The 115343-nt window shown below is 71.6% G+C and carries 101 protein-coding genes and 1 riboswitch (1 of these 102 running past the window's edge); of the genes, 70 read left to right on the forward strand and 31 right to left on the reverse strand.

Annotated elements, in window-relative coordinates:
• Positions 1–113: 113 nt before the first annotated feature.
• Both IE226_RS31665 and rpsD read left to right on the forward strand, forming a co-directional pair.
• A complete protein-coding gene (locus IE226_RS31665; protein WP_190084863.1) occupies positions 114–1463 on the forward strand; it encodes a replication-associated recombination protein A in 1350 nt (449 codons plus the stop codon).
• Positions 1464–1833: 370 nt separating this feature from the next.
• The gene (gene rpsD / locus IE226_RS31670; protein WP_190084864.1) at positions 1834–2448 is read left to right on the forward strand and encodes a 30S ribosomal protein S4; all 615 of its coding nucleotides are present in this window, start codon (positions 1834–1836) and stop codon (positions 2446–2448) included.
• Here rpsD and IE226_RS31675 read toward each other — a convergent pair.
• A complete protein-coding gene (locus tag IE226_RS31675) occupies positions 2436–4616 on the reverse strand; it encodes an ATP-binding protein (protein WP_229871652.1) in 2181 nt (726 codons plus the stop codon). The two genes, rpsD and IE226_RS31675, sit on opposite strands and share 13 nt — an antisense overlap.
• Before the next feature lie 161 nt (positions 4617–4777).
• On the opposite strand from IE226_RS31675, the gene IE226_RS31680 reads away from it, so the two are divergent.
• From IE226_RS31680 to nusB, 13 genes are all read left to right on the forward strand, one after another.
• Positions 4778–5227: a DUF948 domain-containing protein gene (locus IE226_RS31680; RefSeq protein WP_190084865.1), complete on the forward strand. Its 450-nt coding sequence runs from the start codon at positions 4778–4780 to the stop codon at positions 5225–5227.
• A 7-nt stretch (positions 5228–5234) separates the two neighbouring features.
• The gene (locus tag IE226_RS31685) at positions 5235–5600 is read left to right on the forward strand and encodes a DUF6167 family protein (protein ID WP_190084866.1); all 366 of its coding nucleotides are present in this window, start codon (positions 5235–5237) and stop codon (positions 5598–5600) included.
• Entirely contained in the window at positions 5600–8269 is a 2670-nt protein-coding gene (alaS, locus tag IE226_RS31690) for an alanine--tRNA ligase (RefSeq protein WP_190084867.1), read from the forward strand. The genes IE226_RS31685 and alaS overlap by 1 nt, the downstream gene beginning before the upstream one ends.
• Complete coding sequence (gene ruvX / locus IE226_RS31695; RefSeq protein ID WP_229871653.1) at positions 8269–8754, forward strand: Holliday junction resolvase RuvX; 486 nt, start codon at positions 8269–8271, stop codon at positions 8752–8754. Before alaS ends, ruvX begins: the two co-directional genes overlap by 1 nt.
• Before the next feature lie 124 nt (positions 8755–8878).
• A complete protein-coding gene (gene mltG, locus IE226_RS31700; protein ID WP_190084868.1) occupies positions 8879–10561 on the forward strand; it encodes an endolytic transglycosylase MltG in 1683 nt (560 codons plus the stop codon).
• A complete protein-coding gene (locus tag IE226_RS31705) occupies positions 10551–11384 on the forward strand; it encodes a shikimate dehydrogenase (RefSeq protein WP_190084869.1) in 834 nt (277 codons plus the stop codon). The genes mltG and IE226_RS31705 overlap by 11 nt, the downstream gene beginning before the upstream one ends.
• A 141-nt stretch (positions 11385–11525) precedes the next feature.
• Positions 11526–12710, forward strand: a complete 1185-nt coding sequence (gene aroC / locus IE226_RS31710; RefSeq protein ID WP_190084870.1) for a chorismate synthase — start codon at positions 11526–11528, stop codon at positions 12708–12710.
• Positions 12707–13222: a shikimate kinase gene (locus IE226_RS31715; RefSeq protein WP_190084871.1), complete on the forward strand. Its 516-nt coding sequence runs from the start codon at positions 12707–12709 to the stop codon at positions 13220–13222. Before aroC ends, IE226_RS31715 begins: the two co-directional genes overlap by 4 nt.
• On the forward strand, positions 13219–14331 hold the full coding sequence (aroB, locus tag IE226_RS31720; RefSeq protein WP_190084872.1) for a 3-dehydroquinate synthase: 1113 nt from the start codon (positions 13219–13221) through the stop codon (positions 14329–14331). The genes IE226_RS31715 and aroB overlap by 4 nt, the downstream gene beginning before the upstream one ends.
• 161 nt (positions 14332–14492) lie before the next feature.
• The gene (locus tag IE226_RS31725) at positions 14493–15470 is read left to right on the forward strand and encodes a Pro-rich N-terminal domain-containing protein (protein WP_190084873.1); all 978 of its coding nucleotides are present in this window, start codon (positions 14493–14495) and stop codon (positions 15468–15470) included.
• Between the two features lie 93 nt (positions 15471–15563).
• Entirely contained in the window at positions 15564–16670 is a 1107-nt protein-coding gene (locus tag IE226_RS31730) for an aminopeptidase P family protein (protein WP_190084874.1), read from the forward strand.
• A 60-nt stretch (positions 16671–16730) separates the two neighbouring features.
• A complete protein-coding gene (efp, locus tag IE226_RS31735; RefSeq protein ID WP_190084875.1) occupies positions 16731–17297 on the forward strand; it encodes an elongation factor P in 567 nt (188 codons plus the stop codon).
• A 2-nt stretch (positions 17298–17299) separates the two neighbouring features.
• Positions 17300–17734: a transcription antitermination factor NusB gene (nusB, locus tag IE226_RS31740; protein ID WP_190084876.1), complete on the forward strand. Its 435-nt coding sequence runs from the start codon at positions 17300–17302 to the stop codon at positions 17732–17734.
• Between the two features lie 227 nt (positions 17735–17961).
• On the opposite strand, the gene bldD is transcribed toward nusB, so the two are convergent.
• Complete coding sequence (gene bldD / locus IE226_RS31745) at positions 17962–18462, reverse strand: transcriptional regulator BldD (RefSeq protein ID WP_135330908.1); 501 nt, start codon at positions 18460–18462, stop codon at positions 17962–17964.
• A gap of 198 nt (positions 18463–18660) precedes the next feature.
• Here bldD and pyrR point away from each other — a divergent pair, with 198 nt between their 5' ends.
• The 14 genes from pyrR to IE226_RS31815 all read left to right on the forward strand — a co-directional run bounded on the left by pyrR (position 18661) and on the right by IE226_RS31815 (position 35401).
• Positions 18661–19233 carry a bifunctional pyr operon transcriptional regulator/uracil phosphoribosyltransferase PyrR gene (gene pyrR, locus IE226_RS31750; protein ID WP_190084877.1) on the forward strand — a complete coding sequence of 191 codons (573 nt, stop codon included), beginning with the start codon at positions 18661–18663 and terminating at the stop codon, positions 19231–19233.
• An 82-nt stretch (positions 19234–19315) separates the two neighbouring features.
• A complete protein-coding gene (locus IE226_RS31755; protein WP_190084966.1) occupies positions 19316–20302 on the forward strand; it encodes an aspartate carbamoyltransferase catalytic subunit in 987 nt (328 codons plus the stop codon).
• Complete coding sequence (locus IE226_RS31760; RefSeq protein WP_190084878.1) at positions 20302–21588, forward strand: dihydroorotase; 1287 nt, start codon at positions 20302–20304, stop codon at positions 21586–21588. The genes IE226_RS31755 and IE226_RS31760 overlap by 1 nt, the downstream gene beginning before the upstream one ends.
• The gene (locus tag IE226_RS31765; protein WP_190084879.1) at positions 21585–22157 is read left to right on the forward strand and encodes a PH-like domain-containing protein; all 573 of its coding nucleotides are present in this window, start codon (positions 21585–21587) and stop codon (positions 22155–22157) included. The genes IE226_RS31760 and IE226_RS31765 overlap by 4 nt, the downstream gene beginning before the upstream one ends.
• Positions 22154–23299 carry a glutamine-hydrolyzing carbamoyl-phosphate synthase small subunit gene (carA, locus tag IE226_RS31770; protein WP_190084880.1) on the forward strand — a complete coding sequence of 382 codons (1146 nt, stop codon included), beginning with the start codon at positions 22154–22156 and terminating at the stop codon, positions 23297–23299. The genes IE226_RS31765 and carA overlap by 4 nt, the downstream gene beginning before the upstream one ends.
• On the forward strand, positions 23292–26600 hold the full coding sequence (carB, locus tag IE226_RS31775; RefSeq protein WP_190084881.1) for a carbamoyl-phosphate synthase large subunit: 3309 nt from the start codon (positions 23292–23294) through the stop codon (positions 26598–26600). The genes carA and carB overlap by 8 nt, the downstream gene beginning before the upstream one ends.
• A 75-nt stretch (positions 26601–26675) precedes the next feature.
• A complete protein-coding gene (locus tag IE226_RS31780) occupies positions 26676–27782 on the forward strand; it encodes a quinone-dependent dihydroorotate dehydrogenase (RefSeq protein WP_190084882.1) in 1107 nt (368 codons plus the stop codon).
• A gap of 5 nt (positions 27783–27787) precedes the next feature.
• Complete coding sequence (pyrF, locus tag IE226_RS31785) at positions 27788–28633, forward strand: orotidine-5'-phosphate decarboxylase (RefSeq protein ID WP_190084967.1); 846 nt, start codon at positions 27788–27790, stop codon at positions 28631–28633.
• A gap of 287 nt (positions 28634–28920) precedes the next feature.
• A complete protein-coding gene (locus IE226_RS31790) occupies positions 28921–29244 on the forward strand; it encodes an integration host factor (RefSeq protein ID WP_005319887.1) in 324 nt (107 codons plus the stop codon).
• A 38-nt stretch (positions 29245–29282) separates the two neighbouring features.
• The gene (gmk, locus tag IE226_RS31795) at positions 29283–29876 is read left to right on the forward strand and encodes a guanylate kinase (RefSeq protein WP_190084883.1); all 594 of its coding nucleotides are present in this window, start codon (positions 29283–29285) and stop codon (positions 29874–29876) included.
• A 75-nt stretch (positions 29877–29951) separates the two neighbouring features.
• On the forward strand, positions 29952–30224 hold the full coding sequence (rpoZ, locus tag IE226_RS31800; protein ID WP_005319902.1) for a DNA-directed RNA polymerase subunit omega: 273 nt from the start codon (positions 29952–29954) through the stop codon (positions 30222–30224).
• A 132-nt stretch (positions 30225–30356) separates the two neighbouring features.
• On the forward strand, positions 30357–31568 hold the full coding sequence (coaBC, locus tag IE226_RS31805) for a bifunctional phosphopantothenoylcysteine decarboxylase/phosphopantothenate--cysteine ligase CoaBC (protein ID WP_190084884.1): 1212 nt from the start codon (positions 30357–30359) through the stop codon (positions 31566–31568).
• Between the two features lie 348 nt (positions 31569–31916).
• The gene (metK, locus tag IE226_RS31810) at positions 31917–33125 is read left to right on the forward strand and encodes a methionine adenosyltransferase (protein WP_190084885.1); all 1209 of its coding nucleotides are present in this window, start codon (positions 31917–31919) and stop codon (positions 33123–33125) included.
• 122 nt (positions 33126–33247) lie between these two features.
• Complete coding sequence (locus tag IE226_RS31815) at positions 33248–35401, forward strand: primosomal protein N' (RefSeq protein ID WP_190084886.1); 2154 nt, start codon at positions 33248–33250, stop codon at positions 35399–35401.
• Between the two features lie 444 nt (positions 35402–35845).
• Here IE226_RS31815 and IE226_RS31820 read toward each other — a convergent pair whose 3' ends face one another.
• Positions 35846–36397 (reverse strand): hypothetical protein, encoded by a 552-nt coding sequence (locus IE226_RS31820; RefSeq protein ID WP_190084887.1) that lies wholly within the window; start codon positions 36395–36397, stop codon positions 35846–35848.
• Positions 36398–36675: 278 nt separating this feature from the next.
• On the opposite strand from IE226_RS31820, the gene fmt reads away from it, so the two are divergent.
• Both fmt and IE226_RS31830 read left to right on the forward strand, forming a co-directional pair.
• A complete protein-coding gene (gene fmt, locus IE226_RS31825) occupies positions 36676–37620 on the forward strand; it encodes a methionyl-tRNA formyltransferase (protein ID WP_190084888.1) in 945 nt (314 codons plus the stop codon).
• Positions 37621–37654: 34 nt separating this feature from the next.
• A complete protein-coding gene (locus IE226_RS31830; RefSeq protein WP_190084889.1) occupies positions 37655–39103 on the forward strand; it encodes an RsmB/NOP family class I SAM-dependent RNA methyltransferase in 1449 nt (482 codons plus the stop codon).
• Here IE226_RS31830 and IE226_RS31835 read toward each other — a convergent pair.
• A complete protein-coding gene (locus IE226_RS31835; RefSeq protein ID WP_190084890.1) occupies positions 39077–41404 on the reverse strand; it encodes an MMPL family transporter in 2328 nt (775 codons plus the stop codon). The two genes, IE226_RS31830 and IE226_RS31835, sit on opposite strands and share 27 nt — an antisense overlap.
• 132 nt (positions 41405–41536) lie before the next feature.
• On the opposite strand from IE226_RS31835, the gene rpe reads away from it, so the two are divergent.
• From rpe to IE226_RS31855, 4 genes are all read left to right on the forward strand, one after another.
• Positions 41537–42223 (forward strand): ribulose-phosphate 3-epimerase, encoded by a 687-nt coding sequence (gene rpe / locus IE226_RS31840; RefSeq protein ID WP_190084891.1) that lies wholly within the window; start codon positions 41537–41539, stop codon positions 42221–42223.
• Between the two features lie 223 nt (positions 42224–42446).
• Positions 42447–43445 (forward strand): sugar-binding transcriptional regulator, encoded by a 999-nt coding sequence (locus IE226_RS31845; protein WP_190084968.1) that lies wholly within the window; start codon positions 42447–42449, stop codon positions 43443–43445.
• 182 nt (positions 43446–43627) lie between these two features.
• Complete coding sequence (locus tag IE226_RS31850) at positions 43628–43990, forward strand: barstar family protein (protein WP_190084892.1); 363 nt, start codon at positions 43628–43630, stop codon at positions 43988–43990.
• A gap of 174 nt (positions 43991–44164) precedes the next feature.
• Positions 44165–45607 carry a GuaB1 family IMP dehydrogenase-related protein gene (locus IE226_RS31855; protein ID WP_190084893.1) on the forward strand — a complete coding sequence of 481 codons (1443 nt, stop codon included), beginning with the start codon at positions 44165–44167 and terminating at the stop codon, positions 45605–45607.
• Between the two features lie 70 nt (positions 45608–45677).
• On the opposite strand, the gene IE226_RS31860 is transcribed toward IE226_RS31855, so the two are convergent.
• Genes IE226_RS31860 through IE226_RS31870 form a run of 3 tightly spaced genes read right to left on the reverse strand, consistent with a single transcriptional unit; the run spans position 45678 to position 48534 of the window.
• Complete coding sequence (locus IE226_RS31860; protein WP_190084894.1) at positions 45678–46616, reverse strand: GDSL-type esterase/lipase family protein; 939 nt, start codon at positions 46614–46616, stop codon at positions 45678–45680.
• Complete coding sequence (locus IE226_RS31865) at positions 46613–47422, reverse strand: SDR family NAD(P)-dependent oxidoreductase (RefSeq protein WP_190084895.1); 810 nt, start codon at positions 47420–47422, stop codon at positions 46613–46615. The genes IE226_RS31860 and IE226_RS31865 overlap by 4 nt, the downstream gene beginning before the upstream one ends.
• Complete coding sequence (locus tag IE226_RS31870) at positions 47419–48534, reverse strand: LLM class flavin-dependent oxidoreductase (RefSeq protein ID WP_190084896.1); 1116 nt, start codon at positions 48532–48534, stop codon at positions 47419–47421. The genes IE226_RS31865 and IE226_RS31870 overlap by 4 nt, the downstream gene beginning before the upstream one ends.
• 330 nt (positions 48535–48864) lie before the next feature.
• Between IE226_RS31870 and IE226_RS31875 the strand changes: the two genes are divergently transcribed.
• Entirely contained in the window at positions 48865–50328 is a 1464-nt protein-coding gene (locus IE226_RS31875) for an amino acid permease (RefSeq protein WP_190084897.1), read from the forward strand.
• 10 nt (positions 50329–50338) lie between these two features.
• Positions 50339–50794, forward strand: a complete 456-nt coding sequence (locus IE226_RS31880) for an Lrp/AsnC family transcriptional regulator (protein WP_190084898.1) — start codon at positions 50339–50341, stop codon at positions 50792–50794.
• A gap of 26 nt (positions 50795–50820) precedes the next feature.
• Here the strand turns inward: IE226_RS31880 and IE226_RS31885 are convergent, their stop codons facing one another.
• On the reverse strand, positions 50821–51375 hold the full coding sequence (locus tag IE226_RS31885) for a Repetin (RefSeq protein ID WP_190084899.1): 555 nt from the start codon (positions 51373–51375) through the stop codon (positions 50821–50823).
• Positions 51376–51557: 182 nt separating this feature from the next.
• Positions 51558–52202, reverse strand: a complete 645-nt coding sequence (locus tag IE226_RS31890) for a Repetin (RefSeq protein ID WP_229871654.1) — start codon at positions 52200–52202, stop codon at positions 51558–51560.
• 344 nt (positions 52203–52546) lie between these two features.
• On the opposite strand from IE226_RS31890, the gene IE226_RS31895 reads away from it, so the two are divergent.
• A complete protein-coding gene (locus IE226_RS31895; protein ID WP_190084970.1) occupies positions 52547–53335 on the forward strand; it encodes a carbon-nitrogen hydrolase family protein in 789 nt (262 codons plus the stop codon).
• 57 nt (positions 53336–53392) lie between these two features.
• On the forward strand, positions 53393–55102 hold the full coding sequence (locus IE226_RS31900; protein ID WP_190084900.1) for a flavin monoamine oxidase family protein: 1710 nt from the start codon (positions 53393–53395) through the stop codon (positions 55100–55102).
• Positions 55103–55207: 105 nt separating this feature from the next.
• Here IE226_RS31900 and IE226_RS31905 read toward each other — a convergent pair whose 3' ends face one another.
• Both IE226_RS31905 and IE226_RS31910 read right to left on the reverse strand, forming a co-directional pair.
• Entirely contained in the window at positions 55208–56140 is a 933-nt protein-coding gene (locus IE226_RS31905; protein ID WP_190084901.1) for an LLM class F420-dependent oxidoreductase, read from the reverse strand.
• A gap of 88 nt (positions 56141–56228) precedes the next feature.
• Positions 56229–56933 (reverse strand): DUF5995 family protein, encoded by a 705-nt coding sequence (locus IE226_RS31910; protein WP_190084902.1) that lies wholly within the window; start codon positions 56931–56933, stop codon positions 56229–56231.
• 247 nt (positions 56934–57180) lie between these two features.
• Here IE226_RS31910 and IE226_RS31915 point away from each other — a divergent pair, with 247 nt between their 5' ends.
• Positions 57181–58308 (forward strand): glycoside hydrolase family 6 protein, encoded by a 1128-nt coding sequence (locus tag IE226_RS31915; protein WP_190084903.1) that lies wholly within the window; start codon positions 57181–57183, stop codon positions 58306–58308.
• On the opposite strand, the gene IE226_RS31920 is transcribed toward IE226_RS31915, so the two are convergent.
• Positions 58287–59735 carry a uracil-xanthine permease family protein gene (locus IE226_RS31920; protein ID WP_190084904.1) on the reverse strand — a complete coding sequence of 483 codons (1449 nt, stop codon included), beginning with the start codon at positions 59733–59735 and terminating at the stop codon, positions 58287–58289. The two genes, IE226_RS31915 and IE226_RS31920, sit on opposite strands and share 22 nt — an antisense overlap.
• Positions 59736–59899: 164 nt before the next feature.
• On the reverse strand, positions 59900–61120 hold the full coding sequence (locus tag IE226_RS31925; RefSeq protein ID WP_190084905.1) for an MFS transporter: 1221 nt from the start codon (positions 61118–61120) through the stop codon (positions 59900–59902).
• A gap of 97 nt (positions 61121–61217) precedes the next feature.
• On the opposite strand from IE226_RS31925, the gene IE226_RS31930 reads away from it, so the two are divergent.
• The 11 genes from IE226_RS31930 (at position 61218) to IE226_RS31980 (ending at position 71425) form a co-directional block, all read left to right on the forward strand.
• The gene (locus IE226_RS31930) at positions 61218–62378 is read left to right on the forward strand and encodes an ROK family transcriptional regulator (RefSeq protein WP_190084906.1); all 1161 of its coding nucleotides are present in this window, start codon (positions 61218–61220) and stop codon (positions 62376–62378) included.
• 96 nt (positions 62379–62474) lie between these two features.
• A riboswitch (FMN riboswitch) is annotated at positions 62475–62605 on the forward strand.
• A 216-nt stretch (positions 62606–62821) separates the two neighbouring features.
• Positions 62822–63877 carry a bifunctional diaminohydroxyphosphoribosylaminopyrimidine deaminase/5-amino-6-(5-phosphoribosylamino)uracil reductase RibD gene (gene ribD, locus IE226_RS31935; protein WP_190084971.1) on the forward strand — a complete coding sequence of 352 codons (1056 nt, stop codon included), beginning with the start codon at positions 62822–62824 and terminating at the stop codon, positions 63875–63877.
• Between the two features lies 1 nt (position 63878).
• On the forward strand, positions 63879–64529 hold the full coding sequence (locus tag IE226_RS31940; protein WP_190084907.1) for a riboflavin synthase: 651 nt from the start codon (positions 63879–63881) through the stop codon (positions 64527–64529).
• A gap of 56 nt (positions 64530–64585) precedes the next feature.
• Entirely contained in the window at positions 64586–65191 is a 606-nt protein-coding gene (locus IE226_RS31945) for a nicotinamide mononucleotide transporter family protein (protein ID WP_190084972.1), read from the forward strand.
• Positions 65188–66486: a bifunctional 3,4-dihydroxy-2-butanone-4-phosphate synthase/GTP cyclohydrolase II gene (locus IE226_RS31950; RefSeq protein WP_190084908.1), complete on the forward strand. Its 1299-nt coding sequence runs from the start codon at positions 65188–65190 to the stop codon at positions 66484–66486. The genes IE226_RS31945 and IE226_RS31950 overlap by 4 nt, the downstream gene beginning before the upstream one ends.
• A gap of 39 nt (positions 66487–66525) precedes the next feature.
• A complete protein-coding gene (ribH, locus tag IE226_RS31955) occupies positions 66526–67011 on the forward strand; it encodes a 6,7-dimethyl-8-ribityllumazine synthase (RefSeq protein ID WP_190084909.1) in 486 nt (161 codons plus the stop codon).
• 35 nt (positions 67012–67046) lie between these two features.
• Positions 67047–67319: a phosphoribosyl-ATP diphosphatase gene (locus tag IE226_RS31960; protein ID WP_055564821.1), complete on the forward strand. Its 273-nt coding sequence runs from the start codon at positions 67047–67049 to the stop codon at positions 67317–67319.
• 52 nt (positions 67320–67371) lie between these two features.
• Entirely contained in the window at positions 67372–68220 is an 849-nt protein-coding gene (gene hisG, locus IE226_RS31965) for an ATP phosphoribosyltransferase (RefSeq protein ID WP_190084910.1), read from the forward strand.
• A 21-nt stretch (positions 68221–68241) separates the two neighbouring features.
• Positions 68242–68679 carry a PH domain-containing protein gene (locus IE226_RS31970; protein ID WP_190084911.1) on the forward strand — a complete coding sequence of 146 codons (438 nt, stop codon included), beginning with the start codon at positions 68242–68244 and terminating at the stop codon, positions 68677–68679.
• Between the two features lie 260 nt (positions 68680–68939).
• Positions 68940–70352, forward strand: coding sequence for a hemolysin family protein (locus tag IE226_RS31975; protein ID WP_190084912.1), 1413 nt, complete (start codon positions 68940–68942; stop codon positions 70350–70352).
• On the forward strand, positions 70349–71425 hold the full coding sequence (locus tag IE226_RS31980; RefSeq protein ID WP_190084913.1) for a hemolysin family protein: 1077 nt from the start codon (positions 70349–70351) through the stop codon (positions 71423–71425). The genes IE226_RS31975 and IE226_RS31980 overlap by 4 nt, the downstream gene beginning before the upstream one ends.
• Positions 71426–71473: 48 nt before the next feature.
• On the opposite strand, the gene IE226_RS31985 is transcribed toward IE226_RS31980, so the two are convergent.
• Both IE226_RS31985 and IE226_RS31990 read right to left on the reverse strand, forming a co-directional pair.
• The gene (locus IE226_RS31985; RefSeq protein ID WP_190084914.1) at positions 71474–73345 is read right to left on the reverse strand and encodes an AAA family ATPase; all 1872 of its coding nucleotides are present in this window, start codon (positions 73343–73345) and stop codon (positions 71474–71476) included.
• Positions 73346–73778: 433 nt separating this feature from the next.
• The gene (locus IE226_RS31990) at positions 73779–74423 is read right to left on the reverse strand and encodes a uridine kinase family protein (protein WP_190084915.1); all 645 of its coding nucleotides are present in this window, start codon (positions 74421–74423) and stop codon (positions 73779–73781) included.
• A gap of 230 nt (positions 74424–74653) precedes the next feature.
• On the opposite strand from IE226_RS31990, the gene IE226_RS31995 reads away from it, so the two are divergent.
• Positions 74654–76018, forward strand: coding sequence for a C39 family peptidase (locus tag IE226_RS31995; protein ID WP_190084916.1), 1365 nt, complete (start codon positions 74654–74656; stop codon positions 76016–76018).
• A 76-nt stretch (positions 76019–76094) separates the two neighbouring features.
• Here IE226_RS31995 and IE226_RS32000 read toward each other — a convergent pair whose 3' ends face one another.
• A complete protein-coding gene (locus tag IE226_RS32000) occupies positions 76095–76295 on the reverse strand; it encodes a hypothetical protein (RefSeq protein ID WP_190084978.1) in 201 nt (66 codons plus the stop codon).
• A gap of 110 nt (positions 76296–76405) precedes the next feature.
• A complete protein-coding gene (locus IE226_RS32005) occupies positions 76406–77887 on the reverse strand; it encodes a M1 family metallopeptidase (RefSeq protein ID WP_190084917.1) in 1482 nt (493 codons plus the stop codon).
• Between the two features lie 241 nt (positions 77888–78128).
• On the opposite strand from IE226_RS32005, the gene IE226_RS32010 reads away from it, so the two are divergent.
• Positions 78129–78290 (forward strand): SCO1431 family membrane protein, encoded by a 162-nt coding sequence (locus tag IE226_RS32010; protein ID WP_190084918.1) that lies wholly within the window; start codon positions 78129–78131, stop codon positions 78288–78290.
• Positions 78291–78451: 161 nt separating this feature from the next.
• Positions 78452–79114, forward strand: a complete 663-nt coding sequence (locus IE226_RS32015; protein WP_190084919.1) for a TetR/AcrR family transcriptional regulator — start codon at positions 78452–78454, stop codon at positions 79112–79114.
• A 120-nt stretch (positions 79115–79234) separates the two neighbouring features.
• Here IE226_RS32015 and IE226_RS32020 read toward each other — a convergent pair whose 3' ends face one another.
• Positions 79235–80518, reverse strand: coding sequence for a glycoside hydrolase family 18 protein (locus tag IE226_RS32020; protein WP_190084920.1), 1284 nt, complete (start codon positions 80516–80518; stop codon positions 79235–79237).
• Positions 80519–80915: 397 nt separating this feature from the next.
• On the opposite strand from IE226_RS32020, the gene IE226_RS32025 reads away from it, so the two are divergent.
• The 3 genes from IE226_RS32025 (at position 80916) to IE226_RS32035 (ending at position 84996) form a co-directional block, all read left to right on the forward strand.
• Complete coding sequence (locus IE226_RS32025; RefSeq protein WP_190084921.1) at positions 80916–82091, forward strand: acyl-CoA dehydrogenase family protein; 1176 nt, start codon at positions 80916–80918, stop codon at positions 82089–82091.
• A gap of 645 nt (positions 82092–82736) precedes the next feature.
• The gene (locus IE226_RS32030; RefSeq protein ID WP_190084922.1) at positions 82737–83864 is read left to right on the forward strand and encodes an Rv3169 family protein; all 1128 of its coding nucleotides are present in this window, start codon (positions 82737–82739) and stop codon (positions 83862–83864) included.
• 40 nt (positions 83865–83904) lie between these two features.
• Entirely contained in the window at positions 83905–84996 is a 1092-nt protein-coding gene (locus tag IE226_RS32035; RefSeq protein ID WP_190084923.1) for a phosphotransferase family protein, read from the forward strand.
• 3 nt (positions 84997–84999) lie between these two features.
• Here the strand turns inward: IE226_RS32035 and IE226_RS32040 are convergent, their stop codons facing one another.
• Positions 85000–85443, reverse strand: coding sequence for a hypothetical protein (locus IE226_RS32040; protein WP_190084924.1), 444 nt, complete (start codon positions 85441–85443; stop codon positions 85000–85002).
• Between the two features lie 199 nt (positions 85444–85642).
• On the opposite strand from IE226_RS32040, the gene IE226_RS32045 reads away from it, so the two are divergent.
• From IE226_RS32045 to fxsA, 4 genes are all read left to right on the forward strand, one after another.
• Positions 85643–86083 (forward strand): Lrp/AsnC family transcriptional regulator, encoded by a 441-nt coding sequence (locus tag IE226_RS32045; RefSeq protein ID WP_030789227.1) that lies wholly within the window; start codon positions 85643–85645, stop codon positions 86081–86083.
• Positions 86084–86155: 72 nt separating this feature from the next.
• The gene (locus IE226_RS32050) at positions 86156–87799 is read left to right on the forward strand and encodes an amidohydrolase (protein ID WP_190084925.1); all 1644 of its coding nucleotides are present in this window, start codon (positions 86156–86158) and stop codon (positions 87797–87799) included.
• Positions 87800–88288: 489 nt separating this feature from the next.
• On the forward strand, positions 88289–89128 hold the full coding sequence (locus IE226_RS32055) for a polyprenol monophosphomannose synthase (RefSeq protein ID WP_190084926.1): 840 nt from the start codon (positions 88289–88291) through the stop codon (positions 89126–89128).
• Positions 89129–89213: 85 nt separating this feature from the next.
• Positions 89214–89804 (forward strand): FxsA family membrane protein, encoded by a 591-nt coding sequence (fxsA, locus tag IE226_RS32060; protein WP_190084927.1) that lies wholly within the window; start codon positions 89214–89216, stop codon positions 89802–89804.
• A 185-nt stretch (positions 89805–89989) separates the two neighbouring features.
• Here fxsA and IE226_RS32065 read toward each other — a convergent pair whose 3' ends face one another.
• From IE226_RS32065 to yczE, 4 genes are all read right to left on the reverse strand, one after another.
• The gene (locus IE226_RS32065; protein ID WP_030360404.1) at positions 89990–90364 is read right to left on the reverse strand and encodes an RNA polymerase-binding protein RbpA; all 375 of its coding nucleotides are present in this window, start codon (positions 90362–90364) and stop codon (positions 89990–89992) included.
• Positions 90365–90620: 256 nt separating this feature from the next.
• On the reverse strand, positions 90621–92000 hold the full coding sequence (locus IE226_RS32070) for an MFS transporter (protein WP_190084928.1): 1380 nt from the start codon (positions 91998–92000) through the stop codon (positions 90621–90623).
• Between the two features lie 48 nt (positions 92001–92048).
• On the reverse strand, positions 92049–92816 hold the full coding sequence (locus tag IE226_RS32075; RefSeq protein WP_190084929.1) for a glycerophosphodiester phosphodiesterase family protein: 768 nt from the start codon (positions 92814–92816) through the stop codon (positions 92049–92051).
• Complete coding sequence (gene yczE, locus IE226_RS32080) at positions 92813–93499, reverse strand: membrane protein YczE (RefSeq protein ID WP_229871655.1); 687 nt, start codon at positions 93497–93499, stop codon at positions 92813–92815. The genes IE226_RS32075 and yczE overlap by 4 nt, the downstream gene beginning before the upstream one ends.
• Positions 93500–93640: 141 nt before the next feature.
• Between yczE and IE226_RS32085 the strand changes: the two genes are divergently transcribed.
• On the forward strand, positions 93641–95140 hold the full coding sequence (locus IE226_RS32085; protein WP_190084930.1) for an SCO1417 family PLP biosynthesis transcription factor: 1500 nt from the start codon (positions 93641–93643) through the stop codon (positions 95138–95140).
• 77 nt (positions 95141–95217) lie between these two features.
• Here IE226_RS32085 and IE226_RS32090 read toward each other — a convergent pair whose 3' ends face one another.
• Together IE226_RS32090 and IE226_RS32095 are read right to left on the reverse strand one after the other, a co-directional pair.
• Positions 95218–96867 (reverse strand): ATP-binding protein, encoded by a 1650-nt coding sequence (locus IE226_RS32090; protein ID WP_190084931.1) that lies wholly within the window; start codon positions 96865–96867, stop codon positions 95218–95220.
• Positions 96868–96915: 48 nt separating this feature from the next.
• The gene (locus tag IE226_RS32095) at positions 96916–97110 is read right to left on the reverse strand and encodes a hypothetical protein (RefSeq protein WP_160503705.1); all 195 of its coding nucleotides are present in this window, start codon (positions 97108–97110) and stop codon (positions 96916–96918) included.
• Between the two features lie 304 nt (positions 97111–97414).
• On the opposite strand from IE226_RS32095, the gene IE226_RS32100 reads away from it, so the two are divergent.
• The 4 genes from IE226_RS32100 to IE226_RS32115 all read left to right on the forward strand — a co-directional run bounded on the left by IE226_RS32100 (position 97415) and on the right by IE226_RS32115 (position 102025).
• Positions 97415–97807, forward strand: coding sequence for an ankyrin repeat domain-containing protein (locus IE226_RS32100; protein ID WP_190084932.1), 393 nt, complete (start codon positions 97415–97417; stop codon positions 97805–97807).
• A gap of 301 nt (positions 97808–98108) precedes the next feature.
• A complete protein-coding gene (locus tag IE226_RS32105) occupies positions 98109–99527 on the forward strand; it encodes a HEAT repeat domain-containing protein (RefSeq protein WP_190084933.1) in 1419 nt (472 codons plus the stop codon).
• 141 nt (positions 99528–99668) lie between these two features.
• Positions 99669–100799, forward strand: a complete 1131-nt coding sequence (locus IE226_RS32110; RefSeq protein WP_190084934.1) for a glycosyltransferase family 4 protein — start codon at positions 99669–99671, stop codon at positions 100797–100799.
• 89 nt (positions 100800–100888) lie between these two features.
• Positions 100889–102025, forward strand: a complete 1137-nt coding sequence (locus tag IE226_RS32115) for a glycosyltransferase (protein WP_229871657.1) — start codon at positions 100889–100891, stop codon at positions 102023–102025.
• Positions 102026–102098: 73 nt separating this feature from the next.
• On the opposite strand, the gene IE226_RS32120 is transcribed toward IE226_RS32115, so the two are convergent.
• From IE226_RS32120 to IE226_RS32140, 5 genes are read right to left on the reverse strand one after another with little or no spacing between them, the layout of a single operon-like run.
• Positions 102099–102968, reverse strand: a complete 870-nt coding sequence (locus IE226_RS32120; protein ID WP_190084935.1) for a 5-oxoprolinase subunit C family protein — start codon at positions 102966–102968, stop codon at positions 102099–102101.
• A complete protein-coding gene (locus tag IE226_RS32125; RefSeq protein ID WP_190084936.1) occupies positions 102965–103600 on the reverse strand; it encodes a 5-oxoprolinase subunit B family protein in 636 nt (211 codons plus the stop codon). Before IE226_RS32125 ends, IE226_RS32120 begins: the two co-directional genes overlap by 4 nt.
• The gene (locus IE226_RS32130; RefSeq protein WP_190084937.1) at positions 103597–104361 is read right to left on the reverse strand and encodes a LamB/YcsF family protein; all 765 of its coding nucleotides are present in this window, start codon (positions 104359–104361) and stop codon (positions 103597–103599) included. Before IE226_RS32130 ends, IE226_RS32125 begins: the two co-directional genes overlap by 4 nt.
• A 35-nt stretch (positions 104362–104396) precedes the next feature.
• Positions 104397–105200, reverse strand: a complete 804-nt coding sequence (locus IE226_RS32135; RefSeq protein ID WP_190084938.1) for a putative hydro-lyase — start codon at positions 105198–105200, stop codon at positions 104397–104399.
• A complete protein-coding gene (locus IE226_RS32140; protein WP_190084939.1) occupies positions 105197–106507 on the reverse strand; it encodes an MFS transporter in 1311 nt (436 codons plus the stop codon). The genes IE226_RS32135 and IE226_RS32140 overlap by 4 nt, the downstream gene beginning before the upstream one ends.
• A gap of 165 nt (positions 106508–106672) precedes the next feature.
• Between IE226_RS32140 and IE226_RS32145 the strand changes: the two genes are divergently transcribed.
• From IE226_RS32145 to IE226_RS32160, 4 genes are all read left to right on the forward strand, one after another.
• Positions 106673–107377, forward strand: a complete 705-nt coding sequence (locus IE226_RS32145; protein WP_373307074.1) for a GntR family transcriptional regulator — start codon at positions 106673–106675, stop codon at positions 107375–107377.
• Between the two features lie 91 nt (positions 107378–107468).
• Positions 107469–108995, forward strand: a complete 1527-nt coding sequence (locus tag IE226_RS32150; protein WP_190084941.1) for a hypothetical protein — start codon at positions 107469–107471, stop codon at positions 108993–108995.
• Between the two features lie 55 nt (positions 108996–109050).
• On the forward strand, positions 109051–109944 hold the full coding sequence (locus tag IE226_RS32155; protein ID WP_190084942.1) for a hypothetical protein: 894 nt from the start codon (positions 109051–109053) through the stop codon (positions 109942–109944).
• Between the two features lie 77 nt (positions 109945–110021).
• Positions 110022–114734, forward strand: a complete 4713-nt coding sequence (locus tag IE226_RS32160; protein ID WP_190084943.1) for a coiled-coil domain-containing protein — start codon at positions 110022–110024, stop codon at positions 114732–114734.
• A gap of 16 nt (positions 114735–114750) precedes the next feature.
• Here the strand turns inward: IE226_RS32160 and IE226_RS32165 are convergent, their stop codons facing one another.
• On the reverse strand, positions 114751–115343 hold the 3' portion of the coding sequence (locus IE226_RS32165; protein ID WP_190084944.1) for an aromatic ring-hydroxylating oxygenase subunit alpha. 535 nt of this gene lie beyond the right edge of the window; 593 of the gene's 1128 nt are visible here — the last part of the coding sequence; its start codon lies beyond the right edge, outside the window; the stop codon is at positions 114751–114753.

Below are 115343 nucleotides of genomic sequence, written 5' to 3' on the forward strand. Positions count from 1 at the left end.
ACGTCGGCATCATCGGCATGCTGATCCTCACGCGCTGGTGGGACTTCTGGACCAGCTGACGGGTTCCCCGGCCACGGGCGGCGTTGTCAGTGGGCTGACGTAGGGTTCGAAGCGTGGAGCCCGACCTGTTCACCGCAGCTGCCGAGGACCGCCAGGAGAAGGACCCTTCGACAAGTCCCCTGGCCGTCCGGATGCGCCCGCGCACCCTCGAAGAAGTAGTCGGCCAGCAGCACCTGCTGAAGCCGGGCTCGCCCCTGCGGAGACTGGTGGGCGAGGGCGGGGGAGGACCGGCGGGACCCTCGTCGGTGTTCCTGTGGGGCCCGCCGGGCATCGGCAAGACGACCCTCGCCTACGTGGTCTCGAAGGCCACGAACAAGCGCTTCGTCGAGCTCTCCGCGATCACCGCGGGCGTGAAGGAAGTCCGCGCGGTCATCGACGGGGCCCGCAGGGCGATGGGCGGTCACGGCAAGGAGACCGTCCTCTTCCTGGACGAGATCCACCGCTTCAGCAAGGCCCAGCAGGACTCCCTGCTGCCCGCCGTCGAGAACCGCTGGGTGACGCTGATCGCGGCGACGACCGAGAACCCGTACTTCTCGATCATCTCCCCGCTCCTGTCCCGCTCCCTGCTCCTCACGCTCGAACCGCTCACGGACGACGACCTGCGCGGCCTGCTGCGCCGGGCGCTCAGCGAGGAGCGGGGCCTCGGCGGCGCGGTGGAGCTGCCCGAGGACACCGAGGAGCATCTCCTGCGGATCTCCGGCGGCGACGCCCGGCGCGCGCTCACCGCCCTGGAGGCGGGCGCCGGCTCGGCCCTGGCCAAGGGCGAGAAGGAGATCACCCTCCAGACCCTGGAGGAGTCGGTCGACCGCGCCGCCGTGAAGTACGACCGGGACGGCGACCAGCACTACGACGTCGCGAGCGCCCTCATCAAGTCCATCCGCGGTTCGGACGTCGACGCGGCCCTGCACTATCTCGCCCGGATGATCGAGGCGGGCGAGGACCCCCGCTTCATCGCACGGCGCCTGATGATCTCCGCGAGCGAGGACATCGGCCTCGCCGACCCCACGGCGCTGCCCACGGCCGTCGCCGCCGCCCAGGCCGTCGCCATGATCGGCTTCCCGGAGGTCGCGCTCACCCTCAGCCACGCCACGATCGCCCTCGCCCTGGCCCCGAAGTCGAACGCCGCGACGATCGCCATCCAGTCCGCCCGGGCCGACGTCCGCGCGGGACTCGCGGGCCCCGTCCCGCCCCACCTGCGCGACGGGCACTACAAGGGAGCGGCCAAGCTCGGCCACGCCCAGGGCTACGTGTATCCGCACGACGTACCGGGCGCGATCGCCGCCCAGCAGTACGCACCGGACACCGTCGCCGCCAAGCGCTACTACCAACCCACGCGGTACGGAGCCGAGGCGCGGTACGCGGACGTGGTCGAGCGGGTCCGCGAGCGCCTCAAGGGCGAGTAGCGCACCCCCGAGGTCACCGCGGCTGAGGCACCCTCCGTCACCCGGTACACTTGCCCGAAGTGCTGCGTCCCGTGTCCGGTCTCGTACCGGCGCCACCAGAACGGGACATCCAGCCGGAGCCCCGGACCTCGCGGTCCAGGGATCTCCAGGAGCGTCGCGCACCGTCGAAGGTGTCGCGGGCAGCCCACCACCATCTCGTACTGCGGGAATCGGTCGGTGGGCCACTCGCGTGCTGCACATAGTGCCCAGACCCGGGAGCGGCTGCCCGCCGGATCCAGAACCACCGGATCCGATGGGTTTCCCGAGCTGCGGATGCGACCTCCCCTAACCCTGGTGAAGCCGATTTCACACTGAACAGAGAGGTTGGTTCATGACGAACCAGTCCCGCCCCAAGGTCAAGAAGTCGCGTGCCCTCGGCATCGCGCTGACCCCGAAGGCCGTCAAGTACTTCGAGGCCCGCCCCTACCCGCCGGGCGAGCACGGCCGTGGGCGCAAGCAGAACTCGGACTACAAGGTCCGTCTGCTCGAGAAGCAGCGTCTGCGCGCGCAGTACGACATCAGCGAGAAGCAGATGGCCCGTGCGTACGACCGCGCCAAGAAGGCCGAAGGCAAGACCGGCGAGGCCCTGGTCATCGAGCTCGAGCGCCGTCTCGACGCCCTGATCCTGCGTTCGGGCATCGCCCGCACGATCTACCAGGCCCGTCAGATGGTCAGCCACGGCCACATCGAGGTCAACGGCGGCAAGGTCGACAAGCCGTCGTTCCGTGTCCGTCCCGACGACGTCGTGATGGTCCGCGAGCGCAGCCGCGAGAAGCCGCTGTTCCAGGTCGCCCGCGAGGGCGGTTTCGCCCCCGACGGCGAGATCCCGCGTTACCTCCAGGTCAACCTGAAGGCCCTGGCCTTCCGCCTGGACCGTGACCCGAACCGCAAGGAGATCCCCGTGATCTGCGACGAGCAGCTCGTCGTCGAGTACTACGCCCGCTGACCCGGACGTAGCTCTCCCTGCTTCAGCCCGTCGCCCGCCCTTCCTTCGTGGAGGGGCAGGCGGCGGGTTTTTGCTTTGCCCCCGGTGCTCGCGCGCAGGGCCCGCGACACGGCGTCGTCCGGCGTGAGCCGGGCCCCGACGGCCAGACAGTCCTCGTAGCGCGCGTCGCCCAGCTGCTCGCGGGCCCGTGCCTCGCACAGCGCGTGCGGCCGGCCGAAGTTCCCCGAGCCGAACAGCGGCGGCCCCACCGAGGGCCAGATGCGGGATGCGGCGCCCTGCAGAACCGCGGCCTCCGCCGGGTCGCCCTCCACTGCCGTGAACAGGGCGAGCAGCTCGATCGCGAGCACCGTGCCGAGCAGGTCGTGGAAGGCGTGGTCCAGGGCGAGGCACCGCATGACCAGCTCACGGGCGGTGGCGGGCTCACCGCGCGTCCAGGCCGCGAAGCCGAGCACATAGAGGGCGTACGCGAGAGTCCAGCGCTCGCCGTGGTCCTCGCAGACCTGGCGGACGTCCTCGCAGAGCACGACCGCGTCGGCGATCTCGCCGCGGAAGGCAAGGGCCATCGCCAGCTCGACCTGGCCCATCAGGACGTTGCTGTTGAGCTCGCCGAGCTCGTGGTACTGGTCTAGGGCCGAGCGCAGCAGGGTCTCGGCCCGCTCCACGTCGTCGGTGAGGAGCGCGAGACAGCCGGTGCGGTGCACGGCGTACGCGGTCGCGATGGCGCTGCCGGTACGTTCCGCCTCGTCCTTGCACTCCTGCAGCGCGGCGAGCGCGGCGGCCGTGTCGCCCTGCAGGACCGCGACGTAGCCGAGCACCCACAGCGCCTTGAGGCGGGAGTCGTCGTGGTCGCCGTCCAGCTCGAGGGCCCGGTCGAGCCAGTGCCGGCCCTCCGCGAGCCGCCCGCAGCCGACCCAGTAGAACCACAGGCTGCCCGCGAGATACTGCCCCAGATGCGTCTCGTCCGGCTCGGTCAGGCAGTACTCGAGAGCGCCCCGCAGGTTGGGCAGCTCGACGTCGACGAGTTCGGCGACCCGCGCCTGGCGCGGCGAGAACCAGTCAAGCTCGCACCAGGTGGCCAGGCCCATGTACCAGTCGCGGTGCCGGCGCCGCATGCGCGCGGCGTCGCCGGTCGCCTCCAGCCAGTCGGCGCCGTACGCCCGGACCGTGTCGAGCATGCGGTAGCGGACGCCCGTCGGCCCTTCCTCGCGGGTCACGACGGACTGGGCGAGCAGCTCGCCGAGCACGTCGAGCACGTCGTCGGCGCGCAGACCGTCGCCGGTGCAGATGTACTCGACCGCGTCCAGGTCGAAGGGGCCGCAGAACACCGAGAGCCGCGCCCACAGCAGACGCTCCTGCGCCGTGCACAGCTCATGGCTCCAGCCGATGGCCGTACGCAGGGTCTGGTGCCGCGGCAGTACATCGCGCCGGGTGCCGGTGAGCAGCGCGAAGCGGTCGTCGAGGCGGGACAGCAGCTGCGCGGGCGAGAGAGCCCGCAGCCGCCCCGCCGCCAGCTCCAGGGCCAGCGGGATCCCGTCCAGGCGGCGGCACAGCTCCGCTACGTCCGCCTCGTTCCCCTCGTCCAGGACGAACCCCGGGAGCCCCGCCGCCGCACGGTCGGCGAAGAGCGCCGCCGCGTCCGGTGCGGGCAGCGGCGCGAGCGGGAAGATCCGCTCGCCCCCGGTGTCGAGGGGCCTGCGCCCCACCGCGAGCACGCGAAGACCGGGGCAGCGGTGCAGCAGATCCCCCACCAGCGAGGCGCACGCCTCCACCAGATGCTCGAACCCGTCGAGGACGAGCAGGACTTCCCGCTCGGCGAGATGGTCGACGAGTACCTTGCGCGGTGTGCGGTGCGTGTGATCCGTCAGACGCAGCGCGTCGGCGACCGCGTGCTCCACCAGTTCCGGATCACGGACCGCCGAGAGCTCCACCAGCCAGGCGCCGCCCCGCGAAGCGGCCGCGGCGGCCGCGCGGACGGCGAGGCGCGATTTCCCGACACCGCCGACGCCGGTCACCGTGATCAGGCGTCCGGTCTCCAACGCGGCGGTGAGCGCGGCCAGTTCGTCGGTGCGTCCCACGAAGGCGGTGAGTTCCAGGGGCAGGTTGCCGGGTCCGGGGGCCTGCGCGGGGAGGCTGTGCCGGTGATCGCCCGTGCGCTGATCGCGTCGCATGAGATACGCAGCGTACCGATGCGTAAGCGGTCCGTACAATCACTTGAGGCAACTCCCCTGACCGAACGCGGTAATGCGGTGCGGAGCCTTCGCCCCGGCGCGATAGGGTCGGGGGACGACTTTTCGATGTTCGGAACCGATGTTTCAGGGAGCGGTGCGCAGTGTCGGGTGGAGAGGTGGCCGGGATCCTGGTGGCCGTCTTCTGGGCGATCCTGGTCTCCTTCCTGGCCGTGGTGCTCGTGAGGCTGGCGCAGACGCTCAGGGCGACGACCAAGCTCGTCGCGGAAGTGACCGAGCAGGCCGTCCCGCTCCTCTCCGACGCCTCCACCGCGGTGCGCTCGGCGCAGACCCAGATCGACCGGGTCGACGCCATCGCGTCGGACGTCCAGGAAGTCACCTCGAACGCGTCGGCGCTCTCCACGACGGTGGCCTCCACCTTCGGCGGGCCCCTCGTCAAGGTCGCGGCGTTCGGCTACGGGGTGCGCAGGGCCCTGGGCCGCAAGGCAGGACCCGAAACAGACCATGTGCCACCGGCACCCGCCCGACGTACCGTGATCGTGGGGCGCACGGTCCCCTCCGCACGGCGGCGGGGCAAGCGGAAGAAGGACTGACGCAGCGATGTTCCGCCGTACGTTCTGGTTCACCGCGGGCGCCGCGGCCGGTGTGTGGGCCACCACCAAGGTCAACCGCAAGATCAGGCAACTGACCCCCGAGAGCCTCGCGGCGCAGGCCGCGAACAAGGCGGTCGAGGCGGGTCACAAGCTCAAGGACTTCGCTCTCGACGTCCGCGACGGCATGGCCCAGCGCGAGGCCGAACTGGGCGAGGCCCTCGGTCTCGAGGCCCCGGTCGACCCCGGACTTCCGGGGCGGCACCGTGTCGTGGTGGCCATCGAGAACGGCAAGACCAGCAAGACCGACAAGAACACGCAGGGCAAGTACCTCTCGAAGTCGAAGTACTCGTACAACCGGAATGAGGACCACTGATGGAGTCGGCCGAGATTCGCCGCCGCTGGCTGAGCTTCTTCGAGGAGCGCGGGCACACCGTCGTCCCTTCGGCGTCGCTCATCGCGGACGACCCGACTCTGCTCCTCGTCCCCGCGGGCATGGTGCCCTTCAAGCCCTACTTCCTGGGTGAGGTCAAGCCGCAGTTCTCGCGCGCCACGAGCGTGCAGAAGTGCGTGCGCACGCCCGACATCGAAGAGGTCGGCAAGACCACGCGGCACGGCACGTTCTTCCAGATGTGCGGCAACTTCTCCTTTGGCGACTACTTCAAGGAAGGCGCCATCACGTACGCCTGGGAGCTGCTCACCAGCTCCGTGGCGGACGGCGGCTACGGCCTCGACCCCGAGCGCCTGTGGGTGACGGTCTACCTCGACGACGACGAGGCCGAGACCATCTGGCGCGAGAAGGTGGGCGTACCCGCCGAGCGCATCCAGCGCCTGGGCAAGAAGGACAACTACTGGTCCATGGGCGTCCCCGGACCCTGCGGCCCCTGCTCCGAGATCAACTACGACCGCGGCCCCGAGTTCGGCGTCGAGGGCGGCCCCGCCGTCAACGACGAGCGCTACGTGGAGATCTGGAACCTGGTCTTCATGCAGTACGAGCGCGGCGAGGGCACCTCGAAGGAGGACTTCGAGATCCTCGGCGAGCTGCCCAGCAAGAACATCGACACCGGCCTCGGTCTCGAACGCCTCGCGATGATCCTGCAGGGCGTACAGAACATGTACGAGACCGACACCCTGCGCGTCGTCATGGACAAGGCCACCGAACTGACCGGCGTGCGGTACGGCGCCGAGCAGGGCTCTGACGTCTCCCTGCGCGTGGTCGCCGACCACATGCGGACGTCCGTGATGCTCATCGGCGACGGCGTCACCCCCGGCAACGAAGGCCGCGGCTATGTGCTGCGCCGCATCATGCGCCGCGCCATCCGCAACATGCGTCTGATGGGCGCCACAGGACCGGTCGTCCACGAGCTCGTCGACACGGTCATCAAGTCGATGGGCGAGCAGTACCCCGAGCTGCGATCCGACCGCAAGCGCATCGAGACCGTCGCGCTCGCCGAAGAGGCCGCCTTCCTCAAGGCCCTCAAGGGCGGCACGAACATTCTCGACACCGCCGTCACCGAGACCAAGGCCGTCGGCGGCAAGGTCCTCTCCGGCGACAAGGCGTTCCTGCTGCACGACACGTGGGGCTTCCCGATCGACCTCACCCTGGAGATGGCCGCCGAACAGGGCCTCTCGGTGGACGAGGACGGCTTCCGGCGCCTGATGAAGGAGCAGCGGGAGCGCGCCAAGGCCGACGCCCAGGCCAAGAAGACCGGCCACGCCGACCTGCACGCCTACCGCGAGATCGCCGACAACGCCGGCGCCACGGACTTCACCGGCTACACCCTCACCGAGAACGAGGCCTCGATCGTCGGCCTCCTGGTCAACGGCGTCTCGTCGCCCGCCGCCCGCGAGGGCGACGAGGTCGAGGTCGTCCTCGACCGCACCCCCTTCTACGCCGAGGGCGGCGGCCAGATCGGTGACACCGGCCGGATCCGCCTCGACAACGGCGCGGTCGTCGAGATCCGCGACGTGCAGAAGCCGGTCCCCGGCGTGCACGTCCACAAGGGTGTCGTCCAGGTGGGCGAGATCACCGTCGGCGCACCGGTCTGGGCCTCGATTGACGCGCGCCGCCGCACGGCCATCGCGCGCGCCCACTCCGCCACGCACCTCACGCACCAGGCGCTGCGCGACGCGCTCGGCCCGACGGCCGCGCAGGCCGGTTCCGAGAACCAGCCCGGCCGCTTCCGCTTCGACTTCGGCTCTCCGTCCGCCGTGCCCACGGCCGTCATGACGGACGTCGAGCAGAAGATCAACGAAGTGCTCGCCCACGAGCTCGACGTGCAGGCCGAGGTCATGTCGATCGACGAGGCCAAGAAGCAGGGCGCCATCGCCGAGTTCGGCGAGAAGTACGGCGAGCGGGTCCGCGTGGTCACCATCGGCGACTTCTCCAAGGAACTGTGCGGCGGCACGCACGTCCACAACACCGCCCAGCTGGGCCTGGTGAAGCTGCTCGGAGAGTCGTCCATCGGTTCGGGCGTGCGCCGCATCGAGGCCCTGGTCGGCGTCGACGCGTACAACTTCCTCGCCAAGGAGCACACGGTCGTCGCCCAGCTCCAGGAGCTGATCAAGGGCCGTTCCGAGGAGCTGCCCGAGAAGGTCGCCGCCATGCTCGGCAAGCTGAAGGACGCGGAGAAGGAGATCGACAAGTTCCGCGCGGAGAAGGTCCTCGCGGCCGCCGCCGGTCTCGTCGACAGTGCCAAGGACGTACGAGGCGTCGCCCTGGTCACCGGCCAGGTGCCGGACGGCACGGGCGCCGACGACCTGCGCAAGCTGGTCCTCGACGTGCGCCACCGCATCCCCGGCGACCGCCCGGCCGTCGTCGCCCTGTTCACCACGGCCAACGGCCGACCGCTGACGGTCATCGCCACGAACGAAGCCGCCCGTGAGCGCGGCCTCAAGGCCGGCGACCTGGTCCGTACGGCCGCCAAGACCCTCGGCGGCGGTGGCGGCGGCAAGCCGGACGTCGCCCAGGGCGGCGGCCAAAACCCCGCGGCCATCGGTGACGCCATGGCCGCCGTCGAGCGCCTCGTCGGCGAGACGGCCTGATGGACGACTCCTCAGGGGGCATGCGCAGGGGCCGACGCCTTGCCGTCGACGTCGGTGACGCCCGGATCGGGGTCGCCTCGTGCGACCCCGACGGGATCCTCGCCACGCCGGTGGAGACGGTTCCGGGACGCGATGTCCCGGCCGCGCAGCGCCGGTTGAAGCAGCTCGTCGACGAGTACGAACCGATCGAGATCGTCGTCGGTCTCCCTCGCTCCCTCAACGGGGGCGAGGGCCCGGCGGCCGCCAAGATCCGCGCGTTCGTCCAGGACCTCGCCCGCATGGTGGCCCCCATTTCAGTGAGGCTCGTGGACGAGAGGATGACCACAGTGACGGCCAGTCAGGGCCTGCGCGCCTCGGGCGTGAAGTCCAAAAAGGGCAGGTCTGTCATCGATCAGGCGGCGGCCGTCATCATCCTTCAGCAGGCTCTGGAGTCCGAACGGGCGTCAGGTAAAGCTCCGGGCGAGGGCGTCGAAGTGGTCATCTGATCGCGATACGGTAACGTTCCGCGCGATGCGGCGGTGTTCGAACAGCTGCCGCACAGCATCAAGAGGCGGAACGGTTGCCCTCCCACTCAGACGGCGGCCCCGCCTCGCGGCATGTAGGGGATCGATGACTGAGTATGGCCGGGGCACGGGCTCCGAACCGTGGCATCCCGAGGACCCGTTGTACGGGGACGGCGGATGGGGAGGACAGCAGCCTTCGGGCGGCCAGTCCGCCTACGGCGGCCAGGGGCAGTACCACCCTCAGCAGCATGCCCAGCAGCCGCAGCAACCCCACCAGGCCCAGTACGACGACTGGAGCACGGGCCAGCAGCAGGCCTACGGCCAGCAGCAGTACGGCGGGCCCGCAGGCCAGCAGCAGTACAACGGCGGCCCCGAGCAGCAGTACAACGGCGGCTGGGACGCAGGCCGGCAGGGTCAGGCCGCGTACACCGCCGATCCGTCGGACCCCTACGGCCACCAGGCGGGCGGCTACGGCGCGGAGAGCCCGGACTACTACGGCACTCCCGACGCGTACCCTCCGCCGGAGCCGCCGTCCCGCCGCCGCCCCGACCCCGAGCCGCAGCAGGACTGGGACCCGGGGCCGGACCAGGGCGAGCACGCCTTCTTCTCCGGCGCCGATGACGACGAGGACGAGTACGACGACGACGATCCGGGCCGCCGTGGTGGCCGCGGGGACCGTCGGGGCGGCCGGGGCGGCAAGAAACCGAAGAAGCGCAGGAGTGGTTGCGCGTGCCTGGTCGTGACGCTGGTGTTTGCCGGCGGCCTCGGCGGGGTCGGCTATTTCGGCTACCAGTTCTACCAGGACCGCTTCGGCGCCGCCCCGGACTACGCGGGCGAGGGCACCGGCACCGCGACCGTCGAGATCCCGAAGGGATCCGGCGGCTTTGCGATCGGCCAGAAACTGAAGGACGCCGGGGTCGTCAAGAGCGTGGACGCCTTTGTCTCCGCGCAGGCGCAGAACCCCAAGGGTGAAACCATTCAGGAGGGCGTCTATCTCCTGAAGAAGGAAATGTCGGCCAAGAGCGCGGTCGACCTGATGCTCAGCCCGAAGAGCCGCAATAACCTCATCATTCCCGAGGGTCGGCGGAATTCCTGGGTTTATGGGCAGATCGATACTCGTCTGGAGCTTGAAAAGGGCACCACCGAGAAGGTCGCCAAGAAGGAATGGAAGAATCTCGGGCTTCCTGCCTGGGCGAACACCAGCAAGGACATCAAGGACCCGCTCGAGGGCTTCCTTTATCCCTCCAGCTACGCGGTTGCCAAGGGTCAGAAGCCCGAAGCCGTGCTCAAGAAGATGGTCGCCCACGCCAGTCAGAGGTACGAGGAGATGGGCCTCAAGTCGAAGGCCGCAGAACTGCAGTTGGAGAACCCGCTGCAGGTCCTCACGGTGGCCAGCCTGGTCCAGGCCGAAGGCATGACGCACGACGACTTCAAGAAGATGGCGTCTGTCGTCTACAACCGCCTCAAGACGTCGAACACCGTGACCAACCAGAAGCTCGAATTCGACTCGACGTACAACTACCTCAAGGGGCAGAGCGAGATCAATATCCCGATCTCGAAGATCCGGACCGACCCGGATCCGTACAACACCTACTTCCACAAGGGCCTCCCGCCGGGGCCGATCGGGAACCCGGGTGACGAAGCGCTGGCGGCCACCCTGGCTCCTGACGGCGGTGGCTGGATGTTCTTCATCTCCGTCGACGGAAAGAAGACCCAGTTCACCAAGACGCTGTCCGAGCACGAGAAGCTGGTCGCCAAGTTCAACGATCGGCAGAAGAATGGTGACTAAACAAGGCCGCCGAGCCGCAGTCCTCGGCTCCCCCATCGCCCACTCCCTCTCCCCGGTGCTGCACCGCGCCGCATACGAGGAGCTGGGTCTCGCCGAGTGGACGTACGACCTGTTCGACGTCGACGAGGCGGCGCTGGCCGGCTTTCTGAAGGGCCTCGGGTCCGAGTGGGCCGGACTCTCGCTGACGATGCCGCTCAAGCGCGCGGTGATCCCGCTGCTCGACGAGATCAGCGGGACCGCCGCGTCCGTCGAGGCGGTCAACACCGTCGTCTTCGGGCAGGACGGCCGCCGCGTCGGCGACAACACCGACATCCCCGGCATGGTCGCCGCGCTGCGGGAACGCGGCATCGAGCAGGTCGAGACGGCGGCGATCCTCGGCGCCGGCGCCACCGCGTCCTCCGCGCTCGCCGCGCTGGCGCGGATCTGCACGGGCGAGGTCGTCGCGTACGTACGCAGCCAGGCGCGCGCCGCCGAGATGCGGCAGTGGGGCGAGCGGCTCGACGTGGACGTGCGCACGGCGGACTGGGCGGACGCCGAGCAGGCGCTGAGCGCGCCGCTGGTGATCGCCACGACGCCCGCGGGCGCGACCGACGCGCTGTCCGCCGCCGTGCCCGAGCGGCCCACCACTCTCTTCGACGTCCTGTACGACCCGTGGCCCACCGCGCTCGCGGCCCGCTGGTCGATGTATGGCGGAGCCGTCGTCAGCGGGCTCGATCTCCTCGTGCACCAGGCCGTGCTGCAGGTCGAGCAGATGACGGGGTGTACGCCCGCGCCGCTGATCGCGATGCGCAAGGCGGGGGAGCACGCGCTGGCCGCTCGCTAGGACGTCCGTTTCCCCGCGGACGTCCGCTTCGTGGACCGGAGGCCGGGGCCCGCGTCCCGACGTGGGAGGATCAGGGTGGCGGGCCAGGGCCGCGCACCCGGTCGCGCCACGCAGTTCCAGGCGCGAGCATGAGGAGCACCGTTGAGCAGGTTGCGTTGGCTGACCGCGGGAGAGTCCCACGGACCCGCACTTGTCGCGACGCTGGAGGGTCTTCCCGCCGGCGTGCCGATCACCACGGAGATGGTGGCGGACCACCTGGCCCGGCGGCGCCTCGGCTATGGGCGCGGTGCGCGCATGAAATTCGAGCGTGACGAGGTCACCTTCCTGGGCGGCGTCCGGCACGGCCTGACCATGGGCTCGCCGGTGGCGATCATGGTGGGCAACACCGAGTGGCCCAAGTGGGAGCAGGTCATGGCGGCCGACCCGGTCGACCCCGGGGTCCTCGCCGACCTGGCCCGCAACGCCCCGCTGACCCGTCCGCGGCCCGGCCACGCCGACCTCGCGGGCATGCAGAAGTACGGCTTCGACGAGGCCCGGCCGATCCTGGAGCGTGCCTCGGCGCGCGAGACCGCGGCCCGCGTCGCCCTCGGCGCGGTCGCCCGCTCGTACCTCAAGGAGACGGCCGGGATCGAGATCGTCAGCCATGTGACGGAGCTGGCGAGCGCCAAGGCTCCGTACGGCGTCTACCCGACCCCCGCCGACGTCGAGAAGCTCGACGCCGACCCCGTGCGCTGCCTCGACGCGGACGCGAGCAAGGCGATGGTCGCCGAGATCGACCAGGCCCACAAGGACGGCGACACCCTCGGCGGCGTCGTCGAGGTGCTCGCGTACGGCGTGCCCGTCGGGCTCGGCTCGCACGTGCACTGGGACCGGCGTCTCGACGCGCGGCTCGCCGCCGCGCTCATGGGCATCCAGGCCATCAAGGGCGTCGAGGTCGGCGACGGCTTCGACCTCGCGCGGGTGCCGGGCTCCAAGGCGCACGACGAGATCGTCTCCACCGACGACGGCATCAGGCGCACCTCCGGCCGCTCCGGCGGCACCGAGGGCGGCCTGACCACCGGTGAGCTGCTGCGCGTACGTGCCGCGATGAAGCCCATCGCGACCGTGCCGCGCGCCCTCGCCACCGTCGACGTCGCCACCGGCGAGGCCACCAAGGCGCACCACCAGCGCTCCGACGTGTGCGCGGTCCCGGCGGCCGGCATCGTCGCCGAGGCGATGGTCGCGCTGACCCTGGCCGACGCCGTCGCCGAGAAGTTCGGCGGCGACAGCGTGCCCGAGACCAGGCGCAACGTGGCGTCGTACCTCGACAACCTCCAGATCCGGTGACCGGCCCGCAGATCGTCCTTGTCGGACCGATGGGCGTGGGCAAGTCGACGGTGGGCGCACTGCTCGCCGAGCGCCTCGGCACCGCCTTCCGGGACACCGACGCCGACATCGTGGCCGCACAGGGCAGGGAGATCGCGGAGATCTTCGTGGACGAGGGCGAGCCGCGCTTCCGCGAGCTCGAACGGCAGGCCGTGCGGACGGCGCTCGCCGAGCACGCGGGCATCCTCGCCCTCGGTGGGGGCGCGATCCTCGACGACTCGTCCCGCGCGCTGCTCGCCCCGCACCCCGTCGTCTATCTGTCGATGGACGTCGAGGAGGCGGTCAAGCGCACCGGCCTCAACCAGGCGCGCCCGCTGCTCTCGGTCAACCCGCGCAAGCAGTGGCGCGAACTGATGAACGCCCGCCGCCACTTGTACGCCGAAGTCGCCCGCGCCGTCGTCGCCACCGACGACCGCACCCCCGAAGAGGTCGCCCAAGCGGTCCTCGACGCACTGGAGTTGAAGGAAGCATGACGGAGACCGCTGAGACGTCGGGGCAGACGCCCACCCGCATCCAGGTCGGCGGCACCGCGGGCACCGAGCCGTACGAGGTCCTCGTCGGCCGGCAGCTCCTCGGCGAGCTGCCCGGCCTGATCGGCGAGCGGACCAAGCGCGTCGCGATCATCCACCCGGAGGCGCTCGCCGAGACCGGCGACGCGCTGCGCGACGATCTGGCGGGACAGGGCTTCGAGGTCGTCGCCATCCAGGTGCCGAACGCCGAGGAGGCCAAGACCGCCGAGGTCGCCGCGTACTGCTGGAAGGCTCTCGGCCAGTCCGGCTTCACGCGCAGCGACATCATCATCGGTGTCGGCGGCGGGGCCACCACGGACCTCGCCGGTTTCGTGGCCGCGACCTGGCTGCGCGGCGTCCGCTGGATCGCCGTGCCGACCACCGTGCTCGGCATGGTGGACGCCGCGGTCGGCGGCAAGACCGGCATCAACACCGCCGAGGGCAAGAACCTGGTGGGCTCCTTCCACCCGCCGGTCGGGGTCCTGTGCGACCTGGCGGCGCTCGACTCGCTGCCGGTCAACGACTTCGTGTCGGGCCTCGCGGAGATCATCAAGGCCGGTTTCATCGCCGACCCGGCGATCCTCGAACTGATCGAGGCGGACCCCGAGGCGGCGCGCAGCCCGCAGGGCCCGCACACGGCCGAGCTGATCGAGCGCTCCATCAAGGTCAAGGCGGAGGTCGTCTCCGGCGATCTCAAGGAGTCGGGCCTGCGCGAGATCCTCAACTACGGCCACACCCTCGCCCACGCCATCGAGAAGAACGAGCGCTACAAGTGGCGGCACGGCGCCGCCGTCTCCGTGGGCATGGCCTTCGCGGCCGAACTCGGCCGCCTGGCCGGGCGTCTCGACGACGCGACCGCCGACCGGCACCGCACCGTCCTGGAGTCGGTCGGCCTGCCCCTGAGCTACCGCTACGACCAGTGGCCCAAGCTCCTGGAGACCATGAAGGTCGACAAGAAGTCCCGCGGTGACCTGCTGCGTTTCATCGTCCTCGACGGCCTCGGCAAGCCGACCGTCCTGGAGGGACCGGACCCGGCGATGCTGCTCGCCGCGTACGGCGAAGTGGCGAACTAGCGCCCGAGAAGCGCTGAATCGGCCCGCCGGAACAAGCCACGGGCACCCTGCGGCCTCCCCGGCCGTTCACACAACGTCGGCCGGGGACGGTACCGTTCGGTAACGGGTGGCCCCGGCCGCCGCCCGACCAGCGTCAGTCGCACGAGACGGAGTGGCACCGGATGCAGCACGCAGTGGGGTCTCCGCTGCCGCCGCCCCATCAGCCGGGGCACGGACCGGCCACCGGCTGGTCCCCGGCCGCACATCACCCGAGCGGTCCGCCGCCGGGTGCAGCGCCGGGCGGCCCGCCGCCTCCCGCGCCGGGATTCGCCGGCGCCCCGCACCCACCGGGCACGGCCCCGCACCCGCAGGCCCCGCACCCGCAGGCCGCCCACCCGCAGGGCCCGGCCCCCCACGCGCACGCCCCGGCACCGCAGCACGCGGGTCCCGCCCCGCAGCACGGCGCCGCCTCCCAGCACACCCACGCGCCCGGCGCCCCCGTGCCGCCGACGCCGGACACGACCGGCCACATCCAGCTCCCGCCCGGCGGCCCCGTCGCCATGCCGAGCCCCCCGCCCGGCACGGCACGGGCGGACACCGGCGCCACCACGCTTGCCGTCCTCCTGATCGGCCCCGCGGGCGCGGGCAAGACGAGCGTCGCCAAGTACTGGGCGGAGCACCGCAGCGTGCCGACCGCCCACATCAGCCTCGACGACGTACGGGAATGGGTGCGCTCGGGCTTCGCGGACCCGCAGTCGGGGTGGAACGACCACTCCGAGGCCCAGTACCGCCTGGCGCGCCGCACCTGCGGCTTCTCCGCTCGCAACTTCCTGGCCAACGGCATCTCGTGCATCCTCGACGACGCGGTCTTCCCCGACCGCCCGGTGGTCGGCCTCGGCGGCTGGAAGCGGCATGTGGGCCCCGGCCTCCTCCCGGTGGTCCTGCTGCCCGGCCTGGAGATCGTCCTGGAGCGCAACGCCGAGCGCAGCGGCAACCGCCGCCTCACGGACGAGGAAGTGGCCCGCATCCACGGCCGTATGGCCGGCTGGTACGGCTCGGGCCTGCCCATCATCGACAACAGCCAGCTGGACGTGCCCGCCACGGCCCGGGTCCTCGACGACGTCCTGGCCCGCTCCATCGCGAGCCCGCCGCAGTGGTAGGCCGGTCCGCCTGAGGTTGCCGGGACAGCCGTGGCCCCCTCGGTCGGACGCGCTCGACCGGCCGTCCCGCGCCGGCGCTCATAGGCTCGTCGCATGTCAGAGGTGTACGTGGCCCGCCGTGAGCGGTTGAGGGAGCGTTGTGCCGCGGGCGGCAGCGCGTCGGCGCTGGTGTCCCGTCCCGCCAACGTGCGGTATCTCGCGGGAGCGGCGCCGCAGGGCGCCGTGCTCCTGCTGGGCAGAACCGAAGACCTGCTCCTGTGCGGCAGACCGCCCGGCGACGACCAGGGCGAGGAGCGGCCGGACGACGGACTGCGGGTGCACCTGCTCGACGCCTCCGGCGGGGACCCCGCCGTGGCGGGGGCCGATCTCGCGGCCGCGCAGGGCGCCGATTCGCTGGCCGTCGAGGAGCACGACCTCACCGTCGCCCGGCATCGCGCGCTCGGCTCCGTCGCGCCGCGTCTGCGGCTCGCCGATCTCGGGGGAGCGGTCGAACAGCAGCGGCTGGTCAAGGACAAGGAGGAGATCTCCTGTCTGCGGATCGGCTCCGAGATCGCGGACCAGGCACTCGGCGAGCTGCTCGAATCCATTCTGGTGGGGCGTACGGAACGTCATCTCGCCCTGGAACTGGAGCGCCGCCTCGTCGACCACGGAGCCGACGGGCCCGCCTTCCCGACCTCCGTCGCCACCGGACCGAACTCGGGCCGGGGCGGCCACCGGCCGACCGACCGGCGGGTGGAGGAGGGCGATTTCCTCTCCGTCTGCCTCGGGGCCAGCTATCGGGGTTACCGGTGCGAGATCGGGCGCACGTTCGTCATCGGTACGTCTCCGGCGGACTGGCAGATCGAGCTGTACGACCTCGTCTTCGCCGCTCAGCGGGCGGGCAGGGAGGCGCTGGCACCGGGCGCCGCCTACCGTGACATCGACCGGGCGGCACGGCATGTGCTGGACTCCGCAGGGTATGCGGACGGTCTCCCTCCGCTGATGGGACACGGGGTGGGGCTCGAAATCGACGAGGACCCGCAGTTGGCCCCCGCGGCCATGGGTAAACTGGACGCTTGCGTGCCGGTCACCGTCGAACCGGGGGTTCACATCCCGGGACGGGGAGGTGTCCGGATCGATGACACGCTCGTCGTGCGCCCCGAGGCGGACGGCGGACCCGAGCTACTCACCATCACGACCAAGGAGCTGCTCGCGCTCTAGCTTTCCGAGCTATGCGCGTGCGCCGGGGTCGTCCACGTCAGTCCAGGAGATTCCGCAACCGTGGCTTCCACGAACGACCTCAAGAACGGCCTGGTGCTCAAGCTCGACGGGGGCCAGCTCTGGTCCGTCGTCGAGTTCCAGCACGTCAAGCCCGGCAAGGGCCCCGCCTTCGTGCGCACCAAGCTCAAGAACGTGCTGTCGGGCAAGGTCGTCGACAAGACCTTCAACGCCGGCGTCAAGGTCGACACGGCGACGATCGACAAGCGCGACATGCAGTTCTCCTACATGGACGGCGACTACTTCGTCTTCATGGACATGGAGACGTACGACCAGCTGCACGTCGACCGCAAGGCCGTCGGCGACGCCGCCAACTTCCTGATCGAGGGCTTCACGGCCTCCGTCGCCCAGCACGAGGGCGAGGTTCTCTACGTCGAGCTGCCCGCCGCCGTCGAGCTCGTCATCCAGGAGACCGAGCCCGGCGTCCAGGGCGACCGCTCCACCGGCGGCACCAAGCCCGCGACGCTGGAGACCGGCCACCAGATCCAGGTCCCGCTCTTCATCACCACGGGCGAGAAGATCAAGGTCGACACCCGTGACAGCGGCTACCTCGGCCGGGTGAACAGCTAACCGTGGCTGCTCGTAATACGGCCCGCAAGCGCGCCTTCCAGATCCTCTTCGAGGCCGACCAGCGTGGTGCCGACGTAGTGACGGTCCTCGCGGACTGGGTGCGTCACTCGCGGTCCGACACCCGGCAGCCGCCGGTGAGCGAGTTCACGATGGAGCTGGTCGAGGGGTACGCGCAGCACACGCGCCACATCGACGAGCTGATCTCGCAGTACGCGGTCGGGTGGACCCTGGACAGGATGCCGGTCGTCGACCGCAACATCCTGCGGCTCGGTGCCTACGAGCTGATCTGGGTCGACGCGACGCCGGACGCCGTGGTGCTCGACGAGGCCGTGCAGCTCGCCAAGGAGTTCTCCACGGACGATTCGCCGTCCTTCGTGAACGGCCTGCTCGGCCGCTTCAAGGATCTGAAGCCGAGTCTGCGCCGCGACGAGGCGTGAGGCCGGCGGGGCGCAGGCCCCACCAGGTCTCGCAAGCCGCTCAGAGGGCCCGCAGCGTCACGCTGCGGGCCCTCTGGCATCTCTGCGCCGCGAGGCGTCACAAGGGGCTGCTGTGGCTGCTGTGACCCGCCAGGGGCTCTGTGCGTACGCAGAACGCCGGGGTGGCCGGAACCGATCGGTTCCGGCCACCCCGGCGTTACGTTTCTGCTCAGCTCTCCCTAGAGGGATCAGACGTCGTCGTGGGCGACGGCGCGGCGCGCGTCCGCGTCCAGGACACCCCAGCTGATCAGCTGCTCGGTGAGGACCGAGGGCGACTGGTCATAGATCACGGCGAGGGTGCGCAGGTCGTCCTGGCGGATCGAGAGCACCTTGCCGTTGTAGTCACCGCGCTGCGACTGGATCGTGGCCGCATATCGCTGCAAGGGCCCTGCCTTCTCGGCCGGGACGTGCGCGAGGCGCTCAAGGTCGAGAACGAGCTTGGGCGGCGGCTCGGCCGCACCGCCCGGAGCGGTGCCGGGCAGCAGCTCCTGGACCGGGACGCCGTAGAAGTCCGCCAGCTCGGCGAGGCGCTGTACGGTCACGGCGCGGTCGCCGCGTTCGTACGAACCGACCACGACCGCCTTCCAGCGTCCCTGGGACTTCTCCTCGACGCCGTGGAGGGAAAGGCCCTGCTGGGTACGGATGGCGCGGAGCTTGGCCCCGAGCTGTTTGGCGTATTCGCTGGACATATGGCTCCCCGGACGAAGAACGGTAACTCACTGTGAGGTTACGCAGCGTTACTTGGGTGCGTCAAGCCGAAAGGTCCGTACCGACCCTTCCGAGGGGGGCCGTGACCGGCGGTGTTGTCGGTGCTGGTACCTTGGATGGCGCAATTCCGACGTCCTTTAAGGTCCGTCCCGTGAGGCGGAGAAGGAGGTCCGTTTCATATGGACTCGCACGACACGAACGAACCCGATGTCGCCCGGCCCGTGCTCGAAGGCCCGGACATCGCACGGGTGTTGACCCGCATCGCGCACGAGATCGTCGAGCGCGCCAAGGGCGCCGAAGACGTGGTGCTGCTCGGCATTCCCACCCGCGGCGTCTTCCTCGCACGGCGACTCGCCGAGAAGCTCGAAGAAATCACCGGACGCAGTATCCCGGTTGGCTCACTCGACATCACGATGTACCGCGACGATCTGCGCATGCACCCGCCGCGCGCACTCGCCCGCACCGAGATTCCCGGTGACGGCATCGACGGCCGCCTCGTCGTCCTCGTCGACGACGTGCTCTTCTCCGGCCGCACCATCCGCGCCGCCCTCGACGGCCTGAACGACATCGGCCGGCCGCGCGCGGTGCAGCTCGCCGTCCTCGTCGACCGCGGCCACCGCGAACTCCCGATCCGTGCCGACTACGTCGGCAAGAACCTCCCCACGTCGCTGCGGGAGACGGTCAAGGTCCAGCTCGCCGAGGAGGACGGCCGCGACGCCGTGCTGCTCGGCGCCAAGCCCGCTTCCGCGTAGGACCGGCTTCCCCCACGGGCGCCGGGGCACACCCCTGCGCGCCCGCGTGCCCGCACACCTCCACATGACGGAGTACACCCCGATGATGCGACACCTCATCTCGGCCGCCGACCTCACCCGCGACGACGCCGTTCTCATCCTCGACACCGCCGAGGAGATGGCCCGGGTCGCCGACCGGCCGATCAAGAAGCTTCCCGCCCTGCGCGGCCGTACGATCTGCAACCTGTTCTTCGAGGACTCGACCCGGACCCGGATCTCCTTCGAGGCCGCCGAGAAGCGCCTCTCCGCCGACGTCATCAACTTCGCCGCCAAGGGCTCAAGCGTCTCCAAGGGCGAGTCCCTCAAGGACACCGCCCAGACCCTGGAGGCGATGGGCGTCGACGCCGTCGTCATCCGGCACGGCGCGTCCGGCGCCCCCTACCGCCTGGCCACCTCCGGCTGGATCGACGCCCCGGTGATCAACGCGGGCGACGGCACCCACCAGCACCCCACGCAGGCACTGCTCGACGCCTTCACCATGCGCCGCCGGCTCGTCGGCAGGGACGCGGGCCTCGGCAAGGACCTCAAGGGCAAGCGCATCACGCTCGTCGGCGACGTCCTGCACAGCCGCGTCGCGCGCTCGAACGTCGACCTCCTGCACACCCTGGGCGCCGAGGTCACCCTGGTCGCCCCGCCCACCCTGGTGCCGGTCGGCGTGGACACCTGGCCCTGCGACGTGTCGTACGACCTGGACCGGGTGCTCCCGGAGTCCGACGCCGTCATGATGCTGCGCGTCCAGCGCGAGCGCATGAACGCCGCGTTCTTCCCGACCGAGCGCGAGTACTCGCGTCGCTACGGCCTGGACGGCGAGCGCATGGCGAAGATGCCGGAGCACGCCATCGTGATGCACCCCGGCCCGATGGTCCGCGGCATGGAGATCACCGCCGAGGTCGCCGACTCCGAGCGCTGCACGGTCATCGAGCAGGTCGCCAACGGCGTCCACACCCGTATGGCGGTCCTGTACCTGCTCCTGGGCGGGAACGAACCCGCCGTCACCCACACCCGGCCCAACGATTCGGAGAGCAAGTAATGAGCAAGACCCTGATCCGTGGTGCGAAGGTGCTCGGCGGCGAGGCGCAGGACGTCCTGATCGACGGCGAGACGATCCTCGAAGTGGGGACCGGCATCGAGGCGGGCGACGCGACCGTCGTCGAGGCCGAGGGCAAGATCCTGCTGCCCGGCCTCGTCGACCTGCACACCCACCTGCGCGAGCCCGGCCGCGAGGACTCCGAGACCGTCCTGACCGGCACGCGGGCCGCCGCGTCCGGCGGCTACACCGCCGTGTTCGCCATGGCCAACACCTTCCCCGTCGCCGACACCGCGGGCGTCGTCGAGCAGGTCTACCGCCTCGGCCAGGAGGGCGGCTACGCGGACGTCCAGCCGATCGGCGCCGTCACCGTCGGCCTGGAGGGCAAGAAGCTCGCCGAGCTCGGCGCGATGCACGAGTCCGCGGCCGGCGTCACCGTCTTCTCCGACGACGGCAAGTGCGTCGACGACGCCGTGATCATGCGCCGCGCCCTGGAGTACGTGAAGGCCTTCGGCGGCGTCGTCGCCCAGCACGCGCAGGAGCCGCGGCTCACCGAGGGCGCCCAGATGAACGAGGGCGTCGTCTCCGCGGAGCTCGGGCTCGGCGGCTGGCCGGCCGTCGCCGAGGAGTCGATCATCGCGCGTGACGTGCTGCTCGCCGAGCACGTCGGCTCGCGGGTGCACATCTGCCACCTGTCGACCGCGGGCTCCGTCGAGATCGTGCGCTGGGCCAAGTCGCGCGGCATCGACGTGACCGCCGAGGTCACCCCGCACCACCTGCTCCTGACCGACGAGATGGTCCGCACGTACAACCCGGTCTACAAGGTCAACCCGCCGCTGCGCACCGAGCGCGACGTCATGGCCCTGCGCGAGGCCCTGGCCGACGGCACGATCGACATCGTCGCCACCGACCACGCCCCGCACCCGCACGAGGACAAGGACTGCGAGTGGGCCGCGGCCGCCATGGGCATGGTGGGCCTGGAGACCGCGCTCTCCGTCGTCCAGCAGACGATGGTCGAGACGGGCCTGCTGACCTGGGCCGCGGTCGCCGACCGGATGTCCGTCAAGCCCGCCGAGATCGGGCAGGCCACGGGTCACGGACGCCCCGTCTCGGCAGGTGAGCCCGCGAACCTCACGCTTCTCGATCCGGCTTACCGTGGAGTCGTGGACCCCGCGGGCTTCGCCTCTCGCAGCGGCAACACCCCCTACGAGGGCCGTGAGCTGCCCGGCCGCGTGACGCACACGTGGCTGCGGGGCCGCGCCACGCTCGTCGACGGGAAGCTCGCGTGACCTCTCTTTTGCAACTGGCCGCCGAAAAGAAGTCGGCGGACGTGACGGACTGGGCCGCCCGCGCGGGCTGGGTCGTCGGCCTTCTGCTCTTCGTCGCACTGGTCTACTGGCTGATGCGCGAGGGCTGGAAGTGGCGCGGCACGCTTCAGAGCGACCTGCCGCCGCTCCCCGTGGTGCCGGATGACGCGGCCCCGGCGAAACTTGAGCTGACCGGGCGCTACCACGGCTCGACCACCGCAGGGCAGTGGCTGGACCGCATCGTGGCGCACGGTCTCGGTACCCGCAGCCGCGTGGAGCTGACGCTCACGGACGCGGGCCTCGCCGTCGTACGCCCCGGGGCAGCCGACTTCTTCGTCCCGGCCGGACAACTGCGTGAGGCCCGCCTCGACAAAGGCATCGCCGGAAAGGTCCTGGCGGAGGGCGGTCTGCTGATCGTCACCTGGCAGCACGGCGAGAAGCTGATCGACTCGGGTTTCCGCTCGGACCACGCGGCCGAGCAGGCCCAGTGGGTCAAGGCCATCAACAACATGATCGATACGACCAGCACGACGGAAGGCACCGCACGATGACGACCTCCACAAGGGGAGCCCGCAAGACTCCCGCCGTACTCGTCCTGGAGGACGGCCGCATCTTCCGCGGCCGCGCCTACGGGGCCGTGGGGGAGACCTTCGGCGAAGCGGTGTTCTCCACCGGCATGACCGGCTACCAGGAGACCCTCACCGACCCCTCGTACCACCGCCAGGTCGTCGTCATGACGGCCCCGCACGTCGGCAACACGGGCGTGAACGACGAGGACGACGAGTCCGCCCGCATCTGGGTCTCCGGCTACGTCGTGCGCGACCCCGCGCGCGTGCCCTCCAACTGGCGCTCCCGGCGCACCCTGGACGACGAGCTCGTCCGGCAGGGCGTCGTCGGCATCAGCGGCGTCGACACGCGTGCGCTCACCCGCCACCTGCGCGAGAGCGGCGCCATGCGCGTGGGCATCTTCTCCGGAGAGGCCCTCCCCGAGGACGCGGCGCTGCTCGCCCGCGTCAAGGAGGCCCCCGAGATGGTGGGCGCCGACCTGTCCGCCGAGGTCGCCACCACCGAGTCGTACGTCGTCCCCGCCATCGGCGAGAAGAAGTTCACCGTGGCCGCCCTGGACCTGGGCATCAAGGGCATGACCCCGCACCGCATGGCCGAGCGCGGCATCGAGGTGCACGTGCTGCCCGCCACCGCGACGCTGGAGGACGTGTACGCGGTCAACCCCGACGGCTTCTTCCTGTCGAACGGCCCCGGCGACCCCTCCACCGTCGACCTGACCGTGGTCAAGGGCGTCCTCGAGCGCAAGACCCCGCTCTTCGGCATCTGCTTCGGCAACCAGATCCTCGGCCGGGCGCTCGGCTTCGGCACGTACAAGCTGAAGTACGGCCACCGCGGCATCAACCAGCCGGTGCAGGACCGCACCACCGGCAAGGTCGAGGTCACCGCGCACAACCACGGCTTCGCCGTCGACGCGCCTCTCGACAAGGTCTCCGACACGCCGTACGGACGCGCCGAGGTCTCCCACGTCTGCCTGAACGACCAGGTGGTGGAGGGGCTCCAGCTGCTCGACCAGCCCGCGTTCAGCGTCCAGTACCACCCCGAAGCCGCCGCGGGTCCGCACGACGCCGCGTACCTCTTCGACCGCTTCGTATCCCTGATGACCGCAGAAGGAGCCCAGCGTGCCTAAGCGCACCGATATCCAGTCCGTCCTGGTCATCGGCTCCGGTCCGATCGTCATCGGCCAGGCAGCGGAGTTCGACTACTCCGGCACCCAGGCGTGCCGCGTCCTCAAGGCCGAGGGCCTGCGCGTCATCCTGGTCAACTCGAACCCGGCGACGATCATGACCGACCCGGAGATCGCCGACGCGACCTACGTCGAGCCGATCACCCCCGAGTTCGTCGAGAAGATCATCGCCAAGGAGCGCCCCGACGCGCTCCTGCCCACCCTGGGCGGCCAGACCGCGCTCAACACCGCGATCTCCATGCACGAGCAGGGCGTCCTGGAGAAGTACGGCGTCGAGCTCATCGGCGCCAACGTCGAGGCGATCAACAAGGGCGAGGACCGCGACCTCTTCAAGGGCGTCGTCGAAGAGGTCAACAAGAAGATCGGGCACGGCGAGTCCGCACGCTCGTACATCTGCCACTCCATGGACGACGTCCTCAAGGGCGTCGACGAGCTCGGCGGCTACCCCGTGGTCGTGCGCCCCTCCTTCACCATGGGCGGCGCCGGTTCAGGCTTCGCGCACGACGAGGAGGAGCTGCGCCGCATCGCCGGACAGGGCCTCACGCTCTCGCCGACCACCGAGGTGCTCCTGGAGGAGTCCATCCTCGGCTGGAAGGAGTACGAGCTGGAGCTGATGCGCGACAAGAACGACAACGTCGTGGTCGTCTGCTCCATCGAGAACTTCGACCCGATGGGCGTGCACACCGGCGACTCGATCACCGTCGCCCCGGCGATGACGCTGACCGACCGCGAGTACCAGACCCTGCGTGACGTCGGTATCGCGATCATCCGCGAGGTCGGTGTCGACACCGGCGGCTGCAACATCCAGTTCGCCATCGACCCGACGGACGGCCGGGTCATCGTCATCGAGATGAACCCGCGTGTCTCGCGGTCCTCGGCGCTCGCGTCGAAGGCCACCGGATTCCCGATCGCGAAGATCGCGGCAAAGCTGGCCGTCGGCTACACGCTCGACGAGATCCCGAACGACATCACCGAGAAGACCCCGGCCTCCTTCGAGCCGACCCTCGACTACGTAGTGGTCAAGGCCCCGCGTTTCGCCTTCGAGAAGTTCCCCTCGGCGGACTCGACCCTGACGACCACCATGAAGTCGGTCGGCGAGGCCATGGCGATCGGCCGCAACTTCACCGAGGCGCTGCAGAAGGCGCTGCGGTCCCTGGAGAAGAAGGGCTCGCAGTTCACCTTCGTGGGCGAGCCCGGCGACAAGGCCGAGCTGCTGGCCGAGGCCGTCCGGCCGACCGACGGACGCATCAACTCCGTCATGCAGGCCATCCGCGCCGGTGCCACCCCCGAGGAGGTCTTCGAGTCCACGAAGATCGACCCGTGGTTCGTCGACCAGCTCTTCCTGATCAAGGAGATCGCGGACGAGCTGACCGCCGCGGAGCGCCTGGACGCCGACCTGCTCGCCGAGGCCAAGCGGCACGGCTTCTCGGACCACCAGATCGCCGAGATCCGCGGCCTGCGCGAGGACGTCGTCCGCGAGGTGCGCCACGCGCTCGGCGTGCGCCCGGTCTACAAGACGGTCGACACCTGCGCCGCCGAGTTCGCCGCGAAGACGCCGTACTTCTACTCCTCGTACGACGAGGAGAGCGAGGTCGCCAAGCGCGAGAAGCCCGCGGTCATCATCCTGGGCTCGGGCCCCAACCGCATCGGCCAGGGCATCGAGTTCGACTACTCCTGCGTCCACGCCTCCTTCGCGCTGAGCGACGCGGGCTACGAGACCGTGATGGTCAACTGCAACCCGGAGACCGTCTCCACGGACTACGACACCTCCGACCGGCTGTACTTCGAGCCGCTGACGCTCGAAGACGTCCTGGAGATCGTCAACGCCGAGGCGCAGGCAGGGCCCATCGCGGGCGTCGTCGTCCAGCTCGGCGGCCAGACCCCCCTCGGCCTCGCGCAGGCCCTCAAGGACAACGGCGTCCCGGTCGTGGGCACCCCGCCCGAGGCCATCCACGCCGCCGAGGACCGCGGAGCCTTCGGCCGTGTGCTCGCGGAGGCCGGTCTCCCGGCGCCCAAGCACGGCACCGCCACCACCTTCGCCGAGGCCAAGTCCATCGCCGACGAGATCGGCTACCCCGTCCTCGTACGCCCGTCGTACGTGCTCGGCGGCCGCGGCATGGAGATCGTGTACGACGAGACCCGCCTGTCCGCGTACATCGAGGAGTCGACCGAGATCAGCCCCTCGCGGCCGGTGCTCGTCGACCGCTTCCTCGACGACGCGATCGAGATCGACGTGGACGCGCTCTACGACGGCGAGGAGCTCTACCTCGGCGGCGTCATGGAGCACATCGAGGAAGCCGGCATCCACTCCGGCGACTCCGCGTGCGCGCTGCCCCCGATCACCCTCGGCGGCCACGACATCAAGCGCCTGCGCGCCTCCACGGAGGGCATCGCCAAGGGCGTCGGCGTCCGCGGCCTCATCAACATCCAGTTCGCGATGGCGGGGGACATCCTCTACGTCCTGGAGGCCAACCCGCGCGCCTCGCGCACCGTGCCCTTCACCTCGAAGGCGACCGCGGTGCCGCTGGCCAAGGCCGCCGCGCGCATCTCGCTCGGCGCCACCGTCGCCGAGCTGCGCGCCGAGGGCATGCTCCCGGCCACCGGTGACGGCGGCACGCTGCCGATGGACGCTCCGATCTCGGTCAAGGAAGCCGTCATGCCGTGGTCGCGCTTCCGCGACATCCACGGGCGCGGCGTCGACACCGTCCTCGGCCCGGAGATGCGCTCCACCGGCGAGGTCATGGGCATCGACTCGGTGTTCGGCACGGCGTACGCCAAGTCGCAGGCCGGAGCCTACGGTCCGCTGCCGACCAAGGGCCGCGCCTTCATCTCGGTGGCCAACCGCGACAAGCGCTCGATGATCTTCCCGGCGCGCGAACTGGTCGCGCACGGCTTCGAGCTGCTCGCCACGTCCGGCACGGCCGAGGTGCTCAAGCGCAACGGCATCAACGCCACGATCGTGCGCAAGCAGAGCGAGGGCGAGGGCCCCAACGGCGAGAAGACGATCGTCCAGCTGATCCACGACGGCGCGGTCGACCTCATCGTCAACACCCCGTACGGCACCGGTGGCCGCCTCGACGGCTACGACATCCGTACGGCGGCCGTCTCCCGCTCCGTGCCGTGCCTGACGACGGTCCAGGCGCTCGCCGCCGCCGTCCAGGGCATCGACGCGCTCAACGGCGGGGACGTGGGCGTCCGTTCACTGCAGGAACACGCGGAGCATCTGACCGCGGCCCGCGACTAGCAGCCCACCAGGGGGACACCGATCCGGTGTCCCCCTTCTGGTGAGCACACCCGAGGACACCCGAGGACCCCTTACATGTACAAATTCTTCTTCGACCTCGTCTTCAAGCGCATGGACCCGGAGCAGGCCCACTACACGGCCTTCCGCTGGATCCGGCTCGCGGCCCGTATCCCCGTGCTGCGCACGTTCATCGCCGCCGTGCTCGCGCCGCGCCACAAGGAGCTGCGCACCGAGGCCCTCGGCCTGCGCATGCACGGCCCCTTCGGGCTCGCCGCGGGCTTCGACAAGAACGCCGTCGCGATCGACGGCATGTCGATGCTGGGCTTCGACCACATCGAGATCGGCACCGTCACGGGGGAGCCGCAGCCCGGCAACCCCAAGAAGCGGCTCTTCCGCCTCGTGCAGGACCGGGCGCTGATCAACCGCATGGGCTTCAACAACGAGGGCTCGGCGGCCGTGGCCGAGCGCCTGGGCGCCCGCAGGGCCGTCTTCAAGACGGTCGTGGGCGTCAACATCGGCAAGACCAAGGTCGTCCCCGAGGAGGAGGCCGCCGCCGACTACGTGAAGTCGACCGAGCGGCTCGCCGCCCACGCCGACTACCTCGTGGTCAACGTGTCGTCCCCGAACACCCCCGGCCTGCGCAACCTCCAGGCCACCGAGTCGCTGCGCCCGCTCCTGACCGCCGTACGCGAGGCGGCCGACCGCAGTGTCTCCGGGCGGCGCGTGCCGCTCCTCGTGAAGATCGCGCCCGACCTCGCGGACGAGGACATCGACGCGGTCGCCGACCTGGCCGTCGAACTCGGCCTGGACGGCATCATCGCGACGAACACGACCATCGCGCGCGAGGGCCTCGGTTTGCAATCAGAACCTTCGCTCTACGGAGAAACCGGCGGTCTGTCCGGAGCGCCCCTCAAGGAGCGCTCCCTGGAGGTCCTGCGCCGCCTCTACGCGCGCGTGGGCGACCGCATCACGCTCGTGGGCGTCGGCGGCATCGAGAACGCCGAGGACGCCTGGCAGCGGATCCTCGCGGGCGCCACCCTGGTGCAGGGCTACAGCGCCTTCATCTACGAAGGACCCTTCTGGGCCCGCGCGATCCACAAGGGTCTCGCCGCCCGCCTCAACACCTCCCCGTACGCCACGCTCGCCGAGGCCGTCGGCGCCGACGCAAGGAAGCCCCAGTGACCAGCATGAGTGCCCTCGAACCCTTCGGTACGCGCCTGCGCCACGCCATGGACGAGCGCGGCCCGCTCTGCGTCGGCATCGACCCGCACGCCTCCCTGCTGTCCGCCTGGGGCCTGAACGACGACGTGGCGGGCCTGGAGAAGTTCACCGGCACCGTCGTCGAGGCGCTGGCCGGCACGGTGGCGGTCTTCAAGCCGCAGAGCGCGTTCTTCGAGCGGTTCGGCTCACGCGGCATCGCCGTACTGGAGAAGGCGGTCCAGGAGCTGCGCGCGGCCGGGGCCCTGGTGGTCATGGACGCCAAGCGCGGCGACATCGGCTCGACCATGGCCGCGTACGCCGAGACCTTCCTGCACAAGGACTCGCCGCTGTTCTCCGACGCCCTCACGGTCTCGCCCTACCTCGGATACGGCTCGCTGAAGCCCGCCGTCGACCTCGCGCGCGAGAACGGCACCGGCCTCTTTGTCCTCGCCCTCACCTCCAACCCCGAGGGCGCGGAGGTGCAGCACGCGGTGCGCGAGGACGGCCGCACGATCGGCGCGACGATGCTCGGGCACCTGGCCGCCGAGAACGCCGGTGCGCGGCCCCTGGGCTCCTTCGGCGCCGTCGTCGGGGCGACGCTGGGGGACCTCTCCTCGTACGACCTCGCGGTCAACGGGCCGCTGCTCGCTCCCGGGATCGGGGCGCAGGGTGCCACTCCCGCGGATCTTCCGGGGGTCTTCGGGGACGCCGTGCGCAACGTCGTGCCGAGCGTCAGCCGGGGTGTCCTGCGTCACGGTCCCGACGTGGCGGGTCTTCGCGTCGCGGCGAGCCGCTTCGCGGACGAGATCCGCGAGGCGGTCGGCTCCGTCTGAGGGGCCGCCGAGGGCGTTTTTCCGTCTTCGGAGGACGTGTCCGGCCACGTCCTCACGTTTCGCCGATGGCTCACCAGGCCAAATCCAGGGTGAATTGCCCGAAATGTACACCTCGACAGAGGCTGACCAGGACTTTTCGTCTGTTCTCGCTGACTCCGGCGGCCATGCCCGCTAGTCTCCGACGAGAGCGAACGGGCAAGCGCGTTGCACGTTGCTCACCAGGTGTGGGGCGACTAGGTTCCTCACCGGTCCGTATCCGACAGTTCGACATCCGAGGTGACGTAGGCGTGGCTCTTCCGCCCCTTACCCCTGAACAGCGCGCAGCCGCGCTCGAAAAGGCCGCCGCGGCTCGCCGGGAGCGGGCCGAGGTCAAGAATCGACTCAAGCACTCCGGTGCCTCGCTCCATGAGGTCATCAAGCAGGGTCAGGAGAACGATGTCATCGGCAAGATGAAGGTCTCCGCCCTCCTGGAGTCGCTGCCCGGCGTGGGCAAGGTCCGCGCCAAGCAGATCATGGAGCGTCTTGGCATCTCCGAGAGCCGCCGTGTGCGGGGTCTCGGCTCCAACCAGATCGCCTCCTTGGAGCGTGAGTTCGGTGGTGGCGCTGCCTGACGTTCTCAGGCACTCCTGAGAACCTGGATAATCGCTGCATGGCTGCAACATCCCGGGGGACGACCCCCGTGCCCCCGGACGCACGTCCGCGGCTGACCGTGCTCTCCGGCCCCTCAGGGGTCGGCAAGAGCACGGTCGTCGCTCATATGCGCAAAGAACACCCCGAGGTCTGGCTCTCGGTCTCGGCCACCACGCGCAAGCCGCGCCCCGGCGAGAAGCACGGTGTCCACTACTTCTTCGTCTCCGACGAAGAAATGGACAAGCTGATCGCCAACAGCGAGTTGCTCGAATGGGCCGAATTCGCGGGCAACCGCTACGGCACGCCCCGCGGCGCCGTCCTCGAGCGCCTCGAGGCGGGCGAGCCCGTCCTCCTGGAGATCGATCTGCAGGGCGCACGCCTGGTCCGCGAGTCGATGTCCGAGGCTCAGCTGGTCTTCCTTGCCCCGCCGAGCTGGGAGGAACTGGTCCGCCGGCTCACCGGCCGCGGGACCGAGGAGCCCGTGGTCATCGAACGCAGGCTCGCCGCGGCGAAGATCGAACTCGCCGCGGAGGCCGAGTTCGACACGACCCTGGTCAATACCTCCGTCGAGGACGTGGCACGTGAGCTGCTAGCCTTGATGAAAGTTGTTTGATCTTCTTCATCCTCAGTAATCCCGGATTGATCTTCCATCTCCATTCGAAGGCCAATCCCCATCGGAAGGCAGAGAGTGTCCTCTTCCATCACTGCGCCCGAGGGCATCATCAACCCGCCGATTGATGAGCTCCTCGAAGCAACCGACTCGAAGTACAGCCTCGTGATCTACGCCGCCAAGCGCGCGCGCCAGATCAACGCGTACTACTCGCAGCTCGGTGAGGGTCTGCTGGAGTACGTCGGCCCGCTGGTGGACACGCACGTCCACGAGAAGCCGCTCTCCATCGCGCTCCGCGAGATCAACGCGGGTCTGCTGACGTCCGAGGCCATCGAGGGCCCGGCCCAGTAGTCGCAATTCTTTTCCTGCAGTTGTTCGTCTGCAGTTCTTCACCACAGGCCCGGCAGCGCGACTGCCGGGCCTGTGGTGTGTCATGGAGTCGTACGTTCCCCGGTCCGGGGATCAGGAGTGCGGGGAGGCATTGTGGGCAAGCCCAAGGTCGTTCTGGGGGTCAGCGGCGGTATCGCCGCGTACAAGGCCTGTGAGCTGCTGCGGCGGCTGACCGAGTCGGGCCATGACGTACGCGTCGTGCCGACCGAATCGGCGCTGCACTTCGTGGGGGCGGCGACCTGGTCGGCGCTGTCCGGCAACCCGGTCTCGACCGAGGTGTGGGACTCCGTCCACGAGGTCCCGCACGTGCGGATCGGCCAGGCCGCCGATGTCGTGATCGTCGCCCCGGCGACGGCCGACATGATGGCGAAGGCGGCCCACGGCCTCGCCGACGACCTCCTGACGAACACGCTCCTCACCGCCCGCTGTCCGGTGATCTTCGCGCCCGCCATGCACACGGAGATGTGGGAGCACCCGGCCACGCAGGAGAACGTCGCCACACTGCGCCGCCGCGGCGCCCTCGTCATCGAGCCCGCCGTGGGCCGCCTCACCGGCGTCGACACGGGCAAGGGCCGCTTCCCGGACCCGGTGGAGCTCTTCGAGGTCGTACGCCGCGTCCTGGCGCGCGGCGACCTCGGGCAGGACCTCGCGGGGCGGCATGTCGTCGTCAGCGCGGGCGGCACGCGCGAGCCGCTCGACCCGGTCCGCTTCCTGGGCAACCGCTCCTCCGGCAAGCAGGGGTACGCCCTGGCCCGCAGCGCGGCGGCGCGCGGCGCCCGCGTCACGCTCGTGTCGGCGAACGCGGCGCTGTCCGAGCCCGCGGGCGTCGACGTCGTGCCCGTCGGCACGGCCGTACAGCTCCGCGAGGCGGTCCTCAAGGCCTCGGCGGACGCCGACGCCGTGGTGATGGCGGCGGCCGTGGCCGATTTCCGCCCCGGGACGTACGCGGCGGGAAAGATCAAGAAGAAGGACGGCCAGGAGCCGGCCCCGATCGCCCTGGTCCGCAACCCCGACATCCTCGCGGAGATCGCCGGCGAGCGGCCCCGCCCCGGCCAGGTCGTCGTCGGTTTCGCCGCCGAGACCGACGACGTGCTCGCCAACGGCCGCGCCAAGCTGGAACGCAAGGGCTGCGACCTGCTCGTCGTCAACGAAGTGGGCGAGCGCAAGACCTTCGGCTCCGAGGAGAACGAGGCGGTCGTGCTCGGCGCCGACGGCAGCGAGACCCCTGTTCCGTACGGCCCCAAGGAAGCGCTCGCGGACACCGTCTGGGATCTCGTTACCGAACGCCTGCCGCGGAACTCCTGAAAAAGGGTGGGTGACATCCGGTCGGCATCCGGGCGGCATCCGGTGGGCGTTCGGGTGATGCCGCCTTCGCCGGAGCCACACTAGAAGTGCGGTGGAAACCAAGGCCCTAATGTCATGTTCGCCCCATTGGGCGCCCCAAACCCGGGAAATTCGGGCGCGGGGCCCTCTGGTGGAGACCGATCGTCGTACCGCACAATGCAGTGCCGCAGGTCACAGCACTCCCAAGTGGCGAGACACGTGGTCCGGCGGCCGAGTGCGACCGATAAACTGGTCTCGGACGACGCCGGGCGCAGCCCCCGGCCGTCCACCAATGATCAGCCAGCAGCCGCTGCAACCACAGGGAGCGATGTGTCCCGCCGTCTCTTCACCTCGGAGTCTGTGACCGAGGGTCACCCCGACAAGATCGCTGACCAGATCAGCGACACCATTCTCGATGCCCTTCTGCGGGAGGACCCGAAATCCCGGGTCGCCGTGGAGACGTTGATCACCACCGGCCTGGTGCACGTGGCCGGCGAGGTCACCACCAAGGCGTACGCGCCGATCGCGCAGCTGGTCCGCGACAAGATCCTCGAGATCGGATACGACTCCTCGAAGAAGGGCTTCGACGGCGCCTCCTGTGGCGTCTCGGTGTCCATCGGCTCGCAGTCCCCCGACATCGCGCAGGGCGTCGACACGGCGTACGAGAAGCGTGTCGAGGGCGACGAGGACGAGCTCGACAAGCAGGGCGCGGGCGACCAGGGCCTGATGTTCGGGTACGCCTGCGACGAGACCCCGGAGCTCATGCCGCTCCCGATCCACCTCGCGCACCGTCTCTCGCGCCGGCTCTCCGAGGTCCGCAAGAACGGGACCATCCCGTACCTGCGCCCCGACGGCAAGACCCAGGTCACCATCGAGTACGACGGCGACAAGGCCGTCCGCCTCGACACGGTCGTGGTCTCCTCGCAGCACGCCTCCGACATCGACCTGGACTCGCTCCTGGCCCCCGACATCCGGGAGTTCGTCGTCGAGCCCGAGCTGAAGGCGCTCCTCGAGGACGGCATCAAGCTGGAGACCGAGGGCTACCGCCTCCTGGTCAACCCGACGGGACGCTTCGAGATCGGCGGCCCGATGGGCGACGCCGGCCTCACCGGCCGCAAGATCATCATCGACACGTACGGCGGCATGGCCCGGCACGGCGGCGGCGCCTTCTCCGGCAAGGACCCGTCCAAGGTCGACCGCTCGGCCGCCTACGCCATGCGCTGGGTCGCCAAGAACGTCGTCGCGGCAGGCCTCGCGGCCCGCTGCGAGGTCCAGGTCGCGTACGCGATCGGCAAGGCCGAGCCGGTGGGCCTGTTCGTGGAGACCTTCGGCACGGCCACGGTCGACACGGACAAGATCGAGGCCGCGATCAGCGAGGTCTTCGACCTCCGCCCCGCCGCGATCATCCGCGACCTCGACCTGCTCCGCCCGATCTACTCCCAGACCGCCGCGTACGGCCACTTCGGCCGGGCGCTCCCCGACTTCACGTGGGAGCGCACGGACCGCGTGGACGCGCTGCGGAAGGCGGCGGGGCTCTAGGCTCCCTCGCACGGCGAGTTTTCGACGAGGCCCGGTGCCCCTCATGGGGTGCCGGGCCTCGTCATGTCCCGGTGCGTATCGGGCCTGCGATCGTGTCAGTGCGGTCTGGTAGGAATGCTGCTGTGAGCAGCGAGAACCAGAAATCCGAAGGGGCCGGCGGGGCCGAGCCTCCGGAGCAGCTTGCGCTCATTCGGGAAGCGGTGCGCAAGGCCGACGTGCCGCGGGCCAAGCCGCGGACGTGGCGGGGGGCCGCGTTGGCCAAGAGTCTGCCTGTGGCGCGGGTGCTCGTGGACAAAGGTGTGCTGCACCTTGACCGGTACTTCGACTACGCGGTGCCCGAGGAGCTGGACGAGCAGGCGCAGCCGGGGGTGCGGGTTCGCGTGCGGTTCGGGGCCGGGGCGCGCAATGTGCGGGGCGGGCGGCGTGAGGGCGGGGGGCTGATCGACGGGTTCCTCGTCGAGCGGGTCGCCGAGTCGGACTACTCCGGGCCGCTGGCCGCGCTGGCGCAGGTCGTTTCGCCCGAGCCCGTGCTCGACGGGGAGTTGCTCGGACTCGCGCGGGCCGTGGCCGACCGGTACGCGGGCAGCCTTGCCGACGTACTGCAACTGGCCGTTCCGCCCCGGCACGCCAGGGCCGAGGCACGGGAGACGGGGGAGGTGCCGCCTCCTCCGGCCGCGCCTGACGCAGGCTCCTGGCGGCGGTACGGGCACGGGGCCGAGTTCTTGGGGGCACTCGCCTCAGGGGGCGCCCCGCGGGCCGTGTGGACTGCTCTTCCCGGGCCCGAGTGGGCCGAGGAGATCGCCAGGGCCGTGCAGGCGACCCTTGCCTCGGGGCGCGGGGCCCTTGTGGTGGTGCCCGCGGGGCGGCCCGCGGCGAGGGTGGACGCGGCGCTGACTCAGTTGTTGGGGGCGGGGCAGCATGCTCTGCTCACCGCCGACGCCGGGCAGGAGCGGCGGTATCGGGAGTGGCTTTCCGTGCGGCGCGGCGCCGTGCGGGCCGTCGTGGGCACGCGGGCCGCCATGTTCGCCCCCGTACGGAATCTCGGGCTCGTCGCCGTCTGGGACGACGGCGACGCCAGTCACAGCGACGACAACGCTCCCTTCCCGCATGTGCGGGAGGTGCTCGAGCTTCGGGCGTCGAGGGACAAGTGCGGCTTCCTGCTGGGGAGTTGGAGTTGCACGGTCGAGGCCGCGCAGCTCGTGGAGAGCGGCTGGGCGGCGCCGCTCGTCGCCGATCGCGAGCAGGTGCGGGGGACCGCGCCGCTCGTACGGACCGTGGGGGACGGGGATCTCGCGCGGGACGAGGCCGCCCGCGTCGCGCGGCTTCCCACTCTCGCGTGGAACGTCGTGCGCGAGGGGCTGAAGCACGGTCCGGTCCTTGTCCAGGTGCCCCGGCGGGGGTACGTGCCCCGGCTCGCGTGCGAGCGATGCCGCGAGCCCGCTCGGTGCCGCCACTGCGCGGGGCCCTTGGAGGCGCGGGACGGCGGCGGTCTCTGGTGCGGATGGTGCGGGGTGGAGGAAGGTGCCTGGCACTGCGGGGAGTGCGGGGGGTTCCGGCTGCGGGCTCAGGTGGTGGGGGCGCGGCGTACGGCCGAGGAGCTGGGGCGGGCGTTTCCCGCTGTGCCGGTGCGGACGTCCGGGCGGGAGCAGGTTCTCGACACCGTGCCGGGGAGTCCCGCCCTCGTGGTGAGTACGCCGGGGGCGGAGCCCGTCGCCGAGGGCGGCTATGCCGCTGCGCTGCTGCTCGATGGGTGGGCCATGCTGGGGCGGCCCGATCTGCGGGCCGGGGAGGACGCGTTGCGGCGGTGGATCGGGGCTTCCGCGCTGGTGCGGGCGCAGGGGGCCGGGGGGACCGTGGTGGTTGTCGCCGAGCCGACTCTGCGGCCCGTGCAGGCGCTCGTCCGCTGGGATCCGGTGGGGCACGCCGTGCGGGAGCTGTCCGAGCGGGCCGAGCTGGGGTTTCCGCCCGTGTCGCGGATGGCTTCGGTGGCGGGGACCCCGGAGGCGCTTTCGGCGTTTCTCGCCGGGGCGGAACTTCCGGGGGACGCGGTGGTGTTGGGGCCTGTTCCCGTGCCGGACGCGGGGGGCGGGCCGGGGGCCGGGCGGCGGGGTGGGGCTGCGCCTGCCGGGGAGCGGTGGGAGCGGGTCCTTGTCCGGGTGCCGCCGGGTAGTGGTGCGGCGCTTGCCGCTTCGCTCAAGGCGGCGCAGGCGGCTCGTATGGCGCGGGGGGCGGCGGAGCCTGTGCGGATTCGGGTGGATCCGCTGGATATCGGCTAGGGCCCCTTGGTCGGCCTTCCGCCTGGGTACGGCCTCCCGCTGGGAGGGGGTGGCCTCCCGCCCGGGGTACGGCCTCCCGCCCGGGGTACGGCCTCCCGCCGGGAATTCCGCTGCGCGGGGCCTGGCGCTGCGCGGGGGTTTCCGTCTCGCTTGTCGGTGCCAGGCCGCTCGTGGGTTGTGCCCACCCGTTCCGCCCTGCGGAACGCCTGCCCACAACGGCGGCGGGCGCTGGGTGGGGGAACGCCTGCCCACAACGGCGGTCGGCGCAGGGGTGGGGTGGTTTCGCGGGACGCCTGCCTGCAGCGGCGGGCGGTGCTGGGGTGGGGTGGTTTCGGGGGACGTCTGACCGCAGCGGCGGTGGGCGTTGGGGGGTGCTCGGGCATGACGACGGCGGCTGTCGCCTGGCCGGGAGTCGGTAGGTGGCAGCCGCCGTTGTCGTCGTGGTCAGCCGTTGCGAGGGCCCGGAAAAGCGTTGGGACGGGGGTCTTCGCGTAGGGCCGGGCTGCCTGCGGTGGGCTGGGTCGGCATGGCACGGGCCGCCGGGACCCCGGGGAGCGGGGCGCCGACCGTCACGGGGGGACGGGCCGTCGCCGTGGGGGACGGGATCGTCTCCGTGGCCCGCTCCGCCTCCGCCGCCGCCTGTGTCGTGGCCCGGCGGGCGCCGTAACGACGGTGCACCGCCTGCTTGGTGACCCCGAGGGCCGAGCCCACCGCGTCCCACGAGAAGCCCAGTGAGCGGTCGAAGTCCACCGCGGCGGTCACCAGCGTCTCGACGCTGTCCCGCAGTTCCTGGGCGAGACGTACGGTCGGGGCGGGCGCCCGCCCGTACACGACGAAGCCCGCGGAGGGGCTTGAGCGGCGCGGGCGGTAGACGTTGCCGAGCTGGGCGGTGAGCGTACGCAATGCGTCCACCTGCCGGCGGACCCGCTCGATGTCCCGTACTAGAAGGTGCAGGCTGGCCCGAGCCTGGGCGTCGTGGGTTGCGTGGTCGGCCATGAACAAGCCTCTCGAACCGGCGTTGAAAAGGATCGGGCCGCATCCGAGGCCCGTTGTGGTCAACTCTTTCTTGACCAACGCGCTAGTCCGTGTGGGGTCACGGTGCAGGGGCGCATGCGCATATGCACAGGGCGCGTGTCCGTTCGTACGCCCCCGGATGAGCCCACCAGGGACGAACGGTTCGATACGGGCCGCCCCGCGCACAGCGTCCCGGCAGGGCGGCTCATAGACTGGTGCGCTCCCCGCACGTTCCCGTCCCGAGAGGCCGAAAGGCAACGATGAAGCTCGTCTTCGCAGGCACCCCCGAGGTCGCCGTCCCCGCCCTGGACGCCCTGATCGCCTCCGACCGGCACGAGGTGGCCGCCGTCGTCACCCGGCCCGACGCGCCCGCGGGCCGCGGCCGCAGGCTCGTCGCCAGCCCCGTCGCACAGCGCGCGGAGGAGGCCGGGATCGAGATCCTCAGGCCGGCGAAGCCGCGCGACGAGGACTTCCTGGCACGGCTGCGCGAGATCGCGCCCGACTGCTGCCCCGTCGTCGCCTACGGCGCCCTGCTGCCCAAGGTCGCCCTGGACATCCCGGCCCACGGCTGGGTCAACCTGCACTTCTCGCTGCTGCCTGCCTGGCGCGGTGCCGCGCCCGTCCAGCACGCCGTGATGGCCGGGGACGAGATCACCGGTGCCTCCACCTTCCTCATCGAGCAGGGGCTCGACTCCGGTCCGGTGTACGGCACGGTCACGGAGGTCGTCCGGTCCACCGACACCAGCGGTGACCTGCTCACCCGCCTCGCCTTCGCGGGCTCCGGGCTGCTCGCCGCCACCATGGACGGCATCGAGGACGGCTCCCTGAAGGCCGTACCGCAGCCCGCCGACGGTGTCACCCTCGCCCCGAAGATCACGGTCGAGGACGCGCAGGTGGACTGGGCCGCGCCGGCGCTCCGCGTCGACCGTGTGGTGCGTGGCTGCACCCCCGCGCCCGGCGCCTGGTCCGTGTTCCGCGGGGAGCGGCTGAAGATCATCCAGGCCGCCCCGGTCGCCGACCGCACCGACCTCGCGCCCGGCGAGCTCGCCGCCGCCAAGAACAACGTGTACGTCGGCACCGGATCGCACGCCGTCGAGCTGCTCTGGGTGCAGCCGCAGGGCAAGAAGCCGATGCGCGGCGCCGACTGGGTGCGCGGGGTGCGGATCGCCCCGGACGAGCGGCTCGGCGACACCGACGTACGCTGATTAGGTTCAGCCCCCATCCAATAGCGGAGCACCTTTGAACGACCAGCCCGCCCGGCGTCCCCAGAAGCAGGGCAAGCCCGGCAAGCCCCACCGCCGACCCAAGAAGGACCCCGTCCGCTTCCTCGCCTTCGAGGCGCTGCGGGCCGTGGACGAGCGCGACGCCTACGCGAACCTCGTCCTGCCGCCGCTCCTGCGCAAGGCCCGCGAGAAGGAGGGGCCCGACAAGTTCGACGCGCGGGACGCGGCGCTCGCCACCGAGCTCGTCTACGGGACGCTGCGCAGGCAGGGGACGTACGACGCGATCGTGGCCGCCTGCATCGACCGGCCGCTGCGCGAGGTCGACCCGCCGGTCCTCGACGTCCTGAACATGGGCGTGCACCAACTGCTCGGGACGCGCATCCCCACGCACGCCGCCGTCTCCGCCTCCGTGGAGCTGGCGCGCGTGGTGCTCGGCGACGGGCGGGCCAAGTTCGTGAACGCGGTGCTTCGCAAGGTCGCCGCCGACGATCTCGACGGCTGGGTGGCGAAGGTCGCGCCGCCCTACGACGAGGACGCCGAGGACCACCTCGCCGTCGTCCACTCGCACCCCCGGTGGGTCGTCTCCGCGCTCTGGGACGCGCTCGGCGGCGGCCGTGCGGGCATCGAGGACCTACTGGAGGCCGACAACGAGCGGCCCGAGGTGACGCTCGTGGCGCGCCCGGGGCGCACCACCGCCGATGAACTCCTCGACACGGTCGGCGAGGAGTCCGCGCTGCCGGGACGCTGGTCGCCGTATGCCGTGCGGCTCAGCGAAGGCGGCGAGCCCGGTTCGATCGAGGCGGTGCGCGAGGGTCGCGCCGGGGTCCAGGACGAGGGCAGCCAGCTCGTCGCGATCGCACTCGCGAACGCCCCGGTCGAGGGGCGCGACGAGAGGTGGCTCGACGGATGCGCGGGCCCTGGCGGCAAGGCGGCGATGCTCGCCGGTCTCGCCGCCGGCCGCGGTGCCGCCCTCCTCGCCGCCGAGAAGCAGCCGCACCGGGCCCGCCTCGTCGCGCAGGCGCTGCGCGGCAACCCGGGCCCGTACGAGGTCATCGCCGCCGACGGCACCCGGCCGCCGTGGCAGCCCGGCACCTTCGACCGGGTCCTGATGGACGTTCCGTGCACGGGACTCGGCGCCCTGCGCCGCCGTCCCGAGGCTCGCTGGCGCCGCCGTCCCGAGGACCTGGAGGGCTTCGCGCCGCTCCAACGGGGGCTGCTGCGCACCGCGTTGGAGTCCGTGCGGGTCGGGGGCGTCGTCGGTTACGCCACCTGCTCACCGCATCTCGCGGAGACGCGTGCCGTCGTCGATGACGTGCTCAAGCAGCACGCGGGCGCCGAACTGATCGACGCCCGCCCGCTGCTGCCGGGCGTGCCGGCCCTTGGCGACGGTCCCGACGTGCAGCTGTGGCCGCATCTGCACGGCACCGACGCCATGTACCTAGCGCTGATCCGGCGGACGGCCTGACTCCCGGCCCGACTCCGGCGCCGACGGCTCCGCGACCGGCCCCGTAGCCGCCCCCGACCCCGCCGACCCTGCCGGCCCCGCCGGCACGGTCGCGGGCGTGCGGGCGGCCGGGTCCTTGCTCAGGGCGTGCGGCCACCACACCTTCGGCCCCACGTCCAGGAACAACGCCGTGACCAGGACGGACCGCACGATGAAGGTGTCGAGCAGGACGCCGATCGCGACGGCGAAGCCGATCTCGGCGAACGCCACCATCGGGAGCGTGCCGAGCGCGGCGAACGTGCCCGCGAGGACCAGGCCCGCCGACGTGATGACCGCGCCGGTCGCGGCGAGGCCGGTCAGCACACCCGCACGGGTGCCCTGGCGGCCCGCCTCCTCACGGATGCGGGTCGACAGGAAGATGTTGTAGTCGATGCCGAGCGCCACCAGGAACACGAAGACGAACAGCGGGAAGTCCGTGGCCTCGCCCGCGTAGTCGAAGACGTACCGGAAGGCGAGCGCGCTGATTCCCAGCGCGGCGGTGAAGGAGAGCACCACCGTCGCGATCAGGAGCAGCGGCGCGACCAGGGCGCGCAGCAGCAAGGCGAGGATCAGCAGGACGACCACGAGGACGAGCGGGATCACCAGTTTGTTGTCGTGGGTCGTGGCGCGGTCCATGTCCACGATGGCCGCCGTGTTGCCGCCGACCTGCGCGTCCGCCCGTGGCACCGCGTGCACCGCGTCGCGCACCCGTTCCACGGTCCGCTTGGCCGCCTCGCTGTCGCTGGCGTCGGTCGTCGTCGCCTCGAACAGGACCTGGCCCTCGTACGCCCGTTTCGTCCCCGGCGGCACGACGACGCTCGTCGGGACCACTCCGCTGGTACGGGCGACCACGGCGCGGACCCGGGGGCCCTGAGCCCGGTTCGACACGATCACCAGTGGGTCACCGCTGCCCGCGTCGAAGTACTCCGCCTGCACCTCCTGGCCCACGATCGAGTCCGGCTTGTCCGTGAACGAGTCGGCGTTGCTCAGCCCTTCCGCGCGCAGCTGCGTCATGCCGAGCGCGACCACCGCGAGGGCCACCGCCGTGATGCTCCAGGTCAGGCGCGGGCGACGGGCGATGCGGCGGCCCGTACGGGCCCAGACGCCGCGTTCGGTGGGCTCGTCGGAGCCGTTGTGCGGGACCAGCGGCCAGAAGAGCCAGCGGCCGCAGACCACCAGGAGCGCGGGGAACAGCGACAGCATCGCGATCAGGGCCACCGCGACACCGATGGCAGCCACGGGGCCGAGGCCCCGCGTCGAGTTCATGTCGGCGGTGAGCAGCACCAGCATGCTGACGACGACCGTGGCACCCGAGGCGATGACCGCGGGGCCCGCCCGGTGCAGGGCGAGCTGCATCGCCTCGTGCCGGTCCTCGTGGCGGCGCAGCTCTTCCCGATAGCGGGCCACCAGGAGCAGGGCGTAGTCCGTCCCCGCCCCGAAGACGAGCACCGTGAGAATGCCCGCGCTCTGCCCGTTGACCGTCAGCCCGGCGTGCTCCGCGAGGAGATAGATGAGGGCCTGCGCGGTGAAGAGGGAGACGACCGCCGCGAGCAGCGGGACGAGCAGCAGGACGGGGCTGCGATAGGTGATCAGGAGGATCACGACGACGACGCCGCCCGCGGCCAGGAGCAGCGTCGAGTCGATGCCCTCGAACGCCTCGGAGAAGTCCGCCGACGTACCGCCGGGCCCGGTGACGTGCACCGCGAGGCCGTCGTCGCCCTCACCGGTCCCGCCGACCCGCTCCCGGATGGAATCGACGGCGGGACCGATCCGCTCCCAGCCCTTCTCGTCCATGATGATCGGCACGAAGATCTGTGCCGCCCGGGCGTCCCGGGCAGGCCTGGTGTCGAAGAGGGGGCCGCGGGTCTCCGCGCCCCGGATGCCGTGGGCGCGCAGCTCCTCGAGCTCCCTGGCGTCCTTGGCGATCTGCACCCGGTCCGCCGGAGTGAGTCCGCCCTCGCGGGCGTACACGACGATCGCCGGAATCTGTTCGGGCCTGAAGTCCTCGGAGATCTCCAGGACTTGGGTGGATTCAGCGGAGCCGGGCAGCCAGGACGACGCCTGGTTGTCCTGGGCGTCCGTGAGCTTCTGGGCGAGCGGCGCGGCCGCGACGATCACCACCAGCCAGAACAGCACCACCAGCCACTTGGTGCGCCGCCCGCACACCAGCCAGGCCACACCGCGGCTCGCCCGGCGCTGTCCGCCCGAGCGCCCCTCGGGGTGTCCCTCCGCCGGTCCGCCCGTCAGTCCGCCCGTCAGTCCGTCCGACCGTTCGTCTGGCATGGCTACCCCCGCTGCCCCACGTGGTGCCGGTGGACCGCCCAGCATGGCACGCGGTCCATGGTCAGTGGAGCCCGGAAGCCCATGCTTCGGACCGCGGGAGGCAACGAGCTCCGGGCATGGCAGTCTTGGGGCATGGCCGTGCAGATCAACCCCAGCATCCTGTCCGCGGATTTCGCCCGTCTTGCCGAGGAGGCAACAGCGGTCGAAGGCGCCGACTGGCTCCACGTCGACGTGATGGACAACCACTTCGTCCCGAACCTCACCCTGGGGGTGCCGGTCGTAGAGTCCCTGGCCCGAGCGACGGACACGCCGCTGGACTGCCATCTGATGATCGAGAACGCCGATCGCTGGGCCCCGCAGTACGTCGAAGCGGGCGCCGGATCGGTCACCTTCCACGCGGAGGCCGCCGCCGCGCCCGTCCGGCTTGCCCGGGAGATCCGCGCCAAGGGCGCCCGCGCCTCCATGGCGCTGAAGCCGGCGACCCCCGTCGAGCCGTACGAGGATCTTCTTCCCGAGCTCGACATGCTGCTGATCATGACGGTCGAGCCGGGCTTCGGAGGGCAGTCGTTCCTCGACATCATGCTCCCCAAGATCCGCCGCACCCGTGAGCTGATCAGCAAGCACGGCCTGGACCTCTGGCTCCAGGTGGACGGCGGCGTCTCGGCCGAGACCATCGAGCGCTGCGCCGAGGCGGGCGCCGACGTCTTCGTCGCGGGCTCCGCGGTGTACGGAGCGGACGACCCGGCGGCGGCGGTACGTGCATTGCGCAACCGGGCGGCGGAGGCGACGGCCGCCGCCGCATGGGCATGCGGCCACTGAGCCACGAGTACATGAACGCAGTCCCTCAGGGCTGATCAAGTACGTCGGATCTGCAAGGATGAACGACGGACCCAGGTTGCGCTGCGGCAATGCGCGATAAGCCGTGGCAATGCGCGCGAAGGCGCACCAATGCGTGTGAATGCCTATGCGTGTGAATGCGTGAACGACAGTTGCTTGAAATGACAGTGAGGAGATCGTCGTGTCGACGGGCGGCCGGTCAGCCATGCGGATGGGACCCGCGGAGCTGGTGCAGGCGGCGGCCATGGCCCGCCGCTTCTATCTCGAGGGCAAGTCGAAGATCCAGATCGCCGAGGAGTTCGGCGTCAGCCGCTTCAAGGTGGCCAGGGTCCTGGAGACGGCTCTGGAGCGGGACCTCGTACGGATCGAGATCCGTGTGCCCGCCGAGCTGGACGCGGAGCGCTCGGACGCGCTGCGCGCCCGCTACGGCCTGCGGCACGCGGTCGTCGTCGAGTCGCCCACCTCGGTCGACGAGGTCGAGGACTCGCCCGATCCCGAGAACCTCGGTGAGGTCGCGGCGGACCTGCTCGGCGAGCTCGTCACCGAGGGCGATGTACTCGGCCTCGCGTGGGGGCGCTCGACCATCCACATGGCGGCCGCCCTCGACCAGCTGCCGCCGTGCACCGTCGTGCAGCTGACGGGCGTGTACGACGCCGGGACGGCCGAACGCGGCTCCGTCGAGGCCGTGCGGCGTGCCGCGCAGGTCTCCGGCGGCGAGGCCCACCCCATCTACGCGCCGATGCTCCTGCCCGACCCGGCCACGGCCGCCGCGCTGCGGAACCAGACCGGGATCGCGCGGGCGTTCGAGTACTTCGACAAGGTCACCGTCGCCGCCGTCTCCATCGGCTCCTGGGAGCCCGGCATCTCCACCGTCCACGACATGCTCAGCGACGAGGAGCGCGCGCATTACGCCTCGCTCGGTGTCGCGGCCGAGATGTCCGCGCACCTCTTCGACGCCGAGGGGCGTCGGGTGGGGCGTGATCTGGGGGAGCGCTGCATCACCGTCGAAGCCGATCGGCTTCGACGGATTCCCGAGGTCGTCGCCATCGCCGGCGGGCAGCGGAAGGCGGCGGCGATCGACGCCGTGCTGCGGTCCGGGCTTGTCACCAGCCTGGTCACCGATACCGCTGCGGCCGATCAGCTGTTGGTTCGCGGGGCTACTCCGCATCCCGCGCTGGACCGGGCGGACCCGGACGGCGGCTGAGTCTCCGCGGGCCCGCTGCGGCTGAGCGCGCCTACGCGGCGGAGCCGTACATGTCACAGCCCCGCGCCCCTTCGGGGCGCTGCCGTGCGGCGGTGCGGGCACTACCGGGAGTGCGCCGTGCCCACCCCCGGCGAGCGTGACCGGGGCGCCAGGCGCATCGACTGAGATGAGGCGGTACTGAGATGACGTCCGAACCGCTGGCGCCGGTCCTCGAAGCCGTGCGCGCCGCAGGAATGAGCACCGGCACGCTCGACCTGAGCGGGGTGCGCGACAAAGCGGCCTTCATGGACCGCTGTGCCCGCGCGCTCGATCTGCCCGACTGGTTCGGGCGCAACTGGGACGCGCTCGCCGACTGCCTCACCGACCAGGGCGGGGCGCCCGGCTCACCCGGCCGCCTGCTCGTGGTCACCGGCTGGCAGGAGTACGCCGAAGCGGCTCCGCAGGACTGGACCGTCGCCCGGGAGGTCTTCACGGACGCCGTGGAGTACGCACGGGAGCGCGGGACGGGCCTGGAGATCGTTCTCGCGCTCGGCACGCGATCCTGAGCGGACGGTGATCGCCGCGCGGGGTATTTGGAGGATCCGACCAGGGTGCTTCTGCCCCGGCTGGGTGATCATCCCAGGCGGCGGACGGCCCCGGACATGGGACACTGAAGTACGTGCTTTTCCCCCGGCCTAACTGTCCGGGGGCCACCTCTGATCGACTGGGATGAGCAGCACGTGCGCTTCCTCAATGACATCCAGCCTGCGTACGACCTGACGTACGACGACGTTTTCATGGTCCCCCGGCGTTCCGCCGTCGGATCGCGTCAGGGCGTGGACCTCTCGTCGCCGGACGGCACCGGCACCACGATCCCGCTGGTGGTCGCGAACATGACCGCCATCGCGGGACGCCGGATGGCCGAGACGGTCGCCCGCCGCGGCGGCCTCGTCGTGATCCCGCAGGACATCCCGATCGAGGTCGTCACCGAGGTCATCTCCTGGGTCAAGACGCGCCACCACGTCCTTGACACCCCGATCGTCCTGGCCCCCACGCAGACCGTCGCCGACGCGCTCGCCCTGCTCTCCAAGCGCGCGCACAACGCGGGCGTCGTCGTGGACGCCGACCAGAAGCCGGTCGGCGTCGTCACCGACACGGACCTGAACGGCGTCGACCGCTTCACCCAGCTCTCCGAGGTCATGTCCAAGGACCTCGTGCTCCTGGACGCGGACATCGACCCGCGCGACGCCTTCAACAAGCTCGACCACGCGAACCGCCGCTACGCACCCGCGGTGGGCAAGGACGGCCGCCTCGCCGGCATCCTCACCCGTACGGGCGCCCTGCGCGCGACCCTCTACTCGCCCGCCCTCGACGCCAACGGCAAGCTGCGCATCGCCGCCGCCGTCGGCATCAACGGCGACGTCGCGGCCAAGGCCAAGCAGCTCCTCGACGCGGGCGCCGACACGCTCGTCGTGGACACCGCGCACGGCCACCAGGAGTCGATGATCTCCGCGGTCAAGGCCGTGCGCGCCCTCGACCCGCAGGTGCCGATCGTCGCGGGCAACATCGTCGCCGCCGAGGGCGTACGGGACCTGATCGAGGCCGGCGCCGACATCATCAAGGTCGGCGTGGGCCCCGGCGCCATGTGCACCACGCGCATGATGACCGGCGTCGGCCGGCCGCAGTTCTCCGCGGTGCTCGAATGCGCCGCCGAGGCCGCGAAGTTCGGCAAGCACGTGTGGGCCGACGGCGGTGTCCGCCACCCCCGCGACGTCGCCATGGCGCTGGCCGCCGGTGCGTCGAACGTCATGATCGGTTCGTGGTTCGCCGGGACGTACGAGTCCCCCGGCGACCTGCAGCAGGACGCCAACGGCCGCCTCTACAAGGAGTCGTTCGGCATGGCGTCGGCCCGCGCGGTCAAGAACCGCACGAGCGAGGAGTCCGCGTACGACCGTGCCCGCAAGGCGCTGTTCGAGGAGGGCATCTCGACCTCGCGGATGTTCCTGGACCCGGAGCGGCCCGGCGTCGAGGACCTGATCGACTCGATCATCGCGGGTGTGCGTTCCTCCTGCACGTACGCGGGTGCGGGGTCCCTGGCGGAGTTCGCCGAGCGGGCCACCGTGGGTGTGCAGAGTGCCGCGGGCTATGCGGAGGGGAAGCCGCTGCACGCCAGCTGGAGCTAGCGGCTTCGCGGGGAGCTGTGCCATTCGGCTGCGGGTTCGTCGTGGCTGGTCGCGCAGTTCCCCGCGCCCCTCACGGGGCGATGACCCCCGCCACTGCTTTTGCCAGCAGGGCGTGACCCTCGTCGCCCGGATGTACGCCGTCCACCAAGTGGCCGGTGTGCAGCAGGCCGCCGCCCGGCAGCAGGTCGGCGCCCGCGTCCAGGGCTGCCCGTTCCACCGCGGTCCGCAGGTCCCCGAGCGTCGCGCCGAGCGCGTTCGGCGTTGTTTCGGCGTCCGGGCGGAGCACCGGGGAGACCACCAGGAGGGGTGCGTCCGGGTGGCCCCGGCGCACCAGGTCCAGGAACGCTCGCGCGCTCTCGTACAGCAGCCCCGCCGAATGCGGCGTACGTGACCAGCAGTTCGTGCCGAAGGCGATGGTGAGCAAGTCGGCTTCGAGCGAGGCCAGTTGTTCGGCCGAGGCCAACTCCCCGCGTGCCGCGCCCGCGTAGCCGAGGTTCACCGTCTCCGCACCCAGGGCACGCCCCGCGAGCGCGGGCCACGCCAGATGCGGACGCGAGACCGACCAGCCCTCCGCGATCGAGTCGCCGTAGACGAGCCAGCGCGGTCGACGTGCGGCGGGTATCAGGGTGCCGTCGAGCGGGCGTACCGCGTGCAGGACCGGCCGGAGTGCTTCCGGCAGGTGGAGGGTGAACTCGCCTTCGGGGCAGGGGAGATGGATCAGCGTCCGGCGGTCGCCCGGCGTCGCCGGGGTGTCGATGGCTTCCTTGCCCGTGAGCAGGGTGAACGTCGCGGGTGCGTCGCGGTACGAGTCCGCCGCCGACGGGGGCGAGGCGGTGTACGCGATCTCCACGGCGCTCACCCCGCGCGCCGTGAACTCAAGGCGCACCCCGGCCGGCAGGCCCGCCCGCTCCCATGTGTCGCCGGGAAGCCGCTCCCGGTCGGCCGGGTCGGCGCGCACCACCCGGCCGTCCTCCGTCCACCAGGGCGCACCCCGCACGAACTCCCTCACCGCGCGCCCCCGATGGTCGGATAGGGGAACTTCACGCCGACACCGCCGTCCACGACGAGCGTCTGCCCGGTGACGTACGAGGAGAGCGGCGAGGCGAAGAAGAGCAGGGCCGAGGCGATGTCGGAGGTTTCGGCCACCCGGCCGAGCGGGGCGTTGCGGGCGTTCGCCGCGCGGCCCTCGTCGCCGATCAGGCCCGCCACGCGCGGCGTCCAGACGACGCCGGGCGCCACGGCGTTCACCCGTACACCGCGCGGACCGTACTCCACCGCCGCCGAGCGGACCAGGGAGATCAGGCCCGCCTTGGCCGCGCCGTACGCGGCGTGCAGGGGCGCCGCCGTCAGGCCCGACACCGAGGCGACGAAGACCAGGGGGCCGCCGCCCGCGTCGGCGAGCGCCTCGCCGCCGTACTGGACCGCGAGCCAGGCATGCCGCAGGACGAGCGAGAAGTGCCAGTCCCAGGCCGCGTCGTCGAGGTCGGCCAGGGGTGTGTAGCGGGCCATGCCGACGATGTCGACGACACCGCCGAGTGAGCCCAACTCCCTGCGTGCGCAGGCGAAGAGCTCCCGCACCTCTTCGCGCCGCGTCACGTCCGCGACGTACGCGATGCCGCCCGTCTCGGCCGCGACCGCTTCGGCGCGCCCCTTGTCGAGATCCACGCACAGGACCCGCGCGCCCGCCGCCGTGAGCGCGTGCGCGGTCTGGCGGCCGATGCCGTTGCCCGCACCGAGCAGGACGAAGGCGCGGCCGTCCAGGCGGTGCAGGGCCGCGTAGTCGGGGACGGGCGACGTGTCGAGGGGCTCGCTCACGGCGCGGCCCGCCGGGGCCGGTACGAGGCAAGTTCCGGGATGACTTCCTTGCCCAGGATCTCGATCGTGCGCAGGATCTCCCGGTGTTCCAGATAGCCCCACTGGACGTAGCAGATGAGCTGGTCGATGCCGAGGTCGGCGTAGCGCTTGGCCTTGCGGACGATGGTCTCCGCGTCACCGATGAGGATCATGTCGCCGTCGTTGAACTCCTCGACGGGGACGTTGCCTTCGATGATCGGGGTGAGGAAGGGGAAGGTCCGCGCACGCTCGTCGGGGGTCAGGTGCGGCAGCTCCCAGTCGAGGGTGAACTGCGCCAGGTTGCGGTACCACCAGGCCACCGAGTCCCAGACCCGCCGGGAGGGGCGGTCCGCCGCGTGGACCAGGGTGTACGCGCTGACGCGGTCCGTGGTGACGTCCGTGATCGGGGCGGGCGTGCGTGCCGCCGCGCGGTAGGCGGCGACCTGGCGGGCCATCGCGTCGAGCGGCTGCATGATCGAGAAGGAGAGCAGGCCGAGGCCCGCCGCGCCCGCCACCTCCGCCGACCCCGGCGAGGTCGCCGCCATCCAGCAGGGCGGATGCGGGTCCTGGACCGGCTTGGGGGTGACCATCCGGCGGGGAAAGGTGAAGCGCTCCGACTCGTAGGCGAAGTACTCCTCGCGCCACATGCCCGTGACGATCTCGATCGCCTCGCGCCAGTCGGCGCGCGACTGCTCGCGGTCGACACCGAATGCCGTCTGTTCCATGGGAGTTGACCGCCCGGTGCCCCACTCCACACGGCCGTCGGAGAGTACGTCCACCGCCGCCACCTTCTCCGCGATGCGCTGCGGGGGAGTGAAGCCGAAGGGGGTGAGGGTGACACCGAAGCCGAGTCGTATCCGCTCGGTGAGCGCCGCGAGATGCCCGAGCAGCACCTCGGGCGCGGGACAGTGCGAGCGGCCCTCGCGGAAGTGGTGCTCCACGGCCCACACCGTGCGGAAGCCGACCCGGTCCGCGAGCCTGATCTGCTCCACGGCCTCGCGGTAGGCGCGCTGCTCGGCGGTGCGCTGGCCGAGCGGGTGGGGTCCGTTCCAGGGCTTCGGTACGTCGATCTCGTACAGCACATCGAGGTCCATGGCCTGCTGACTCCCTCTCGACGGGGGTGTGCGATCGGCTCGACCGGAGTGCACGATGGGGGAGATCTGACGAAGTGTCAATGACCTTCCGCGACCCTCGGCACGCAACGGACGAAACGGACCGCGCAACGAAGACCCGCAGGAAGGGGATGTACGCAACGATCGTTCGGGCTTGCGCAAGGTTGCTTCATTACATACGTGAAGCCTGCCTCATAGAGTCGTCCGCTGTACGTGGTGTGGCGGGGACCGCCTGCTCGGCGGTCCCCGGCCATGCCCGGGTGCTGCCGCCGGTCCCGCCGCCCTGACCAGGCAGCGATGAAGGAGCCACGCGTGCTCGACCAAGGCGCACCCCCGCAAAATCGCCCTGGCCCCTCGGGGGCCGGAGGGCTCGGCGGTCGCTTGATGCGGCGCAAGCCGGTGGAACTGCTGGTCGCGGAGGGCGGCCAGGGTGAGGGCGGCTCGCTGCGGCGCTCCCTCGGCATGTGGCAGCTGACCATGATCAGCATTGGCGCCACGCTGGGCACCGGCATTTTCGTGGTCCTCGGGGAGAGCGTCCCCAAGGCCGGGCCCGCCGTGACCCTGTCCTTCGTGCTCGCCGGGCTCACCGCACTGTTCTCCGCGCTCTCGTACGCCGAGCTCGCGGGCTCCATTCCGGTCGCCGGGTCCTCGTATTCGTACGCGTACGCAACGATGGGCGAACTCGTCGCCTGGGTCTGCGGCTGGTGCCTGGTCCTGGAGTACGGCGTGTCGGTCGCGGCCGTCGCCGTCGGCTGGGGCGAATACCTCAACGAACTGCTCGACGGCACCATCGGCGTCACCATCCCGGCCGTGCTCTCGTCGGCGCCCGGTGAGGGCGGCGTCATCAACCTGCCGGGCCTGATCGTCGTCCTGCTCGCCATGGTGTTCCTGCTCGGCGGCGCCAAGGAGTCGGCGCGGGTCAACACGATCATGGTCATCGTGAAGATCGCCGCGCTCGTGCTCTTCTGCGCCATCGGCTTCATGGGCTTCAAGTCCGGCAACTACTCCGACTTCATGCCGCTCGGCACGGCCGGTGTCAGCGCCGCCGCGGCCAGCCTCTTCTTCTCGTACATCGGCTTCGACGCCGCCTCCACCGCCGGTGAGGAGGCGAAGAACCCGCAGCGCGACCTGCCCCGCGCGATCATGCTGTCGCTGATCATCGTCACGGCGCTCTACGTCCTGGTCGCCGCCGTCGCCGTCGGCGCCTGGAACTGGGCGGACTTCGAGGGCTCCGAGGCCACGCTCGCCGCGATCATGAACGACGTCAGCGGCCAGAGCTTCTGGGGCACGCTGCTCGCCGCCGGCGCGGTCATCTCCATCGCCTCGGTCGTCCTGACCGTCCTCTACGGCCAGACCCGCGTCCTGTTCGCCATGTCCCGCGACGGCCTGGTCCCCAAGGCGTTCGGCAAGGTCAGCAAGAAGACCGGCACGCCCCGCGTGAACACCGTCATCGTGTCGCTGTTCTGCGCCGCGCTCGCCTCGGTCATCCCGCTCGGCAAGCTCGTCGACGCCACCAGCATCGGCACGCTCTTCGCCTTCGGCCTGGTCAACATCGCCGTCATCGTGCTGCGCCGGACCCGCCCGGACATGCCGCGCACCTTCCGCGTGCCGCTGGGCTGGCTCTTCCCGGTCCTCGGCTTCGCTTTCTGCGCGTACAACATGTTCAGCCTCGACTCCATCACCTGGGTCGTGTTCGGTGTCTGGATGGCCGTCGGCCTCGTGTTCTACTTCGTGTACGGCATGAGCCGCTCCCGATTGGCCTCCGCAGAGAAGTGATCCACCCCCAGTGCGACTGAACGATCTCGACGAACGCATCGTGCACGCCCTCGCCGAGGACGCCCGCCGTTCCTACGCCGACATCGGCCAGCTGGTGGGGCTCTCCGCACCCGCCGTGAAGCGGCGCGTGGACCGCCTCCGGGAGACCGGAGCGATCACGGGGTTCACCGTCCGGGTCGACCCGGCCGCGCTCGGCTGGGAGACCGAGGGGTTCATCGAGATCTACTGCCGTCGCAACACCTCGCCCGAGGCCATCCGCCGTGGCCTCGAGCGGTATCCGGAGATCGCGTCCGCCTCCACCGTCACCGGGGAGGCGGACGCCGTCGTCCAGGTCTTCGCCGCCGACATGCGGCACTTCGAGCGGGTCCTCGAAAGGATCGCCGGGGAGCATTTCGTGGAACGGACGAAGTCCGTGCTCGTGCTCTCGCCCCTGATGCGGAGATTCTCCTCGGGATCCCCTGCGTAGGCGCTGCCCGGGTTCCCGCGGGGGCGCTACTTCATCGGTCGTACGCGCAGGTCTCCGCTGCCGGGCTTCGTCTTGTCGAACGGGGCCGCGCTCACGCACTTGGGCATGTCGTCCGGCAGGTCGTTCGGGATGCCGACCATCGCCCAGCTGTAGCCGAAGCGGTCCTGCCTGCCCCGGTCGTGGACCGTCAGGCCCAGGCGCTTGCCGATCGCCCCTTTCAGGCCGCCGTCCGCCTTCGTGACGACCGCCGACACCGTGGCCACCTTTCCGCCGGTCAGCAGGCAGTCCACGCGGGCCTCGGCGGTGCCGCCGAACTCGGGTCGCTCCATGTAGTGGCTGATCTTGACGGTCCCGTGCGCGGCCCCGGGGTCGTCGCGGTCCGCGGCGTCCAGACGGGCGTCGACGGTGATGGTGGCGTCGTCGCCCGGCGGGCGGTCCAGCTTGGCGGTTCCGGTCAGGGCCGCCGCCTCGCGCCCGTGGTGCGGGGCGTCCGACGCGGTCGCGGAGCCCGCGCCCGAGGCGAGTGCGAGGAGCGCGGCGCCTACGGCGACGGCTCGGATGAGGTTGGAGCGGCGATTCATGGGGCCCCCGTTGGGCTGTGGTCCGCCCGGTCTTTCCGGGCGTGATCCACCCTTCCGGTTTCCGGCGGCCCGGGCGTCGTGCGCGAGGCGGTGACCGCGTCCGCCGTGCGGCGGGGGACGGCTGGCCCGTGAGGCGGAGACGCCGGGCCCGCCCGACCCCCGTACGGGTGGGCCCACCCGTGTCAGCCGGTCGGGTACGTCGGGTGCCAGGGCCGCACGTGGAAGTCGCCCGTGCCCTTCTTGACCTTCTCGAAGGGCGCCGCGCTCGTGCACTTGGTCAGCTTCTTGGTGCCGTCGGGGCCGCCCACCGACGCCCAGCTGTAGCCCACGCGGTCGTGCTTGCCCTGGTCGTGGACGGTGAAGCCGACGCGACCGCCCTTGATGCCCTTCAGGTTCGTGCCGGTGATGATGCCGGTGGCCGTGGCGACCTTGCCGCCGGTCATCAGACAGTCGACGCGGCCCTCGGCCCAGCCGCCCTTGCCGCCGGGCCTGTCGAGGTGGACGAAGCGGAAGGTGCCGGTCGCCTTGTCCGGGCGCATGTTGTCCCGCTTTGCCAGATGCGCGTCGAAGGTGAACGTCACGTCCTCGGTGGTCTTGCGGGACAGCTTCGCGCTGCCGGTGAGCGCGGCGGCCTCGCGCGGCTGTGTGTGCGCCGCGCCCTCGCGGGCCTGCGTGTGCGCCGCGTCGCGCGATCCGCCGTCGTCCGAGGCGGCAGCCGCTCCCGCGGCTCCCGCGCAGATCAGCAGGGCGGTTCCGACGGCGATCGCACGACCGCGGGGGCCGGTCAGGCGGCGGTCAGCGATCCGGGTGCTTGTGTCGCGGCTCACGGGGAGCCTCCGTCCGAAGTGCCGTTCACCCGGTCCTTCCGGGCGAGATCACGGTCTCGCGGCAGGGGGCCCCGGCACGTCCGGCCAGGGGCGTCAATCCGCCTCCGCCGCACGGCGGGGAACACCCCCGCACCCCCTGCGCCCGCCGGTGGACACCACTACGACCCCGGTCCCACCCCGGCCGCACAACGAATCGCCGCGAAGGGCCCCGTACGCGCAACGGATCGCGCGGCAGCCCGCAACGCTCGCGCCTTGTCCGGGCAAGGCCGCCGACCGTACCGTCTAACCGTCCCCACCAGCCCTTCCCGTCCCTTCGCATGCCCCGAGGTCCTGCCATGCCGCCGCTGCGCACCGCCCTGCTCCAGAGCTCGGGCACCCTTGGCTCCGTCGCCGCCAACCTGAAGGCGCTCGACGAGGCCGCCGCCCGTGCCGCCGCCGCGGACGCGGGTCTCCTGGTGGCCCCCGAGCTGTACCTCACCGGCTACGCGATCGGCGACGACATCCCGCGTCTCGCCGAGGCCGCCGACGGGGCTTCGGCCGCCGCGATCGCCGAGAGCGCCGCACGCCACGGCGTCGCGATCGCCTACGGCTACCCGGAGCGGGACGGCGAGACGGTCTTCAACTCCGTCCAGCTGATCGGCGCCGACGGCGCCCGCCTGGCGAACTACCGCAAGACCCACCTCTTCGGCTGCTTCGAGCGGGACCACTTCACCCCCGGTGAACAGTCCGTCGTACAGGCGGAGTTGGGCGGTATCCGGGTCGGCCTGATGATCTGCTACGACGTGGAGTTCCCGGAGAACGTCCGCGCGCACGCCCTCGCGGGCACCGACCTGCTGCTCGTGCCCACGGCCCAGATGCACCCCTTCCAGTTCGTCGCCGAGTCGGTCGTGCCGGTGCGGGCCTTCGAGAACCAGATGTACGTCGCCTACGTCAACCGGGTCGGCAAGGAAGGGGAGTTCGAGTTCGTCGGGCTCTCCACGCTGGCGGGACCGGACGGCGTCGCCCGCACTCGCGCCGGACGGGACGAGCAGCTGGTGTTCGCCGACGCGGACCCGGCCTTCCTCGCCGCGTCGCGCGAGGCCAATCCCTACCTGCGCGACCGCCGCCCGGGTCTGTACGCGTCCCTGATCTGACCCGCCCCGAGCTCCCCCTTCTTCTGTTCTGCCGTTCCCGCAAGGAGTCCGCACCCCATGACGTCCACGGTGCCCACCGCTGTCCAGCACACCGACGCCCAGCCGCCGATCACCATGTTCGGTCCGGACTTCCCGTACGCGTACGACGATTTCCTCGCGCACCCGGCGGGCCTCGGCCAGATACCCGCGACCGAGCACGGCACCGAGGTCGCGGTCATCGGCGGCGGCCTCTCCGGCATCGTGGCGGCCTACGAACTGATGAAGATGGGCCTCAAGCCCGTCGTCTACGAGGCCGACCAGATCGGCGGCCGCCTTCGCACCGTCGGCTTCGAGGGCTGTGATGGCGACCTGACCGCCGAGATGGGCGCGATGCGCTTCCCGCCGTCCTCGACGGCGCTGCAGCACTACATCGACCTGGTGGGCCTGAAGACCCAGCCGTTCCCGAACCCCCTCGCCGAGTCGACGCCCTCCACGGTCGTCGACCTCAAGGGCGAGTCGCACTACGCCGAGACCGTCGCCGACCTGCCGCAGGTCTACCGCGACGTGGCGAAGGCGTGGAACGACTGCCTGGAGGAGGGCGCCGACTTCTCCGACATGAACCGCGCCCTGCGCGAGCGCGACGTACCGAAGATCCGCGAGATCTGGTCCAAGCTCGTCGAGAAGCTCGACAACCAGACCTTCTACGGCTTCCTCTGCGACTCCGCGGCCTTCAAGTCCTTCCGGCACCGCGAGATCTTCGGCCAGGTCGGCTTCGGCACCGGCGGCTGGGACACCGACTTCCCGAACTCCATCCTGGAGATCCTGCGCGTCGTCTACACCGAGGCCGACGACCACCACCGCGGCATCGTCGGCGGCAGCCAGCAGCTGCCCCTGCGCATGTGGGACCGCGAGCCGCAGAAGATCGTGCACTGGGCGCCCGGTACGTCCCTGAGCTCGCTGCACGAGGGCGGCGTGCCGAAGCCCGCCGTGACCCGTCTTGACCGCACCGCGGGCAACCGCGTCACGGTCACCGACTCCTCGGGCGACATCCGCACCTACCAGGCGGCGATCTTCACCGCCCAGTCCTGGATGCTGCTCTCCAAGATCGCGTGCGACGACTCGCTCTTCCCCATCGACCACTGGACGGCGATGGAGCGGACCCACTACATGGAGTCCTCGAAGCTCTTCGTCCCCGTGGACCGGCCGTTCTGGCTGGACAAGGCCGTCGACGACAGGGGGAACCCGACCGGCCGTGACGTCATGTCGATGACGCTCACCGACCGCATGACGCGCGGCACCTACCTGCTCGACGACGGCCCGGACAAGCCCGCCGTCATCTGCCTCTCCTACACCTGGTGCGACGACAGCCTGAAGTGGCTGCCGCTGTCGGCGAACGAGCGCATGGAGGTCATGCTCAAGTCGCTCGGCGAGATCTACCCGAAGGTCGACATCAGGAAGCACATCATCGGCAACCCGGTGACCGTGTCCTGGGAGAACGAGCCCTACTTCATGGGCGCGTTCAAGGCGAACCTGCCGGGGCACTACCGCTACCAGCGGCGCCTGTTCACGCACTTCATGCAGGATCGCCTTCCGGCGGACAAGCGAGGGATCTTCCTCGCCGGTGACGACATCTCCTGGACGGCGGGGTGGGCCGAGGGCGCGGTGCAGACCGCGCTGAACGCGGTGTGGGGGGTCATGCATCACTTCGGGGGTGCGACCGACGCCACCAACCCCGGTCCCGGGGATGTGTACGACGAGATCGCTCCCGTCGAACTGCCTGAGGACTGACAGCGCCGTTCTGTCCGGGGTGCGTGGGGATCTGCCGGTCTGGTGTGGCTGGTCGCGCAGTTCCCCGCGCCCCCGGGGCCAGCCCCTGCGGGGCGGCCCCGGGGTCTATACCCCCGCCGCCCTCGCCTCCGCGTACACCTCCGCAGCCAAGTCCTTCAGTTCCTCCGCGTCCCGGGTGCTGCCCGCCAGTTCGATGAGGATCTCCTCCACCGCGCCCGTCGCGGCGTGCGCTTCGAGGTCCTCGACGATCTGCTCGACGTTGCCCCGGAAGGGGGCGCGCTTCTCGCCCTCGTACGCGGTCGGCGTGTAACGGGCGTTGACCCGCAGGACGCTCTGGACCGGCTGCGTGCGGCCCCGCTCGGCGGCCAGTTCCTTCAGCTCCTGCGCCTGCTCGGCCAGCTTCCCGGCGCCCGTGCCGATCGGCATCCAGCCGTCGGCGCGGTCGACCAGCCTGCGCAGAGCGCGCGGGCTGTTGGCGGGCAGCAGGATCGGGATGGGGCGGGCGGGCTTGGGGCCGACCACGGAGGGCGCGATCGTGGTCAGCTCGCCTTCGTACGCCACCGGGTCCGGGCCCCACACCGCCCGGCAGACGTCGATCATCTCGTCCAGGACCTTGCCGCGCTTCTCGAAGGGGGCCACCCCCGAGGCCGCGTACTCGTCGTGGGACCAGCCCGTGCCGAGGCCCGCGACGACGCGGCCGCCGCTCGCCGCGTCCAGCGTGGCCAGCGAACGCGCCAGCTGGAAGGGGATGTGCAGCGGGGCGATCAGGACGCTGGTGCCCAGACGGGCGCGCTCGGTGGCGGCGGCCGCGAGGGTCAAGGTGACCAGCGGATCGGCCACCGAGCGGTACGTGTCGGGCCAGGGCAGGCCCTCGATGCCGTACAGACCCTGCGTCGCGGGCTCGGGGAACAGGATGCGCTCATAGACCCACAGGCTCTCGTACCCGATCTCCTCGGCCGCGCGGGCCACCGCCGGGACGTCACGGCCGATGCTGTACTGCCGGCCCTGCGGGAGGCTGAGCCCGAGTGGTGTGGCCATGCTGGTGCTCCTTCGCGTCCGGGGTCACTGGTTTCAACGTACAGCTACAGTCGGGGAGTTACCCGGCGCCCGGCGCGGAGCGACCGGATCAGTCCGGAAGCGGGGTGAGCAGCATCCGGCCCACGAGACCGACCGCGCCGTCGAGGCGGTCGCGGAACTGCTCGGCGACCACGGGAAGTTCGCGCAGGGCCCGCAGCGCGACGGCGGTCGCCCACGCGCCGTCCCTGGCCCGCTCCAGGCTCCACGAGCCGAGCAGATGGGTGAGCGGGTCGGCGACCTGGAAGAGGTCGGGGCCCGGCATCAGCTCCTCGCGGATGCGCTCCTCCAGCGTGACCAGGATGTCGCCCACGCGGTCGAACTCGTCCGCCAGGTCCGCCGGTTCACAGCCGAGCGTGCGGCAGGCGTCCACGACGGCCAGCGGAAGATCGTGCCCGATGTGCGCGTTGATACCCGCGAGCGCGAACTGCAGCGGACGTACGCCGGGATGGCGCCGGAGCTCGAAAAGCGGTCGCCAGCAGGCGGGCGGCCTGCGGTCGGCGGCCGCCGTGTCGACCGCCGTCAGATACCGCTCCGCGAACAGGACGTCCAGTGTGATCGCGGCTCCGCGGTCCGGGAAACCGCCGATGTCGAGGTGCCGGCCGACCTCTTCGGTGACCGCGAGATAGACCCGGTTGAAGACCCCGACCCCGTCGCCGGAGGGGAAGCCGTCGCCGAGTGCGCGCATCCGCCTCGCCACGCCGTCAACCCCGTGCGCCGGGCCTGTGGACTCCGCGAACCGCTGCAACTGCGCCATGACGGCAGGGTCCCAGTCCTACGCTGGCCCGAGTGCCGCCGCACCGGCCGCTTCCCCAGAACGAGGGAAAGACGGCCGTATGTGCCCCCGGGCAGGGGAGCCGGCATGCCCGCCGCGTCAGGGGGACGCGGGGGAGGGGGAGGGAAAGACCGTGTCAGGCAACCGTGCACGACATCGCGCCGGACGAGGAATCGGACGGCGGGCTGGACGAGGGATCGGACGGGGACGCACCGCCCGCCACGGAGTCATGGTCGCCGCGGCCTCGGTGGTGGCCGCTGTCGGCGCCGTCGCCGGGCTGGTCTCCGCCCTGGACGAGGGCGACGGCGAGGACCGGGCACGCCCGAGGGTGACGAAGTCGCCGACGTTCGCACCGCTGCCCGCGGTGCCGACGCCCTCCGCGTCCGAGTCACCGGCGAAACCGTCCCCGTCGAAGTCCTCCGCCGCGCCGAGACCGAAGCCGACCCCGAAGCCTTCGGCACAGCGCCCGAAGAAGCGGAGCACCGCCGCTCCCGCGGCCGGTGCCCTCTACCGGCACGGTGATTCCCAGGTCCTCGACTGGGTCAGGGCCCATCGCGGCGACCCGCGCAGGCCGCTCATCGAGTCACGGATCGCGGCCCGGCCCGCGGCCGTCTGGTTCGCGGACTACGCGCCGCAGACCATCACCTCACGGGTGCGAGCGGTGACATCGAGCGCCGGGGACCGGGTGCCCGTCGTCGTGCCGTACGCGATACCGGACCGCGACTGCGGGGGCGCCTCCGAGGGCGGGGCGCCGGATCTCGCGGCGTACGACGCGTGGATCGGCAAGTTCGCCGCGGGCCTCGGCTCGGGCGAGGTCATCGTCATCCTCGAACCGGACTCCATCGCGCAGTCCGCATGCCTCCCGGCGAAGCAGCGCACCGCCCGCTACGCCGCGCTCGCCCGCGCCGGCCGCACCCTGAAGGCCGCCAATCCCGCGGCCCGGGTCTATTACGACGCCGGGCACTCCGGCTGGAACGCCGCGGCCAAGCAGGCCGGACGGCTGCGCGCGGCCGGCGCCGCTTCCTCCGCGTCGTCCGACGGCGTCTTCACGAACGTCTCGAACTTCCACCGCACCGCCGACGAGGCCGCCTACGCCCGCGAGGTCCTCGCGGCCCTCGGCGGTCCGGCGGGCCTGGGCGCCGTCATCGACACCAGCCGCAACGGAAACGGCGCCCCGGCGGGCGACGAGTGGTGCGACCCGGCCGGCCGGAAGCTGGGGCAGAGCCCGACGCTGCGCACCGGCGAGTCCCGCGTCGACGCCTACCTGTGGATCAAACTCCCCGGCGAGTCCGACGGCTGCCGGGGCGAACCGGGGACGTTCTCGCCCGGCTACGCCTACGACTTGGCGCGCGACTGAGAGCCGCCGGTTCCGGGGGCCGTTTCGTCACCGGCGTCGCCGGCGTCGTCGGCGTCGCCTTCGTCGTACGTGGAGGTGCCCGAATCGAGCAGCGGCTCCTGCGTCTTGAGGTGCGGCGGGGCGAAGGCGCGCAGGACGTGATAGCCGGTGATCACGACGATCGTGCCGAGCGCGATGCCGCTCAGCTCGAAGTTGTCGGTGATCTTCAGCGAGACGCCGCCGACGCCGATGATGATGCCCGCGGCGGCCGGGACCAGGTTCAGCGGGTTGCGCAGGTCCACCCCGGCGTTGATCCAGATCTGGGCGCCGAGCAGGCCGATCATGCCGTAGAGGATGACGGTGATGCCGCCGAGGACCCCGCCGGGGATGGCCGCGACGACCGCGCCGAACTTGGGGCAGAGGCCGAAGAGCAGCGCGAAGCAGGCGGCGGCCCAGTACGCGGCCGTGGAGTAGACGCGGGTGGCGGCCATCACGCCGATGTTCTCGGAGTACGTCGTGTTGGGCGGGCCGCCCACCGCCGTGGAGAGCATGGAGGCGGCGCCGTCGGCGGAGATCGCGGTGCCGAGCTTGTCGTCCAGGGAGTCGCCGGTCATCTCGCCGACCGCCTTGACGTGCCCGGCGTTCTCGGCGACCAGCGCGATGACGACGGGCAGCGCGACGAGGATCGCCGACCACTCGAAGCTTGGCGCGTGGAAGGTCGGCAGGCCGATCCAGTCGGCGTCGCCGACGGCGGAGAGGTCGAGGCGCCAGTGGTCGACGACCTTGCCCGAGCCGTCCGCCGAGTGGATCTTGCCGAAGGTCAGGTCGAGGACCCAGGACAGGGCGTACCCGAAGATCAGCCCGAGGAAGATCGCCACGCGCGACCAGAATCCGCGCAGGCAGACCACGGCCAAACCGGTGAACAGCATCACCAGGAGCGCCGTCCACTGGTCCTGCGGCCAGTACGTCGACGCGGTGACCGGCGCCAGATTGAAGCCGATCAGCATGACGACGGCGCCGGTGACGATCGGCGGCATCGCGGCGTGGATGATCCGCGCCCCGAACCTCTGGACGGCCAGGCCCACCAGGAACAGCGCGGCGCCGACCACGAAGACCGCGCCCGTCACCGTCGCCGAGGAGCCGCCCTGCGCGCGGATGACCGCGGCCACGCCCACGAAGGAGAGCGAACAGCCCAGGTAGCTGGGCACCCGGCCGCGGGTGGCGAGCAGGAAGATGACGGTCGCGACGCCCGACATCATGATCGCGAGGTTGGGGTCGAGGCCCATCAGGACCGGCGCCACGAAGGAGGCGCCGAACATGGCGACCACGTGCTGGGCGCCGAGCCCGAAGGTCCGCGGCCACGAGAGCCGCTCGTCGGGACGGACGACGGCTCCGGGCGCGGGGGTGCGTCCGTCGCCGTGCAGTCTCCAGCGCACGCCGAGATCCATGGTTCTGTTCCGCTTTCTGTGCGCCGAGCTGTGGGCATGGCCCGTGTCCGGGAACGGCCCGTGAAAAATGACCGGAAAGATCAGCGCAATGTTAGTGCGGCATAAGTCCGGCTACCCGTCGGGGCGGACGCGGACGCGGACGCGGTGCGGGTACGGCGGCGGGCTCAGGTGCGCGGGCCGGACGTCCCCGCGCCCGTGGCATCGGCGGAAGCGACCACGGTGGCCTCGCGGCTCTCCGTACGCAGGACACCCGCGAACGCCACGAGCCCGCAGGCGAGCACCGTCACCAGACCGAAGGAGACCACCAGGCTCGTCGCGTCGGCGAGCGTGCCGATCGCGGACGGGGCGATCAGGCCCGACGTGTACGTGATGGTGGCGACGCCCGCGATGGCCTGGCTCGGATTCGGGCCGCTGCGTCCGGCCGCGGCGAACGCGAGGGGCACCACGACCGCGATGCCGAGTCCGAGCATCGCGAAGCCGCACATGGCGAGCGCCGGATGCGGGGCGAGGACCACGAGCAGTCCGCCGAGCGCGGCGACGACGCCGCCCACCCGCACCGTGCGGACCGACCCGAAGCGGTCGACCACCGAGTCCCCCGCGAGCCGGGCGATCGCCATGGTGAGCGTGAATCCGGTGGTGGACGCGGCGGCGACACCGGCCGAGGAGTCCAGGACGTCCCGCAGATAGACCGCGGACCAGTCCAGGCTCGCGCCCTCCGCGAAGACCGCGCAGAAGCCGACGGCGCCGATGAGCAGCGCCGACTTCGGCGGCAGCGAGAAGCGCGGCGGCGCGGCCTCCTCGGCCTCCGCCTGGAGATCGAGCACGCCCTGGCAGGCGACGAGGCCGATCGCGGTGAGCGTGACGGCGGCGAGCGCGTGGTGCAGGCGGGCGTCCGAGCCCAGATGGGCGGCGACCGTGCCCGCCGCGGAGCCGATCAGGGCGCCGACGCTCCACATGCCGTGCAGGCCCGACATGATCGACTTCTTCATGCGGGTCTCGATCTCGACGCCGAGGGCGTTCATCGCCACGTCCGACATGCCCGCCGTCGCGCCGTACACGAACAGGGCCGCGCAGAGCGTGAGCAGATTCGGGGCGAGCGAGGGAAGGATCAGGGCCATCGTCCACAGGGCGAGCAGCCCGCGCAGCGCCGTCCGTGCGCCGAAGCGGTGACTGACCCAGCCCGCGAGCGGCATCGCCACGGAGGCGCCGATCGCGGGGAAGGCCAGGGCGAGGCCGAGGAAGCCGGCGCTGAGACCGGCGTGCTCCTGGATCCACGGCACGCGGGTGGCGAAGGAGCCGGTGACCGCGCCGTGCACGCAGAAGACGGCGGCCACGGCATACCGCGCCCGCTTCAACTGCCGTACGTCGTAAACCACTTCACTCATCGATGTGCCGCCCCTCCCGAGTTCCGCCCCGCTTCGGCGACGTAAACTATCAGGAACCCTGCCTGATAAATAGCAGCTTTATGGAAGGATCCCCGGCATGCCCGCATCACCGAGCACCGCCCGGGCCATCAACGACCGGTTCGCCCTGGGGCTCCTGCAGCGCGAAGGCCCGCTGACCGCCAACCAGTTGAAGCAGCTGACCGGCCTCTCCAGGCCCTCGGTCGCCGACCTGGTCGAGCGCCTCCAGGGCTCGGGCCTGATAGCGGTCGTGGGGGAGGCGGGTGCCCGGCGCCGGGGACCCAATGCCCGGCTCTACGGGATCGTCGCCGACCGGGCTCACCTCGCCGCGCTCGACGTACGCACCGACGGCGTCTCCGTGGTGGTCACCGACCTGCTGGGCGCCGTACTCGCCGAAGCCTCCGCGCCCATCGGCGGCGACACCGGCACCGGCAGCGCGGTCGAGCAGGCCGTCGCCCTCGTCGAGCGCACCGCGCGCGAAGGCGGCGTCCATCTGCTGCACACCGTGGCGATCGGGGCGCCAGGGCTCATCGACCCCGCCACCGGTGAGCTGCGCGGCACCACGGGACTCCCCGCCTGGCACCGCAGTCTCACCGGGGCCCTCCAGGAGCGGCTGCCGGCCCGCGTGCTGGTGGAGAACGAGACCAACCTCGCCGCCCGCGCCGAACAGCGGGAAGGCGCCGCCCACGACCGCGACACCTTCGTGCTCCTCTGGCTCGGGGAGGGCGTCGGCGCCGCCGTCGTCCTCGATGGAACCCTGCGCCGCGGCGCCTCGGGCGGCACCGGGGAGATCGGCTTCCTGCCGGTGCCGGGCACGGACCGGCTGCCGTCCGCCACCGCCTGCGACGGCGGTTTCCACTCGCTCGCCTGCGCCGCGGCGCTGCGTGACCTCGGCGCCGAACACGGAATCCTGGAGCCCGGCGCCGGCGCCGCCGACGTGATGCGCCACGCCGCCGGGACCGGCCACGAGGCCTATCTCGACGCGGCGGCCGACCGGATCGCCGTCGGCGCCGCGGCCATGGCCGCGATCCTCGACCCCGGCTGCGTGGTCCTGGGCGGCGAGGTGGGCCGCGCGGGCGGCGAACCGCTCGCCGTCCGGGTGGCGCACCGCCTCACCGCGATGTCTCCGCTGCGCACGGAGGTCAGGGCGAGCACCCTCGGCGGCTCGGCCGTACTGCGCGGCGCGCTGCTCGCCGCACGGGACGCGGCGCAGGACGAACTTTTCGGGCCACACCCCTGACAGGCCCGCCCTGACAGGCCCGCCTGTGAGCCAGGCCACAGGGGTTCGCCCGTATGGGCCTCGATCAGGCGTGGCACACTGGCTTCGTACCAAAAGCAGCGCACTCCGGGGTCGGTGTAATTCCGAACCGGCGGTTATAGTCCGCGACCCGGCCGCCTCCAGCGGTCGGTTGACCAGGTGAAATTCCTGGACCGACGGTGAAAGTCCGGATGGGAGGCAGTGCGCGGCGGGCGGGCATTCGTGCACGTCGCCGAATGGCTTGTTCTGGGGATACCCGGTTTCCGGGCTTCCCGGGAGAGGTCTCGTTTCCGGCGGCGCTCCCGGTGCCGCAGTCCGTACATTCTGTCGTCATCGACAGGCCCCGGAGTCCGTGCCCGAAGAGGCAGGAGGACCCGGTGGCCACCGCAGCCGCAGCCGCAGCGAACGACCATGAGCGCACCGCCATGCGTCGCGCCATCGGGCTCGCCGCCCTCGGACTCGGCTCCACCAGCCCCAACCCGGTCGTCGGATGCGTGATCGTCGACGCGTCCGGAGAGACCGTCGGCGAGGGCCACCACCAGCGCGCGGGCGGCCCGCACGCCGAGGTCCACGCCCTGCGCGCGGCCGGCGAGAAGGCCCGCGGCGCCACCGCCCTGGTCACCCTCGAACCCTGCAACCACACCGGACGCACCGGCCCCTGCGCACAGGCGCTCATCGACGCCGGGATCGCCCGTGTGGTCTACGCGGTCGGCGACCCGAACCCCACCGCGACCGGGGGCGCGCAGCGACTGCGTACCGCCGGAGTCGACGTGGTGGCGGGCCTGCTCGAAGCCGAGGCGGCAGCGGGCAACGCCGCCTGGCTGACCTCCGTGCGGCTCGGCCGCCCGCACGTCACCTGGAAGTACGCCGCCTCGCTCGACGGCCGCATCGCCGCAGACGACGGCAGCAGCCGCTGGATCACCTCCGGCGAGGCCCGCGCCGACGTCCACCGCCTGCGCGCCGAGTGCGACGCGGTCGTCGTCGGCTCCGGCACCCAGCGCGCCGACGACCCGCACCTCGCCGTGCGGGGCATCGAAGGCGCCGTCCAGCCGCTGCGCGTCGTCGTCGACACGAACGGCACCGCGGTCAGGCCCGGCGCCCGCGTCCTGGACGACGCGGCACCCACGCTCGTCGCGGTCGCCGAGAACGTGACCGCCGAAGGCGCGGCGGAGACCGTACGACTGCCGCGTGCGGACGGCGGTCTTGACATCCACGCCCTCCTCGGCGAGCTGCACGCGCGCGGAGTGCGTTCCGTCCTCCTCGAAGGCGGACCGACGCTCGCCGGAGCCTTCGTCGCCGCCGGCGCCGTCGACCGCGTCGTCGGCTACCTCGCCCCCGTCCTGCTCGGCGCGGGCCCCGCCGCCCTGAGCGGCGGCGGAATCACCACCATCACCGAAGCGTTGCGGCTCGACGTGAGCGAGACCGTCCGTATCGGCCCCGACCTGCGCGTCACCGCGACCCTCGTAGCGAAGGAGCACTGAAGTGTTCACCGGAATCGTCGAAGAGCTGGGCGAGATCACCGCCGTCGAGAACCTGGACGACGCGTCGCGCTTCCGCGTCCGCGGCCCCGTCGTCACCGACGGCGCCAAGCACGGCGACTCCATCGCGGTCAACGGCGTCTGTCTGACGGTCGTGGAGCACGAGGGCGACGAGTTCACCGCCGACGTGATGGCCGAGACCCTGAACCGCTCCAGCCTCGGCGCGCTCGCCGCGGGCTCGCGGGTCAACCTGGAGCGGCCCACCGCGGTGGGCGACCGCCTGGGCGGCCACATCGTGCAGGGGCATGTCGACGGCACAGGCGAGATCGTCGACCGCAAGCCCTCCGAGAACTGGGAGATCGTCAAGATCTCCCTCCCGGCGGACCTCTCCCGCTATGTCGTGGAGAAGGGCTCCATCACCGTCGACGGCGTCAGCCTGACGGTGGTCGACGCCGGGCCCGACTACTTCACCATCAGCCTCATCCCCACCACCCTCGCCCTGACCACGCTCGGCATCAAGCAGCCCGGCGACCCGGTCAACCTCGAGGTGGACGTCATCGCCAAGTACGTCGAGCGGATGCTCGGCGACCGCGTACTCCCCGCATCCGCTCCCGCATCCGCGTCCGCCGCTCCCGCCCAGGAGGCCACGAAGTGAACTGGCTCAACTCCGAAGCCTTCACGGTCTTCGGGCAGCACGTGATCTGGTCCGACATGGTGGGCAACACCATCGGCCTGATCGCCCTCGCCCTCGGCTGGCGGCGCTCCATATGGACCTGGCCGGCCCAGTTCCTCTCCGGCGTCATCCTCGTCGGCGCCTACGCCTCCGCCCACCTCTCCGGCGGCGTGGGCAAGCAGCTCCTCGTCATCGGCGTGGCCCTGTGGGGATGGCGCCTGTGGAGCAACGGCAAGCAGCAGGCGCAGGACGGCTCCATCGCCGTCCGGTTCGCCACCTGGAAGGAGCGCGGGATCCTGCTCGGCGGCACCGCCGTCGGCACCCTCGCGGTGGGCGCCCTGTTCTCCGCCGTCCCCGACCTGTCCTGGAACCCCTGGCCCGACGCGTACATCTTCGTCGGCACGCTCGCCGCGATGGTTGCCCAGGCCCGCGGCCTGGTGGAGTTCTGGTTCGCTTGGCTCCTGGTCGACGTGGTCGGCGTACCGCTCGCGTTCAGCAGCGGCCTCGCCTTCTCCGGCCTCGTGTACGTCATCTACCTCGCTCTTGTCCTGTGGGGCATGCGCGACTGGTGGCTGCGCTCGCGCGCTGCGTCCTCGCAGGCCGCGCAGTCCTCGCAGCCCGTCATGGAAGGAGCCCCGGCATGACTGCGGCACCTGTTTGGTACAGCACGGGTCACGAAGAAGACGCGTCTGACCTCGCCCTCGACCCCGTCGAGGCGGCCATCCGCGACATCGCCGCCGGACGGCCCGTCGTGGTCGTCGACGACGAGGACCGCGAGAACGAGGGCGACCTCGTCATCGCCGCCGAGAAGGCGACGCCCGAGATCATCGCCTTCATGATGAGCGAGTGCCGCGGCCTGATCTGCGCGCCCATGGAGGGCGACGAGCTGGACCGCCTCCAGCTCCCGCAGATGGTCGAGAACAACACCGAGTCGATGCGGACGGCCTTCACCGTCTCCGTCGACGCGAGCAGCGCGCACGGCGTCACCACCGGAATCTCGGCCGCCGACCGCGCCACCACGCTCCAGATGCTCGCCGCGGGCACGTACGAGCCCACCGACTTCGTGCGTCCCGGCCACATCTTCCCGCTGCGCGCCAAGTCCGGCGGCGTCCTGGTCCGCAACGGCCACACCGAGGCCGCGGTCGACCTGGCGCGCCTCGCGGGGCTGCGCCCGGCCGGCGCCATCGTCGAGATCGCGGGCGAGGACGGCACGATGCTCCGCCTGCCCGAGCTGATCCCCTTCGCCCGCAAGCACGGCCTGACGATCATCTCCATCGAGGACCTGATCGCCTACCGCAGCAGCTCCGAGCCGACGGTCCGCCGCGAGGCCGAGGTCCGCCTGCCCACCGCTTTCGGCGAGTTCACGGCGTACGGCTACCGCTCCACTGTCGACGGCGTCGAGCACGTCGCCCTCGTGCACGGTGAGGTCGGCGAGGGCGCCGACGTCCTCGTCCGCATCCACTCCGAGTGCCTGACCGGCGACGTCTTCCACTCCCTGCGCTGCGACTGCGGCCCGCAGCTCGAGGCGTCGATGCAGCGCATCACGGACGAGGGCCGCGGCATCGTGGTCTACCTCCGCGGCCACGAGGGGCGCGGCATCGGCCTGCTCTCCAAGCTGCGCGCCTACGAGCTCCAGGAGCGCGGCAGCGACACCCTGGACGCCAACCTGGAACTCGGCCTGCCCGCCGACGCCAGGGACTACGGCGCGGGCGCGCGGATCCTGGACGACCTCGGTGTCCGCAGCGTGCGCCTGATGACGAACAACCCCGACAAGACCGACGCGGTGGTCCGGCACGGCCTGGAGGTCACCGGACGCGAGCCCATGCCGGTCAAGGCGGGCGAGCACAACCTCCGGTACCTGCGCACCAAGCGGGACCGGATGGGTCACGACCTGCCCTGGCTCGACGCCCCCGAAGTGTCCGCCTGCGGCAATCAGTAAGCAACGTACAGAGAACTTTCGAGCGACCAGGAGAAGCGCGTGAGCGGCAAGGGTGCACCCGAACTGAGCGTGAAGAACTGCGGAGACCTGCGGGTCGCGGTGATCGCCGCCCAGTGGCACGAGAAGGTCATGGACGGCCTCGTCGACGGCGCGCTGCGTGCCCTGCACGAGCTCGGCATCAGCGAGCCGACCGTCCTGCGCGTGCCCGGCAGCTTCGAGCTGCCGGTCGTCGCCAAGGTCCTCGCCGGCCGTGGCTACGACGCGATCGTGGCGCTCGGCGTCGTCATCCGCGGCGGAACGCCGCACTTCGAGTACGTGTGCCAGGGCGTCACCCAGGGTCTGACCCAGGTGACCGTGGACACCGGCGTGCCCGTCGGCTTCGGCGTCCTCACCTGCGACACCGAGGAGCAGGCCCTGGACAGGGCGGGCATCGAGGGCTCCCGCGAGGACAAGGGACACGAGGCCGTCACCGCCGCCGTCGCCACCGCCACCACGCTCCGTACGATCTCCGAACCCTGGCGGTGAGCGGACCCGGGGAGCCGCGTAAAGTAGCAGCCATCATGTCCAAGAAGACTTTCGAGGAGCTCTTCACCGAGCTCCAGCACAAGGCCGCCAACGGCGACCCCGCCACGTCGCGCACCGCCGAGCTGGTCGACAAGGGCGTCCATGCCATCGGCAAGAAGGTCGTCGAGGAGGCCGCCGAAGTCTGGATGGCCGCCGAGCACGAGGGCAAGGAAGCCGCGGCCGAGGAGATCTCGCAGCTCCTCTACCACGTGCAGGTGATGATGGTCGCCCGCGGCATCTCCCTCGACGACGTGTACGCCCACCTCTGAGCCGTACGCCCTCTTTGCCCCACTCTCCCGCCACACAAAGGAATCCGACCTCATGCTGCGCATCGCCGTCCCCAACAAGGGTTCACTGTCCGGACCTGCGTCGGCGATGCTCCATGAGGCCGGATACCAGCAGCGCAAGGAGTCCAAGGAGCTCGTCCTCGTCGACCCGGACAACGAAGTCGAGTTCTTCTACCTCCGGCCCAAGGACATCGCGATCTACGTCTCGGCCGGCAAGCTCGACATCGGCATCACCGGTCAGGACCTGCTCGTCGACTCGGGCGCGAACGCCGAGACGATCCTGCCGCTCGGCTTCGCCCGCTCCACCTTCCGCTTCGCCGCGAAGCCGGGCACGGCGAGCACCATCGCGGACCTCGCGGGCAAGACCGTGGCGACCTCGTACGAGGGCATCGTCGCCAAGCACCTCGCGGACAGCGGCGTCGACGCCTCCGTCGTCCACCTGGACGGCGCCGTCGAGACCGCCATCGAGCTGGGCGTCGCCCAGGTCATCGCGGACGTCGTGGAGACCGGCACATCGCTGCGCAACGCCGGCCTCGAAGTGTTCGGCGACCCGATCATGAAGTCCGAGGCGGTCGTCATCCGCCGCACCGGCGCCGACACCGACGACCCGAAGGTGCAGCAGTTCCTGCGCCGCCTCCAGGGCGTCCTGGTCGCCCGGTCGTACGTGATGATGGACTACGACTGCCGCGCCGAGCACCTGGAGCAGGCCGTCGCCCTCACGCCCGGCCTGGAGTCGCCGACCATCTCGCCCCTGCACAACGAGGGCTGGGTCGCCGTCCGTTCCATGGTCCCGGCCAAGGAGGCGCAGCGGATCATGGACGACCTGTACGCCATCGGGGCGCGGGCCATCCTGACCACGGCCATCCACGCCTGCCGTCTCTGATCCGGCGGGAGAACCCACCTCATGTCCGAGCTTCCCGCCCTGCCCGTCACCTTCCGGCCGGGCCGGACCCGCGCGGTCCTGTTCTCCGCGGGTGTCGCGATCTTCGTGGTCCTCACGGTGATCTCCCTGCTCATCCCCGGCCTCAGCGCGGGGGAGCGCACCAGCTTCATCTTCACCGGCGCACTGCTCTTCGGTGTGCTCGCGCTGCTGAGCAGGCCCAAGGTCGTCGCCGACGATTCCGGCGTGACCGTCGTCAACATCGCCACCAGCAGGCGTCTGGACTGGGCCGAGATCGTCCAGGTCAATCTGCGTCCCGGCGATCCGTGGGTGTTCCTCAACCTCAGTGACGGCACGAGCCTGCCCGCCATGGGCATCCAGCCGGGCATCGCCAAGCAGCGGGCCATCGAAGACGCCCGAGCGCTGCGCGCCCTCGCCGAGGACCGCACCCCGCAAGGCTGACGTTGCCGAGGACCGCACCCCGCAGGGCTGACGTTGCCGAGGACCGCACCCCGCAGGGCTGACGTTTCGGGCCGGGTCTTGATTAATCTGGTGGCGGGGCACGCATGATGTGCCGCCCCGCCCCTGTCGGGCCCGCCCGGTCCCATGGGGCTCCTGCTACCCGAGGAGTGACTCCCTCCGGCGATGGACGGTTCGTCCTGTAGTACATGCGCCGCCCCCTCCCGGCATACCGGGACCGGACACACCAGGGAGGCGGCGGCATGACCACCTCCCTGCTGCTTCTCGGGGCGGCATTCCTGCTGATTCTCGCCAACGGCTTCTTCGTGGCCGCCGAGTTCGGGCTCGTCACCGTCGAGCGCCCGGACGCCGAGAAGGCCGCGGCCGACGGCGACCGACGGGCCCGCAGGGTCGTCGACGCCCTCAAGGAGCTGTCCTTCCAGCTCTCCGGCACCCAGCTCGGCATCACCATCACCTCACTCGTGGTCGGCATGCTCGCCGAACCGGCCCTCGCGCACCTGCTCGCGGGCCCCCTCACGGCGACCGGCCTCCCGGAAGGTGCCGTACCGGGCCTCTCCGTGGTGGTGGGCATGCTCTTCGCGTCCGCCGTGCAGATGGTGATCGGCGAGCTCGTCCCGAAGAACTGGGCGGTGTCCAAGCCGCTCCAGGTCGCGCGGTTCGTCGCGGGCCCGCAGCATGTGTTCTCGCGCCTCTTCCGGCCCGTGATCTCCCTCCTGAACGCCGTGGCCAACCGGCTCGTGCGGCTCCTCGGCGTCGAGCCAGCCGAGGAGCTGGCCTCGGCCCGCACCCCCGGCGAACTGGTCTCCCTGGCCCGGCACTCGGCGCAGGCCGGCGCCCTGGAACAGGACACCGCGGACCTGTTCGTCCGTACGCTCTCCCTCGGCGAGCTGACCGCGCAGCACGTCATGACCCCGAGGGTGAAGGTCAGCGCGTTGCAGACGTCGGCGACCGCCGAGGACGTGGTGAACCTGACCCGCGCCACCGGGCTCTCGCGCTTCCCCGTCTACAGCGAGCGCATCGACGAGATCGTCGGCATGGTGCACCTCAAGGACGCCCTCGCGGTCCGGGCCCACGAGCGGTTGAGAGCGCCGGTGGGCCGCATCGCGCAGCCGCCGCTCCTGGTTCCGGAGACGCTGCCCGTGCGGCAGCTCCTCGAACAGCTGCGCAGTCAGCAGCCGATAGCCGTCGTCGTCGACGAGTACGGCGGCACGGCCGGTGTGGTCACGCTGGAGGACATCGTGGAGGAGCTCGTCGGCGAAGTGCGCGACGAGCACGACCTCCACGATGTGCCCGAACTCGCCGCGGCACCGGTCGAGGACGGCCGCCCGGCGTGGGACGCCGACGGCAGCTGCCGCGTCGACACGCTCCGGCGGATCGGGCTCGACGTGCCCGAGGGGCCGTACGAGACCGTGGCCGGCCTGGTCGCCGATCTGCTCGGCCGTATCCCCGTACCCGGCGACCGGGCGGAACTGCCCGGCTGGCGACTCGCGGTGCGGCAGGTGGACCACTACCGCGCCGGGCGGGTACGGCTGGTGCGGGCTTCGGGAGCCACCGACTCTCCCGAAGCCGTCGAAGCCGCGGCCACCCCCGGTGTGACCACCCCCGGTGCGAAACACGCCCCGGAAATCGTGAGCGTGCCGGAGGCCGCCCGATGAGCATGCTCCAACTCCTGTTCGCCCTCCTGCTCGTGCTCGCCAACGGCTTCTTCGTGGGGGCCGAGTTCGCGCTCGTCTCCGTGCGCCGCAGCCAGATCGAACCGCTGAACGGCAAGCGGGCCCGGCAGGTCCTCTACGGCCTCGAGCATCTGCCGCAGATGATGGCGGCCGCCCAGTTCGGCATCACCATGTGCTCGCTGACGCTCGGCGCGGTCGCCGAGCCCACCGTCGCGCATCTCCTGGAGCCCGTCTTCGAGGCGGCCCACATCCCCGAAGGGGCCATCCACCCGCTCGGGTACGCCATCGCGCTCGCCGTGGTCGTCTTCCTCCACCTCGTCGTGGGCGAGATGGTCCCGAAGAACCTCGCGATGGCCGCCCCGGAGAAGACCGCGCTCTGGTTCAGCCCCGGCCTCGTCGCCTTCGCCCGCCTCTGCCGTCCGGTCACGGCGGCGCTCGGAGCGTGCGCGCGGCTCGTCCTGAAGCTCTTCAAGGTCGAGCCCAAGGACGAGGTCGAGGCCGTCTTCACCAGCGAGCAGCTCAACCGGCTCGTCGGCGACTCGGGGCAGGCGGGGCTGCTCGAACCCGAGGAGCAGGAGCGCTTGGAGGACGCCCTGGAGCTGGGCTCGCGTCCGGTGACGGACGTCCTGCTCGACCGGGCGTCGCTGGTGACCGTGGGCGCCGGCGTCACGCCGTCTCAGGTCATCGAACTCACCGGGCGCACGGGCTACTCCCGCTTTCCGGTCCGCGCGGAGAACGGCGCCTTCATGGGCTACCTCCACGTGAAGGACGTACTGGACCTCACCGACGGCACGGAGACCGACCGTGCGGTGCCGCAGCAGGTCTGGCGCCCGATGACGACCCTGCGCGCCGAACTCCCGCTGGACGACGCGCTGACGGTGATGCGCCGGGCCGCGACGCACCTGGCGCAGGTCGCCGACGCGTCGGGCAAGGTGCTCGGTCTGGTCGCCCTGGAGGACGTACTGGAACTTCTGGTCGGTGAGGTCCGCGACCCGGCGCACCGGGTCGCGGTGCCGCGCGAACCCCGGGAGGCGAGGGGCGGCGCGCTGGTGTGACCGCGCGGGGCGGGACGGGGCGTGGCGTGGCAGGGCGGGCCGGGGGCGTCAGACTCCCGGCGGGTCCTGGGGGCCCCGCCCCGAAAGCACCTCGCCGTACGCCTGCATCAGGTCCGGTAGCCGCAGTGTCGACAAGTCGTCACGGCTCGGCTCGCCGGGATAGCCGGAGAGGCGCAGGTCGCGGTAGGCGCAGCTCTTCTCGTAGAGCGTGCGCAGGAAGCGGCCGTTGCCGAGCTCGTCGATCCACGCCTGCTCGACGACGTGCCCGCTGATGGAGCGCAGCTCTTCGAGAGCCTCCTCGTCCCACACGTCGCCGTTCTCGTCGGCCAGGACCTCGCCGATGGAGGTGAGCTCCAGAGGGCGGTACGAGGGGAAGTCCACGCGGGTGGTGAAGCGGGAGGAGAGCCCCGGGTTGGCGGCCAGGAGCCGGTCCATGCCCTCGGGGTAGCCGGCCAGGATGACGACCAGGTGATCGCGGTTGTCCTCGGCGCGCTTGAGGAGCACCTGGAGGGCCTCGTCGCCGTACGCGTCGCCCTTGCCGTAGCCCGAGTTGGAGAGGGAGTACGCCTCGTCCACGAAGAGGACGCCGCCGATCGCCGAGTCGATCAGTTCGTTGGCCTTCACGGCGGTCTGGCCCAGATACTCGCCGACCAGGTCGGCGCGCTGCGCCTCCACCAGATGGTCGCCGCCGAGCAGGCCGAGGGCGTAGAACGCCCTGCCCAGGATGCGGGCCACCGTGGTTTTGCCGGTGCCCGAGGGGCCCGAGAAGACGAAGTGTCGTTTCGGCGGCTGTACGGGCAGTCCCTGCGCGGCCCGCAGGCGCGCCATGTTCAGCTGCGCCGAGAGCGCCTTGACCTGCCGCTTCACCGGCTCCAGGCCGACCATGTTCTCCAGCTCGGCGAGGGCGGCCTCCAGGAGCTCGGGGTCGGTGGGGCCCGGCGGCAGCTGGGAGAGGCCCGGCTGGACGGGGATGACGGCCTTCTCGCGGACGGAGTCGGCGGGGGCGGGGCCGCCGCTCGCGGGCAGGTCGGGTTCGGTGAGTTTCAGGTCGCGGCCTTCGCCGCCGAAGAGCGGATCGATTCCGTCGGGCCCCTCCATCACGTCCTGCCCGAAGCCGGTCAGGGCGATCGCCGCCAGGTCGGTGACCTCGTCGTACCCGTCGCCTTCCGCGATGGCCGCGAGCCGCGCGGAGGTGTCCATGAAGGAGGGGTCCACCCGGTGCACCGCGCGGTACAGCGGCATGGCCGCCGCCGAGCGGCCCGTGCCCTCGTGCGCGCGGGCCAGCCAGTAGCGCAGCTCCTTGCGCTGCGGTTGCTCGCTGCGGCACCGCATCAGGGCGGCGGACAGGAGCGGCTCGGCCTGGCCGTACATCTCCAGGCGTACCCGGGCCATGCCGCCGAAGAGGCCGGCCTCGATGCCGAGCATCGTGTCGTCGATCAGCGAGTCCGTGTGCCGGACCAACTGCTCCCAGTCCTTGACCAGGTAGGAACGGCAGGCGTGCAGGAACCGCACCTGCGGGTCCGCGTCCACCGGCGGCAGGCCCGCCAACGCCCGGTCGAGCTCCGGGACATGGCGTCCGTCGAGCCAGTGCGAGGCGTGCGCGAGGAGCAGATCGCGGGTGCTCTCCAGGACGGGCTGCACCCACCAGCCGAGCCAATACCAGGAGTTGAGCGTGCGTCCGTGCCGCGTGCGCTGTTCGCCGAACCGGTCTCTGTGCTGGAACATCCGCAGGAGTGCCGTCGTCGTGTCGATACGCAGTGCGTGCAGTCCGAGCCAGCCGTCGGCCATCCCCGGATCCATCCGCACCGCGGCCCGGAACTCCTCCTCCGCCTGCGGATAGGCGCCCATCGTGTAGGCGTCGACGCCCCTCAGCCAGGCGAGGTCGGCCGGGGCGGGTGAGCCCACCGCGTCGAAGTCCATCACGTCCCCCACAAACCGTGCCCCCGTTTGTGTACCGCCGGACCGGTGCCCGTCGGCAACTTCGCTGAACCGCCGTGCTGCGGACGGACGTTGAACCGGTGCGCAGAGCAGCCGTCCGTAAGTCGCACCGAAAGGCATCGTACCTGCGGGGGAGCGCTCGGCCGTAGGGTGCCGCAGCGCGGGATCAGGCAGGGGAAGAGGGACCTCGTCGTCACCGAGGGTGAGCGAAAAGTGCCTCGCGGCGTCCGGTATGCGAGGTCAAGGGGCAGAACGAAGCCCCCGATCACGGGGGAACAACCGGGGGCTTCGCGTCTGCGGGCGACCTCGGAAGGCCGCACATTCAGAACGTAAGTCCTGTAAGGGCCCTCGGTCAAGCAGAGTTGAGGCACTCATGGAAACTCGTGAGCACTTCCGGAAGTCGCTTTCCGCTGGTTCAGCGCACCGCCTCCGGTCCCTCACTCTGTGTGACGATTTGGCTCTGCGCAGCCGTCTCATTCGGCCCCTGCAACACCTCGTACCCCTCGCGCCACTGTCGCACCAAAGACTGAGCGAACGGCCGCGAAGGGTCTTCCGCGAAATGTTGTCGCTCCGCGGGTTCCCATCCGTCCCAGAAGCCGCTCTGGACCGCCCCGTCCCGGTGGCGCCCCCGGCCCCAGGCCTCTTCACGGGGCAACTCCATCCACAGCCGCCACGCGAGGAACGGGCGCAGCGCGCGGCGGCCCGCTCCGACGCCCTCGACGAGGACGACGGGGGCGGGCGGCAGGGAGCGGGCTTCGGGGCCGAAGCGGCGGGCGTTCCAGTCGTACGTCTCGTAGTGCGCCGTTTCGCCGCGGGAGAGCGGCGCGATCACTTGGCGCCGCAGCCGCTCGGTCCAGTCGAACAGCGCGTCGTGGCTCGCGATGTCGTCGAGGCGCAGGACGGGCGCGCCGCCCAGGGCCGCGGCGAGGCGGTCGGCGAAGGTCGACTTGCCGGAGCCCGCGTGTCCGTCGACGGCGACGAGGCGGACGGGGCCGCAGGACGGCGGCAGGTCAAGGAGGTCCGCGGCGACGCGGGACAGGGGAGTGGCGTGTGCGGTCATCGCCTCCAGCGTACGGGGGTGGAATCACGGGGGCGGAATGGCGCACTCCGCGCGCCGTGCCTGCTCACGTCAGTGGTCGAGGCCAATATTGGCGGAGACGGTGGTGGTCCGAGCGCTGGCAGAAGTCGGCGTGGAGCAGCCATAGTTGGGCTACCGCCGTGCATCTGACCTGCCCCTTCCGGATTCGTCCGGAGCCCACGTCGACTGGGGGTCCCGCCATGGACCGAGCTATGGACCGAGCTGATGACATGTCCCGCAGAACCGTCCTCGCCACGGCCGCCGCCCTGGCCGCGCTTGCCGCCACGGCGAGTCCCGCGCTCGCCTCGGGCGGCTTGAGCGGCGCCCCGCGCGCGAAGCGTCCCGTGAGCAACCGCTTCTGGACCTCACACGCCGACTGGAGCGCCGGCACCGCCGAAGGCACCCGTGCCGTCGCCGGAGCCCGCCCCGGCGTGGAGATCGCCGGGGCCGCGGGCAGCACCGACTACGCCGACCCGCACACCGGCAAGACCGCCACCTGGGAGTACGCCCGGTGGACCTCGCCCGTGCACCGCCCCACCGTCCCCGCGACGGAGGTCGTCGCCTCCTGGAACGCCCGCACGCCCACCGGGACGTGGCTCCAGGTCGAACTCCGGGGAACGTACTCGGACAAGACGAAGACGCCCTGGTACGTCCTCGGCCGCTGGGCATCGGGCGACGACAAGGAGAAGGACATCCGCCGTACGTCGGTCGACGACCAGAGCGACGGCAAGTCGAGCATCTGGACGGACACCTTCTCCATCGACGACACGACGACGGGCCTGCGCCTTGCCTCGTACCAGCTGCGCCTGACCCTTTACCGCAAGCCGGGTGCGACGCAGACCCCCACCGTGTGGCGGCTCGGCGCGATGGCGTCCGCCGTGCCCGACCGCTTCACCGTCCCGGCGTCCGAGCCGGGGCTCGCCAAGGAACTGAAGGTCCCGCGCTACTCCCAGGAGACCCACGTCGGGCAGTACCCGGAGTACGACAACGGCGGCGAGGCCTGGTGCAGCCCCACCTCCTCGCAGATGATCATCGAGTTCTGGGGCCGCAAACCGACCGCCGACGACCTCGCCTGGGTCGATCCCTCCTACGCGGACCCCCAGGTGTGCCACGCGGCCCGCTACACCTTCGACTACCAGTACGCGGGCTGCGGCAACTGGCCCTTCAACGCGGCCTACGCCTCGACGTACAAGGACATGCAGGGCGTCGTCACCCGCCTCGCCTCGCTCACCGAACTGGAGTCGCTGATCGCCGCCGGTATCCCGGTCATAACGTCCCAGTCGTTCCTCAAGGAGGAGCTGACGGGCGCCGGATACGGCACGGCGGGCCACCTGATGACGGTGATCGGCTTCACGCCGAAGGGCGACGTGATCGCCAACGACCCGGCATCACCCAGCAACGCGGCGGTACGCCGGATCTACAAGCGCAGGGAGTGGGAGAACATCTGGCTCCGCACAAAGCGCTACAACTCCACGGGAAAGGTCGTCTCCGGCACGGGAGGCGTCTGCTACCTCTACTTCCCGGTGAAGCTCTCCGCGAAGCAGAAGGCGGCGCTGGCCGGGGTGGGGATCCACTGAAGCAGCGCGAAGGCCCCCGATCAGCAGCACGACGGCCCCTCCCGCTGGTGCGGGTGGGGCCGTCGTCCGGGACGGGTTACTTCGGCTCGGGTGTGGCCCGGTGCAGGCGGGAGGCCTTTTCGTCCACCTCGGCCTGGGAGGTGCCGGCCTGTACGACGATCACCGCCTGAGAGCCGTCGGGCAGCGTCGCTTCTCGCATTTCCGTGCCCAGCAGCGGCGGTCGTTTGCGGTTCTGGTCGTTGTCCTCGCAGGACTCGTAGTCCTCGTTCTCCGACATGTGACCTCACAGCTCGACGGGAGGCCCCACCGTACCCGCGGAGCATCCGTGGAGCCCGGGCCCGCGGGCTGCGGACGGCGTGCTTCACACGAACGCCGCGATCAGGAGGCTCAGCCCCGGGCCGGATCCACCACCCAGTCCGGGTGTCCCGGCATCGGCGGCGTCTTCGAGCCGTACAGCCACGGCTTCAGGAAGCCCGAGAGGTCCTCTCCGGCGACCTTCGACGCCAGGTCGATGTACTGCCGGGTGCTCGCGGTCTTGCCGCGGAAGTCGGTCACCCACGCCCGTTCGATCTTCTGGAACGTCGCCTCGCCGACCTGCTCCCGCAGGGCGTACAGGACCAGGGCCGAACCGTCGTACCGCATGCGCTTGAAGAGGTTCGGCTCGGTCGGCTCCGCGGGGGCGCCGAAGTCGCGGCGCCACTGGTCGTGGGCCGCGTAGGCCGTCTTCATGGCGGCCTCGAAACTGTCGCCGCCGTGCTCCTCGGAGTACATCCGTTCGTAGAAGCGGGCGTGCCCTTCGCTCACCCACAGGTCCGACCAGCTCTTGAGGGCCACGCTGTCGCCGAACCACTGGTGGGTCAGCTCGTGCACCATGTTCCGCTCGGCGTCGACCTTCGTGCCCAGGAGGTCGGCCTTCGGGATGAGCGAGAGCGTCTGGGTCTCCAGGGCGACGGCCAGGTCCGTGTCGCCGACCAGCAGGCCGTAGCGGTTGAAGGGGTAGGGGCCGAGCTTCTCCTGGAGCCAGGAGAGGTGGTCGGGGGTGAGCCCCCGATAGGCGGCGGTCGGCTCGACCAGCGCGTCCGGGACCACGTCCCGCAGCGGCAGGCCGCCGGGACCCTTGCCGTCGATCAGCTTGAACTTGCCGACTGCCAGCTGCACCAGCTGCGTGGACAGCGGCTGTTCGGAGTCGTACGTCCAGCGCACCCGGTCACCGGGGCGTTCCGCGCGCTCGACCAGCTTGCCGTTCGCGACCGCCGTCAGGTCCTTCGGCGTGGTGATGCGGAAGGTGATCGGCGCCCGCTGGCTGGGGTGGTCGTTCGCCGGGAAGATCAGCCGGGCGCCGTTCGGCTGGGGGTAGACCACCGTGCCGTCGGCGGTGGGTATCCAGCCGTAGTCCTCGATGGCGTCGTCCCGGTGCCGCGTCTGCGTCGGGTCGGCGGTGTACGTGACCTTGGCCGTGAACGTACGGCCCTTGGTGATCGGGGACTTGGGCGTGACCGTCAGCTCGTCCCCGGCGCGGGACGTGCGCGCGGACGAGCCGTCGACCTGGACGCGGTGCAGGGTGTTGCCCCCGAAGTCCAGATTGAAGCGGGAGAGCGACTGCGTGGCGGTGGCCTTGATGGTCGCCGTCGCATCGAACGGTGTTCTCGGGGCCTGCCAGTCGAAGTCGAGGGTGTAGCGGTCGACGCGGTACCCGCCGTTCCCGTCGAGCGGGAACATCGGGTCGCCGAGGCCGGCAGCGCCGGGTGTCGGCGTCCCGGGAGCGGACGGCGCGGCCTGTGACACCGGCCCGGTGAGGGCCGCAGTCACGGTGACAGCGGCCGCGAGGGCCAGCCGTGCCCTGCGGCGGGGCGTCCGGTACGAGCTCATCGGAAACCTTTCGGTCAGAAGGTTGCGCGAACGAGTCAGCGGGGGTGCGCTTGGGGGTGTGCCCCGCCGCTTGTAGTGAGACGCACATCTCGTCGCCCGAGTTGTACGGAATTCAGCCGTCCAGTGACCAAGCTCTCTCCCGCGGCGGCGGAATCCGATGGCAAGGTGGATGGGCCAGTGGGGGGAGTCCGCTGCCGGACGTCGCGTCGAGAGGCGTGACGCATACGTATCGAGTGATGCCATGACCGCTGCCACAGCCACTGCCACCGCCACCGCACAGTCCCGCGCGACGACCCGCACCGGCGGCCCCGACGAAGACGGCCCCAAGGTGCTCGAGCACGTCCTCGGCTGGACGCTCGTCGTCGTCCTCGCGATGCTCGTCACGCAGACCGGTCTGATGTGACCCCCGCGTCGTGACCCCCGTGCCGTGACCCCTGTCTCGTGACCCCGATCTCCTCGCCGTCGCGGGCCGGGCCTTGATCCAGGTCCGTCCGCCCGGAACCGGCAGGTCGCCCGGTTCTGCCATACTGCGGATTTCCGAGGCAGTGGAGACCAGGGCTGAAATTGAATAATAGTCAACAACGCGGCACCGACCGTCCCGCGGACGCTCGTCCGCAGGCGCGCGGCACCGACCGTTCCGTGGCCCGCCGCGCCGAACTCATCACCATCGGCCGGAAGTTGTTCGCCGACACGTCCTACGACGCGCTCTCGATGGACGACATCGCGAAACAGGCGTCCGTCGCCAAGGGGCTGATCTACTACTACTTCAAGTCCAAGCGCGGCTACTACCTCGCGATCATCGAGGACTCGGTCGCCGAACTGGTCGCGCGCGCCGGGCGCCACGACGATCTGCCGCCCATGGAGCGGGTGCACAGCACCATCGACGGCTATCTGCGCTACGCCGAGCACCACCAGGCGGCGTACCGCACCATCATCAGCGGCGGCGTCGGCTTCGACGCCGAGGTGCACGCCATACGCGACGGGGTGCGCGGGGCGCTGATCGGGGCGATCGCCGACGGTGCCTACGGCCGGCGCGACATCCCGGAGCTTGCCCGCACCGCGCTGCTCGGCTGGCTGTGCAGCGTCGAGGGGGTCACGCTCGACTGGATCGGAGTGCGGGAACTGTCGCGCGAGACGGTCTGCGACCTCCTCGTGCGAACCCTGGGCAACACCCTGCGCGTCATCGAGGAGTTCGAGCCGGCCTTCCCCGCCCCGCAGCGGCCGTGAGGGAGGGACGGGAGCGGGGATGAGGAAAGGGCGGGAGCGGCGACGGGGAAAGGGCGGGAGCGGCCATGAGTAAGGGGCGGCAGCCGGCCGGCTCCCGCCCCGATCACCCCTGGCCGAGGCTCAGTTGATCGCCTTGATCAGCTCACCGTCCGCGGTGTCCCCGCTGAGCTCCCAGAAGAAGGTGCCGCCCAGGCCCGCCTGGTTCTTGTAGTCCATCTTCCCCGCGATGGTCGCCGGGGTGTCATAGCTCCACCAGTTGGTCCCGCAGTGCGCGTACGCGGTCCCGCCGACCGTGCCGTTGGCCGGGCACTTGGCCTTGAGTTCCTTGTAGTCGTCGATGCCCGCCTCGTACTTGCCCGCGGCGGCCCCGGTCGCGGTCCCGCCCGGCTCCTTCTGCGTGACGCCCGTCCAGCCGCGGCCGTAGAAGCCGATGCCGAGGAGCAGTTTGTCGGAGGGGATGCCGAGGCCCTGGAGCTTCTTGATGGTGGCGTCGGTGTTCCAGTTCGCCTTGGGCGCGCCCTCGTACGTCTTCAGCGGCGAGTGCGGGGCGGTCGGGCCCTTCGCCTCCCAGGCGCCGAAGTAGTCGTACGTCATCGGGTTGTACCAGTCGACGTACTGGGCCGCGCCCGCGTAGTCGGCGGCGTCGATCTTGCCGCCGTCCTCGGCGTCGGCCGGGATGGCCGCGGTGACGAGGTTGTCGCCGCCGAACTTCGAACGCACCGCGGACATCAGGTCCTTGTACGCCGCGCGCCCGCTCGTGTCACAGGTCAGGCCGCAGGCGTTCGGGTACTCCCAGTCGATGTCGATGCCGTCGAAGACATCGGCCCACTTGGAGTTCTCGACCAGGTCGTAGCAGGACTGGGCGAAGGCGGCCGGGTTCTTGGCGGCCTCGGTGAAGCCGCCGGACCAGGTCCAGCCGCCGAAGGACCACAGGACCTTGAGGTCCGGGTGCTTCTTCTTCAGCTTGCGCAGCTGGTTGAAGTTGCCGCGCAGATCCTGGTCCCAGGTGTCGGCCACGCCGTCGACGGACTGGTCGGCGGTGTAGGCCTTGTCGGTCGCCGCGTAGGCGTCGCCCATCGCGCACTTGCCGCCCTGGACGTTGCCGAAGGCGTAGTTGATGTGCGTGAGCTTGTCGGCCGAGCCGGACGTGTCGATGTTCTTGACGTGGTAATTCCGGTCGTAGACACCCCACTCGGTGAAGTATCCGACGACCTTGGAACCGGCCGCGGCCTTGGAGTTCGCAACCGTGGAGTTCGCGGCCTTGGCGGGACCACTGGCGGAACCGGTGCCGGGACCGGCGGTGGCGGTGCCCGCGCCGGCGAGCAGGCCTCCGCCGAGGACGGCGCAACACGCGGTGGCGACGAGCGCCTTGAAGGGGGCGCGGGGGAGGTGCGGTCTGAGCATCGTTTCTCCTCGTGGGGGGGGGAGAGGCACATGGGGGGACTTGGTGCTTTGACCTGCGGATGTCGCGCGTGACCTGCGAATTCCGCGCGAACATCAGTGAACGTTGAATTGGCATGAACGCGGTAAGGCGCTCGGCTGGACTCTAGGAGGACTAGACCAGTGGGGTCAATGGTTCGGACCAATTTCGCGCCTTGCCGGCGGCCGTCAGATATCTTTTGAGTAAGCGGTCGTTAACTAGTGACTGGCCGCCGCCGATCGGGCATACTCAACGCGCCACAGCCGCTGGTCACAGCACCTTCCGCGACCCGGAAGACACCGGCGGCCGAGGCGTGAGACACGGTGGCGCCGCACTACCCCGCGGGTCCGCCGCAGTGCCGAATGGGAGGATGCGATCGCCATGCCCGAGCGAACCTTGCAGCAGTCGGTGGACCGTCAGTTGCCCACGGACGAGGCGCGGGATCTGTTCTCGCTCGTTCGTGATCTCGTCCAGCGGGAGATAGCTCCCCGCGCGGCCGAGGAGGAGGACGCCGGGCGCTTTCCGCGCGAGGTCTTCACCCTCCTCTCCGATTCCGGACTCCTCGGGCTTCCGTACGCCTCCGAATTCGGCGGCGGCGACCAGCCGTACGAGGTCTATCTCCAGGTACTCGAAGAGCTCGCCGCGGCCCGGCTCACGGTCGGCCTCGGCGTCAGCGTGCACTCCCTGTCCTGCCACGCTCTCGCGGGCTACGGCACCAAGGAGCAGCAGGCCGAGCACCTCCCTGCGATGCTCGGCGGCGGACTGCTCGGGGCGTACTGCCTCTCCGAGCCCGCATCGGGGTCGGATGCCGCGTCCCTGCGGACGAAGGCGGTTCGGGAGGACGACAGCTGGGTGATCACGGGTACGAAGGCGTGGATCACGCATGGCGGGGTCGCCGACTTCTACACGGTGCTCGCCCGCACCGGCGGCGAAGGCGCCCGCGGCATCTCCGCGTTCCTGGTGCCGGGCGACGCCGAAGGGCTGCACGCGGCGCAGCCCGAGAAGAAGATGGGCATGAAGGGCTCGCCCACCGCCCAGATCAACTTCGACGGGGTACGGGTCTCCGACGCCCGCCGCATCGGCGAGGAGGGCCAGGGCTTCGCGATCGCCCTCTCCGCGCTCGACTCGGGGCGGCTCGGGATCGCGGCCTGCGCCATCGGCGTGGCGCAGGCGGCGCTGGACGAGGCGCTGCGCTATGCCACCGAGCGGCGGCAGTTCGGAAAGCCGATCGCGGACTTCCAGGGCCTTCGGTTCATGCTCGCGGACATGGCGACGCAGATCGAGGCGGGGCGGGCGCTCTACCTCTCCGCGGCGCGGCTGCGCGACGCGGGCAGGCCGTTCTCCAAGCAGGCGGCCATGGCGAAGCTGCTGTGCACGGACGCCGCGATGAAGGTGACGACGGACGCCGTGCAGGTCCTCGGCGGGTACGGCTACACCGCGGATTTCCCGGTGGAGCGCTTCATGCGCGAGGCGAAGGTGCTGCAGATCGTCGAGGGGACCAATCAGATCCAGCGGATGGTCATCGCCCGTCACCTCGCGGGTCCCGAGACGCGCTGAACTGGCCGAGCCTGACCGTGGGCGCCGCGAGCCGCACCCACTCCGGGTCGTGGCGCCCCGGCAGGGTCCTGCCCCGCTCGGCCCAGTTGCGGATGAGGGCGCGGTAGATCGGCGGATCGAGGTGGTGCGGCGGCTGGGGCTGGGGCGGCTGTTGCGGCTGCTGGGCGTACTGCGGCGGCTGGGGGCGCGGAGGCTGCGGGGGGTGTTGGGGAACCGATTCTGCGGCGGCGGGCGGGGGAGCCGTCAGGAGAGTGCGCCTGCGTCGGCCGGTCGACGGGTACGCCATGGGCATCGGCGTGGATGTGCTCATACAGGGCCAACGCCCGCCGCGGGGGACAGGTCACCGCCCGTCGCATTCGACCGTGCGTTCGCGGCGTGCCGCGGGGCGGCTGCGGGGGCGCCTTGCTGGGCGGCGCTGGGCCCTGCTTGACGCCGCGGGCCCGGCGCCTCGGTGGCCCGCACTGAACGGGCGGTGCGCGCTGAACGGGCGGTGCGCACTGAACCGGCGGCCGGTCCGCGCCGAACCGACGCCTCCGTGAACGCGAGCCGCGCCCCCGTGAACCCGCCCCAGCACGTCTCTGGCTCCGCCGCCCTGGCTGACGTACCGTCAACTCGCCAACCGGCCTGCGTACAGGGAGGTTTGACGTGGCAGACGACCGTCCCGTCCCGCTCGACGAGTACCCGATCCATCAGGTGCCGCTGTCCATGAAGCAGGTCGCGACGGGCGACCGCAACGCCTACGACCGCTGCATCTTCCACCTCTTCGACCACGAGGGGCGATCCCTCCTCATCCTCGGGCTCGGCGTCTACCCGAACGTCGGTGTGATCGACGCGTACGCCACCCTGCGCAGGGGAGATACGCTCCACGCCGTACGCGCGTCGGACGCACTCGGCGACGACCGGATGAACCTCTCCGTAGGCCCGCTGACGATCACCGTCGAGGAGCCGTTGCGGCGGCTGCGCCTGAAATGCGCCGCCGATCCCGACGACCCGGGCTCCCTCTCGTACGACATCACGTGGACCGCGTCCTTCCCCGGGCTCTGGGAGCCGCACCACATCCAGCGGCGCGGCGACCGGCTCTCCCTCGAAGGGCGCCGCTTCGTCCAGGCGGGCGGCTGCACCGGAGTCATCCGTGTCGGCGGCGAAGACATACCGGTGACGGCGGGGGAGTGGACCGCGACGCGCGACCGCAGCTGGGGCGTACGGCCCATCCCCGGCGAGGAACGCGGGCGTCTTGAGGAGGAGTTCGGCACCGAGGGCTTCCACTGGATCTGGAGCCCGGTGCGCTTCGACGACCGCTTCCTGATGGTGATCGCCCAGGAGGACGCGGACGGCTACCGCACCCTGAACGAGGCGACGCTCGTCCGGCACGGCGCGCGCGACCGCCAACTCGGCTGGCCGCAGGCCGACATCACCTACCGCTCCGGCACCCGCCACCCCGAGCGCGCCGTCATCCACCTCACCGACCCCGACGACCGCAAGCCCATGGAACTCGGCGTCGAAGTCCTCGCCTCGCTGCCGCTGGCCGTGGGCGCCGGATACCCGCCCGCGGACGACTGGCAGCACGGCACCTGGCGGGGGCGCGGCTGGACCGACCGCCGCGCGTACGACCTGTCGGACCCGGCTGCGCACCCGATGGCCGCGTACGGCGTCATCGACCACGCCGCCCGTTTCACCCTCGACGGGCGGACGGGGTACGGGATTTTCGAGCACGGCAGCTTCGGCCGTCACGACCCGAGCGGCTTCACCGGCTTCGACTCGGTCGCGCCCTGAGATCCAGCCGTCGAACGCAACCGTCGAAAGGAGCCCGGCGATGGCAACGGCACCGCGTCCCCGCACCAGCACCCGCGACCCGGAGGAACTCGCCCGCAGGCTCACGGCCTGGCTCGGCGTGCGACTGCCCGGCGCCAAGGCCACCGGCGTGCGGGTCCCCGAGTCCAACGGCATGTCGAGCGAGACCCTGCTCTTCGACGTCGAGCACCCCGAACCCCCGCTGCGTGCCTACGCGTTACGCCTGGCCGCGGACCCGGCCGCGTACACGATCTTCCCGGTCTACGACCTGCCCCGCCAGCACCGCACGATGCGGCTCGTCGCCGAGCACACGGACCTGCCCGTGCCGCGCGTGCTGTGGCTGGAGGAGGACCCGGGACCGCTCGGGGCGCCCTTCTTCGTCATGGAGCGGGTCGAGGGGCGCGTGCCGCCTGACGTCATGCCCTATACGTACGAGGGGAATTGGCTCCACTCGGCGAGCGACGCCGAACGCGCGCACCTGGAGGAGGCGTCGATCGGCCTGATCGCCCGTCTGCACGACCAAGTGCCCGTCGGCGAAGCCGCGTTCCTGGCTCTGCCGGGTGAAGGCAGCGCGTTGCGCCGCCATGTGACCGCCCAACGCTCCTACTACGAGTGGGTGGTCGACGGACTGCCCCGTTCGCCGCTCATCGAGAGCGCCTTCGAGCGGCTCGAGGAGCGGTGGCCGGCGGACGCGGGCGAGACCGTCCTCAACTGGGGCGACGCGCGCATCGGCAACGTCATCTACGACGGCTTCGAACCCGCGGCCGTCCTTGACTGGGAGATGGCGGCGCTCGCACCCCGCGAGGTCGACCTCGGCTGGATGGTCTACCTGCACCGCTTCTTCCAGGACCTGACGGTCGGCTTCGGGCAGCCGGGCCTGCCGGAGTTCCTGAAACGCGAGCGCATCGAGGAGAGTTACGCGCGGCTCACCGGCCACACGCCGCGTTCCATGGACTTCCACACCCTGTACGCGGCGCTGCGGCACGCGATCGTCATGCTGCGCGTCGCCTACCGGCAGGTGCACTTCGGCGAGGCCGCGGTCCCCGAGGACCCGGACACGCTGATCCTGCACCACGCCAGCCTGGCGGCCATGGTGCAGGGCAGCTACTGGTAGGCGTCAGGCCGCGGAGCGCCGGTCCTGCGGGGCCGGGCGCAGCGGGCGCGAGCCCTGGCCGCCGACGTGCGAGAAGGGCTGTGTCCGCCAGTCGAGGCCCTGAGGGAGCGTCAGGAGCAGGCCCATGTCCTGCTCCTGAGCCTCCATCGTCTCGTCCGCGGGCTCCGCTTCGGCCGCGGCGCGGCCCGTGCCCGCACACACCGTGAGCCCGAACGGGTCCCACCGCGTGGCGCACAGCGCGTGCTCGGGCAGGACGTCCTCGTCGGCCAGGAGCGCGATCGGCTGCGCGCAGTCGGGGCACGTCACGCGGTACATCTCGAAGGTGTCGTACGCGTCGAACTCGGTCTCGACCGGTTCGACGCCCTCCGATACGGAGGTCGACGCGACTTCGTCGGAGCGCTGCTGCTTGCTTCGGGCAGAGCGACCGGGGCGCTTCAGATTCTGCATGGGATTCTCCCCCTTGGGTGGGCCGAGAAGGCGCTGCGGCCTCGACCACAGCAAGCACTTCCCGTCCCGTCGTAGAGGTAATCGTGGCATCCCTTTGGACACGGTCACAGGTATGTGGCGTTCGTCACATGCCCCGAGAAGATGCCGCCGCGGTCCCTACAGGTATCCGGAGGGATCAAGAGCCCTGTAGGTTCAGCGCATGGAGGAGCTGGACCGACAAATCGTGCAGCTGCTCGTCAAGGACGGGCGGATGAGCTACACCGACCTGGGCAAGGCCACGGGCCTGTCCACATCGGCCGTGCACCAGCGTGTGCGCCGCCTCGAGCAGCGCGGCGTCATCCGCGGGTACGCCGCCGTCGTGGACCCGGAGGCCGTGGGCCTGCCGCTCACGGCGTTCATCTCGGTGAAACCGTTCGACCCCAGCGCACCCGACGACATCGCCGAACGCCTCGCGGGCGTCCCGGAGATCGAGGCGTGCCACAGCGTGGCGGGCGACGAGAACTACATCCTCAAGGTGCGCGTCGCGACACCCCTGGAGCTCGAACACCTGCTGAGCCGCCTGCGCGCACTGGCCGGCGTCTCCACGCGGACGACGGTCGTGCTCTCCACGCCGTACGAGGCCAGGCCCCCGCAGGTCTGACGCGGCCCGCGGACGGGCCGTCGCGGCGCCCCCTGCGCGGGCTCCGCGCCGGGGAGGGGCGAGACTGGTCCCATGAGCGAGAGCACCACCCCCCAGAACGGCCCACAGGGCCACCGCACCGTGCTGCTGCGCGGCGGCGACGTCCACAGCCCCGCAGATCCGTTCGCCACGGCGATGGTCGTCGAACGCGGGCACGTCGCCTGGGTGGGATCCGAGGGCGCGGCCGACGCGTTCGCCGACGGCGTCGACGAGGTCGTCGACCTCGACGGAGCGCTCGTCACCCCGGCGTTCACCGATGCGCACGTGCACACCACGGCGACCGGACTCGCCCTGACGGGACTCGATCTGACGCGTGCGCGCTCCCTCGGCGAGGCACTCGCCCTCGTACGCGAACACACCGCCGCCCGGCCGCACGACCGCGTTCTCCTCGGCCACGGCTGGGACGCCGCCCGCTGGAGCGACGGCCGGCCGCCCACGCGCACGGAACTCGACGAGGCGGCCGGCGGCCGTCCCCTCTACCTCTCCCGCATCGACGTCCACTCGGCCGTCGTCACCACCGCGCTGCTCGACCTCGTCCCCGGCATCACCGGGCGCACCGGCTTCCACGCGGACGCGCCGCTGACCGCCGACGCCCACCACGCGGTGCGCGCCGCCGCCCTCGGCGCCCTCACCCCGCAGCAGCGCACCGAGGCCCAGCGCGCCGCGCTGCGGCACGCCGCGTCCCTCGGCATCGGCTCCGTGCACGAGTGCGCGGGGCCCGACATCTCCGGCGAGGACGACCTCACCGGGCTCCTCCGTCTCGCCGCCGACGAGGCCGGGCCGCGCGTCGTCGGCTACTGGGCGCAGCACGGTGAGGAAGGCATCGCCCGTGCAAAGGAACTGGGTGCGCTCGGCGCCGCCGGCGACCTCTTCGTGGACGGCGCCCTCGGCTCGCACACCGCCTGTCTGCACGCGCCGTACGCCGACTCCGGCCACACCGGCACCGCCTATCTGGACGCCGCCGCCGTCGCCGCGCACGTCGTCGCCTGCACCGAGGCCGGAATCCAGGCGGGCTTCCACGCCATCGGGGACGCCGCGGTGAGCGCGGTCGTCGAGGGCATCCGGGCGGCCGCCGAGAAGGTGGGCCTGCCCCGTGTCCGCGCCGCGAGGCACCGCGTCGAGCACGCCGAGATGCTCACCCCGGAAACCATCGCCGCCTTCGCCGAACTGGGCCTCACCGCCTCCGTGCAGCCCGCCTTCGACGCCCTGTGGGGCGGCGACGAGGGCATGTACGCCCAGCGCCTTGGCGCCGAGCGGGCCCGCACCCTCAACCCGTACGCGGCCCTCCTGCGCACCGGCGTCCCGCTCGCCTTCGGCTCCGACAGCCCCGTCACCCCGCTGGATCCCTGGGGCACCGTGCGTGCCGCCGCTTTCCACCAGAACCTGGAGCACCGGGTGTCGGTGCGGGCCGCGTTCACCGCGCACACCCGCGGCGGCTGGCGGGCCATCGGCCGGGACGACGCGGGCGTCCTGGTGCCGGGGGCGCCCGCCGACTACGCCGTCTGGCGGACCGCGGAACTCGTGGTCCAGGCCCCGGACGACCGGGTCGCGCGCTGGTCGACCGATCCGCGCTCCGGCACGCCCGGGCTGCCCGATCTCACGCCGGGCGCCGAACTCCCCGTCTGCCTGCGCACGGTGGTCTTCGGACAGCCGGTCTTCGTACGGCCGGACGAGTGATGTCCCGGCGGTGCGTACCGCCGATCGCGGCCCGTTGGCGCGTCGCACGACCTGCGTCTCCTCGGCACTGACCTGGCTGTCTTCGGGATCGCCCCAGGTCAAAGGGGTATTGACAGAACGCCGCCGTGGGCCGGTAGGTTCGGCCGGGTCCACCAAAGGACGTCCGACCGGAGAATCTCCACGCAGCCGTCGAACGCCGCTGGGCCATGGGCGGTGTGCCGCACCGGCGCACCACCACTGGGAGCCAGGTCCAGCGCCCGCGCCGCGGACGCGAGGGAACGTTCCACCGGGCCGGCAGGTGTGACCCGGGTGGGGCCCGGACGCTCAGTAGACAACGGCTCTCGGTCGACCCGCAGCCAGCGGGCCCCAGGTCGGCCCGAAGGGCGCCGGGCCCCGACCCGCAGTACCCCCCTCGACAGCCCGTGCCGTCGTGGCCGTGCACGGCGCGGCCATTATGGTGGTCCTCTGCGTACGAACGAAGGGGCAGTAGTGAACGACGGCGGTGGGGTCTCCGGAACCGGAGACCAGGGGAGGCAGTTCGGCCCGCTCGGCATGGCCTTGGTGATCATTCCGACCTACAACGAGGCGGAGAACATCCAGTCCATCGTCGGCCGTGTCCGCGTGGCCGTGCCCGAGGCGCACATCCTCGTCGCCGACGACAACAGCCCCGACGGCACCGGCAAGATCGCCGATGAGCTCGCGGCCGACGACGAGCATGTCCACGTACTGCACCGCAAGGGCAAGGAAGGCCTGGGCGCGGCCTATCTCGCGGGCTTCCAGTGGGGCCTGGACCACGACTACGGCGTGCTCGTGGAGATGGACGCCGACGGCTCCCACCAGCCCGAGGAACTGCCCAGGCTGCTCACCGCGCTCAAGGGCGCCGACCTCGTGCTCGGCTCGCGCTGGGTGCCGGGCGGGCGGATCGTGAACTGGCCCAAGTACCGCGAGATGATCTCCCGCGGCGGCAGTACGTACTCCCGGCTGATGCTCGACGTGCCGATCCGTGACGTCACGGGCGGCTACCGCGCCTTCCGCCGCGAGACCCTGCAAGGCATCGGCCTCAGCGAGGTCGCCTCGCAGGGCTACTGCTTCCAGGTCGACCTCGCGCGCCGGGCGATCAAGTCGGGCTACCACGTCGTCGAGGTGCCGATCACCTTCGTCGAGCGGGAGCTCGGTGACAGCAAGATGAGCCAGGACATCGTCGCCGAGGCGCTGTGGCGTGTCACGGCGTGGGGTGTGGGGGAGCGTGTGGGCCGCGTGGGCCGCGTGCTGGGCCGCAAGGACGCCGCGGGAGCGCAGGAGCCTCCCAGGGCTCCCGGGACGCCCTGACCTCTCCGGTCGCCTCCGTCGCGTCGGCTGCTTGTCGATCAACCCCTTTATGCCGGTCTGAGCCGGGCCCAGGCACACTGGAGCCATGACGACTGGCGCATCGCCCACCCGACCCGCCCGGCCCCGGCGCTCACGCGTCCTGAGGTTCCTGCCGCTCGGCATCGCCGCCTGGCTGGTCCTGGAGATCTGGCTGCTCACCGTGGTGGCGGGCGCCGCAAGCGGGCTCACGGTGTTCCTGCTGCTCGTGGCCGGTGTGGTGCTCGGCGGCATGGTCATCAAGCACGCCGGGCGCCGGGCGTTCCGCGAGCTCAGCGAGGCCGTGCAACAGCAGCAGAGCGGCCTCGCGCCCCACCCCTCCGAGCGCGGCGGCGGCAACGCCCTGACGATGCTGGGCGGCCTCCTGATCATCCTGCCGGGGCTGATCTCCGACGCCCTCGGACTGCTCCTGCTCGTGCCGCCCATCCAGAAGGCCGTCAGTCGTACGGCCGAGAAGACCTTCGAGCGCAAGGTCCGCGAGGCCGCCGCCCGGAGCGGGCAGGGCGGCTTCGGGGAGGCCTTCCAGCAGGCGCGCATGCACCGCCCGGACGGCAAGGTCGTCCAGGGCGAGGTCATCAGGGACGACGAGCGCCCTGCCCGCGGCCCGCACCCGGACGACCCGCAGCTTCCGCCGCGCTGAGCGGTCACCGAGGCTGAGCGGTCACCGAGCAGGCTGAGCTGAGCCGGTCGCCGAGAGCTGTTCAGGGGCAGGCCGCCCGCAGGCGGCCTGCCCCTGAACAGCACGAAGGCCGGGGCCCCCGCTGAGCGGGGGCCCCGGCCTTCGTGTGCGGTGTTGTTCGGATCGCCGTGGTGATCAGTTCGCCGTCAGGCGGACTTGCGGCTGTCCCGCGGATGCACCGCGATGTTCATGGCTCCTGACCGGAGAACCGCGAGGCGCTCCTCCAGGACCTCCTCGAGTTCTTCTCGAGTACGGCGCTCCATGAGCATGTCCCAGTGCGTACGCGCGGGCTTGCCCTTCTTCTCCTCAGGTCCATCGCCGTCTACGAGGAGTGCCTGGGCCCCGCAGACCTTGCACTCCCACTCCGGCGGGATTTCTGCCTCTACCGAGAAGGGCATCTCAAAACGATGTCCGTTCTGGCATGCGTACTCCACGGCCTGGCGCGGGGCCAAGTCGATGCCGCGGTCGGTCTCGTAGCTGGTCACCACGAGGCGCGTGCCGCGAAGAGCTCGCTCACTCATGAATTGTGCCTCCCGGGCTTGTCGCCCACAGGACAGGTGTCGCTGTCGTCGTCATCCGGTCAACGTCCGGTCGGCGGTAAAGATTCCCGTTCAGGGTCATGCGTCGCCGTCGTATGCCGCCCCTTGTTGTACCCACCAGCGCCCGGTATGTCACATCTGACAGAGGATGTCACCCTGCGTTTCTCAATCTTGAGCGCGCAGTAACGGTCCGCCTGGTAAGCCAAACGCGTACACTACCGCCCTTTGGCTTCAGTTGCTAAATCCTGTCGGGTACGGGATTTCCCGCGTCGCGGATCGCGCGCCGTACGGGTACCCGCGCGAGCAGCACGAAACCGATCACGAAGAAGGCCACCAGCGAGACGATCGCGTCGCGGTAGCTCCCCGTGAGCTGGTACGTCAGACCGAAGATCAGCGGTCCGAGCCAGGCCATGCCGCGATCGCTGATCTCGTACGCGGAGAAGTACTCGGCCTCCTTGCCCGCGGGCACCAGATGCGAGAACAGGGACCGCGAGAGGGCCTGCGAACCCCCGAGCACCAGACCGATCCCCGCCGCGAGCACGAAGAACCACGCCGGCGCGCCCGCGGGCAGGAAGAACCCGGCCCCGATCGTGACCGTCCAGGCGACGAGCGAGCCGAGGATGGTGCGCTTGGCGCCGTACTTGCGTGCGAGACGCCCCATGGCGAGCGCCCCCGCCACCGCGAGCACCTGTACGAGCAGGACCGCCACGATCAGTGTGGACTGCCCGAGGCCCAGCTCCTCGGAGCCGTAGACGGAGGCCTGGGAGATCACCGTCTGCACGCCGTCGTTGTAGACGAGATAGGCGAGCAGGAAGGACAGCATGTGCGGATGGCGGCGCATGTCGCGCACCGTCGACGCCAGCTGCCGCCAGCCGCGTGCCGACGCCTGTGACGCCTGTGGCAGCTGTGAGGTCTGGGAGGCCGGCACCCCGCGATCCCGCAGCCGCCGCAGCGGTACGAGGGAGAAGGCGCCCCACCACACGCCCGCCGACGCCAGGCAGATGCGCACGGCCGTCGACTCCGAGACCCCGAAGGAGTCATGGGCCAGGAACAGGACCAGATTCGCCACCAGGACGAGCGCGCCCGACGCGTAACCGAACGCCCAGCCGCGCGAGGAGACCGCGTCACGCTCCGGGGGTGTGGCGATCTGCGGCAGATAGGAGTTGTAGAGCACCATCGAGACGGCCAGCGAGGCGTTGGCGACGATCAGCAGGAAGCCGCCGAGGAGATAGCGGTCGCCGTCCAGGAAGAACATCCCGGCCGTCGCCGCGGCCCCCAGATAGGCGGCCGTCGCGAGCAGCGGCTTCTTGCGGCCGGTGCGATCGGCGGCGGCGCCCGCGAGCGGCATGACGAAGACCGACAGGATCACCGAGGCCGACACCGCGTACGCGAAGAAGGATCCGGCGCTGATCGGTATGCCGAGCGGGCGGACGTATCCGTCGCCGTCCGCGGCCGACTTGGCGATCTCCGTCAGGTACGGGCCCAGGAACACGGTCAGGACGCTCGTCGAGTAGACCGAGCACGCCCAGTCGTACATGTACCAGCCGCGCTGCTCGCGCCTGCGCTCCGCGGCGCTCTCGTCGGCCGATGGCGTTGCCCGCACGGTGTCGGTGCCCACCCGTGCCCCCTCGCTGGTCCCCGTGGTCCGCTGCCGCCCCGGAGGCGGTCAGGCCCAGGCTCCCCGGTCCTTCAGCACTTCGCGCAGCGTCTCGATGTGATCAGAGATGATGCCATCTACACCGAGATCGAGGAGAGCGGCCATCCGCGCCGCGTCATTGACCGTCCAGACGTGCACGTGCAGCCCGCGCGCGTGGGCCGCGCGCACGAAGCGGTGGTCCACCACCCGGATCCGGCCGTGCGTCTCGGGCACCTGTGCGCACACCGCGGAGCGGCGCACGGCGGCGGGGACGCCGAGCGAGCTCATCCGCAGCGCCGCCACACCCCGGGTGCCGTACGAGGTCGCCAGGCGCGGGCCCGCGAGCCGCTGGGCCCGTGCGACGCGGGCCTCGGAGAACGAGCCGACGCACACGCGGTCCCACGCGCCGGTGCGGCGCAGCAGGTCGAGGAGCGGGAGCAGGGCGGGCTCGGCCTTGACGTCGATGTTCCAGCGGACGTCGGGGAACGTCTCCAGGAGCTCTTCGAAGAGGGGCACCGGCTCGCTGCCCGCCACGCGCGCGTGGCGCACGGCGCTCCAGGGGAGATCGGCGATCAGCCCGGCTGTGTCCGTCACCCGGTCGAGCGTCGCGTCGTGGAAGGCCACGAGGCGGCCGTCCGACGTGGCGTGCACGTCCGTCTCGATGTAGCGGTACCCCAGGTCGACCGCGCGCCGGAACGCGGCGGCGGTGTTCTCCAGGCCGTCCGCCGCCCCGCCGCGGTGGGCGAAGGCGAGCGGGCCGGGATGGTCGAGATAGGGATGACGTACGCGTGGGGTCACGGCTGCAGTATTGCCTGCTCCGGTCGACCGTCGGTGGTCGCCTGCTCCGGTTGACCGCCGGCGGCCACGGTGCCACCGGCGGACGGCGCGGGGACGGCGAAGAAGCGCAGGAAGAACTGGGCCAGCGGGCCGATCGCCAGCGCGTACAGGACCGTACCGACGCCCACCGTGCCGCCGAAGGCGAAGCCGGTGGCGACCACCGCCACTTCGACCAGCGTCCGCATCAGGCGGATCGAGCGGCCGGTGCGCTGGTGCAGACCCGTCATCAGACCGTCGCGCGGCCCGGGGCCGAACTTCGCCGAGATGTAGAGCCCGGTCGCCGCTCCGTTCAGGACGATCCCCGCCACGAGGAGCGGGATGCGGGCGCCGAGCGCGTGCGCGTCCGGCAGCAGGGCGAGGGTGGCGTCCATCGCCAGGCCGACGACGAAGACGTTGGACACGGTGCCGAGGCCGGGGCGCTGGCGCAGCGGGATCCACAGGAGCAGCACGGCGGCGCCGATGAAGATCGAGACGACGCCGATGGACATCCCGGTCAGCTCGGCGAGGCCCTGGTGCAGCACGTTCCAGGGTTCGAGGCCGAGGCCGGACACCACAAGGAGCCCTGAGCTCGCGCCGTACAGCGCCAGGCCGGCGTACAGCTGGATCAGCCTGCGCGTGAGGTGCGTCCTCGGCGTCCTCGGCACCCTCGGCGTAATCGAAGGGCTCGGTGGCTTCGGCGTGGACAAGGTGTGCCCCCTATTGGTGATGTGGCCTGACGCATGACACTCTGTGGCTCGTAACGGGATACCAACCATGGCCAATTCCAGGAAGGTGGACTGGGAATCATGGCTCAGTGGACTTCGGCGGTGGGCGCCACACAGCTCGCCCGGCTGCTCACCTCTCAGCAGACGCGCCCCGCGGGCCCCGGCACGCGCCGCCCGCCCGCCTACCGCGCACTCGCCGACGGCGTCCGCATGCTCGTCCTCGAAGGCCGCGTCCCGGTCGCCGCGCGGCTGCCCGCGGAGCGCGAACTTGCCCAGTCCCTCGCCGTCAGCCGCACCACGGTCGCCGCCGCGTACGAGGCGCTGCGCACCGAAGGCTTCCTGGAGTCCCGCCGGGGCGCGGGCAGTTGGACCGCCGTCCCGGCCGGGAACCCGCTCCCCGCGCGCGGTCTCGAACCGCTGCCGCCCGAGGCGCTCGGTTCCATGATCGACCTGGGCTGCGCCGCGCTGCCCGCACCCGAGCCCTGGCTCACCCGTGCCGTGCAGGGTGCCCTGGAGGAGCTGCCTCCGTACGCGCACACCCACGGCGACTTTCCGGCCGGTCTGCCCGCACTTCGCCAGATGATCGCCGAGCGCTACACCGCGCGCGGCATCCCGACCATGCCCGAACAGATCATGGTCACGACCGGGGCGATGGGCGCCATCGACGCGATCTGCCATCTGTTCGCGCCGCGCGGCGAACGCATCGCCGTCGAGTCCCCCTCGTACGCCAACATCCTCCAGCTCATGCGCGAGACGGGCGCCCGGCTCGTCCCCGTCGCCATGTCCGAGGGGCTCGGCGGCTGGGACATGGACCGCTGGCGGCAGGTCCTGCGCGACGCGGCGCCCCGCCTGGCCTATGTGGTCGCGGACTTCCACAACCCCACGGGCGCGCTCGCGGACGAGGACCGGCGGCGAGGGCTCGTCGACGCCGCGCGCTCCGCGGGAACGGTCGTCGTGGTCGACGAGACGATGATCGAGCTGCAACTCGACGACGACCTGTCGATGCCGCGCCCTGTCTGCGGCTTCGACCCCGCCGGCTCGACCGTCATCACCGTCGGTTCGGCCAGCAAGGCCTTCTGGGCGGGCATGCGCATCGGCTGGGTGCGGGCCGCGCCGGACGTGATCCGGAGCCTGGTCTCGGCACGGGCGTACGCCGACCTGGGCACCCCCGTCCTGGAACAGCTCGCCGTGAACTGGCTGCTGAGTACCGGCGGCTGGGAGTCGGCCGTGCGGGTGCGCAGAGAGCAGGCCCGCGAGAACCGCGACGCCCTGGTCGCCGCCGTCCGCCGCGAACTGCCCGGCTGGGAGTTCGCGGTACCGGCGGGAGGACTGACCCTGTGGGCCCGGGCCGGCGGCCTCTCCGGCTCCCGCCTCGCCGAGGTGGGCGAGCGAGTGGGGGTCAGGGTCCCGTCGGGGCCGCGCTTCGGCGTGGACGGAGCCTTCGAGGGGTATGTGCGACTGCCGTTCACCGTGGGCGGGGCGGTGGCCGAGGAGGCGGCGGTACGCCTCGCGGCGGCCGCGCGCCTGGTGGAGACGGGGGCGGCGGGGGGCGTGGAGACGCCGCGGGCTTTCGTGGCGTAGATCTTCGTGAAAGCGCCCGGGCCCCCGAGGTGGGGGTGGGGTGCGGGATGCGCCGCGAGTCTTGGGGCCCCCTGGTCTCAGCCCTCGGCCGGCACGGGCTGCGGCGGCGTGCGGGGTTCCGTCACCGTGGTGTCGGACTCGGGGTCCGCGGCGCTCTCCGGGGCGATGACGGCTTCGGCCTCGACGCCGGTGCCGGTGCCGGGTTCGGGGGCGGCCGGGGTGTTCCGCGCGGGCAGCAGGTCCGTCACCGCCTGCCGGTGCGCCTCGCTCGTGGCGTCGTCGTACGGATCTGGCGTCGCGGGCACCTGGAGCCGGTGCACCTGACCCGTGCCGAGCCGGGCGTAGCCGCGGCCGGGCGGGACGTCGGACGTGGGCGTCGTGCGGGGCGGCACGCCGAGGATGTCCTCGATCTGGTCGGGCGTCGTGGGGCCGAGGACCACGCGCGCGCGGGTGTGCTGGAGCACGGGGTCGCTCAGGGCGTCCAGGCTGTCGAACTGGTCGGCCACGACGACCGTGACGCCCGCCGCCCTGCCGTGCCGCAGCGGCACCTGGAGCAGCGACTGCGGGTCCTTGCGTCCGTCGGCTGCCGCCAGATGACCGAGCACGCTGGGACGGTCGAGGAGGATCCACAGGGGGCGCTTGGTGTCCTCCGGAGCGGGGTGCCCCGCCTGCCGGGCGCGGTTGGCGGAGATGAGGCGCCGCTCCGTCTCGTGCGCCGCCCACTCCAGGCTCGCCAGGGCTCCGGCGAGCCCGCACTCGATGGCCAGGACGCCGTCGCGCCCGGTCAGGCAGGCGTAGTCGCCGATGCCGCTGCCCTCGATGATCAGGACGTCGCCCTGGAGCAGGGCCTGCAGGGCGATGGAGCGCAGCAGGGTGGTGGTGCCGCTGCCGGGCTCCCCGACCACAAGGAGGTGCGGTTCGGTGGAGCGGGGTCCCGTGCGCCAGACGACGGGGGGCACGTCGCGCTGCTCGTCGCCGTCCGTCACGGGGAGCGTGCGCTGCACACCGGTGGGGTCGGTGAAGCCGAGCACCATCTCTCCGGGGGCCGTGACGAACCGCTGGGCCGCGATGTCGGTGGGCAGCGGGGGCAGCACGTTCACCGTGAGCTGGTTGCCCTCCTCGTCCCACTCGAAGTGGTACTCCCGGCCGCGGCCCGACTTCGCGTGCAGCAACTGCTCGATCCGTGCGCGCGATTCGGCCTCGCCGTCGGTGAAGTACGCGGGGTACTGCACCACCAGATGCGAGATGCGGCCGTTGCCGTCGAACTCGTACGACGTGAGGGCCTTGTCCCACTCGCCGCCGTGCGCGAAGAGCGGCGCGGGGTCCTCGGGGACGGAGAAGTACGGGACGAGCGCTTCGTAGAGGGACTGCAGCCGCTGGGTCTGTGCCTCGTCGGGACCCGTCGGCTCGGGCGCCGTGCGTTCCCTGCCGGTCCACGCGGCGGCCCCCATCAGGCAGATGGCGGCGAGCAGCGGGCCGAAGGGGATGAGGGCCACCACCAGGACGACGGAGGCCACGAGGAACAGCAGTGGCCCGCGCCGGTCCTTGGGGGTGTCTGCCCACTTGCGCCGCCCGGCCCCCGCGAGGCGGCGCAGTCCACGCGTGATCGTGATCAGCGGGTGCAGGACGTCGGTGGCGCTGTCGGCGGCCGACCGGGCGAGTTCCCGGCTCCGGGCGATCGAGGCGGTGCCGTTGCTCAGGATGCGGGGGAGGGGGCGCCGGGCCACGTCAGTCTCCAGATGGTGCGAACGAAGTGCTGCAGGGGGCAGGAGGCGTCAGAACTTGATCCCGCCGAGCAGGCTCGCCAGGCTCGCGCTGCCGGCCTTGATGCTCGGGGCGATGGCGGTACCCGCCATGAAGAAGCCGAAGAGCGCGCAGACCACCGCGTGAGACGCCTTGAGCCCGTCCTTGCGGAAGAACAGGAAGACGATGATGCCGAGCAGCACGACGCCCGAGATGGAAAGGATCATGACGGTTCTCCTGGTTGGTGGGGACAGTCACCATGAGTTGTTCCAGGTTCACAGCATGTATCCATACGATAAAAGGTGCAAATGGGGTAATTTTCTGGAATTTAACCCGAATGGCAGGCCCCGCTGAGCCGCCCGGGCTGCGCGTCCGGCCCCCGTCCGGTTGCCTTGGTGATCTTTGCCGCAGGTGACCCCCGTCATGTGCCCGGACGGGCAGTACCCTGTCGATTCACTCGTACGGCTGCACCGGTCGCCGTACGAGTCGTGCCACCCCGAGTCACCCCGCAGTCGAAAGGCGGTCCCGTCCATGAGTGAAGCCCCCGACCCGGAAGTCGTGGAGCTCGCGACCAAGATCTTCGATCTGGCGCGCCAGGGCGACACCGCGGCTCTCTCCGCCTATGTGGACGCGGGTGTTCCGGCGAACCTCACGAACGACAGCGGCGACTCGCTCGTCATGCTCACCGCCTACCACGGCCACGCGGAGGCGGTCAGGGCCCTCCTGGAGCGGGGCGGTGACCCGAACCGCGCCAACGACCGGGGACAGACGCCGCTCGCGGGGGCCGTCTTCAAGGGCGAGGACGCCGTGATCCGGGCGCTGCTCGACGGCGGCGCGGATCCGGCCGCGGGCACGCCGTCAGCCGTGGACACCGCCCGGATGTTCGCCAAGACGGAGCTGCTCGACCTGTTCGGGACAGCCTGAGCGGGGTACCTGACCAGCAACAACGGGGGCGCTGGAAATGTGGTCGCGGCGGGCGGAACCGCTGGGTCATCATGACGACGTGATTCACGGACGCGACGGCGGGGCAGGAGTTGCCGCACCGCGCGGACCGTGAGCGGCCCGCCCCCCGGACCTCCGTCCGGACCGATGCGGGCCACCGACGAGAGGCAGAGGAAGATGGTCTACAGCAAGCAAGAGACGGCGGGCAGCCCGACGTGTAGGCGCACGGCCAGGTAATTCACGATTCCCGGTTGCGTCGACGCTTGATGTGAGGCTGTTTCCCATGTTCGATCCGGTCATAGCGCCCAGCGGTACGCTGCTCGGCCTGCTGCAGCGGGGCCGCGGCGACGGCACGCTGCACGCACTCACCGCACCCCGATCCGAGGCGCTCGCCGCCCTCGACACCTGCGTGCTCCACGACCCGCGCCACGACTGGCAGGTGGAGAACCGCTCCCTGTACTACGCCAGGCTCTACCTCGACCTCCGCGGCGGACTCGAGGCGATCGAGGGGCACCTCTTCGACCCCGAGGACGTCCTGGACACGGACGACTCCCGTACCGGCCTCGCGCTCGCGGTCCTGGGACACCTCGCCTCGTACGGCAGGCACGACGCCCTCGAACTGCTGCGACGCTATGCGGCGTTCGGCGCCAACTGGGCCTGGGCCCTGGACGAACTGGCGATGCGGGACGACGACGCCGGCCTGCGCGCCCTCGCCGTGCCCGTCCTCGCCAGATTCGACTCGGACGCGCGGGGCGAGGCCGAACTGGCCGCCGCCGTGCGCGACGCCTACGAACCGCGGCCGTGGCGGTTGTGGGAGGAGGACCCGCGCGAGGCCGTCGGCGCCCGGGTACGGGCCGCCCGCGAGCAGGGCTCCTTCGACCGCTGGCAGCGGCAGATGCGGCCGGCGGGACCACGCCCCGGCTGGAGCGTCCGGGCCGTCTTCGACTGGGCGCAGGAAGGGCTCGAACGCGGAGCGGTCCTGCATGTGCCCGCGGCGCGCTGCCTGAGCGCGGTGGCCGGGCCCGACGACCGCGCCGAGATCATCGAGGCCGCCCGCCACGGCTCCGACGGGGCGCGCGGCACGGCCCTGCGCTACCTCGCGGACACCCACGATCCCGAGGTGTTCGACCTGATCGAGCACGCGGTCCAGGACACGTCGCAGACCGTCGTGGACGCCGCCGCCGAGGCCTTCGAGCGGATGCACGGCGTCGCCGCCGTGGAGCGGGCCCGACGCTGGGCCCTGCGGCCCGACGTGCTCGGCGCCGCCGCCGGACGGGTGCTCGCCTGCCGGGGCGGCGCCCACGACAGCAAGCTCGTCCTCGCCGCCCTCCGCGAAGCCGTCCGGGGCGAAGGCCCGGACGCACCCGCCCTCTGGACGCTCGTCGACGGAGCGGGACGGCTCGGCATCGCCTGCGCGGCCCCCGTCCTGCGCCACGTCTACCGCGAGACCGCCTCCTCCCACCTGCGCGGACGCGCCGCCCGCGCGCTCGCCGCCACCGACCCCTCCTTCGCCGCCGGATTCGCCGTCGAATGCCTGTGGGACTGCGAGGAGTCCACCCGCGAGGTCGCCGCACGGCACGCCGAGACCGGCGACGCCCGTGTGGTCACCCAGCTCAGAAGGCTCGCCGCGGACCCCGCCGAGGAGGACGAGGTACAGACCGCGGTACGCAGCAGAATCGACCCCGACGCGGCCGAGGTGTAGCCCCCCGGCACGGCGGAGGCATGGCCGGACGCGCGCAACGGGGGGCGCGCGGCGCGTGCGGAGACGAACGCTCACGGGACGTTCCTCGCCAGGAAAGATCCACGTTGACGCGACCACGCCCCGCGCGAGGACAACACGAATATGCGTGTCGTCATCGTCACCGAATCCTTCCCTCCCGACGTCAACGGCGTGGCGCACTGCGCCCTCCAGACCGCCCGGCAGCTCGCCGCACGCGGCCACGATCCCCTGGTCGTCGCGCCGGCCTCGGCGGCCGGGGCGGACGCCGAGGCCGATGCCGGTGCGCCCTGCCCCGTCATCCGTGTCCCCTCCCTGCCGCTGCCCGGATATCCGCAGGTCAGGGTCGCGCTGCCCAGTCGGCGCCTGTCGGCCGCGCTGAGCGCGCACCGGGCCGACCTCGTCCATCTGGCCAGCCCCTTCGTCCTCGGCGCGCGCGGCGTGGCGGCGGCCGCGCGCCTGGGCGTCCCCGCCGTCGCCGTCTACCAGACGGACCTGGGCGGCTACGCGCGTACGTACCTGGGGACGGGGGAGGCCGCCGCCTGGCGGCGCATCCGTGCCGTCCACGCCGCGGCCGACCTGACCCTTGCCCCCTCGTCGGCCGCGCGGCACGCTCTCGTGGCACACGGGGTGCCACGGGTGCGGCTGTGGCCGCGGGGAGTGGACACCGCCCGGTTCCGGCCCGGACTGCGGGACGAGTCCGTACGCCGGGAACTCGCGCCGCACGGTGAGCTGATCGTCGGCTACGTGGGGCGCCTCGCTCCCGAGAAGCACGTCGAACTCCTTGCCGCGGTGTGCGCGTTGGAGGGCGTACGGGTGGTCGTCGTCGGCGACGGACCGAGCGAAGGGTCCGTACGGGCAGCGCTGCCGGGCGCGGTCATGGCGGGGCGCCGCACCGGCGGCGAGCTCGCGCGGATCTTCGCCTCGCTGGACCTCTTCGTGCACACCGGGCCTTACGAGACGTTCTGCCAGACCGTCCAGGAGGCCATGGCCAGCGGCGTGCCGGTGGTCGCACCCGCCGCCGGAGGGCCCCTCGACCTCGTCGTCCCCGGCCGTACCGGTGTCCTGGTGCCGCCGCGGGACGCCCTCGCGGTACGCGACGCGGTCTGGGCGCTCGCCGCCGATCCGGGGCTGCGTGCCGCGTACGGAAGGGCCGGGCGCGTGGCCGTCGAGGGGCGGACCTGGGAGGCGGCGGGCGAGCGGCTCGTCGGCCATTACGACCGGGTGCTCGCCGCGCGGACGGAGGTGGCGGCGTGAGGGCGGCCGTGTACAGGGAAGCGGCCTACCGCGCGGCGGCCGCGGCGGCAGAGGCGGCGGCTCGCTCCGGGACGCGGGAACCGGCGTCGCTGCGCATCGTGCGGCTCGCCAACTTCGTCACCCCGGAGTCGGGCGGACTGCGCACCGCACTGCGGGAGTTGGGGCGCGGCTACCGGTCGGCCGGGCACGAGCCCGTACTGATCGTGCCGGGCGAGCGGGCCGGGGTCCGGGACACCGACCAGGGGCGCGTCGTGACCCTGCCCGGCACGCTGCTGCCCGGCACCGGCGGCTACCGCGTCCTCACGGACCGGCGCGGGGTGGCCAGGCTCCTCGAAGGCCTCGCGCCCGACCGCATCGAGGTCTCCGACCGTACGACCCTGCGCTGGACCGGCGCGTGGGCACGGCACCGCAGGATTCCGGCCGTGATGGTCTCCCACGAGACGACGGACGGCGTCCTGAGGACCTGGGGCCTGCCCCGGCAGGCAGCCCTGCGCGCGGCCGACGCCCTCAACTCCCGTACGGCGCACGCCTACGCGCGCGTGGTGTGCACCACGGAGTGGGCCGAGCGCGAATTCGTCCGCGTCGGGGCCCGCAATGTCGTCAGGGCGCCGCTCGGCGTCGACCTCGCGGGCCGGCGTCCCGGGCTGCGCGATCCGCGCGTGCGGGAGCGCCACGCGCGCGTGGACGAGGTTCTGCTGCTGCTCTGTTCCCGGCTGTCCGTGGAGAAACGGCCGGGCCTGGCCCTCGACGCCCTGGCGGCGCTCCGTGGCCGGGGTGTGGCGGCGAAACTCGTGGTGGCGGGGGACGGACCGCTGCGCGCCCGCCTTGAACTGCGGGCGCGCGAGCGGCGGTTGCCGGTGACGTTCCTGGGGCACGTCGAGGACCGCGCGGCCCTGGGCGCATTGCAGGCGACGGCCGATGTCTGTCTGGCGCCCGGCCCCTGCGAGACGTTCGGCCTCGCTGCCCTGGAGGCGATGGCGTGCGGTACGCCGGTGGTGGCCGGCGCGGCGTCCGCGCTGCCGGAGATCATCGGCCGGGCGGGCACGGCGGCGGCGCACCACGGCGACGCGTTCGCGTCCGCCGTACAGGCTCTCCTCCTGCGACCCGAACGAGCCCGCAGAGAGACGGCACGCGCACGTGCGGAGTGCTTCGGCTGGGAGGTGGCGGTGGCGGCGTTCCTGGGGGCGCATGAGGCTCCGGCGGTGGGCGCTCGGGGCTCGGGGTGAGGGTGCTGCTCGTGCGCTCCTGGTCCTGTTGGGTTGTGTCCTCGCCGCGGTCGCGCGGGTGGTGAGGGAGGGCTCAGCGGTGTCCCGCCGGGACGAATCGCACCGGTGTGCCCGGCACCGCCTGTGCCGCCCCCGCCAGGTCCGCCTCCCTGACCACCGCGATGACCGGATAGCCCCCCGTCGTCGGGTGGTCGGCGAGGAAGACCACGGGGCGGCCGTCCGGCGGCACCTGGACGGCGCCGAGGACCATGCCCTCGCTGGGGAGTTCATCGGGGCACGCCCGTTCCAGGGAGGGGCCTTCGGTGCGCAGGCCGATGCGGTTGCTCGCCGAGGACACCCGGTACGCGCGCGTGGTCAGTGTGCGCAGGGCCGCCTCGGTGAACCAGTCGGCGCGCGGCCCGTACGTCACCCCCAGGATCAGTTCGCGCGGCGGCGCCATATGCGGGACGGTGTCCACGCGCGCGTGGGGCGCGGTGGCGTGTCCCAGGGGTATGACCGCTCCGTCCGCGAGCGGCGGAGGTCCGAGCCCGGAGAGCAGGTCCGTCGAGCGGCTCGCGAGCACGGGGTCGACGGCCACACCGCCGCCGAACGCGACGTAGCAACGTACTCCGGAGACGGCGGCGCCGACGTCGAGCAGCGCTCCGGCAGGCACCCGTACGGGCACTCCCCACGCCACCGGACGACCGTCGACCGTCACCGGACAGGGCGCGCCCACGACCGCCACCGTCACCGCGCACCGGGGCCGCACCGCGCAGCCGGCCAGGGTCGTCTCCAGGACGGCGGCCTCGGCGGAGTTGTCGACCAGGCGATTGGCGAGGCGGGCCGCGGCGGGATCGAGGGCTCCGGAGCGCGGCACTCCGAGGTGCGCGTATCCGGGACGGCCCTGATCCTGGACCGTGGTCAGCGCCCCGGACCGTACGACGGCGAAGGCCCGGTCCGTCATCGTGCCTCCGCCCCTGGAACGCCCGCCAGGGGCACGAAACGCACCCGCAGCCCGGGGGCGAGCAGCGAGGCAGGCACGCGCGCGTGGTCCCACAGCACGGCATCGGTCGTGCCGATCAACTGCCAGCCGCCGGGCGACGAGCGCGGGTACACCCCTGTGTACGGCCCCGCCAGGGCGACGCTGCCGGCCGGGACGCTCGTACGCGGCGTGGCCCGGCGAGGCACCTCGTAGCGTCCCGGAAGACCGGTGAGATAGCCGAAGCCGGGCGCGAACCCGCAGAAGGCGACGCGGAATTCGGTCCCGGAATGGATCCGCGCCACCTCCGCCACGGGCACTCCCCAGTGCGCCGCCACATCCGCCAGGTCGGGCCCGTCGTAACGAACCGGGATCTCCCGTACGTCCTCCTCGCGCGCCGAGAGAGGCGGGATCTCCAGGTTGGCGAGCTCGGCTCCGACACGGCGGGGGTCGTCGAGGCCGTCCAGGAGCACCGTACGGGCCGCGGGCACGATCTCCCGTACGCGGATCAGGCCCGCCGCCCTGCGGCGCAGCAGCTCGGCGTGGAGTGCCTGCGCCGCGTCGCCGTCGGCGAGTTCGACGAGCAGTGCCCGGGCGCCGACCGGAAGCACCCTCACGCGAAGGCCTCCACCCGGACACCCGACGCCTCCAGGCGCGCCCTGACCTGCCGCGCGAGAGCCACCGCACCCAAAGTGTCGCCGTGCAGGCACAACGAGCGCGCGCGGACGTCGATCCGCCGGCCGTCCAGGGCGGTGACGGTCCCGGACCGGGCCATGCCCACCGACCGTTCGAAGACGGCGTCCGCCTCCGTGATGACGGCTCCGTCGCTGCCGCGCGGCACGAGCGTCCCCTGCGGGGTGTACGCGCGGTCCGCGAACGCCTCGGTGACGACGGGAAGCCCGGCCTTGCCGGCCACTTCGAGGAAGCGTGATCCCGGAAGTCCGAGGACGGGCAGCGTGTGGTCCGCGAGCAGGACCCCTTCGACGACGGCGCGCGCCTGGTCCTCGTCGTGGACGACGCGGTTGTAGAGCGCCCCGTGCGGCTTCACGTAGGACACGCGCGTGCCGGCGGCCCGGGCGAAGACTTCCAGGGCGCCTATCTGGTAGGCCACTTCGGCCGCCAGCTCATCGGCAGGTACGTCCATGGAGCGGCGGCCGAAACCGGCGAGGTCGCGGTAGGAGACCTGGGCGCCGATCCGGACGCCGCGCGCGGCGGCCTGCTCGCACACGCGGCGCATGGTGGCCGCGTCCCCCGCGTGGAAGCCGCAGGCCACATTGGCGCTGGTGACGACGGAGAGAAGCTCCTCGTCGTCGGTCAGGTGCCAGCGGCCGAAGCCCTCACCGAGGTCGGCGTTGAGATCGATCACGGCGTCGCTCATCTACGTAGCTCTCCTGTTTCCGCTCGGCGGCCCGTTCAGGCCACCCTGTACTGCTCGTCACGGGCGTCGGTGACGAACATCCGGCCCGGCGCGTGCGTGATCGCGAAGGGCGGCCGCGAGGCCATCACGGCGGCCTGCGGCGTCACTCCGCATGCCCAGAACACCGGGATGTCACCGGGCTCGGCCGCCACCGGATCACCGAAGTCGGGGCGGGCCAGATCGTCGATGCCGAGCCCCGCCGGGTCGCCGCAGTGCACGGGACCGCCGTGCACCGCGGGCAGCAGGGCGGTCTCTTCGATGGCCGCCGAGAGGTGCTCGGGCGGCACGTGGCGCATCGACACGACCATGGGGCCGTGCAGCCGGCCCGCCGGACGGCAGGGGCGCTCGGTCACGTACATGGAGACGTTGCGGCCCTGCTCGACGTGGCGCAGCGGGACGCCGGCGTCGGACAGCGCCCACTCGAAGGTGAAGCTGCAGCCGATGAGGAACGACACCAGGTCGTCCCGCCACCGGTCGACCACGTCCGTGGGCTCGTCGGTCAACTCGCCGTTCTCCCACACCCGGTAGCGCGGCAGATCCGTCCGCAGATCGGCGTCGGGGGCCAGGGGCGTGGTCCAGGAGCCGACGTCCGTGACGTCGAGGACCGGGCAGGCCTTCGGGTTGCGCTGGCAGAACAGCAGCATGTCGTACGCCCAGTCGGCGGGCACCGAGATGAGATTGGCCTGGGTGTGGCCGGCCGCCCAGCCGGCGGTCGGGCCGCTCGTCCCGGAGCGGAAGAGCGCGCGGGCCTCCTCCGGGCTCCGCGATGCGGCGCTTGCGGGGATGCTCGCGGAGGTCACAGCAGCTCCTTTCCGCGTGTCTCGGGCAGCCCGAGCAGGGCGAGCACGGCGAGCGCGTAACCGATCGCGCCGAAGACCAGCGCGCCGCCCACGCCCCAGCTGTCGGCCAGGAAGCCGACCATGGTGGGGAACACCGCGCCCACGGCACGCCCGGTGTTGTACGTGAAGCCCTGCCCGGTGCCGCGCACGGCCGCCGGGTAGAGCTCGCTGAGGAACGAACCGAAGCCGCTGAAAATGGCCGACATACAGAAGCCGAGCGGGAAACCGAGCACAAGGAGAAGGCCGTTGGCCCCGTCCGGGATGTTCGTGTACGCCAGGATGCTGGCCGCGGAGAGGAACGCGAAGAGCGTGATGTTGCGTTTGCGGCCCAGGATGTCGGTGAGATAACCGCCGGCCAGGTAGCCGATGAAGGCTCCGGAGATCAGGAAGGTGAGGTATCCGCCGGTGCCGACCACCGTCAGTCCGCGTTCGCTCTTCAGGTACGTGGGCACCCAGGTGGCGAGCGTGTAGTAGCCGCCCTGTACGCCGGTGGAGAGCAGCACCGCGAAGAGGGTGGTGCGCAGGAGCCCCGGCTTGAAGATCGCGGTGAATGACCCCTTGTCCGCGCTCTTCTTGCGCTCCTCGGCCGCTTCGGGGGCGTCGTGCACGTTGCGCCGTATGTAGACGACGAGGAGGGCGGGCAGCGCGCCGGTCCAGAACATCACGCGCCAGGCGATGTCCTCGTCCAGGAACTGGAACACCAGGGTGTAGACGATCACCGCGAGCGCCCAGCCGACCGCCCAGGCGCTCTGGATCGCGCCGAGCGTGCGGCCGCGGTTCTTGGCGGTGGCGTACTCGGCGACGAGGATCGCGCCGACAGCCCACTCGCCGCCGAATCCGAGGCCCTGGAGGGCGCGGAAGACCAGCAGCGTCTCGTAGTTGGGCGCGAAGCCGCAGGCGACGGTGAAGACGGCGTACGTGACGACCGTGATCATCAGTGCCTTGACCCGGCCGATCCGGTCCGCGACCACTCCGGCGATCGCGCCGCCGATGGCGGAGACGACCAGCGTGACCGTGGTGAGCAGGCCGGTCTGGCCGCTGTCCAAGCCGTAGTACGCGGCGATCGCGACCATGCTCAGCGGCAGCGTGAAGTAGTCGTAGGAGTCGAGGGCGTAGCCGCCGAATGCGCCGCCGAAGGCGCGGCGGCCGCGCGGGCCGAGGGCGCGCAGCCAGCCGAACGCGCCGCCGTCGTGGCTGTCGTCGTCGGGGGCACCGCCCTCGGGGCGTGGATCGGTCGGCAGGACCCGGGGCGTAGGGGGTGTGCTCATGGGCACCTCGCAGGAGGGGGGACGGAGGGTGCGGAGCGGGCAGGGCATGGGGCACGGGTGGGGTCTGTGCCGTGCTCGACAAGGTAGAGGATCGTTGAACGATCCCTCAATACCCACGTTGTCTCGTTCTTGTATCTGCGATTGAATCCGGGCATGGCTGAGGGAATGGCTGACGCGAGCGGACTGGCCGACGACCGTGCGCTCCTGGGGCGCACCAGCACCGCGGAGAGGGTCTCGGACATCCTCCGCAGCCGCATCGCGGAGGGTTACTTCCCGCCGGGGGCCCGGCTCTCGGAGGACAGCATCGGTGGCGCGCTCGGCGTCTCGCGCAACACCCTGCGCGAGGCCTTCCGCCTCCTCACGCACGAACGCCTGTTGGTCCACCAGCTCAATCGCGGGGTATTTGTCCGAGTTCTCACCATTGAGGATGTGGAGGACATCTACCGCACCCGGCGCCTCGTCGAATGCGCGGTGGTCCGCGGACTGGGAGATCCGCCCTTCGCGCTCGACGGACTCGCGAGCGCCGTCGCGGACGGCACGAAGGCGGCGCGCGAGCGCGAGTGGAAGGGCGTTTCCACGGCCAACATCCACTTCCACCGGGAACTGGTCGCACTCGCCGGAAGCGTCCGCACCGACGAGGTGATGCGCAGCGTCTTCGCCGAACTGCGCCTGGCCTTCCACGTGGTGGACGATCCGCGCCTGCTGCACGAGCCGTACCTCGCACGCAACCGGCAGATCCTGGAAACCCTCCGGGACGGCGACGCCGCGGAGGCCGAACAACTGCTCGCGGTCTACCTGGACGACTCGCGCCGCGGCCTCGTCGAGGCCTACGGCCGACGCGTGGCGGAGGGCGAACGGGCGGCCCGCTGACGCCCGCCGGGCGCCGGACGGGGTTCGCCCGGGCGCTGTCAGATCTGCGCCGTTTCGACCGTTGTCAGACCGAGGATCTAGTCTGTGCACCGTGACTTCGCCTGCCGTTACGGACACCGTTCCGCCCCAGCTCAGCGCGGGGCCGAGGCCCGCTCCGGGCCCGGCCGCCGACGAGGGCCTGGCGCGGCGCCTGCGCGCGCTCGCCTGCACGGCGCCGCTGCACGACCTGGACGTGCGCAAGGCCAACCTCGCGGGCGAGTACTCGGTGTACGCGATGGCGGAGGTGGCGCTCTCCGCCATCGACCTGGTCACCCTGAACATGGACTTCGACACCGGCGCCGATCATGAGGAGATAGTGGCCAGGCTGCTCCCGCGCGTCGGCGCCCAGGCCCCCCGGCGTCCCGTGGCCGAGCACGAACGCGTCGCCCGCTGGGTCCTGGAGAACCTGATCAACGTGGGCAGCGTCGACCGCGGCTTCCGCGCGGTGTACGGCACCTTCGCCCCCGACGGCTCCTATGTCCGCAGGGACTACGACTTCAAGCTGATCGAAGAGGTGCCCGGGTACGGGGGCGGTGTCTATCTCCGCACGACGGACGAAGCCGTCAACGTCCTCGTGGGCGCCCTCGACACCGACGTCACGAGCGCCCAGATCGCCGCCGAGGTGAAGCTCGAGGTGCTCATCAACCGCGGCCGCCTCGCCGACGCCCAGCTCGCCGCCGAGCAGGCGCGCTACCGGACCGTGCAGTATTCGGAGACGCTGCGCAGAGCCCTGGACGCCACCCGGCGCAACGTCCGCGCGGTGGACTGGCTCCAGGCCGTCCCCGACATGATCGCGGAGGCCCTCGACCACGTGGCCGACCGCTATCGCCACGAGAACGCGATCCTGACGAACATCCGCAAGGCACGCGACGAGTCCGAGGACCCCGGGCAGAAGCGCCGCGCCGCCGAGCTCGTCGACATCGTCAAGGACTGCATCCGCCGCCACACCCAGCTCCAGTCCCGGCTCCTCGAAGCGGGCCCGCTGTTCCGTGCCGAGCAGGACCGCCAGGCCTTCGCGACCCCCACCGCACGCACCGGCCTCGATCTCTACGGCCAGCTCGTCGCTCCGCTCCTGCCGCTCCCGGTCGAGCAGGCGAGCCGCGTGACGGACGCGTTCTTCGCACGCGGGACGGGCCTGCGCACACCCGTCTCCGTCCGCGTCGGGGATCTGGTCGACATACTGCTCACGCCGCCGCAGGAGCGTGAGCACCTGGGCGTGGAGATGCCCGAGCCTGACCTCATCGCCACCCCCGACGACAGCCGCTTCAGCGAGGAGCAGCTCGCCAGCGCCATGGAGCTGCTCGACCTGCCGGCCGACGCGCCCCGGCGCCTGTCCGGACTCCTCGCCGACGCCCGGCTCCGCGACAGCGAACTGCCGTATCTGGTCGCCCTCCTCGCCGTCCACGCGGCCAGCCCGCCGGTCGGCACCGCCTACCGCCAGGGCGAGGAGAAGCTCCTGTTCGCCGTGGACGACGGCACCGAACTCGACGACCCGGAATTCGGCGGCGCCGACCTCATCGTGGGCACGGCACTGCTCGACGCCGCCGGCATGGCGGCCGGCCGGACGGAGGCCGCGTGAGCGCTCCCGACACCCGCATGACTCGTACGTACGACCGCCGCAAGGAGCACAAGCCGTGACCGAGCACCCCGCAGAGCACACCGCGTGGGGCGAGCCGGAGGCATCGGCGGCGCCGGCCGCGACCGCCGCGATCACCCCGGCCGACGCCGCCGACGCCGCGCGCCTCGTCGCCTTCGGGCTCCAGCCCAAGCTCCAGCCCGCCCGCGACCAGGAGTACGCCGAACTGCTCCGCCGGTACCGCGAGGACTCGCCGTTCGCCCGGCTCGCCGACGCCGTCGCCGCCGGACTCGGGCTCGTCGTCCTGGAGGTCTCCCCGCGCGCGGGGATGGCCGTGACGGCCGCCGAGGACTCCGTGTTCGCCGTCCGCATGGGCGACTACGCGCGCAGGACCGCCGCCGACTCCACCGACCGCTTCCTGCACGGCCTGGCCCATCTCGCCGTCGCGGCCCTGGCGTTCCCGCGCCCCGAGGACCTCGCCGACGACGGATACATCGGCCGGGTCACGGTCAACGGAGTCGACGCCTTCGTGCGTCAGGCCTGCCGCCGCCTGGAGGAGCGGGCCGAGGAACAGGGCGAGAACTCCGACCCCGCGACCGACGCCCCCGGCCTCGAAGCCGCGTGGCGGATCTGGACACGGCGCAGCTCGACGGGCGCCACGAAGGACGCCCGACGCCTCGCGGGATCGACCACCGGCATCATCGGCAAGGCCGTCGCGTTCCTCACCGACTCCGGGTTCCTGCAGCGCACGGGCGACGACTCCGGAGGCACGTACCGCACGACCGCCCGCTATCAGCTCCAGGTGCGCGACATGGCGGGCGGCGCCGCCATGGCCGAGCTCCTCGAGCTCGGCATCGTGCCCGTCACGGACGGGTCCGCGACCCTGCTGCCCCCCGAAGACAGCGACGATCTGGAGCTGGCCGCCGACGCGGGCCTGCCCTTCCACTCCTGAACCCCGCGCTCGGTCCCGCCCCACCCGCCTGAACCCTTCCTGCTGTTCCGCACGACTTACGACGAGAGTCCGCCGCCATGTACGAGCTGTCCCGGGTCCGCCTCTACTCCATCGGCCCCGCCGGTGCGCGCTACGCCGACACCGTGCTTGACCTGCGCGGCGTCGGCGCGGAGGTGCCCGACCCCGCGCCCGCCCAGGCGGAGTTCTTCGAGGACGAGCCCACCGGCCCGCCGCTGCGCCCGGCCCCCGCGGGCGTACTCTTCCTGGAGAACGGCGGCGGCAAGTCGGTCCTGCTCAAGCTGATCTTCTCGGTGATGCTCCCGGGACACCGCAACACGCTGGGCGGCGCGAGTTCGGGAGTCCTGCGCAAGTTCCTCCTGGCCGACGACTGCGGGCACGTCGCCCTGGAGTGGCAGCACACGCTGACCGGCGAGTGCGTCGTCGTCGGCAAGGTCAGCGAATGGCGCGGACGGCAGGTCTCCAACGACCCGCGGAAGTTCGCCGAGGCCTGGTACTCCTTCCGGCCCGGACCCGGCATGAGCCTGGACTCCCTCCCGGTCGCCGAGTCCACCGCCGTGCGGCCGTCCGTGGAAGGCGTCTCGGGCGCGCAGGGGCGGCGGCGCACCATGAAGGGCTTCCGGGACGCGCTGACCGACGCCGGCAAGGCGTACCCCCACCTCGAAGTGCACTGGGAGGAGATCCACGACCGCTGGAACGAACACCTCGGCGAACTGGGCCTCGACCCCGAACTCTTCCGCTACCAACGGGAGATGAACGCCGACGAGGGTGAGGCCGCAGGCCTCTTCGCGGTCAAGAAGGACTCCGACTTCACCGACCTCCTGCTGCGCGCCGTCACCGACACCCGCGACACGGACGGCCTCGCCGACCTCGTCCACGGCTTCGGCAACAAGCTGGGCCGCCGCTCCGAACTCATCGCCGAACGGGACTTCACCGCGGGCTCCGTCGACCTGCTGGGCCGGATCGTCGACGCCACCGACACGCGCTCACGCGCGCGTGACGTGCACGCCGGAGCCGAGCGCCGCACCCGCACGCTCGCCCGCCGCCTCTCCGCCCGCGGCGTCACCGAGCGCGGCCGCGCCGGGGAGCTCGCCGAGCGGGTCACCGCCGCCGCGCACACCGTCACCACGGCGGAGGAAGCCCGCGGCAGGTCCGCCCTGATCTCCGCCGAACTCGCCTTCCGGCACGCCTCCCTGGCGCTCACCGTCGCCGAGAAGGCCGCCGCCGCGCAGCGCCGCGAGCTCGCCGACGCCCGCCAGCTGCACTCCGCCTGGCAGGCCGCCGAAGCCGTCCTGCGCCACCGCGCCGCCGCCGACCGCTCCGCGCGCGTGGCCTCCGCGATCCTGGAGGCCGAGCGGGACGCGGCACCCGCCCTCGCCGCACGCGCCAAGGCGGCGGCCGATCTCGTACGGGTCCTGCACACCGCAGCCGAAGGCGCCGAGTCCCTCGCGAACGAGGAGGAGGAGCGCTCGGCCGCGCTCCAGGAGACCGGCGAGGCCGCCCACCGCGACGCCACGGTCGCCGCCACGGAGGCACAGCGCGCCCGCAGCGAGGCAGGACACCTGCGCCAGCGCCTCGCCGAGGTCGAGCAGGAGACCGCGGAGGCCGTCCGCGCGGGCTGGCTCGACGACACCGCACCGGACGCCGACCCGGCGCGCGCGGCGCTCGCCGCCAGCGACGCCGAGAAGACCGCGGCGGCCGCCTGGGACACCGCACGCGAGACCTCCCTGCGCGCCGCCGAGCACGCCAAGGAGGCAGCGGCCGCCGAAGCCCGCGCCGAACTCACCGCGGCCCGCGCCTCGGACGCGGCCGACGCCGCCGAGCACGCCTACGACGCCGAACGCCGTGCCGCCGAGTCGATCGCCGCGGACGAGCGCCTCGCCGAGCTGCTCGGTCTGCCGGGGACGAGCCCGTCCGCCGGAGTGCCGATGCCCCGCCGGGCCACGGCGGAGAAGGGCGGCGACGGCGACCGGGCGGACGCGGCCACCGGGGACAGCGCCGCGGTCACCGCCGCCCGCGCCGCCATCGGCACCCGCCCCCCGGCCGAAGGCCCCCTCTCCCTCGCGGAGCTCGACCGCAGCGCCGACGACCTCCGCACGCTCCTCGAAGACGGGGTCGCCTCCGCCGAGCGGCAGCTCTTCGAACTGCGTACCGCCGCCGCCGACGACTCCCGGATCCTGGGCGCCCTCGGTGACGGCGGGCTCCTGCCGCCGGGCCCGGACGTCCTGGCCACCGTCGAGTTCCTCGGCGAGCACGGCATCCCCGCACTGCCCGGCTGGCGCTATCTCGCCCAGGCCGTCGACCCCGCCGACCACGCGCGCGTGCTCGCCGCCCGGCCCGAGCTGGTCGACGGCGTCGTCATCACCGACCCCGCCACGCACGCACGGGCCCGCGAAGCGCTCGCGGGCGCCGCCCTGCTGCCCCGCTCGGCCGTCGCCGTGGGCACGGCCGCCGCCCTCCTCGCCCCCACCCCCGGCGAGGACGCACAAGGCGGAGACGTCTTTCTCGTCCCGCCGAACCCCGCCATGCACGACGAGCACGCCGCCGACGAGGAGCGGACCGCGCTGCGCGCACGGGCGGCCCAGCGCGACGAGGAGATCCGGGCGCTCGCCGTCCGCCTCACCAAGGACCGCGAACTCGCAGCCCGGCTCTCCTCCTGGCGCAGCGGCTGCCCGGCCGGACGCATCGAGGAACTCGCCGCCGCCGCACGCAGCGCACGCGCCTTCGCCGAGGAAGCGGAGGCCGAACTGGCCGAGGCCCGTACGGTCCGCGCCGAGGCCGACGAGACGGCGGCCGAAGCGGCACGCGCGCGTGACGAGCGCCAGGAAGCCGCCCAGCGCGCGCGACGCGTCGCCGACGCCCTCGCGGGCCTCGCCTTCCGCCTGCGCGAACGCGCGGGCTGGCAGACCAAGCTGCGCGAACTCGCCGACGACGCCGTCGAGTCGGAGGCCCGCGCCCAGACCTGCCTGGACCGCGCACGCGCCGCCGACGAGGACCGCCGCTCCGCCCAGCGCGCCGCCGATGACGCCCGCCGCACCGCCCGCGCCCTGCGCGCCGAACGTGCCGAGATCGCCGGCGCCCCCGAGGACGTGCCCGAGGACCCCGCGTCCGCCGCCCCCAAGTCGTCGCTGCCCGCCCTCCGCGAGGCCTACCGCGCCGCCTCCCAGCTCTACGAGAAGGTCGGTGTCGGCGCCGACCTGCGCGCCGAACAGGCCCGCGCCGAGAGCGACGAGACCAGCGCCCTCGCCGAACTCGACCGGCTCAGCAACAAGGTCCGCACCCGCGCCGCCCTGCTCCTGGAGGGCACGGACGGCTCCGACGGACCGTCCCGGCAGGCCGCGTCCGCCCGCGCCGAGGCCCAGGTCCAGCTCATCGAGACCCGCGCGTCCGCCGCGAGCGAGCAGCTCGGCCGGCTCCGCGGCGAGGCCGAGCGACTCGCCCCGCAGGACGGCGACGCGCACACCGAGCTCCCCGAAGAGCTCGTCCCCGCCGACGCCGAGCAGGCGCAGGTCCTCCTGCGCACCGCCACCGGCGAACTGGCCGCCCACACCGAGGCGTTGAGCCAGGCCAAGGACGCGCACGCCGCCCTCCTGCAATCCCACCGCGCCACCGAGGACGCCGCCGGAGGCTTCGACGAGACGGCGGCCCTCCTGCGCGACCTGCTGCGCGAGCAGCACCACGAGGAAGAAACACCCGAAGAGCCCGAGCCCTACCCCGGCTCACTCGAAGAGGCCCGCCAGGCCGCGGCCGAGGCCCGCCGCTCCCTGCGCGGCTGCGCCGCCGACCTGTCCGCCGCCGAGGCCGCCGTCCGCGAGGCCTGCGACATCCTCGTACGGCACGCGAACTCCACCCGCTACGAACAGGTGCGCACCCCCGCCCGCCAGCAGATCCGCGAGCTGCCCGCGTCCGCGCTGCCGGAGCACGCCAAGAAGTGGGCCGACGCCTTCGCGCCGCGGCTGCGGGTGCTCACCGACGAGCTCGAGCAGCTGGAGCGCAACCGCGACAGCATCGTGGACCGCCTGCGCGGCCTCGTGGAGTCCTCGCTCGCCACGCTCCGTTCGGCCCAGCGCCTCTCCCAGCTCCCCGAGGGCCTGGGAGAGTGGTCCGGCCAGGAGTTCCTGCGCGTCCGCTTCGAGGAGCCCGACCAGGCGACGCTCACCGAACGCCTCGGCGAGGTCATCGACGAGGCGACACGGGCAGCGGTCAAGAAGAACTCCGACCTGCGGCGCGACGGAATGTCCCTGCTCCTTCGCGGAGTCCAGGCCGCCCTGGAACCGCGCGGCATCGCCGTCGAGATCCTCAAGCCGGACGCCGTACTGCGCGCCGAGCGGGTGCCGGTCGGCCAGATGGGCGACGTCTTCTCCGGCGGGCAGCTGCTCACCGCCGCCATCGCCCTGTACTGCACGATGGCCGCCCTGCGCAGCAACGACCGCGGCCGCGACAAGCACCGGCACGCCGGCACGCTCTTCCTCGACAACCCCATCGGCCGCGCCAACGCCACGTATCTCCTGGAGCTCCAGCGGGCCGTGTCGGACGCGCTCGGCGTGCAGCTGCTGTACACCACCGGCCTGTTCGACACGACCGCGCTCGCGGAGTTCCCGCTGGTCATCCGCTTGCGGAACGACGCGGACCTGCGGGCCGGGCTGAAGTACATCAGCGTCGAGGAGCACCTGCGGCCGGGCCTGCCGCAGCAGAACCCGGCCGAGGAGACGGTGCACGGGGAGATCACGGCGACCCGGATGTACAAGCGCCCCGCCGCCTCGACCTCGTAGGCCTCAGGCGTAGGCCTCAGGCCAGCCGCTCGGTCAGCCATGCGTGGAAGAGACCGATGTGGTGTTCGGTCGGCACGAGCACCCCGCCCCCGCGATAGGCGCGTGAGGCCATCGCGGGCTGGGTGCGCTCGCAGGCCTCGAAGTCCTGCTCGTTGACCCGGTGGAACAGCTCCACGGACTTGGCGAGGTCGACGCCGGACGCGACGACCTCGGGTGCGTAGAGCCAGTCGCACTCCACGACCGTGCGGTCCTCGGCCAGCGGGAACATCCGGTGCAGGATCACGTGGTCGGGCACGAGGTTGACGAACACGGCCGGCTTGATCGTGATGGCGTAGTAGCGGCGGTCCTGTTCCTCGGCGACCTCGGGCAGGCGACCGAAGCCCGCGCTGCCGTCGACGGTGAAGCCGCTGACCTCCTCGCCGAAGGAGGCGCCGTGTCCGACGTAGTACTGAGCGGCGAAACCGTCGGTGAACTCCGGAAGGACGTCGGTCAGTTCGGGGTGGATGGTCGCGCAGTGATAGCACTCCATGAAGTTCTCGACGATCAGCTTCCAGTTGGCGCGCACGTCGTAGGTGACGCGCTTGCCGAGGGCGAGCCGCTCGGTTCCGT

The organism is Streptomyces longisporoflavus (genome assembly GCF_014649775.1).
Lineage (GTDB): Bacteria > Actinomycetota > Actinomycetes > Streptomycetales > Streptomycetaceae > Streptomyces > Streptomyces longisporoflavus.

Coding starts and splice junctions, on each gene's coding strand:
- rpsD (WP_190084864.1), top strand. CDS start 1,834: ATGACGAACCAGTCCCGCCCCAAGGTCAAGAAGTCGCGTGCCCTCGGC.
- IE226_RS31675 (WP_229871652.1), bottom strand. CDS start 4,616: ATGCGACGCGATCAGCGCACGGGCGATCACCGGCACAGCCTCCCCGCG.
- IE226_RS31685 (WP_190084866.1), top strand. CDS start 5,235: ATGTTCCGCCGTACGTTCTGGTTCACCGCGGGCGCCGCGGCCGGTGTG.
- alaS (WP_190084867.1), top strand. CDS start 5,600: ATGGAGTCGGCCGAGATTCGCCGCCGCTGGCTGAGCTTCTTCGAGGAG.
- ruvX (WP_229871653.1), top strand. CDS start 8,269: ATGGACGACTCCTCAGGGGGCATGCGCAGGGGCCGACGCCTTGCCGTC.
- mltG (WP_190084868.1), top strand. CDS start 8,879: ATGACTGAGTATGGCCGGGGCACGGGCTCCGAACCGTGGCATCCCGAG.
- IE226_RS31705 (WP_190084869.1), top strand. CDS start 10,551: ATGGTGACTAAACAAGGCCGCCGAGCCGCAGTCCTCGGCTCCCCCATC.
- aroB (WP_190084872.1), top strand. CDS start 13,219: ATGACGGAGACCGCTGAGACGTCGGGGCAGACGCCCACCCGCATCCAG.
- IE226_RS31725 (WP_190084873.1), top strand. CDS start 14,493: ATGCAGCACGCAGTGGGGTCTCCGCTGCCGCCGCCCCATCAGCCGGGG.
- IE226_RS31730 (WP_190084874.1), top strand. CDS start 15,564: ATGTCAGAGGTGTACGTGGCCCGCCGTGAGCGGTTGAGGGAGCGTTGT.
- bldD (WP_135330908.1), bottom strand. CDS start 18,462: ATGTCCAGCGAATACGCCAAACAGCTCGGGGCCAAGCTCCGCGCCATC.
- pyrR (WP_190084877.1), top strand. CDS start 18,661: ATGGACTCGCACGACACGAACGAACCCGATGTCGCCCGGCCCGTGCTC.
- IE226_RS31755 (WP_190084966.1), top strand. CDS start 19,316: ATGATGCGACACCTCATCTCGGCCGCCGACCTCACCCGCGACGACGCC.
- IE226_RS31760 (WP_190084878.1), top strand. CDS start 20,302: ATGAGCAAGACCCTGATCCGTGGTGCGAAGGTGCTCGGCGGCGAGGCG.
- carA (WP_190084880.1), top strand. CDS start 22,154: ATGACGACCTCCACAAGGGGAGCCCGCAAGACTCCCGCCGTACTCGTC.
- IE226_RS31780 (WP_190084882.1), top strand. CDS start 26,676: ATGTACAAATTCTTCTTCGACCTCGTCTTCAAGCGCATGGACCCGGAG.
- pyrF (WP_190084967.1), top strand. CDS start 27,788: ATGAGTGCCCTCGAACCCTTCGGTACGCGCCTGCGCCACGCCATGGAC.
- gmk (WP_190084883.1), top strand. CDS start 29,283: ATGGCTGCAACATCCCGGGGGACGACCCCCGTGCCCCCGGACGCACGT.
- IE226_RS31820 (WP_190084887.1), bottom strand. CDS start 36,397: ATGGCCGACCACGCAACCCACGACGCCCAGGCTCGGGCCAGCCTGCAC.
- fmt (WP_190084888.1), top strand. CDS start 36,676: ATGAAGCTCGTCTTCGCAGGCACCCCCGAGGTCGCCGTCCCCGCCCTG.
- IE226_RS31835 (WP_190084890.1), bottom strand. CDS start 41,404: ATGCCAGACGAACGGTCGGACGGACTGACGGGCGGACTGACGGGCGGA.
- rpe (WP_190084891.1), top strand. CDS start 41,537: ATGGCCGTGCAGATCAACCCCAGCATCCTGTCCGCGGATTTCGCCCGT.
- IE226_RS31845 (WP_190084968.1), top strand. CDS start 42,447: ATGCGGATGGGACCCGCGGAGCTGGTGCAGGCGGCGGCCATGGCCCGC.
- IE226_RS31850 (WP_190084892.1), top strand. CDS start 43,628: ATGACGTCCGAACCGCTGGCGCCGGTCCTCGAAGCCGTGCGCGCCGCA.
- IE226_RS31870 (WP_190084896.1), bottom strand. CDS start 48,534: ATGGACCTCGATGTGCTGTACGAGATCGACGTACCGAAGCCCTGGAAC.
- IE226_RS31885 (WP_190084899.1), bottom strand. CDS start 51,375: ATGAATCGCCGCTCCAACCTCATCCGAGCCGTCGCCGTAGGCGCCGCG.
- IE226_RS31900 (WP_190084900.1), top strand. CDS start 53,393: ATGACGTCCACGGTGCCCACCGCTGTCCAGCACACCGACGCCCAGCCG.
- IE226_RS31905 (WP_190084901.1), bottom strand. CDS start 56,140: ATGGCCACACCACTCGGGCTCAGCCTCCCGCAGGGCCGGCAGTACAGC.
- IE226_RS31910 (WP_190084902.1), bottom strand. CDS start 56,933: ATGGCGCAGTTGCAGCGGTTCGCGGAGTCCACAGGCCCGGCGCACGGG.
- IE226_RS31915 (WP_190084903.1), top strand. CDS start 57,181: ATGGTCGCCGCGGCCTCGGTGGTGGCCGCTGTCGGCGCCGTCGCCGGG.
- IE226_RS31920 (WP_190084904.1), bottom strand. CDS start 59,735: ATGGATCTCGGCGTGCGCTGGAGACTGCACGGCGACGGACGCACCCCC.
- IE226_RS31925 (WP_190084905.1), bottom strand. CDS start 61,120: ATGAGTGAAGTGGTTTACGACGTACGGCAGTTGAAGCGGGCGCGGTAT.
- IE226_RS31930 (WP_190084906.1), top strand. CDS start 61,218: ATGCCCGCATCACCGAGCACCGCCCGGGCCATCAACGACCGGTTCGCC.
- ribD (WP_190084971.1), top strand. CDS start 62,822: ATGCGTCGCGCCATCGGGCTCGCCGCCCTCGGACTCGGCTCCACCAGC.
- IE226_RS31945 (WP_190084972.1), top strand. CDS start 64,586: ATGGTGGGCAACACCATCGGCCTGATCGCCCTCGCCCTCGGCTGGCGG.
- IE226_RS31950 (WP_190084908.1), top strand. CDS start 65,188: ATGACTGCGGCACCTGTTTGGTACAGCACGGGTCACGAAGAAGACGCG.
- IE226_RS31960 (WP_055564821.1), top strand. CDS start 67,047: ATGTCCAAGAAGACTTTCGAGGAGCTCTTCACCGAGCTCCAGCACAAG.
- hisG (WP_190084910.1), top strand. CDS start 67,372: ATGCTGCGCATCGCCGTCCCCAACAAGGGTTCACTGTCCGGACCTGCG.
- IE226_RS31970 (WP_190084911.1), top strand. CDS start 68,242: ATGTCCGAGCTTCCCGCCCTGCCCGTCACCTTCCGGCCGGGCCGGACC.
- IE226_RS31975 (WP_190084912.1), top strand. CDS start 68,940: ATGACCACCTCCCTGCTGCTTCTCGGGGCGGCATTCCTGCTGATTCTC.
- IE226_RS31980 (WP_190084913.1), top strand. CDS start 70,349: ATGAGCATGCTCCAACTCCTGTTCGCCCTCCTGCTCGTGCTCGCCAAC.
- IE226_RS31985 (WP_190084914.1), bottom strand. CDS start 73,345: ATGGACTTCGACGCGGTGGGCTCACCCGCCCCGGCCGACCTCGCCTGG.
- IE226_RS31990 (WP_190084915.1), bottom strand. CDS start 74,423: ATGACCGCACACGCCACTCCCCTGTCCCGCGTCGCCGCGGACCTCCTT.
- IE226_RS31995 (WP_190084916.1), top strand. CDS start 74,654: ATGGACCGAGCTGATGACATGTCCCGCAGAACCGTCCTCGCCACGGCC.
- IE226_RS32000 (WP_190084978.1), bottom strand. CDS start 76,295: ATGTCGGAGAACGAGGACTACGAGTCCTGCGAGGACAACGACCAGAAC.
- IE226_RS32005 (WP_190084917.1), bottom strand. CDS start 77,887: ATGAGCTCGTACCGGACGCCCCGCCGCAGGGCACGGCTGGCCCTCGCG.
- IE226_RS32010 (WP_190084918.1), top strand. CDS start 78,129: ATGACCGCTGCCACAGCCACTGCCACCGCCACCGCACAGTCCCGCGCG.
- IE226_RS32020 (WP_190084920.1), bottom strand. CDS start 80,518: ATGCTCAGACCGCACCTCCCCCGCGCCCCCTTCAAGGCGCTCGTCGCC.
- IE226_RS32025 (WP_190084921.1), top strand. CDS start 80,916: ATGCCCGAGCGAACCTTGCAGCAGTCGGTGGACCGTCAGTTGCCCACG.
- IE226_RS32035 (WP_190084923.1), top strand. CDS start 83,905: ATGGCAACGGCACCGCGTCCCCGCACCAGCACCCGCGACCCGGAGGAA.
- IE226_RS32040 (WP_190084924.1), bottom strand. CDS start 85,443: ATGCAGAATCTGAAGCGCCCCGGTCGCTCTGCCCGAAGCAAGCAGCAG.
- IE226_RS32045 (WP_030789227.1), top strand. CDS start 85,643: ATGGAGGAGCTGGACCGACAAATCGTGCAGCTGCTCGTCAAGGACGGG.
- IE226_RS32050 (WP_190084925.1), top strand. CDS start 86,156: ATGAGCGAGAGCACCACCCCCCAGAACGGCCCACAGGGCCACCGCACC.
- fxsA (WP_190084927.1), top strand. CDS start 89,214: ATGACGACTGGCGCATCGCCCACCCGACCCGCCCGGCCCCGGCGCTCA.
- IE226_RS32065 (WP_030360404.1), bottom strand. CDS start 90,364: ATGAGTGAGCGAGCTCTTCGCGGCACGCGCCTCGTGGTGACCAGCTAC.
- IE226_RS32085 (WP_190084930.1), top strand. CDS start 93,641: ATGGCTCAGTGGACTTCGGCGGTGGGCGCCACACAGCTCGCCCGGCTG.
- IE226_RS32095 (WP_160503705.1), bottom strand. CDS start 97,110: ATGATCCTTTCCATCTCGGGCGTCGTGCTGCTCGGCATCATCGTCTTC.
- IE226_RS32100 (WP_190084932.1), top strand. CDS start 97,415: ATGAGTGAAGCCCCCGACCCGGAAGTCGTGGAGCTCGCGACCAAGATC.
- IE226_RS32105 (WP_190084933.1), top strand. CDS start 98,109: ATGTTCGATCCGGTCATAGCGCCCAGCGGTACGCTGCTCGGCCTGCTG.
- IE226_RS32110 (WP_190084934.1), top strand. CDS start 99,669: ATGCGTGTCGTCATCGTCACCGAATCCTTCCCTCCCGACGTCAACGGC.
- IE226_RS32120 (WP_190084935.1), bottom strand. CDS start 102,968: ATGACGGACCGGGCCTTCGCCGTCGTACGGTCCGGGGCGCTGACCACG.
- IE226_RS32130 (WP_190084937.1), bottom strand. CDS start 104,361: ATGAGCGACGCCGTGATCGATCTCAACGCCGACCTCGGTGAGGGCTTC.
- IE226_RS32140 (WP_190084939.1), bottom strand. CDS start 106,507: ATGAGCACACCCCCTACGCCCCGGGTCCTGCCGACCGATCCACGCCCC.
- IE226_RS32145 (WP_373307074.1), top strand. CDS start 106,673: ATGGCTGACGCGAGCGGACTGGCCGACGACCGTGCGCTCCTGGGGCGC.
- IE226_RS32160 (WP_190084943.1), top strand. CDS start 110,022: ATGTACGAGCTGTCCCGGGTCCGCCTCTACTCCATCGGCCCCGCCGGT.